This is a genomic window from Streptomyces sp. NPDC058683 (assembly GCF_042716195.1).
Taxonomy (GTDB): domain Bacteria; phylum Actinomycetota; class Actinomycetes; order Streptomycetales; family Streptomycetaceae; genus Streptomyces.
Window position 1 is genome coordinate 1 of record NZ_JBHXSK010000034.1, and the last position, 112,752, is coordinate 112,752.

The window sequence follows — 112,752 nt, forward strand, 5'->3', positions numbered from 1 at the left end:
GGGGGGTGTGCGCGCGGGCAGCGGGGTGGCCCGACGGGGGGGGGGGGGGGGCCCGTTCGGTGCCCGCCCGCCGCCGTGGGCGATCGTTTTCCGCCGCCCGGGGTGAGGCCGTGTCCGGCTGTCCTCCGCTTGTCTTGCGCCGTCTCGCGTCCCGGTCGGTTCAGTACGGCCAGATGGGCGGGTCGTTGACGAACCGGCCGCCCAGGTGGGTCTGGGCGGGGTTCCGCGGGTCCAGCTCGCCGTGCTCGGCGATCAGCTTCTCCGCGAACTGCTCGGAGTCGTCCTGCGGCTCGTAGCCGAGCGCCCGGGCGCCGGCCAGGTCCCACCACAGGCGGGTGTTGGCGGAGGAGCCGTAGACGACGGTGTGGCCGACCTGCTCGGCGGTCAGGGCCGCGTGGAAGAGCCGGGCGCCGTCGGCGGGGCTCATCCACACCGAGAGCATGCGCACGTCGGCCGGCTCGGCGAAGCAGGAGCCGATGCGGACGGAGACGGTCTCCAGGCCGTGCCGGTCCCAGTAGAGCTGGGCGAGGTCCTCGCCGAAGGACTTGGACAGGCCGTAGAAGGTGTCCGGGCGGTGCGGGGTGTCGATCGGGATCAGTGGATCGCCCGCGCGCGGGGCCGGGGTGTAGCCGACGGCGTGGTTGGAGGAGGCGAAGACGATACGCGGCACGCCGGCCTCGCGGGCGGCCTCGTACAGGTTGTAGGTGCCCTCGATGTTCGCGCGGAGGATCTTCTCGAAGGGTGCCTCCAGGGAGATCCCCGCGAGGTGCAGGACCGCGTCCGCGCCCCGCACCGCTTCCCGCAGCGCGTCCCGGTCGCCGAGGTCGGCGGTGATCGCGTCCGGCTCGCCGTCGATCGGGCGGACGTCGAAGAGGCGCAGCTCGTAGCCGTACTCCGGGAGCAGGGACCGCATCAGGGTGCCGAGCCCGCCTGCGGCGCCGGTGAGCAGTAGCGTGCGGGGAGTGGGCATCCAAGTCTCCTCGGTCGGCGTCCTCCGGGTGACCCAGGAGGTCTCATTCATGTCTGGCATTCACATGCGTGGACACGCTAGGGAGGTGCGGTACACCTCGTCAAGTGTGCCGTGGAGTGCGGGAATCCGCTCAGGTGTTGGTCGTTTGGCTCCTTGACCGACCCTGAGGGGACCTCGTAACGTGGTCACGTTCATGAATATGGACGCTGATCAGACACATGCATCAAGACACATGCATCAACAGGGAGCGCCCGTGACGCCAGCCCCTCTCGCCTCGCGGCTCCGTGACCCGCGCGGGCCGCTCTTCTTCCCCGTCACGGCCTACGGCCCCGACGGCTCCCTCGACCTCGACGTCTACCGCGAGCATGTGCGCCGGGGTGTCGAGGCCGGTGCCGCCGCCGTGTTCGCCTGCTGCGGCACCGGGGAGTTCCACGCACTGCTGCCCGAGGAGTTCGAGGCCTGCGTGGGCGCGGCCGTGGCGGCCACCGAGGGCCGGGTACCGGTGATCGCAGGGGCCGGCTACGGCACCGCGCTCGCCGTGCGCTACGCGCGTCTCGCCGCGGCGGCGGGCGCCGACGGCCTGCTCGCCATGCCGCCCTACCTGGTGGCCGCCGGCCAGGAGGGCCTGCTGCGGCACTACCGGGAGGTGGCCGCGGCGACCGGTCTCCCGGTGATCGTCTACCAGCGGGACAATGCGGTGTTCACCCCGCCCACGGTCGTCGAACTCGCCCGCACCGAAGGCATCATCGGCTTCAAGGACGGCCTCGGCGACCTGGACCTGATGCAGCGCATCGTCAGCGCCGTCCGCACCGAGGTCCCCGGCGACTTCCTCTACTTCAACGGCCTGCCGACCGCCGAACAGACCCAGCTCGCCTACCAGGCCATCGGCATCACCCTCTATTCCTCGGCCGTCTTCTGCTTCGTCCCCGAGATCGCCCTCGCCTTCCACGCCGCCCTGCGCGAGGGGGACCGGCCGACGGTGGAGCGCCTGCTGGACGGCTTCTACCGCCCGTTCGTCGAACTCCGCGCCCAGGGCCGGGGATACGCCGTCTCCCTGGTCAAGGCGGGCGTACGGCTGCGCGGTCTGGACGTCGGCGAGGTCCGGCCCCCGCTGCACGAGCCGGGCGAGGACCATGTGAAGCAGCTCGCCCAGCTGATCGACCGCGGGTACGCACTGCTGGAGGAGGGCGCGTGACGGCGCCGGCGGCATCCGCGGGAGGACGGCTGAAGACGTCGGCGTTCGTCTACCCCTGGGACGTGAACGGGGATCCCGGGGCTCCGGAGCGGATCGCCGCGCTCGGCGTGGACCAGGTGACCCTCGCCTCCGCCTACCACTCCACCCGCGCGCTGACCCCCCGGCACCCGCGCCACCGCATCGTCACCGCCGAGTACGCGGCCGTCTACTACCCGGCGGGCGACCACTGGGCGGACCGACGGCTCCGCCCCCACCCGGCCGGCGACTGGGCCCCCGGCGACGCCTACGGAGAGGCCGCCGAAGCCCTGGCCGGCGCCGGCCTCGACGTCCACACCTGGGTGATCCTCGCCCACAGCTCCCGCCTGGGCGCCGAGCACCCGGACACCTCGGTCGTCAACGCCTACGGCGACCGCTACCCCTGGGCCCCCTGCATCGCCCAGCCCGCCACGCGCGCGTACCTGACCGACCTCGCCGCCGAGGCCGCCGTCCGCCCGGGCGCGGCCGGCACCGAACTGGAGTCCCTCGGCTGGTACGGCCTCCAGCATCTGCACGCCCACGACAAGACCGCGGGCGTCGCCCTCGGAGACGCCGGCCAGTACCTGATGGCGCTCTGCTTCTGCCCGGCCTGCCGGACCGGGTACGGCGAACAGGGCCTGGACGCCGACGCGTTGGCCACGGCCGTCCGGGAGGCCCTGGAGCCGCTGTGGCGGGGCGCGGCGGACGACGGCGGGTGGCCGACGGTCGAGAAGCTGCTCGGCGAACCGGTGGCGGCGGCCACCCGTGCGTGGCGCGACGGGCGGGCCCGCACGCTCCAGGAGGCGGCCGTGGCCGCGGTGCGCGCGGCGGCCCCCGAGGGCTTCCAGGTGCTGCTGCACGCCGACCCGGTGGCCTACCACTGCGGCGCCAACGCGGGCGTGGACCCCGCGCACGTGCTGTCGGTCGCGGACGGCGTCGTGGTCCCCTGCGCGGGCGGTACGGCCCTGCTGACGCCCTTCGCGGAACACGCGCGCGAGGACACGGTCCTGGCCGCCAACTTCACGGTGGTCTCCGGGATGGGCGGCAGCCCCGGCACCCTGGCGGCCGACGCGGCCCGCGCGCGTGCGCTGGGCGCGACCGAACTGCGGCTGTATCACGCCGGGTTGGCGTCCGACGGCGACCTGGCGGCGGTGCGGGAGGCGCTGCGCCGAGCCAGTGACCCGGCGGTGGCCAGCAGCGCACCGCCGAAGACCGCCAACAGCAGCCGGTGATCGACTAGTTCGACGAGAGCGGCCCCGACGGCCAGTCCGAGCACGTTCGGTGTGAACATCAGCGTGCCGGCGGTCGCGGTGGCCCGCCCCAGCGCCGCGGCCGGGATCTCGCGCTGTACGGCGGTGTAGGCGGCGATCAGCACACAGGGCAGCCCGAGCCCGCCCGCCGCACTGCACGCCAGCACCACCGCGTCGTACGGTACCGCCCGTGCGGCCAGCGCGACCCCCGTCAGCGCGATGCCGTACGCGGCGAACCGGCGCTCGCCGAGCCGCCGCAGGGCGGGCCCCGAGATCAGCCCGACCGCGACCGAGCCGACGCCCTGGACGGCGTACAGCACGCCGGTGTAGGCGGGGGAGTGGCCGAGGGCGTCCACCACCGCGTAGTTCAGGCTGCTGCCGAGCGAGACGAGACACATCGTGACGCCACCGGCACGCACCAGCGGACGCAGGGCCGGATGCCCCCACAGCAGCCGGACGCCCTCGGCGGTCTGCTGCCGCCGGCTCCCGGTCGCCGGCCGCGGGCGTTCCTCGCGCACCCGGAGCAGCGCGCACACCCCCGCCGCCAGCACGAAGGTACCGGCGTCCAGCACCGCCACGCTCGGCCCGCCGTACGCCGTGTACAGCGCGGCGCCGGTCAGCGGGGCGACCAGCTTCATGCCCTCGCGGGCGGTCATCCGTAGCCCGTTGAAGTCACCGAGGAGGGCCGGGTCGACGGCGGCCGCGACCAGGGCGGAGTTGGCCGCGTCCTCGACGACGCCTGCCGCGCCGTAGAGGACGAGGACGGTGAAGAGGAGCCAGACGGAGCCGGGCGAGTCGACCGTCCAGAGGAGGAGCAGGAGGACGGCGAGGGCGAGGTTCAGGCGGATGAGCAGGGGCTTGCGGCGGACGCGATCGGCGAGGGTGCCGAGGGCCGGGCCGAGCAGGGTGGGGGCCCACAGCGCGGCGGTGCACAGGGCGGCGAGGCCGTCGGAGCCGGTGAGGTCCTTGACCCAGACGCCCGACACGAGCCAGAGCGCGGAGCTGCCGAAGCCGGACACCACGACACCGGTGAGGTAGAGGGCCGCGTTGCGGTCGCGGAGCAGGCGGGTCACGGTCCAGGAGGTGGTCATGCCTGGTCATCGTGGAGCTAAGGAGGGGGTGCGGGGATCGGGAAGGTGCCTTAGAAGGACGGCGGACGGCGTGCGAACCGCCTGCCGGTGCGGGAAGGCGCGCCGTTGCCGGAGCGGGCGGTGGGGCTGAGTGGACGGGATCCGGGCTGGAAGCCGTAAGGGGACCGGGCCGGAATCCGTAGAGCGACGCAAACGGTGAGCGGGCGGGGACCCGGATCCGTACTCTCCTCGCCATGGCACTGAGCCTCACCGTCCTCGGCACGGCCTCTCCGCACCCCCGGCCCGGCCGCCCGTGCTCCGGCTACCTGCTGCGGGGCGGGGGTGCCGAGGTGTGGGTGGACGCGGGGACCGGGACCTTCGCGGAATTGCAGCGGCACACGGATCCGGCGCGACTCACGGCGATCTGGATCTCGCACCTGCACGCGGACCACAGCGCGGATCTGCTGGCCGCGGCCTACGCGTACGCCTTCGGCGGGATGACGCCGGCCGCGCCGATACCGGTGTACGCGCCGCAGGAGTGCGCGCACCGGCTGGCGAGCTTCTTCGGGCGATCGGATCTCGGCTTCCTGAGCGGAGTGTTCGACTTCCGGCCCCTGTACGACGGGCACATGGTCCGGCACTGGAACCTGCGGCTCGCCGCGCGGGCGGTGGCCCACGACGTCGAGGCCTACGGGCTGCGCGCCGAATGCCAGGGGAGCGTACTGGCGTACTCCGGGGACAGCGGTCCGTGCGACGCGCTGACCGAGCTGGCCGCCCGCGCGGACGTCTTCCTGTGCGAGGCCGACATCGACGAGCATCGCGATGGCGAACAGGTCCATCTGACACCGGAGGACGCGGGGCGGATCGCCCGGGCGGCGGGGGCGCGGGAGCTGCTGGTCACGCATGTGGGGCCGACGCTGACGAGGGAGATGGCGGCGGCCCGGGCGGGGGCGGTGTCGGAGCGGCCCACCAGTGTGGCGCGGGAGGGGGAGGCCAGGGGTTTCTGAAACGGGTGACACACCTCAACGGACCCGCACATCCCGACGATTGCTCATGGAACCGGCACCGGTGGCGCTACGCTGCCTGTCGTGCAGGGGACGCGTCTCGACACGGCTCGGATCCGGGCGGCCCGCCAGGTGATCGACCCGGTCTTTCTCGACACTCCGCTGTACCGCTGCGAGGCACTGGAACCCGGCCTCGGGTGCACGGTGAGCATCAAGCTCGAAACGGCGAACCCGGTCCGCAGCTTCAAGGCCCGCGGCACCGAGGTGGTCGCGAGCCTGCTCGCCGGCCATGCCTCGCCGGCCGCGGTGTGCGCGAGCGCGGGCAACCTCGGCCAGGCCCTCGCGTGGTCCGGTCGCGGCCGGGGGCTCGACGTCACCGTCGTGGCATCCCGCTCGGCGACGCGGGCCAAGCTCGATCGCATCCGCGCGCTGGACGCCCGGTTGGAGCTGGTGGACGGCGACCACGAGACGGCCCGCGAGCGGGCGGCGGCCATCGCACGGTACGACGGCATCCGGCTGGTCGAAGACAGCCTGGACATCGAGACCTGCGAGGGTGCGGCGACCATCGGCCTGGAACTGGTGGACAGCACGCCGTCGTTCGACACCGTCCTGATCGCTCTCGGCGGCGGGGCGCTGGCCACCGGCGTGGGTCATGTGGTGAAGGCGTTGGCGCCCGAAGTCGAGGTGATCTGCGTCCAGCCGCTGGGCGCACCGGCGCTGACCCGCTCGTGGCACCGGCGGCGTGTCGTCACCACCGACTCGACCGACACCATCGCCGACGGTGTCGCCGGCCGGCGTCCCATCCCGGCCGTCCTGGACGATCTCCTCCTGGTCGCCGACGACGCCGTCCTGGTCCAGGAGGCGTCGATCATCGCCGGTATGCGGATGCTCCTCGACCATGCCGGCCTCATCGTCGAACCTTCGGCCGCGCTCGGCATCGCGGCGGTCCTCGAAGACCGTGACCGCTTCGCCGGCCGGCACGTCGTCACGATCGTCTGCGGCAGCAACGTCGACGTGGACGCCTACCACCGCTGGGTCGGCGCGGCTCCCCTCGACAGGGCCTGACCGGCCGGCGCCCGGCTTCCTCCTCCAACCCCCCTTTGTCAGAAGCATTGACGAAACACAGCCGTCCTCCTACCTTCATCCGCGTCGTACTTCGTACGTCATATATGAGACGCGATACGCGAGATCAGATACGTCAGACCGGCTCGCCGGAGCCGGTACGTGACCCCGAGAGGCGCGCATGACCTCTGTGCCCATGCCGATCCCGTCCCGGACGCAGTATGTGCTGGACGCGATCAAGCACCGCATCCTCACCGGCCGGCTGACGCCCGGTCAGGCCCTGGTGGAGACCGAGCTGGCCGCGCAGTTCGGGGTGTCCAAGACCCCCGTGCGGGAGGCGCTCAAGACACTCGCCGGGACCGGGCTGGTCGTGATGAACCAGTACAAGGGCGTCACGGTGCGCATGGTGGACGCCGACATGGCGCGTGAGGTCTACGACGTACGGCTCCTTCTCGAACCCGAGGCGCTCCGCCGGGCCGTGAGGAGAGGCGCCTCCCTGGACGCCGCCCGCGACGCCCTCACCCGGGCCGACGACGCGACCGACACCGCCGAACGCTCCCTCGCCAACCGGGACTTCCACCGCGCCCTCTACCTTCCGTGCGGCAACCCGCTGCTCGGCCGGATGCTCGACGAGGTCCGCGACCAGGCCGCCCTCGTCTCCGCCGTCGCCTGGGCCGCCTCCCCCTCCTGGGAACAGGAGGCCGGCGAGCACCGCGAGATCCTGCGGCTGGCCCTGGCGGGCGACGCCGACGGCGCCGCCGGTGCCCTGCACGCCCACATCGCGTCCTTCGTCGAGCGTGCGTACCCCGAAGCCCAGGCAACGGAAGGACAGGAATGAGCAGCGTGGCGTTCGAGGCCCAACGGGCGGCCCTGGCCGACGTCGTGGCCATCCCGGTGACCCCCTTCGCCGCGGACGGCAGCGTCGACCGGACCGCCCACCGGGCCCTGCTGCGCCGCCTCCTCGACGGCGGGATCCGCACCCTCACCCCCAACGGCAACACCGGCGAGTTCTACGCCCTCACCCCTGAGGAGCGGCGGCTCGTCACCGAACTGACCCTTGAGGAGGCCGGGGAGCGGGCCGCGATCCTCGTCGGCGTCGGACACGACGTGCCGACCGCCGTGGCCTCCGCCCGGCACGCCCGGGAGCGCGGCGCCCGGATGGTGATGGTCCATCAGCCCGTGCATCCGTACGTCTCGCAGGCCGGCTGGGTCGACTACCACCGCGCCATCGCCGAGTCCGTGCCCGGTCTGGGCGTCGTCCCCTACGTCCGCAACGCCCAGCTCCCCGGCGCCCGCCTCGCCGAACTCGCCGACGCCTGCCCCAACGTGATCGGCGTCAAGTACGCCGTCCCCGACGCCGCCAAGTTCGCCGCGTTCGCCCGCGACGCCGGTCTCGACCGCTTCGTCTGGGTCGCCGGGCTCGCCGAACCCTACGCGCCCTCCTACTTCTCGGCCGGCGCCACCGGCTTCACCTCCGGACTGGTGAACGTCGCCCCGGCCGTTTCGCTGAACATGATCGAAGCGCTTCGATCCGGCGACTACCCGGCCGCCATGAAGGTCTGGGAACAGATCCGCCGCTTCGAGGAACTCCGCGCGGCCAACGGCTCCGCGAACAACGTCACCGTCGTCAAGGAGGCCCTCGCCTCCCTCGGCCTCTGCCGCCGCGACGTCCGCCCGCCCAGCAGGCAGCTGCCCGAGGAAGAGCGCGCCGAGGTCGCCGCCATCGCCTCCGGATGGTCCCTGTGAACGCGCCTCGCAAGCGGCCCGAGGAACTCCGCAGCCACCAGTGGTACGGCACCGAGGGCCTGCGCTCCTTCAGCCACCGCGCCCGCACCCGCCAGCTCGGCTACCTCCCCGAGGAGCACCTCGGCAAGCCGGTCATCGCGATCCTCAACACCTGGTCGGACATCAATCCCTGTCATGTGCACCTCCGTGACCGGGCGCAGGCGGTCAAGCGGGGCGTGTGGCAGGCGGGCGGCTTCCCGCTGGAGTTCCCGGTCTCCACGCTCTCCGAGACCTTCCAGAAGCCGACCCCCATGCTCTACCGCAACCTCCTCGCCATGGAGACCGAGGAGCTGCTGCGGTCGTACCCCGTCGACGGCGCCGTGCTCATGGGCGGCTGCGACAAGTCCACCCCCGCCCTCCTCATGGGCGCCGCCTCCGTCGACCTGCCGGCCGTCTTCGTGCCCGCCGGCCCGATGCTCCCCGGCCACTGGCGGGGCGAGGTCCTCGGTTCCGGCACCGACATGTGGAAGTACTGGGACGACAAGCGCGCCGGCCTGATCGGCGACTGCGAGATGACGGAGCTGGAGAGCGGCCTGGCCCGCTCGCCCGGTCACTGCATGACCATGGGGACGGCCTCCACCCTCACCGCCGCCGCCGAGGCCCTCGGCGTGACCGTCCCGGGCGCGTCCAGCATCCCGGCCGTCGACTCGGGGCACGACCGGATGGCCGCCGGGGCGGGGATGCGGATCGTCGAACTCGTCCACCGGGACCGGAGGCTCTCCCAGCTCCTCACCCCCGAGGCCTTCGAGGACGCCGTCACCACCGTCCTCGGGCTCGGCGGCTCCACCAACGCCGTCATCCACCTCATCGCCATGGCCGGACGGGCGGGGGTGCGGCTCACCCTGGACGACTTCGACCGCATCGCCCGCACCGTGCCCGTCCTCGCCAACGTCCGGCCCGGGGGGCAGACGTACCTCATGGAGGACTTCCACTTCGCGGGCGGCCTCCCGGGCTTCCTCTCCCGTATCCCCGACCTGCTCCACCTCGACCGGCCGACGGTCTCCCACGACACCTACCGCGAGCAGCTCGCCGGCGCCCGGGTGCACGACGACGACGTCATCCGGCCCCGCGACAACCCGGTGGCCGCCGAGGGCGGAGTCGCCGTGCTGCGCGGCAACCTCTGCCCGGACGGCGCCGTCATCAAGCACATCGCCGCCGAACCGCGGCTCCTCGAGCACACCGGGCCCGCCGTCGTCTTCGACGACTACCGGACCATGCAGCGCACCATCAACGACCCCGCCCTCGGCATCACCGCCGACAGCGTGCTCGTGCTGCGCAACGCCGGGCCCAGGGGCGGCCCCGGCATGCCCGAGTACGGCATGCTGCCCATCCCCGACCACCTGCTGAAGCAGGGCGTGCGGGACATGGTGCGGATCTCCGACGCCCGGATGAGCGGCACGAGTTACGGCGCCTGCGTCCTGCACATCGCGCCCGAGTCGTACATCGGCGGGCCGCTCGCCCTCGTCCGCACCGGGGACCCCATCACCCTGGACGTGGCGGCCCGCAGCCTCCGGCTCCACGTGGGCGACGAGGAGCTGGCGCGGCGCCGGGCCGAGTGGACGCCGCCGCCCGCCCGGTACGAGCGCGGCTACGGCGCGCTCTACGACCAGCAGATCACCCAGGCCGACACCGGCTGTGACTTCGAGTTCCTGGCCCGGCCGGGCGAGGTCCCGGACCCGTACGCGGGCTGACCGCACCACCCGTAACCGCCCACAACTGCCTCTGATGATCGTCGAAGCGCTTCAACCGCGTGCATTGAGCAAGCGCTTCCTGCACCCGCTGTAACCAAAGCGAACGGAGAACAGTCATGGCCCAAGCCGCAGCCGTGGCGAAACCGCCCGCGCCACCCCGGCGGCGCCGTGCCTCCGCGACGCCGCGCAGGCTGCCGTATCTGCTGATCGCCCCGGCGGCCCTGCTGATGCTGGGCTTCATCGCCTACCCGGTGCTCAGCGTCTTCTACTACAGCCTGCAGAACTACAACCCGACCAAGCCCTGGCGGAACGGCTTCGCGGGTCTCGGCAACTTCACCCAGGCCTTCGCGCACGACCCGCAGTTCTGGTCCACGCTGACCTTCAGCGCCAAGTGGGTCGTGGTGGAAGTCGGGTTGCAGCTGCTGTTCGGTCTGGCGCTGGCGCTCATCGTCAACCAGACGTTCGTCGGGCGGGCGCTGGGCCGGGCGCTGGTCTTCTCGCCGTGGGCCGTCTCCGGCGTGCTGACCTCCGCGATCTGGGTGCTGCTCTACAACTCCCAGACGGGCATCACCCGTTACCTCGCCGACGCGGGCATCGGGTCGTACGGCACCAGCTGGCTCTCCGACACCTCGACGGTGTTCCCGGCGGCCGTGGTCGCCGACCTGTGGCGCGGCGTCCCCTTCTTCGCGATCCTCATCCTCGCCGACCTCCAGTCCGTCTCCAAGGACCTGTACGAGGCCGCCGAGGTCGACGGGGCCGGCCGGATCAAGCAGTTCTGGCACATCACCTTGCCGCACCTCAAGGACGCCATCGTCCTCTCCACGCTGCTGCGCGCGGTGTGGGAGTTCAACAACGTCGACCTGCTCTACACCCTGACGGGAGGCGGTCCGGCGGGAGAGACGACGACCCTTCCCCTCTACATCGCCAACACCAGTGTCGACGCCCACAACTTCGGCTACGCCTCCGCGCTGACCACGGTGGCGTTCGTGATCCTGCTCTTCTTCTCGGTGGTCTACCTGCGGCTGAGCAAGTTCGGAGGCGAGGCCAAGTGATCACCGAGATCGCCCCCGAGGCCGAACCCGTCGCGTCCGCACCCGCCCGGCCGGGGAAGCGGCGCCGCGCCTGGGACGAGGCCCCCCGCTGGGGGATCTACCTCCCCCTCGGGATCTACCTCCTCTTCACCCTCGTCCCCTTCTACTGGATCCTGCTCTTCGCCCTGCGCCCGGCCGGCTCCACCTCCCTGGTGCCCTGGCCGGTCACCTTCGAGCACTTCCGGAAGGTGTGGACCGAGCGCAGCTTCGGCACCTACTTCACCAACAGCGTCTACGTCGGTGTCGCCACCCTGCTGCTGACCACGGTCGTCGCGCTGGCCGGCGGCTACGCCCTGGCCCGCTTCGACTTCCGGCTCAAGCGCGGCTTCATGCTGGGCCTGCTCTGCTCCCAGTTCGTGCCCGGCGCGCTGCTCCTGGTGCCGCTCTTCCAGATCTTCGCCAAGCTCCAGATGATCAACTCGCTCGGCAGTGTCGTCATCGCCGAGACCGTCTTCCAGCTGCCGTTGTCGATGATCCTGATCAGCGGCTTCATCAGGAACGTGCCGTACTCCCTGGAGGAGGCCGCCTGGGTCGACGGCTGCAACCGGTTCACCGCCTTCCGGATCGTCGTCCTCCCGATGCTGCGGCCCGGGCTGATCGCGGTCGGCTCCTTCGCCTTCGTGCACGCCTGGAACCACTTCCTGTTCGCCCTGATGTTCCTGTCCGACCAGAGCAAGCAGACCATCCCGGTCGGCCTCAACACCCTGATGAGCGCGGACAGCGTCGACCTGGGCGCACTGGCCGCGGGCGGGATCATCGCCGCCGTACCGGTGGTGATCGTCTTCGCCTTCATCCAGAAGTGGCTGATCACCGGCTTCAGCGCGGGGGCGGTGAAGGGATGAGACACCTCACGGGCCGACCGGGCCGGACGCTTACCCTGCACGCAAAGATCGACAGCGCAGGGAGCATGCCGTGAACTCTTCGACCATCGACATCGTGCTGGCGGGGGCGCGCGGCCACGGCCGCTGGCACCTGGAGAACATCCGCCGCCTCCAGGAGAGGGGGGTCGTCCGGCTCGCCGGCATCTGCGAGCTGACCCCGCTCGGCGCGGACGAACTGCCCGAGGGTCTCGGCACGCCCGAGCAGTCCGCCGACTTCGGCGCCCTGCTGGACTCGACCGGCGCCCGGATCGCCGTGATCTGCACCCCGATCCCCACCCACACCGACCTCGCCCTGACCGCCGCCGAGCGGGGCGTGCACCTGCTCCTGGAGAAGCCGCCGGCACCGTCCTACGCGGAGTTCCGGCGGATGGCCGACGGGGTCGCCAAGGCGGGCGTGGCCTGCCAGATCGGCTTCCAGTCGCTGGGCTCGGGCGCCGTGCCCGCGATCCGCAAGCTGCTCGCCGAGGGCGCGATCGGTGACGTGGTGGGGGTGGGCGGGGCCGGCGCCTGGGCCCGCGCCGAGTCCTACTTCCGGCGGGCGCCCTGGGCCGGCAAGCGGCGCCTCGGCGGCGTGGACGTCGTCGACGGCGTCCTCACCAACCCCTTCGCGCACTCCGTCGCCACCGGCCTCGCCCTGCTCGGCACCCCCCGCGCCGAGGACGTCACCGGCATCGAGACCGAACTGCTGCGCGCCAACGACATCGAGTCCGACGACACCTCCTGCGTCCGCGTCACCACCCCGCGCGGCCCGCTCACCGTCGCCGCCACGCTCTGCGCCGAGGAACCGGGGGACCCGTACGTCCTGGTGCACGGCACCAGCGGCCGCATCACCTTCTGGTACAAGCAGGACCGGGTGCTGGTGCAGCGGGCGGGCCACGGTCCGCAGGAGACCGCGTACGGCAGCACGGACCTGCTGGAGAACCTCGCCGACCACCTCACCACCGGCGCCGCACTGCTGGTCGAACCGGACTCGACGGGCGCCTTCATGAAGGTCGTTGAAGCGATTCGACTGGCCGACGACCCGGCCGCGCTGCCCGCCGACGCCTGGCACTTCCTGCCCGAGGAGGACCGCCGGGTCGTCACCGGCATCGACGCACTGGTCGCGGCCTGTGCCGACACCCTCGCCCTCTACTCCGAGCTGTCCGCCCCCTGGGCCCCACCGAAAGCGGTGAGCACATGACAGACACCCTGGTGTTACGGGTCGCGGGCCGCCCGGTCGCCCGTTACGTCACCCGGCCCGAACTGCCGGCCCGCCTCTCCCCGCGGCCCTACCTGCACCCCGTCACCACCCTGGCCGGCCGGGCGGTCACCGAGCTGACCCCGGCCGACCACACCCACCACCTCGGCGTCGGTGTCGCCGTTCCCGACGTCGGGGGGTTCAACTTCTGGGGCGGGCGGACCTTCGTCCGGGACCGGGGTCCGACCGAACTGGACAACCACGGCGCCCAGCGCCACCTGGCCTTCCAGCTGTGCGACCCCGACGGGTTCGTGGAAGAGCTGCGCTGGACCGCCGCCGGCACCGAGCTGCTGCGCGAGCGGCGCACGGTCGCCGCGACCGAACTCACCGACACCGCCTGGGCGCTGGACTTCACCTTCTCCCTCACCAACGTCACCGAAGACCCGCTCTCGATCGGCAGCCCCGCCACCAACGGACGCCCCGGCGCGGCCTACGGCGGCTACTTCTGGCGGGCCCGCAAGGAGGCCACCGCCCCGGACGTCTTCACGGCCGACCAGGAGGGCGAGCAGGCGGTGCACGGCCGGAGCGCCGACTGGCTGGCGCTGGCCGGCACCGACTGGACCCTCGTCCTCGCCGGAGCCACCGCGGACACCCGCCGCGACCCCTGGTTCGTCCGCACCGCCGAGTACCCGGGCGTCGGCTCCTCACTGGCCCCCGTCGAACGGCTGCCGGTCCCGCCCGGCGAGACCGTCGTACGGCGCGTCGTCACCGTCGTCGCCGACGGGCGGCTCGGGCGGGGCGAAGCGGCCGCCCTGGTCCGCAAGGCGGTGACCCAATGACCACTTTCGCCGAGGCCGAGGCCCGGATCGGCGCCGCGTAGCCGCACGTCCGCACCACCGCACATCTCCATTGGATCCAGAAGAAGAGAGCCGACCAATGAAGAGCAGCATCCGCATTCGCAGAAGCAGGCGTGCGGCCGTCGCCGTCGCCCTGGGCTCCGTGCTCGCCCTGACCGCCACCGCCTGCGGCGACGACGGCAGCGGCAGCGCGGGGGACAAGGGCAACGAGGGCTCCGGCAAGGGCACGATCACCTTCTGGGACAACAACGGCGGTGTCCGCACCGACGTCTGGAAGCAGATCATCGCCGACTTCGAGAAGCAGAACCCCGGCATCAAGGTCGACTACGTCGGGGTGCCCGCCGCCAGTGTGCAGTCCAAGTACGACACCTCCATCCAGGGCGGCGGACTCCCGGACGTCGGCGGTGTCGGCACCGCGATGCTCGCGGAGATCGCCGCGCAGGGTGCCCTCGAGCCGCTGGACAGCCGGCTCGCGAAGAGCTCCCTGAACGGCAAGCTCAACGAGAAGTTCCTGGAGAGCGTGAAAGCCGCCGGCGGTGACGGGAAGACCTATTCCGTGCCGACGTCCGCGAACAACGGCACGCTCTGGTACCGGACCGATCTGTTCGGTGCGGCCAAGCTGGACCCGCCGACCACCTGGACGAACTTCTTCGCGGCGGCCGACAGACTCACCGACCAGGGGCACAACAAGTTCGGATACACCATCCGGGGCGGTGAGGGGTCGATAGCCCAGGCGCTGGACGCCATGTACGGGCAGAGCGGGATCACCTCGTTCTGGAACGGCGACAAGACGACGGTGAACGATCCGAAGAACGTCGCCGCTCTGGAGAAGTACGTCGGGCTCTACAAGAAGGACACCCCGTCCGCCGACGTCAACAACGACTTCACCAAGATGGTCGCGCAGTGGGACTCCGGCACGATCGGGATGCTGAGCCACAACCTCGGGTCCTACGCCGATCACGAGAAAGCGCTGAGCGGGAAGTTCAAGGGGATTCCCAATCCCACGCTCGACGACGGGACCCGGGTGCAGGTGTCCAACCCGGTCGACGGTCTCGGGCTGTTCAAGGCCGGCAAGAACAAGGCCGCCGCCTGGAAGTTCATCGAGTTCGCGGCCTCCCACGGGGCCAACAGCGAGTGGAACGAGTCGGCGGGGCAGGTGCCGGCGAACAACGAGGCGGCGCGGGACGCCTGGGTACAGGCGTCGGAGCCGACGAAACTGGCCGCCGAGGCGCTCAACGGGACGTCGACCAAGATCGTGCAGCTTCCTTACTATCTGCCGGACTGGAACACCGTTTCCAAGGCCGACAACGAGCCGAACTTCCAGAAAGTGCTGCTGGGGAAACTGACGGCGAAGGAGTTCCTGGACACGTTGGCCGATCAGCTTGACAAGGCTCAGGCGGACTGGAAGAAGAACCACTGATTTCGGGTGGTTGCGGTGGTGGGGGACTGCAGGTCTGTTGTGGCTGGTCGCGCAGTTCCCCGCGCCCCTGGGTAGGTCATGTCATCCCCTGTTTGAAAGGTGACCCGCGTGTCCCTTACGCGCAGACAGGTAACTTCCGCGGCTCTTGGCGCCGTTCCTCTCGTCGGGCGTTCACCCGAGAGGCGTAGGACCCTTTACATCGCCGGAGACTCCACCGCCGCCCAGAAATACGCCGACGCGGCTCCCGAGACCGGATGGGGAATGGCTCTCCCCTTCTTCTTGCGGAAGGAGATCACCGTCTCCAACCAGGCTGTCAACGGGCGTAGTTCCAAGAGCTTCGTCGACGAGGGGCGGCTCGACGCCATTCTCGCCACCGTCCGGCCGCGGGATCTGCTCCTCGTCCAGTTCGCGCACAACGACGAGAAGAGCGACGATCCCACCCGGTACACCGAGCCCTGGACCACCTATCAGGACTATCTGCGCCTCTACGTGGAAGGCGCCCGCGCGCACGGTGCCCGGCCGGTCCTCGCCACGCCCGTGGAGCGGCGGAGGTTCGACGCCGACGGCAACGCCGTGCCGACCCACGGCGACTACCCGGCGGCGATGCGTGCGCTGGCCGCACAGGAACGGGTGCCGCTGCTCGACATCGAGGCGCTGTCGCTCGCGCTGTGGCAGTCGCTCGGGGTCGAGGCGACCAAGACGTACTTCAACTGGACCGGCACCGAGCAGGACAACACGCACTTCAATCCGCCGGGGGCCGTCGCCGTGGCCCGGCTCGTGGCGCGGGAGCTGCCGCGCAGCCGGGTGCTGGCCCGGCACGACGTCATCCGGCTGCACGAGGACATCCCCACGTCCTGGATCACCTGGCCACCCGCATAGCTGAGGAGACCCGCACAGTGCGTACCTATATATGTCATGCACGCGTCATGGCGACGGTCGTGGGCTGCACTGCCCTCGTGCTCGCCGTGACCGGGACCGCCCAGGCCGCCGCCCCGCACCGGGCCGCGCTCGACCGCCAGGTGCTGGGCGCACACGACGGCTGGGGCGCCGCCACCACCGGGACCACCGGCGGGGCCGCCGCCGACTCCGCGCACGTCTACACCGTCACCACCTGGGACGGGTTCAAGGCCGCACTGGCCGACGGGGGCAGCGCGCCGAAGATCATCAGAGTCAAGGGGGCCATCGACGCGGACGGGCCGAGCTGCGACTCGTTCGCCGTGCCCGGCTACGACTTCGCCGCCTACCTCGCGAAGTACTCACCGGAGGCCTGGGGGCACTCCACCAACCTGGACGGCGAGCCCGACGACAGCCCGGAGGGGCTGCGCCGCGCCTCCGCCGCCCACCAGGACGCCTACATCAAGGCGGACGTCCCGGCCAACACGACCATCGTCGGCATCGGCAAGGACGCCGGTTTCAAGGGCGCCAGCCTGCAGATCAAGGCCGTCGACAACGTCATCGTCCGCAACCTGAGCTTCGAGAGCCCGCTCGACTGCTTCCCGCAGTGGGACCCGACCGACACCGCCGACGGCAACTGGAACTCCGAGTACGACAGCGCGGTGGTCTACGGATCGACCCATGTGTGGATGGACCACGACACGTTCACCGACGGTGACCACCCCGACAGCACCCTGCCCTCCTACTTCGGGCGGATCTACGAGCAGCATGACGGCGAGCTGGACATCGTCAAGGGCGCCGACTACGTCACCGCCTCCTGGAACGTCTTCGAGGACCACGACAAGACGATCCTCATCGGCAACAGCGACAGCGCCTCGACCGCGGCCGTCGACCGGGGGCACCTCAAGGTCACCTTCCACCACAACCTGTTCGCGAACCTGGTCGAGCGCGCCCCCCGGGTGCGGTTCGGGCAGGTCGACTCCTACAACAACCACTTCGTCGCCGAGGACGGCTACGGCTACAGCTACGGCATCGGCATCGAGTCCCAACTCGTCGCCGAGCACAACGCGTTCACCCTGCCCGACACCGTCGGGGCGGGCTCGGTCCTGAAGAAGTGGAACGAGTCGACGCTCACCGCCGACGACAACTACGTCAACGGTGAGCTGACGGACCTGATCGCCGTCCACAACGCGCAGATCCCTGCCGAGACCCTCCAGGCGGGCTCGACCTGGACCCCGACCCTGCGCACGAGGGTCGACCCGGCACGGGCCGTGCCGCGCATCGTCGACCGCGCGGCCGGGGCCGGCCGACTGCGCTGACCCCGTCGCGTCCCCGGGCCGGGGCGCCCCACCGCCCCGGCCCCTCCCTCACCCGAGCCGTACCGCGAACCTCACCCGAGCCGTACCGCGAACCTCACCCGAGCCGCACCGCGAAGGAGCATCCGCATGCCCTCGCACCATCCTCGACCTCCCCTGTCCAGACGGGGTTTCCTGATCGCGGGCGCCGGGGCGGGCGCCGCGCTCGGCCTCGCCGCCGTCCCCGCTCGGGCCGCCGTCGGCCGCCGTCCGTTCGGACGGTACGGGTCCCCCGCGCGCCGCCGCACCCCGGGGACCCTGTACGTCGACCCGTACGGCCGCGGCGACTTCACCACCGTGCAGGCCGCCGTCACCGCCGCCACCGGCAGCGGCTGGACCCTGGTCCTCGCCCCGGGCGTCTACCGGGAGACCGTCGCCGTCGACACCACCCGCACCGAGGCCACCTGGATCGGCGCCTCCGAGCACCCGCGTGACGTCGTCATCGTCTACGACAACGCGGCCGGCACCGCCAAGCCCGGCGGCGGGACCTACGGCACCACCGGCTCCGCCACCGCCACCGTGCAGGCCGACGACTTCACCGCCCGCTGGATCACCTTCGCCAACGACTGGCTGCGCGCCGACCACCCGGACATCAGCGGCACCCAGGCCGTCGCCCTCAAGGTGCAGGGCGATCGCAGCGCCTTCCACCACTGCCGGTTCGTCGGGCATCAGGACACCCTGTACGCCGACTCGACCGCCCTCGGCGTCTTCGCCCGCCAGTACTTCGCCCACTGCTATGCCGAGGGCGACGTCGACTTCGTCTTCGGGCGGGCGGCCGCGGTGTACGAGCGGTGCCACTTCCGCACCCTGGACCGGACCGACCTCGCGACCGCCCCGTACGGGTTCGTCTTCGCCCCCTCGACGGCGGTCCTCAACCCGCACGGCTATCTGGTGACCGAAAGCCGTGTCAGCAGCGAAGCCCCGCGCGCCGCCTACAAGCTGGCCCGCCCCTGGGTGCCCACCTCCGACACCACCGCCCGGCCCTCGCTCGTCGTCCGGGACAGCCTGCTCGGCCCCGGCATCGACGCGGTCGCGCCCTACACCGACATGTCGGACGCCTTCCCCTGGCAGAGCCAGCGCTTCGCCGAGTACCGCAACCTCGGCCCCGGCGCCGAGATCACGGTCGCCGCCAACCGGCCCCAGCTCACCGCCGAACAGGCCGGGTCCGCGACCCGGGAGGGCTGTCTCGGCGACTGGGCCCCGTGGAAGGAGCGCTGAGGTGCTGTCGAGACGCACTCTCCTCTCAACCGTCGCCGTGGGAGCCGCGTCGGCCTTCGCCCCGGACCGCGACCGCCGTGTCCTGCACGTCCGCCCCGGGGACTCCGTCCAGGCGGCCGTGGACGCGGTGTCCGGGCCGGGCCGGACGATCGTCGTCCACCCGGGGACGTACCGCGAAGTGGTCAGCGTGCCCGCGGACAAGGTGCGGTTGACCCTGCGGGGCGCGAGCCGGGATCCCCGGGCCGCGGTCATCGTCTTCGACCACGCCAACGGGACCCCGAAGCCGGACGGTTCGGGGACCTACGGCACGGCCGGCTCCGCGACCTTCACCTCCGCGGCGGCCGGACTCGTCGTACGGGATCTCACCCTCGCCAACGACTGGCTGCGCGCCGACCATCCGGAGATCACCGGGACCCAGGCCGTCGCCGCGTACCTCACCGGGGACCGTACGCACTTCGAGAACGTGCGGCTCCTCGCCCACCAGGACACCCTGTTCGCCGACACGACCGAACTCGGCTCCTTCGGCCGGCAGTTCTTCCACCACTGCTACGTCGAGGGCGATGTCGACTTCGTCTTCGGGCGGGCGGTCGCGGTGTACGAGAACTGCCACTTCCGCACCCTGCGGAGGGATGTCGACTTCACCCCCAAGGGCATGGTGTTCGCCCCCTCGACCGCCCGTGCCGATCCGCACGGGTTCCTCGCCGTCCGCTGCCGGTTCTCCTCCGGCGCGGAGGACGGGGCGTACAAGCTGGCGCGGCCCTGGGTGCCGACGTACGAGACCACCGCCTGGCCCTCGCTGGTCGTGCGGGACAGTCTCATCGGCCCCGGGATCGACCCCGTCGCGCCCTACACGAACATGCGGGACGCCTATCCCTGGCAGTCCATGCGGTTCCACGAGTACCGGAACACCGGGCCGGGCGCGGTGATCACCGTCCCCGACAACCGGCCCCAGCTCAGCGCCGCCGAGGCCGCGTCGCACACCCCCGCCGCCTACCTCGGCGACTGGAAACCCGTCCGCCAGCTCTGATCGACGAAAGGACCCGCACGTCATGCGTCGTATCAGCTCCTTCACCGCGCTCGCCGTGACCACCGCCTCGCTCGGACTGGCCGTGCTCGCCACCCCGGCGCACGCGGCCACCGTCGTGGTCAGCAACTCCACCGACCTGACCAACGCCATCAAGAACGCCACCGCCGGCACGGTCATCCAGGTCCGCGGCGGCACCTACTACCCGACCGCCACCCTCCAGTCCACCGCCAACGGCACCTCGTCGGCGCCGGTCACCCTCACCGCGTACGGCTCGGAGACCGTGAAGATCGACGGGTCCTCGCTGCCCTCCGGCTCCTGGATCCTCAAGCTGACCGCCGACTACTGGAACGTCTCCAACCTCACCTTCCAGAACTCCCCGGACAGCGCGGTCGTCTGCCAGTCCTGCACCGGGACCAACTGGAACAACATCAAGACCATCAACGGCGGCGACTCCGGCTTCACGCTCACCGGGGACGGGACCGTGAACAACACCGTCAAGAACATCGACTCCTACGGCAACTACGACGCCGCCACCCACGGCGAGAACGCCGACGGGATCGCCGTCAAGTTCGGCTCGGGGACCGGGAACCTGATCACCGCGGCGCGGACGTACAACAACTCGGACGACGGGATCGACTTCTGGTCCTTCTCCTCGCCGGTCACCGTCGAGCACACCTGGTCCTTCGGCAACGGCGTCAACCGCTGGGGCGACTCCGCGTTCGCTGGTGACGGCAACGGCTACAAGCTGGGCGGCGACGGCGAGGTGGTCGCGCACGTCGTCAACAACTCCGCCGCCTGGGGCAACACCGGCAACGGGTTCACCGAGAACTCCAACACCGGCGCGATCGTCATCAACCGCACCACCGCCTACGCCAACGGCAACTGGGGCTACTACTTCGCCACCAGTGCGGCCCGGCTCGGCAAGAACCTCGCGGTGAGCAACGGCAGCGGGCTGGTCAGCAAGGGCTCCTCGGTGGTGTCCGCCGGCAACAACTGGGACAGCGGCGTCAGCACCCCCGCCTTCAAGTCGACGGACGCCTCGACGACGTACAACGCCCGGCAGTCGGACGGGTCGCTGCCCGCGACCACCTTCCTGACGACGGGGAGCACGACCATCGGGGCCACCATGGACTAGGGCCTGCCTCCTTGGTCACGGCTGGGTCCGGACGAGGATGCCGACGGCCACCGAGCCGGCCTCGCCGCAGGCGGTGGCCGACTCGGTCGGACGGCTCCGGGACGACCGCACGGATGCCCCGGCGTATCCGGTCGACTGACCGGCCCGTCGAAGAGACACGCGCTAGAGGCCGGCCCCGGCTCGGGGCCGGATCCGGGGGCGGACGGTCATCCGCAGGGTGTGCGGCCTCACGGTGAGCCGGGCGACCTGGCGGATGACCTGGCCCTCGGAGAGCTCCAGCCGTACCGAACGCAGCATCGTCGCGAGCGCCGTGACCATCTCGGTGAGGGCGAGACGGTCCCCCATGCACTTGTGCTTGCCGTCCCCGAAGGGCAGGAACGCGCCCGGCGGAAGCTCCTGCGCGGGGTCGGCCCACCGGTCCGGGGCGTAGGTCTCCGGGTCGGGAAAGCGCTCAGGGTCACGGTGCAGGGCGTGCTGGCAGTAGGCCAGTTCGGTGCCGGCGGGCAGCGTCCACCCGCCGAGCCGGGTCTCCTCGATGGTGCGGCGGGTGACCAGCCAGCCGGGGTGGTGCAGCCGCAGGGTCTCGGTGATCACCCGGTTCAGGTACGGCAGCCGGGGCACGTCGTCGAAGGTGACCGGCCGGTCTCCGAGGACCTCGTGCAGCTCGGCCAGGATCCGGGCCTCGATGTCGGGGTGGCGGGCGAGTTCGTACAGGGTCCAGGACAGCACCGACGCGGTGGTCTCGGTGCCCGCCACGGCCAGGGTGAGGATCTCGGAGCAGATCTGATGCCCGGTCAGCGGCTCGCCGGTCTCCTCGTCGACGGCGCGCAGCAGCATGGAGAGCATGTCCCCGGTGTCGTGCCCGGAGGCCTTCAGTTCGTCGACGGCGGTGTTGATGGTGGCGCGTACGCCGGCCCGGGCCCGGTCGAAGCGGCGGTTGAAGGGCAGCGGCAGGCGCTCGGCCCAGTCGGGCACCATGATGCGCACGCCGACGTCGTTCAACACCACTGACAGGTCGCTGCGCAGCCGGCGGAAGACGGCGTCGTCGAGGCTGCCGGCGAACACCGTCCTGGCCAGCATGTCGAGGCTGAGCCCGACCATCGCCTCTCGTACGTCGAGGGTTCGCCCGGGTTCCCAGCCTGCGACGGTGGCTGTCACCTCGGCGCGCATGAGGTCGACGTAGCGGCTGATCTCGGTGTGGGCGAACGCCGGTTGGAGCTGGCGGCGTTTGCGCACGTGGTTCCGGCCGACGGCCGTGACGACACTGTCGCCCAGCAACTGGCCGAGCTTGTCGTAGAGCCGGCCCTTGTCGAGGGAGGGCCCCAGAGCCTTGAGCATCTGGTGGATCAGGGCCGGGTCCTGGACCACGATGGTGCGCGTCCCGGGTTGCAGGACGATCTCGACGAGTGGCTCCCGTGTCTCCCGCAGCGAGTCGATGAAGCCGAGGTTGTCGCGCATCTTCAGCGCGTGGCCGATGAACGGAAACGATCCTGCGGCTCGGGGTATGGGGGGAGGCGCGGTGGACGTCACGAGTCATCCCTTCGCGGCAATCATGGGCGCCCTTATGACTTCCCTGAGCTTTCCTCGGCGCAATCCTGTCATGAACGTGTCCTGCACCACGTGGCACGAGCTGGTGGTGAGCCGCTCCGGTCGTGTGCCGGCCGTACGGTCGCCGCGACGGCCCGGTGGTGAGTATCGATCAGATAAAGGGCTCGCCGAATTCCGTGTGATGCGCGTAGACATGGCGTGACCTGGTGCAACACCCACCCGACTCAGACCCGGAGATTCCATGCGGAAATCACACAGAGCAGTCGCCGTCACCGCCGCCTGTGCGCTCGCCGGCGGCGCCCTCTACGGCGCCGGTGCCGCCACGGCCGGCCAGTCGACCGCGAACTCCACCCACGAGCCCTACAACATCGGGCTCCTGGTGAAGGACATCGACACCTACTACGGCACCGCCGCCGACGCGGGCGGCGTCTACCAGGCGTCGCCGACCAGCCCGTACGCCAAGGACCTGGCGCGTCTCGACAAGGACGCCGAGCGGTACATCGACCGGGCCGCGCGCAAGGCCCACCGCAAGGGCGAGAAGCCCGCGGTCGTCTTCGACATCGACGACACGCTGCTGCTCAGCCTCGACTACGAGAAGCGCTACAACTACACGTACAACTCCGCCACCTGGGCGGCCTACGTCAACAAGGCCGACCGTCCGGGCGTCTTCGGCAGCGCCGGGCTGGTGCAGTACGCGAAGCAGAAGGGGGTGGAGGTCTTCTACAACTCCGGTCTCAGCGAGGCGCAGCGCACCGCCGCCGTCGAGAACCTGAAGAAGATCGGCGCCGACGTGAACCTCGACGCCGGGCACATGTTCCTCAAGGACGCGGCCAATCCGCCGTCGTACCTGAGCGGTTGCGCCACCGCGGGCAGCTGGACCTGCACGACCGTGCAGTACAAGTCCGGCACCCGCGAGCACATCGAGAAGGACCTCGGGTACGACATCATCGCCAACTTCGGCGACCAGTACTCGGACCTGGACGGCGGCCACGCGGACCGCACGTACAAGCTGCCGAACCCGACGTACTTCGTGTCGTAGGCCGTAGATCGTAGTCGGCACACGCGGCAACCCTTTCCGGCCACGGTGGCGACTGGGAGACAGAAACGGGCCGGGGCGGCCCCTCCGGCCCGTTTCGCTCCCCTCGTCGGCACGTCGTCATCGGCGACGTCAAGGAAAGGAACGGCCCGTGCGCTTCAGCACCGGACGCCACCGCAGGACCCGTACCCTCTCGATCGCCGCGGCGGTGGCCGTCGCCGCGGGGGCGACAGGCGTCTACCTCGGTCTGTCGAACGGCGGTGCCCAGGCCGCCACCAGCACGGTCACCGTCGCGACCACCGCACAGCTGGAGTCGGCCGTGGCGAACGCCACCGCCGGTGCCGTCATCCAGGTCCGCGCGGGCACCTACTACCCGACCGCCACCCTGAAGTCGACGGTCAGCGGCACCGCTTCGAACCGCATCACGCTCAAGGCCTACAGCGGCGAGAAGGTGAGGATCGACGGCTCCAAGCTGCCCGCCGGCTCCTGGCTCACCGGGATCTACGGCAGCTACTGGACCGTGCAGGACCTCACCTTCCAGAACTCCCCGGCCCAGGGCTTCGTCGTCACCTCGTCCACCGGCGGCGTCTTCAAGAACCTGGTCACCGCGGACAACGGCGACTCCGGGTTCACCCTGCGCGGCGACGGCACCGTGAACAACCTCGTCCAGAACCTGGACAGCTACGGCAACTACGACAAGGCCGGGCACGGCCAGAACGCCGACGGGATCGCCATCAAGTTCGGTTCGGGCACGGGCAACAAGGTGACCGGCGCCCGCCTCTACAACAACTCGGACGACGGGCTGGACCTCTGGCAGTTCTCCTCCCCGGTCGCCATCGAGCACAGCTGGGCCTTCGGCAACGGCAAGAACCGCTGGAACGACTCCGCGTTCGAGGGCAACGGCAACGGGTTCAAGCTGGGCGGCGGGGGCGTCGCCGTCGCACACGTCGTCAGCGGCAACGCCGCCTGGGACAACACGCTGAACGGGTTCACCGAGAACTCCAACACCGGCGCGATCGTGCTGAACCGCAACACGGCCTACGCCAATGCCCAGGCCGGGTTCTTCTTCGAGACCGGCAAGGCACGGCTGGCGCGGAACCTGGCGGTGGGCGACAAGGGTGGCGCGGACAAGCTGGGGTCCAGGGCCGTGTCCGCGGCGAACAGCTGGGACGGCGGGGTGAGCACGCCGGCGTTCAAGTCGACCGATGCGACGAGCGTGTACGGGGCGCGTGGCTCCGACGGCTCGCTGCCGGCGACCACGTTCCTGACTACGGGCTCCACCGCCATCGGGGCGACCATGAACTGAGGCCGCGGGTTTCGTTGTGGCTGGTCGCGCCCACGCGGCGGAGCCGCATATCGGTACAGCCCCGCGCCCCTAAGGGGCGCGGAGAGCCGCCGTTCCTTTATGAGTCCCCGTCGGCTGTCGTGTGCGTCGCGAAGTCGCCCGTCACCGCGTGCTGCTTGCCGCCCGCGCTGCCGGTGATCGTGTAGCTGTCCTTCTTGGCGTCGCGGCCGCCCTGCTCGTGGTTGTACTGGCCCGCGAACACCCACTCGCCGACCGCGACCTTGCGGTCCGGCTTGAGCGTCCACGTGTAGACCAGGAAGCCGTCCTGCTCGGCGACCGACTGCGTGAAGTCGGTCTCCGGCAGGGAGCGCCAGGCTCCGGCGTTGGACACCCCGCCTGTCTGGGCCACCTTCAACTGCACGGTGAGCGCGGTCAGTTGCTCCGAGATCTTCAGGGTGACGTCGGACTGCGCCCAGAAGTCGTTGCTGTGCGGGTCCACCGAGCCGTCCGACCACAGCGGCCCGTCCTGCTCGCCGTCGGCGACCGGAGCCGCCGGGGTGGCGGAGGTCTTCGCGGTCGCGGAGGGGGTCGGACTCGCCGTCGGGGAGGAGGACTTCGGGGGCGTGCCGGGGGACGGCGGGACCGCCGGGCGGGACGGCGGCCGGGAGGTGGTGCCCGGGGACGCGGACGGCGTCGGCGACACCGCGACCGTCTTCTCGGTGGGCGTCTCCTTCACGGCCGAGGCGACCGCGTAGCCGCCGATGCCGAGGACCGCGGCGACCGCCGCCGTGGCGCTGACCACCCGGACCCAGCCGAACACGGGCGGAAGGGTGGCGCGATGGCCGGGGCGGGCCTGCGCGGCCATGCTCCGCTCGACCCGGGCCAGGATGCGGGCGCGGTCGGGTTCGTGCTCCTCGGCCGCCTCGTGCAGCCGGGCGCGCAGCTCGTCGTGCACGTCCTGCTGCCTCATCGGTTCCTTCCTCCGCTTTCACCGGCGCGCGGCGCCATCGCCGCGTGCACCCGCTGCGGCACACCCTGGGAGTCGCCGAGCAGTCTCTGCAGCTCGGCCATGCCCTTCGAGGTCTGGCTCTTAACGGTACCCACCGAGATCCCGAGGGCGAGCGCGGTGTCCTTCTCCGACAGGTCGAACGCGTGCCGGAGCACCACACACGCCCGTTTGCGGAACGGCAGGCGGCGCAACGCCCCCTGGACGTCGACCACTCCGGCGACGTCCGGGTTCTCGGTCCTCTCCTCGCGGTGCGACCAGAACAGGGCGATACGGCGCCGCTCGCGCACGGCGCTGCGGATGCGGGTGCGGGCCAGGTTGGCGACGACACCCCGGGCGTAGGCCACCGGGTGGTCGGCCGCGCGCACCCGGTCCCAGCGGTGCCACAGCGCCAGCAGGGCGTCGGCGGCCAGGTCGTCGGCGGCGTCGGCCTCGCCGGTCAACATGTGGGCGAGGCGGGAGAGTTCGGCGTAGTGGCGTTCGAAGAAGGCGTGGAACTCCGCGGCGGCGGCGTCGTCGACGACTGTGCCCACGGGTGACCTCTTCTGTCAGGGTGGCTGCGTCATGCGCGTCCATGTCATGCGAATGACAGGTGTATCGATATGCGAACGCCCGGAGGAGCGTTCCGGCGAGATCCGGAGCGTAGCAGTGATCTTTTTGTGTGTGCCGAACGGGGGTTCGGTGACGGTCCGGTCGACCGGAGTCCATCAGGCCTGATTCCGTAACACGGAGAAAACCTGAAACAGGTTCAACGCGGGAACAATCCAGCCAGCATCCGCACACGATCGCTCAGGCAACGAGGAGTACGACCATGTCCGAGTCGCAGAAGGTGGACGAGCGGCAGGGCGCCGCGCCACCTGCCGGGAACACCGTCGACCGGTTCTTCAAGATCTCCGAACGGGGGTCCACCTTCGGCCGGGAGATACGCGGCGGCTTCGCCACGTTCTTCACCATGGCCTACATCCTTGTCCTGAACCCCATCATCCTCGGCAGCGCCAAGGACAAGTTCGGCCACACTCTCGACACCGGCCAACTGGTCACCGCCACCGCGCTGGTGGCCTGTGTGATGACGGTCATCATGGGCGTCGGCGGCAACCTGCCGCTGGCGATCGCGGCCGGGCTCGGCCTCAACGCCGTCGTGGCCTTCCAGTTGGCGCCGCTGATGAGCTGGTCCGACGCGATGGGCCTGGTCGTCCTCGAAGGCATCCTGATCTGTGTGCTGGTGGTGACCGGCCTGCGCGAAGCGATCATGAACGCGATCCCGCAGGCGATGAAGCAGGCGATCGGGGTCGGCATCGGTCTGTTCATCGCCTTCATCGGCTTCGTCGACGCCGGGTTCGTCAGCCGGATCCCGGACGCCGCGAACACCACCGTGCCGGTGCAGCTGGGCGCCGTCGGCCGGCTCACCGGCTGGCCCGTACTGGTCTTCTGTCTTGGCGTGCTCCTGACCATCGCGCTGGTCGCGCGCAAGGTGAAGGGCGCGATCCTGATCAGCATCGTCACGATGACCGTCGTGGCGATCGTCATCGACTCGGTCGCCGACATCAAGAGCTGGGGCCTGACCACGCCGAAGGTCCCCGACAAGATCGTCGAAGCCCCCGACTTCGGACTCGTCGGCCACTTCAGCCTGTTCGGCGGCTTCGCCGAGGCCGGTGTCCTCACCGCCGTCCTGCTGGTCTTCACGCTGATCCTGTCCGACTTCTTCGACGCCATGGGCACGATCGTGGGCATCAGCGCGGAGGCCGGGCTGCTGGACGAGAAGGGTCAGGTGCCCGGCATCGGGCGGGTGCTGTTCATCGACGGCGCGGCCGCGGTGGCCGGCGGTGTGGGCTCGGCCTCCTCCAACACGGCGTACATCGAGTCGGCGGCGGGGGTGGGCGAGGGCGCGCGCACCGGCTTCGCCAACCTGATCACCGGCGGGCTGTTCGGACTCGCGCTCTTCCTGACGCCGCTGCTGACGATCGTGCCGCTCCAGGCGGCGGCGCCCGCGCTGATCGCCGTGGGCTTCCTGATGATGACCCACGTCAAGCACATCGACTGGGACAAGTACGAGATCGCCATCCCGGCGTTCCTGACGATCGCCGCGATGCCGTTCACCTACTCGATCACCGACGGCATCGGGGCGGGGTTCCTGGCGTATGTGGTGATCAAGGCGGTGCTGGGCAAGGCGAAGGAGGTCAGCTGGCTGCTGTGGGTGGTGTCGGGGCTGTTCCTGGTGTACTTCGCGATCGATCCGGTGGAGCAGGTGCTGGGCGTGAAGTAGGGGGTGGGGCGCGGGGGTGCGTCGTCGGCCGCGGGTTCGTCGTGGCTGGTCGCGCCCCCGCGGCGGAGCCGCATATGAATACAGCCCCGCGCCCCTGACGGGGCGCTTATTTGAGCGCCGCCTGCATCATCGCCTTCGCCACCGGCGCCGCCAGCCCGTTGCCGCTGACCTCCGACCGTGCCGCGTCCGACTGTTCGACCAGGACCGCCACCGCGACCTCCTTGCCCGTGCTGTCGGACTTGCCGTACGACGTAAACCAGGCGTACGGCGTCTTGGAGTTGTTCTCGCCGTGCTGGGCGGTGCCCGTCTTGCCGCCCACCGTCACGCCGTCGATCTGCGCGTTCGTACCGGTGCCCTGCTCGACGACCGTCTGCATCGCGGACTGCAACTGCTGGGCCGTGCCGGAGCTGACGATCTGCTCGGTGCCGGCGTCGTCGTAGTTCTTCAGCAGATCACCACCGCTGTCGGTGATCTGCGAGACCATGTGCGGCGAGACCAGCTTGCCGTCGTTGGCTATGGCGGCCGACACCATGGCCATCTGGAGCGGGGTCGCCGTGACGTCGAACTGGCCGATGCCGGAGAGACCGGTCTGGGCCTTGTCCATGTCCGACGGGTAGACGCTCGCGTAGGCCCGCACCGGGATGTCCTGCTTGGCGTTGTTGAAGCCGAACTTCTCGGCCATCGCCCGCACCTTGTCCTGGCCGAGGTCGACGGCCATCTTGCCGAAGACGTTGTTGCAGGAGTAGCGCAGCGCCGTGCGGATCGAGGCGTCCTCGCAGGGGGCCGTGCTGCTCTCGTTCTTCAACGGGGTCGTCGTGCCCGGCAGGGTGTACGGGTTCGGGCTGTCGGTCTTGTCGTCGACGTTCGCGTAGAGGCCGTCCTCCAGCGCCGCCGCCGCGACCACCAGCTTGAACGTCGAACCCGGCGGCAGCGGCTGGCGCAGCGCCCGGTTGGTGAGCGGCTTGTCCGCGTCCGCGTTCAGCTTCTTCCAGGCCGTACCGGCCGTGTTGGCGTCGGTGAGCGAGGAGGGGTCGTACGACGGGGTGGACACGACCGCGAGGATCTTGCCGGTCTTCGGGTCGATCGCGACCGCCGCGCCCTTCTTGCCGCCGAGCGCCTGGTACCCCGCCTTCTGGACGGCCGGGTCGATCGTCGTGATCACGTTGCCCGGGTCGGCGCGCTGGTCGGTGACCGTGTCCATGACCGTCTTCAGCCGGCTGTCGGTGCCGTTCAGCAGATCCTGGTAGATGCCCTCCAGCTGGGTCGGGGCATAGCTCTGCGAGGCGTAGCCCGTCACGGCCGCGTACAGCTTGCCGTCCGTGTACGTGCGCTTGTACCTGAGGTCGCTGCTGCTCGGGGTCCGTGCCGAGCCGGTGATCGACTCACCGGCCATGATGATGTTCCCGAGCGGCCGCGAGTACGTCTCGATCGCGTTGCGCCGGTTGTCCGTGTCGTCCGCGAGGGCCTGGCCGTCGTAGAACTGCACCCATGTCGCCCTGACCAGCAGAGCGAGCACGAGCAGCAGCGCGAAGACGGACGCCCGCCTGATCGTCTTGTTCATCCCGCTCAGACAGACGAGCGAAGACGGGTCCTCCGTTCCCTTACAGGCGGATTTCTCATCGTTCGTTCATGCGACGCCGCCCTAAAGCCGTCGCGTCGCCAGCGTCAGACGGTCCCGGGCGTCGAACAGGGCGTCCTTGATCATCTGTTCGTGGGCGGGGGTGAGGCGGGCCACCGGGACCGAGCAGCTGATCGCGTCGCGGGCCGGGGTGCGGTAGGGGATCGCCACACCGAAGCAGCGCAGCCCGAGCGTGTTCTCCTCGCGGTCGATCGCGAAGCCCTGCTCGCGGATCTGGTGGAGCTCCTCGATGAGCTTCTCGCGGTCCGTGAGGGTGTGCTCGGTGAGCGCCGGGAGGGTCTCCGGGAGCAGCTTGCGGACCTGCTCGTCGGTGTGGGTGGCGAGCAGCGCCTTGCCGAGGGAGGTCGAGTGCGCGGGGAGCCGGCGGCCGACCCGGGTGAAGGGGCGCAGGTAGTGCTGGGACTGGCGGGTGGCGAGGTACACCACGTTCGTGCCGTCGAGGCGTGCCAGGTGGATGGTCTCCGTGGTGTCGTCGGAGAGCCGGTCCAGGGTCGGGCGGGCCGCCGCGACCACCTCGTCGCCGTCGATGTACGAGGTGCCGACCAGCAGGGCCCGGACCCCGATGCCGTACCGGGTGCCGGTCGCGTCCGTCTCCACCCAGCCCAGCTCCACGAGGGTGCGCAGCAACATGTAGAGGCTGGACTTGGGATATCCGACGGCCTCCTGGACCGCCGCGAGGGAGTGCATTCCGGGCCGGCCGGCGAAGTACTCGAGCAATTCCACGGTCCGTACCGCGGATTTGACCTGTGCCCCGCCGCCTGTCTCGCCTGCCGACATCGCCCTTGACCCCTTCGTTGGACGAGAAACCGAGGATATAGTCTCCGACATCGTATTCATCATCAGAGACAGCGTTCAGTATATCGAACATCCCTGGTGAGTGACCCGGATCTGCGGCAGAACGCACTACATGGAGGGACCTGCGGTGACAGCAGCACCAGTCTGGAGTGTCGACCCGCGCACCGGGAAGCAGCGTGAACAGGTTGCGGTGGAGGCCACAGCCCAGGAGGTGGACGCCACCGTCACCGCGGCGCACGCCGCACGCGGCTCCCTCGCCGACCGCACGGTCCGCGCGGCCTTCCTGCGGTCCGCCGCCGACGGACTCGACGCGGCCAAGGACCACCTCGTGGAGGCCGCCGACGCCGAGACCGCGCTCGGCCCGGTCCGGCTCACCGGCGAACTCGCCCGCACCACCTACCAGCTGCGCGCGTTCGCCGACATCGTCGACGAGGGCGCCTTCCTCGACGTCATCATCAACCACCCCGACGCGACCGCCACCCCGCCCGTCCCCGACCTGCGCCGCTACAAGGTCCCGCTGGGCGTCGTCGCCGTCTACTCCGCCTCCAACTTCCCCTTCGCCTTCTCGGTCGCCGGCGGCGACACCGCGAGCGCGCTGGCCGCGGGCAACCCGGTCGTCGTCAAGGCCCACCCCGACCACCCGGGCCTGTCCGAGCTGGTCGCCAAGGTGCTGCGGCGGGCCGCCGCCCAGCACGGCATCCCCGCCGAGGCGGTCGGTCTCGTGCACGGCTTCGAGGCCGGCATCGAGCTGATCAGGCACCCGCTGATCGCCGCGGCCGGCTTCACCGGTTCGGTACGGGGCGGGCGGGCGCTCTTCGACGCGGCCGCCGCGCGTCCGGTCCCGATCCCCTTCCACGGTGAGCTGGGCTCCCTCAACCCCGTCCTCGTCACCCAGGCCGCGGCCGCCGAGCGCGGCGGGGAGATCGGCACCGGGCTCGCCGGGTCGATGACGCTGGGCGTCGGCCAGTTCTGTGTGAAGCCGGGCCTGGTCCTGGTGCCGGCCGACGCCGGCGGTGACGGCCTGCTCAAGTCCCTCACGGACGCGGTCAGCGACACCGACGCGGGGGTGCTGCTCGACCACCGGATGCGGGACAACTTCGTCGCCGGGGTCGCCGAGCGCGCCGAACTCCCCGACGTGGAGAGCCCGGTGACGCCGGGGGCGGGCGGCGAGCACACCGTCAGCGCGGGGTTCCTCACGGTGCCGGCGAGCCGGCTGGCCGAGGAGGGGGCGTACGACCTGCTCCTGGAGGAGTGCTTCGGGCCGGTGACCGTGGTGGTCCGGTACGCGGACCGCGGTGAGGCGACGGCGGTGCTGTCGCGGCTGCCGGGGAATCTCACGGCGACGGTGCACGTCTCCGCGGAGGAGGCCGCGGGGGAGGGGCTCGGGGCGGAGATCCTCGCGGAGCTCACGCCGCTGGCCGGGCGGGTGCTGGTCAATGGATGGCCGACGGGGGTTGCTGTGGCCCCGGCCCAGCATCACGGTGGGCCCTACCCTGCCACGACGTCTACGTCTACTTCTGTGGGCGGTACGGCCATCGAGCGGTGGTTGCGGCCGGTGGCGTATCAGGGGGTGCCGGAGGCTTTGCTGCCGGCGGAGTTGCGGGATGACAATCCGCTGGGGCTTCCTCGGCGGTTCGACGGGGTGCTGGAGCGGTAGCGCCGTAAGGGGTGCGGGTGCGTCGCGGGGTGCCGGTCCGATGTGGCTGGTCGCGCCCACGCGGCGGAGCCGCATATCGGCACAGCCCCGCGCCCCTTAGGTTGGCTGTACCTTGGTCGGCTTCGAAGTTCTGCTGACACAATTCGACCATGGACGTGAAACTTCCCGAACTACCCTTCCCTCTCCGTACCTACGGGCCCGACGGGCACTGGTCCTATGAGGACGGTGTGCTCACCGGGTGGGCCGGGGCCCGGCAGGATCGGTTCGTGTCGCCCACCGGGGAGGCCCTGGATCCCGCCTCGGACGCGCCCCGGCTGCTCGGGGCGCCCGAGGGGGACTTCCAGCTGATCGCCCGGGTCACCGTCGGCTTCCGTGCCGCCTTCGACGCCGGTGTGCTGTACGTCCACGTCGGCGACCGGGCCTGGGCCAAGCTCTGTCTGGAGAACTCGCCGGACGTCCCCACCGTCTGCACGGTGGTCACCCGTGGCCACTCCGACGACGCCAACGCCTTCACCGTGGAGGGGAGTTCGGTCTGGCTGCGGATCAGCCGGACCGGGCGGGCGCTCGCCTTCCACGCCTCCCGCGACGGCAGGAGATGGGTCTTCGTGCGGCTGCTCACGCTGGGCGGCGAGAAGGAGACGGAAGATGCGCTGGTCGGCTTCATGACCCAGTCGCCGATAGGGGAGGGGTGCGTGGTGACGTACGACCACATCGAGTTCAGGCCCGACTGGCCGGCCGACCTCCGCGACGGAAGCTGAGCGGGACGGCCGCGGCGACAGGGACGCCCGTGGAACCGGTGCGGGCGCGGTCACGTCCTCCGTTGCATGATCAGTGACCGTGTGGCCGACGCGCTGGTGATCCGCACCGCCCTGTCCGCCGAAGCCGAGACCATTGGCGAACTGCACTTCCGGGCCCGTTCGACGTACTACCCGGACGGTGCCCCGCAGGACGACATCGACTGGACCGAGGCCTGGCGCGGCTCCATCGAGCGCCCCGACGTGCAGGTGCTGTGTGCCGTCGCGCACGGCCGGATCGTCGGCATCGCCTCGTTCCGTACCCCGGAGGGCGCGTCCGCGGAAACGGTCAAGCTGTTCCAGTTCCATGTCGACCCCGGCCGCTGGCGGGCCGGTATCGGCACCGCCCTGCACACGGCCTGCGTGGAGGAGTGGCAGGCCGACGGCAGGCGGACGGCCGTGCTCGACGTGCACGTCGACAACCGGCGGGCCCAGGCCTTCTACGCCCGCCAGGGCTGGGTGCCGGACCCGGAGCAGCCGCTCGGCGACGGTGATCATCACCTGTGTCTGCGGTATGCGGTGGACGGGGAATGAAGGGTGCTGGTTGAAGGTTCAGGTAGTTGAAGACGTCTGACTACCTGGAGAGAGCCGACAGCATGCGCGTGGAGATCTGGTCCGATATCGCTTGCCCCTGGTGCTATGTCGGAAAGGCCCGTTTCGAGAAGGCGCTCGCCGCCTTCCCGCACCGCGACGAGGTCGAGGTCGTGCACCGGTCCTTCGAGCTGGACCCCGGCCGCGCCAAGGACGACGTCCAGCCCGTGCTGGCGATGCTCACCAAGAAGTACGGCATGAGCGCGGCGCAGGCCCAGGCCGGTGAGGAAAACCTGGGTGCCCAGGCCGCCGCCGAGGGCCTCGACTACCAGACCCGCGGCCGGGACCACGGCAACACCTTCGACATGCACCGGCTGCTGCACTTCGCCAAGGAGCAGGGCCGCCAGGACGAGCTGATCCAGCTCCTGTACCGGGCGAACTTCGCCGAGGAGCGGTCCCTGTTCACCGAGGGCGCCGAGCGGCTCGTCGAGCTGGCCGTGGCGGCCGGGCTGGACGCGGAGGCCGTGCGCGGGGTGCTCGCCGACCCGGCCCGCTACGCCGACGACGTCCGCGCCGACGAGCGCGAGGCCGCCGAGCTCGGTGCCAACGGGGTGCCCTTCTTCGTCCTCGACCGGAAGTACGGGGTCTCCGGCGCCCAGCCCGCCGAGGTCTTCACCCAGGCGCTCAGCCAGGCCTGGGGCGCGCGTTCCCCGCTCCAGCTCCTCGACGAGGGTGGCGCCGAGGCCTGCGGGCCGGACGGGTGCGCGGTGCCGCAGCACTGAGAAACCCCAGGTCAGGGCGGTCGTATAAGCAGTGCTTAGCGGTTCTGCGTAAAAATCCGCAATGGACGGGGGGTTCCGTGGGCCGCAGAGTGGAGCCATGGAGACCACGGAGACGTTCGAGAGCCTCGTCCGCGCCGAGTTCACCCCGAAGAGCACCTTCCTCAACACCGCCAGCAACGGCCTGCTGCCCGCCCGCACCGTCACCGCCCTGCACGAGGCGGCCCTGCTGCGGGCCGAGGGCCGGCCGCTGACCTCGCTGTACGAGGACGTGGAGGCCACCCGGGCCGCGTACGCCCGGCTGGCCGGCGTCCCCGCGACCCGGGTCGCGGTGGGCGCCTCGGTCGCCGCGCACTCCGGGGTGATCGCCGCCTCGCTGCCGGCCGGCGCCGAAGTCCTCACCGCCGAGGACGACTTCACCTCCGTACTGAACCCGTTCCACGTCCGCGGCGACCTCAAGGTCCGCTCCGTGCCGCTGGAGCGGATCGCCGAGTCGGTCCGCCCCGGTACCGCGCTGGTCGCGGTCAGCGCCGCCCAGTCCGCGGACGGCCGCCTCGCCGACCTGCCCGCTCTGCGGGAGGCGGCCCGCGAGCACGGGGCGCGTACCTACGTCGACTTCTCCCAGTCGGCCGGCTGGCTCCCGATGGACGCCGGCGGCTACGACTTCTCGGCCGCGGTCTCCTTCAAGTGGCTGCTCGGCCCGCACGGCACCGCCTTCCTCGTGGTCCCCGAGGACTTCGGCGGGCTGACCCCGCTGCTCGCGGGCTGGGTCGCGGGCGAGGAGCCGTGGGACAGCTGCTACGGCCCGGTCGCCGAACTCGCCCACTCCGCCCGCCGGTTCGACCTCACCCACGCCCTGTTCACCTTCGCGGGCCTGCGCCGCTCCCTCGACCTGATCGAGGAACTCGGGGTGGCCGCCGTCCATGCCCACGACGTGGCCCTCGCCGACCGGTTCCGGGCCGGACTCGCCGGCCTCGGCCACGCGCCCCTGCCCGCCGCGGGCTCGGCGATCGTCTCGGTGCCGGGACTCGGCGGCCGGCAGCCGGAACTGAGCCGGGCCGGCATCGAGGTCTCCAACCGGGCGGGCAACCTGCGGGCCGCGTTCCACCTGTACAACACCGCCGCGGACGTGGACCGGCTCCTGGACGTGCTCGGCGGCTGACGACACGACCGGGCCGGGACCCCGTCCCACGGGAGGTCCCGGCCCGGCCGGCTCAGGGGGAGATCACCGCACGGGCGTGAAGTCCCTGGCTCCGATGCTGTGTCCGATGGCCGCTGCGCGGCGGGCAAGCCGGCTGAGCAACCGCGTTCACCGCACGGGCGTGAAGTCCCTGGCCCCGATGAACTCCGGCCGCCGTACCGGTGCCGAGAACGGCTCCACCGCCGCGTTCTCCACGCTGTTGAACACGATGAAGACGTTGCTGCGCGGGAACGGCGTGATGTTGTCGCCGGAGCCGTGCATGCAGTTGCAGTCGAACCAGGTCGCCGAACCGGCCCGGCCCGTGAACAGCTTGATGCCGTACTCGCCGGCCATCGCGGTGAGCGCCTCGTCCGAGGGCGTGCCCGCGTCCTGCATCTGCAGCGACTTCTTGTAGTTGTCCTCGGGCGTGGCGCCGGCGCAGCCCAGGAACGTCCGGTGCGAGCCGGGCATGATCATGAGCCCGCCGTTGGTGTCGTGGTTCTCGGTCAGCGCGATCGAGACCGACACGGCCCGCATGTTCGGCAGCCCGTCCTCGGCGTGCCAGGTCTCGAAGTCCGAGTGCCAGTAGAAGCCACTGGCCCCGAACCCGGGCTTGACGTTGATCCGCGACTGGTGGACGTAGACGTCCGAGCCGAGGATCTGCCGGGCCCGGCCGACCACGCGCTGGTCGCGCACCAGGTTCGCGAACACCTCGCTGATCCGGTGCACCTCGAAGACGGACCGGATCTCCTTGGACTTCGGCTCGACGATGGAGCGCTCGTCGGCCCGGATCGCCGGGTCGGCGACCAGCCGCTCCAGTTCCTCCCGGTACACGGCGACCTCGTCGTCCGCGAGGAGCTGGTCGATGGCGAGGAAGCCGTCCCGCTCGAACGCCTCCAGCCGGTCCGTGGCGATCGGCCCGGCCGCACCGGGCGCCGACCAGACGACCGGGTCCTTGCGGGGGACGGAGACCTCGACCGGGCCACGGCTCGGGTACAGGTCGGTGATCGTGGTCATGGGTCAGCCCTCCTCCGTCAGCAGGGGATAGACGCCGTTCTCGTCGTGGTCCTCCCGCCCGGTGACCGGCGGGTTGAACACGCAGATGCAGCGGAAGTCCTCCTTGACGCGCAGCGTGTGCCGCTCGTGCCCGTCGAGGAGGTACATGGTGCCGGGCGTGATCGTGTACGACGTCCCGGTCTCGCGGTCGGTCAGCTCGGCCTCGCCCTCGACGCAGACCACGGCCTCGATGTGGTGGGCGTACCACATCGACGTCTCCGTGCCCGCGTAGAGGATCGTCTCGTGCACCGAGAAGCCGACCCGCTCCTTGGCGAGGACGATGCGTTTGCTCTCCCAGGTCCCGGACGCGGCCTTGACATGCCGGTCGGTGCCTTCGATCTCCTTGAACGAACGGACGATCACGGTGGTGAACAGCCTCCTTGCTAGATCCTGGTCAGACGGTCTCCCGGACGGCCCGGGCGAGGATGCTCAGCCCCTCGTCCAGCTCGTCCGGGGTCGTGGTCAGGGCGGGCAGCAGCTTGACGACCTCGCTCTCCGGCCCCGACGTCTCGATGAGCAGCCCCAGTTCGAAGGCGCGTGCGGCGATCCGCCCGGCCCGCGCCTTCTCGTGGAACTCCATGCCCCACACCAGACCCCGGCCCCGGTACTCCCGCACGTCGGCGAGGTTCTCCTCGACGATCGCGATGAGCGCCTGCTCGACCTGCTCGCCCTTGGCCCGGGTCTGCTTCTCCATCGCCGGGCCGTCGGTCCAGTAGGTCTCCAGGGCGGCGGTCGCGGTGACGAAGGCGGGGTTGTTGCCGCGGAAGGTGCCGTTGTGCTCGCCCGGCTCCCACACGTCCAGCTCGGGCCGGAACAGGCACAGCGACATGGGAAGCCCGTAGCCGCTGATGGACTTCGACACCGTGACGATGTCGGGGACGATCCCGGCCTCCTCGAAGGAGAAGAAGGCACCCGTCCGCCCGCAGCCCATCTGGATGTCGTCGACGATCAGCAGCATGTCCTGCCGCTCGCACAGCTCCTTGAGGGCGCGCAGCCACTCGGGCCGGGCGACGTTGATGCCGCCCTCGCCCTGCACGGTCTCCACGATCACCGCGGCGGGCTTGTTGAGGCCCGACCCCTGGTCCTCGAGCAGCCGCTCGAACCAGAGGAAGTCCGGGACGGTCCCCTCGAAGTAGTTGTCGAACGGCATCGGCGTCCCGTGCACCAGCGGGATCCCGGCCCCGGCCCGCTTGAACGCGTTGCCGGTGACGGCCAGCGACCCGAGGGACATCCCGTGGAAGGCGTTGGTGAACGACACGATCGCCTCGCGCCCCTTCACCTTTCGCGCCAGCTTCAGCGCGGACTCCACGGCGTTGGTGCCCGTCGGCCCCGGGAACATCACCTTGTACGGCAGGTCACGCGGCCGCAGCACCAGGTCCTGGAAGGTCTGGAGGAACGACCGCTTGGCGGTGGTCGACATGTCGAGGCCGTGGGTGACCCCGTCACGTTCCAGATAGTCGAGCAGCGCCCGTTTCAGCACAGGGTTGTTGTGGCCGTAGTTGAGTGATCCGGCGCCGGCGAAGAAGTCCAGGTACTCGTGGCCGTCCTCGTCGTACATCCGGCTGCCCCGGGCCCGGTCGAACACGGTCGGCCAGGCACGGCAGTAGCTGCGGACCTCGGACTCCAGGGTCTCGAAGACACTCAGGTCGGGCTGGATGATGGTCACAGGAGGCTCCTCAGTGCGATGTGGGGGTCAAGGGGCCGATGCGGTACAGGACTTCGGGGTCGTGCGGACCGTCGGGGAACTCGCCGGCCTCGAACAGCACGGTGCGTTCCACGGTGGCGCCGTGCCGGGCGGCGTACGAGGTGAACAGCCGCTCGGAGGCGGTGTTCCCGGGCGTGATGGTGGTCTCGACGGCGGTGAGCGGCCGTTCGGCGGCCACCCGCGCCGTCAGTCCGTCCAGCAGCTGCGCCGCGACACCGCGCCCGCGCTGCACGGCGTCCACGGCCACCTGCCAGACGAGCAGCGTGTCCGGGCGGTCCGGCCGGGTGTATCCGGTCACGAATCCGACGGGCTCGCCGTCCGCGCCGCGCGCCACCGCCGACGTGCCGGCGAAATCCCGGCACCACAGCAGATAGCTGTACGAGGAGTTCAGGTCGAGGCTTCCGGAATCCTTTGCGATACGCCACAGGGCGGCGCCGTCGGTCACCATCGGGCGCTCGACGATCAGGTCTGCTAGTGGGGCGGTCATGCGCACTGAATTTAGCGAGGCAAATGCAAAAATGCACGGCAGGTGCTGTTGCCAGCCCAATCCGCCGTGCCTGTATGTGCCGATATTTCCCACCACAAACCGGGCAAATGACCCGCTTATGTGGAGTGCGTCACAGGGTTGAAACCTGGATGAAATTCCCCCGGTTTAGCTCCGCAAAAAGCGGGCAGAAGATCTCGGGTAAGCCATCGTTCAAAAGGGAATTCGGAATTGCTTTGAATTCAGATGCCCTTAACGCTTTCGATACGCCGTCGACGGCGGGGCCGAGTCCCTCGGCGGTGGTGGCACCGGCAGTGGTGCCACCCGCCCGCTTCCGGCCCTTATCGCCAGACGGACTCCACCGCCCGCCGGGCCGCCTCCGGATCCACCGTCCGGCCCTGCTTCGCCAGCCCCGCGCCGAGCGCCGCCAGGCTCGACCGGACCGCGCCCACCGCCGCGTCCACCCCGTAGTGGTTCACCCGGATCATCTCCGCGGCCAGCGCGCCCCCGCCCGCGGCCAGCGGCAGCGTGCCGTCGCCCGCCAGCGCCTCGGCGACCAGCTCCGAGGCCACCACGCCCGAGGGCACCCGCAGCGTCGTGGCGACCGGCGCCGCGTCCGACTCCTCGTACACGTACGGCTCCAGGCCGCCGCCCAGGGCCACCGCCCCGGCCCGGGTGGCCAGCGCCGCCGTACGGTGACGGCGCATCACCGTCTCCAGGCCGTCCGCCTCGATCCGCTCCAGGCACGCCTCCAGCGCGAGCATCTCCAGCTGCGCCGGCGCGTGCAGCAGCGCCTTGCGGCCGCCGTCGATCCAGCGTTCCTTCCAGTCCAGCAGCGACAGGTACGACCGGCGCGGGGCTTGCGGGTTGGCCGCCATCCGGGCCCACGCCCGCGCGCTCACCGACACCGCGGAGACACCGGCCGGACCGCCCATCGCCTTCTGCGCCCCGATCACGCACAGGTCCACGCCCCAGGCGTCCGGCAGCACCGGCTCGGCCCCGACCGAGGCGACCGCGTCCAGATAGAAGAGGGCGCCCTGCTCGCGTACCACGGCGCCGATCTCCGCGACCGGGTTGGTGTTGCCGGTCGCCGCCTCCGCGTGCACCAGGGAGACGAAGTCGATCTCCGGGTGCTCGGCGAACGCCTCCCGGATCTGCGCGGCCGTCACGGCCGTGTGGAACGGCACCGTGAGGTCGATCACCGTCGCGCCGCAGTCCCGGAGCCAGTTCCCGAAGGTCTGCCCGTAGGGGCCGGTGATCACGTTCAGCGCGGTCGTCCCCGGCCCGGTCGTCGCCCTGATCGCGCCCTCCAGCGGCAGCAGCGCCTCGCCCTGCGTGATCACGACGTCCTGCCGGGTGTCCAGGAGCCGGGCCACGCGGTCCTCGATGGCGGCGAAGTGTGCGGCGCTCAGCGGGGGCAGGTCGAGGAAGGGGTGAGTCACGGCGGTGCTCTCTTCGATCGAGGAGGGGCGGATCAGCATGAGCGTAACCGGCACCCGCCGCGCCCCTGGGACCGGTGGTGACCGGCGACTTCTTAGGCCGGACGGCCTCACTGCCATCGGTTTGGTTTGAGATACCCCAACATCTCCTTATAATCGGAACCCGCAGAACCGGAATCCAAAGCTCCCTCACAACCTCGCGGGGAGCCCCACAGACCTACGGGAGGTCTCGTGACCACGCTCCTCGGGCGCCGCCGGGCTCGCGCCCTGGCCGCCGTCACCGCCGCGGCCGGACTGGCCCTCGTGGCCGGCTGCACGTCGAGCGGCAACGGCTCCAGCGCCTCCAGAACGGCCGCGGGCGGGGTCGAACTCGTCAAGACCGGTCAGCTCACCACCTGCACCCACCTGCCGTACCCGCCGTTCCAGTCGGAGATCGACGGCAAGGTGCAGGGCTTCGACGTGTCGATGATCGACCTGGTCGCCAAGAACCTCGGCGTGAAGCAGCAGATCCTCGACACGCCGTTCGAGAACTTCAAGACCGGCGCCTTCCTCAACTCCGGCGAGTGCGACCTGGCCGCGGCCGGCATGACCATCACCGCCGAGCGCAAGAAGAACGTCGACTTCTCCGACCCCTACTTCGACGCCACCCAGGCCCTGCTCGTCGACAAGAACAGCGGCATCACCTCCCTCGCCGACGCCAAGGCCAAGAAGGTCCAGCTGGGCGCCCAGGCGCAGACCACCGGCGAGGACTACGTCAGGAAGCAGGGCTTCGACCCGGTCTCCTTCGAGTCCTCCGACGCCGTCCTCAACGGCCTGCGCACCGGCCAGGTCAAGGCCGTCGTCATCGACTACCCGGTGGTCCAGGGCTGGCTGAAGGACAAGGCCAACGCCGCCGCCTTCCAGGTCGCCGGGCAGATCAACACCGGTGAGCAGTACGGCTTCACGGTCAAGAAGGGCAACACCAAGCTCCTCGCCGCCGTCAACAAGGCGATCGCCGACGCGAAGGCCGACGGCACGTACAAGAAGCTGTACGAGAAGTGGATCGGCCCCTACGACGGGTCGGCCGCCTCTCCGGCCGCCTCATGACGACCGCGGACACAGAACTCCAGCCTCGCAAGAAGGGCCTGACCCGGCGGCAGAAGCGCCGGCTGTCGCGCGGTGTGCAGTACGTCGTCTTCGTCGCCGCCGTGGTCGCCTTCGCGGCCGGCGCCGACTGGGGGCGGCTGCAGAACCAGTTCGCCCAGTGGGACATCGCCCGGCAGATGTTCCCGGACGTCATCACGCTGGCGCTGAAGAACACCGTGCTCTACACGGTGTCCGGCTTCGTCGTCGGCCTGGCGCTCGGCATGCTGATCGCGCTGATGCGGCTCTCCTCCGTCGGCCCCTACCGCTGGCTGGCCGGCATCTACATCGAGATCTTCCGCGGCCTGCCGGCCCTGCTGATCTTCATCTTCATCGGGGTCGCGGTCCCGCTCGCCTTCCCCGGCACGGAGATCATCGGCGGTACGTACGGCAAGGTGGCCCTGGCCCTAGGCCTGGTCGCCGCCGCGTACATGGCGGAGACGATCCGCGCGGGCATCCAGGCGGTCCCCAAGGGCCAGCTGGAGGCGGCTCGTTCGCTGGGCTTCTCCCCGGCCCGCGCGATGATCTCGATCGTCATCCCGCAGGCGTTCAGGATCATCCTCCCGCCCCTGACCAACGAGTTGGTCCTGCTGTTCAAGGACTCCTCCCTGGTCCTGTTCCTCGGCGTCACCCTGGAGGAGCGCGAACTGTCCAAGTACGGCCGTGACCTGGCCAGTACGACCGCCAACTCCACGCCGATCCTCGTCGCCGGCCTGTGCTACCTGCTGGTCACGATCCCGCTCGGCTTCGTGGTGCGCCGTATGGAGGCGAAGGCCCAGGAGGCCGTCAGATGAGCCGTCCCGAGATCGAGGTCAAGGACCTGCACAAGTCCTTCGGCGACAACGAGGTACTGCGCGGCATCGACCTGGAGATCGGCCAGGGCGAGGTCGTGTGCGTCATCGGCCCGTCGGGCTCCGGCAAGTCGACCCTGCTGCGTTGCGTCAATCTCCTTGAAGAGCCCACCAAGGGCCGGGTGTTCGTCGGCGGCACGGAGTTGACGGACCCCGATGTCGACATCGACGCCGTACGCCGCCGTATCGGCATGGTCTTCCAGCAGTTCAACCTCTTCCCGCACCTCACGGTGACCGAGAACCTCACGCTGCCGCAGCGGCGGGTGCTCCGGCGGGACAAGGCGCGGGCCGCGCGCGTGGCCGCCGAGAACCTGGCCCGCGTCGGCCTCTCGGAGAAGGCGAACGCCTACCCCGCCTCGCTCTCCGGCGGCCAGCAGCAGCGCGTGGCGATCGCCCGCTCGCTGTCGATGGGCCCCGAGGTGATGCTCTTCGACGAGCCGACCTCGGCCCTCGACCCGGAGCTGGTCGGGGACGTGCTGGCGGTGATGCGGATGCTGGCCCGGGAAGGCATGACCATGATGGTCGTCACCCACGAGATGACCTTCGCACGGGAGGTCGCCGACCGGGTCGTCTTCATGGACGGCGGGGTGATCGTGGAGGACGGCGCCCCCGACCGGGTCATCGGCAACCCGCAGCACGAGCGCACGCGCCATTTCCTGTCGCGCCTGCTGGATCCGGCGATGGCGGACGTGGAAGAGGGCCAGGACAGCGCCCCGTAAGGGGCGCGGGGCCGTGTTCCATGTGCGGCTTCGCCGCGTGGGCGCGACCAGCCACGACGCACCCGTACCCGACGAACTATCGTGCGTCCCATGAGCGATCGAGCGGTGCTGCACGTGAAGGGCCGGGTCCTTGTGGGGCCTGACGAAGTCCGCGACGAACTGTGGATCGTGGACGGCCGTATCTCCTACGACCGTCCGGCCTACGCCCGTGACATCACGACCGTCGAAGGCTGGGCCCTCCCCGGCTTGGTGGACGCTCACTGCCATGTCGGCCTTGGCCCACAGGGCCCGGTCGACGCGGCGACCGCCGAGAAGCAGGCCCTCACCGACCGCGAGGCCGGCACGCTGCTGATCCGGGACGCCGGGTCGCCCTCCGACACCCGCTGGGTCGACGACCGCGAGGACCTTCCGAAGATCGTCCGGGCCGGCCGGCACATCGCCCGCACTCGCCGCTACATCAGGAACTTCGCCCACGAGATCGAGCCGGACGAGCTGGTCGCGTACGTCGCCCAGGAGGCCCGGCGCGGCGACGGCTGGGTCAAGCTGGTCGGCGACTGGATCGACCGCGACCTCGGCGATCTGTCCCCCAGCTGGCCGCGGGACGCGGTGGAGGCGGCGATCACGGAGGCGCACCGGCTCGGCGCCCGGGTCACCGCCCACTGCTTCGCCGAGAACTCGCTCCAGGACCTGGTCGAGGCCGGCATCGACTGCATCGAGCACGCGACGGGCCTGACGGACGAGCTGATCCCCCTCTTCGCCGCGCGCGGTGTCGCCATCGTCCCGACCCTCGTCAACATCGCCACCTTCCCCGACCTCGCGGCGGGCGGCGAGGCCAAGTTCCCGCGCTGGTCGGCCCATATGCGCCGGCTCCACGAGCGCCGCTACGACACCGTCCGCGCCGCCTACGACGCCGGCATCCCGGTGTACGTCGGCACGGACGCCGGCGGCAGCCTCGCCCACGGCCTGGTCGCGGGCGAGGTCGCCGAGCTGGTCACCGCCGGGATCCCGCCCGTCGACGCGCTCGCGGCGACCAGCTGGGCGGCCCGCGCCTGGCTCGGCAGGCCCGGCCTGGAAGAGGGCGCACCGGCGGACCTGGTGGTGTACGGGAGCGACCCGCGCGCGGACGTACGCGTCCTCGCGTCCCCCCGCCGGGTGGTGCTGAACGGGCAGGTCGTCGAGTAAAGGAACGCCTGTGCCCGGCGGCTCGAATACATTCACGGAAAGTCCACTAATGAGTGAAGTAACGGAGGATTGCCGCCTGTTCATCCACAGTGCGTAATTCTTGGCGGGTCCCGAGCAAGTTTCCTCTGGGGGTCCCACCACCTTGAACAGCGACACGTTCCGCATGCCCGCACGCCGTCTCGCGACCGTCGCGACGGCCACCGTCCTGGCCGCAGGTCCCGCGGTCCTGGCCGGCGCGGGCACCGCACACGCGACCACCGACCAGGGCCGCGCGAGCGCGGTCGTCCTCCGCACCGGCCTGGACGTATCTCTTCTTAACAAGACCGTGAACGTCCCGCTCGCGGTCTCCCTGAACGAGGTCCAGGCACCGCAGAGCGCCGACCGCACCGCGCTGACCGTCACGCTCGACGGAGTGGACGGCGGCAAGCCGTTCACCGTCCTCGGCGCGGACGTCGCCTCGGCGAAGGCGACCGTCTCCGACAGCCTGGCCGAGGGCTCGGTCCACCTCGCGCACGCCCGGCTGCACCTGCCGGGCCTGCCCCTGCTGTCCCTCGTCGAACTCGACACGGTCACCTCCAAGGCCACCTGCGAGACCGGCAGGCAGCCGGTGGCCTCCGCGAACGTGCTCGGCGCCGTCACGGTCCTCGGCAAGCGGGTGACGCTGAGCGCGGGCGGCCCCACCGACGTCAAGGTCCCCGGCGTCGGCGAGGTCCGCCTCGATCTCTCCCAGCGCGAGACGACATCGAACACGGCGGCGGTCAGCGCCCTCGAACTCAAGATCTCCGTGAACCCGCTGAAACTGAACGTGGCCGACGTGGAAGGAACGTTGACCCTGGCGAAGGCGACCTGCGAGACACCCCCGGACCCGGCCGACCCGTCGGACCCGGCCGACCCGGTGACCGACGTCAAGCCCCAGGGCGCCCCGGCGAAGGAGACGAAGCTGGCGGAGACGGGCGGGAGTTCGGTGACGTCGTACGTGGCGGGCGGTGCGCTGGCGTTGCTCCTGGCGGGCGGAGGAGCGGTGACCGTGGTCCGACGCAAGCGATAGCGCCCCCTGAGGGGCGCGGGGCGGTAGTCGATCTGCGGCTACCGCCGCGCGGGCGCGACCAGCCACAGACGACCGGCACCCGACAACGGCGCGCAGTTCCCCTCCCTTCAGCCGCGTATCAACATCAACGCCTGATCCAGCGCCTGCAAGAACCCGTTCACCGTCCCCCGGTCCCGCACCGCGATCCGCACCCACTCCTCGTCCAGCCCCGGAAACGTGTCCCCCCGCCGCACCGCATACCCCAACACCCGCAGCTGCCGCCGCACCGCGGCCGCCCCGGCCATCCGGACGAGCACGAACGGCCCCTCCGCGGGCCCCGCCACCCACACCCCCTCCGGCGCGAACTCCTCAAGTCCCGCCACCAGATGGGCCCGGTCCGCCGCCCCCCGGTGCGCCGCATGCGCCGCCTCGGCCAGCGCCCGCGGCGCCACACACGCCTCGGCCGCCACCAACGCCGGCGCCGACACCGGCCACAACGGCTGCGCCCGTGCCAGCTCGGCGATGATCTCCGGTGCGGCCAGCACGTAGCCGACCCGCAACCCGGCCAGCCCCCAGGTCTTCGTCAGACTGCGCAGCACCACCAGCCCCGGCACATCGGTCCGTCCGGCCAGCGCCTCCCGCTCACCCGGCACCGCGTCCATGAACGCCTCGTCGACCACCAGCGTCCGCCCGGGCCGGGCGAGCCGGGCGATCGCCTCGGCGGGATGCAGCACCGACGTGGGGTTGGTCGGATTGCCGATCACCACCAGGTCGGCGTCCTCCGGAACGACCGCCGGATCGAGCCGGAACCCGTCCGACTCCCGCAGCAGCACCCGGTCCACGGTGTGCCCCGCGTCCCGCAGCGCCGCCTCCGGCTCGGTGAACTGCGGATGCACCACCACCGGCCGGCGCACCTTCAGCGCACGCGCCAGCAGCACGAACGCCTCCGCCGCGCCCGCCGTCAGCAGCACCCGCTGCACCGGCAGCCCGTGCCGCGCCGCGACCGCCGCCCGCGCCGCCCGCCCGTCGGGGTAGGCCGCGAGACCGCCCAGCGACCCGGCGATCCGCTCCCGCAGCCAGACCGGGGGAGTGTCGGCCCGCACATTGACCGCGAGGTCGACCAGCGCGGAACCGCCGTCACGGACCTCGGCGTCGCCGTGGTGCCGCAGATCGTGCCCGCCCCCGGAGCCGCCGGGACCGCCGTCAGTGCGCATGCGCGTGCCCGCCGTGGTGATGATGGTGGCCGTGGTGGTCGCCGTCGTCGTCGGGATGGAAGTGCGGCTGCTGGGGCAGCCCCACCTTGTCCTCGAAGCCGGGCAGCGCGATGCGGTACACACACGAGTCGCAGTTCATCCGCACCTCGTCCGCGGTCGCCTCCCGGTACCGCTCCATCACCAGGTCGAGCAGCTCCGGCTCGGGCCCGATGACGTCCGCCGAGCGCACCTCGGCCTCGGGGTGCGCGGCCGCCCAGCCCTCGGTCTGCTGCCGCACCCGCTCCGGCAGGATCCCGGTGAACAGGAAGTAGGGGAGGACGACGATCCGGCGCGCCCCCAGTTTCAGGCACCGGTCGAGTCCGCTCGGCACGTCCGGTGCGGCCAGCGACACGAACGCCGTCTCCACACCGGCGTAGCCGCGCCCCTCCCACAGCAGCCGCGCCGCCCTGTGCACCTCGGCGTTGGCGTCGGGGTCCGTGGAACCCCGGCCCACCAGCAGCACGGTCACGTCCGCCCGGTCCATCGGGGCGCGTTCCCCGCCGGCGCCCAGCGCCTCGTCCAGCCGCCGCTCGAGGACGGCCAGCAGCGAGGGGTGCGGGCCCAGCGGACGCCCGTACGTGTACGAGATCCCCGGGTGCCGTTCCTTCTCCCGCGCCAGCGCGGCCGGGATGTCGCCCTTGGCGTGCCCGGCGGAGACCAGCATCAGCGGTACGGCGGCGAACCGTCGTACCCCCCGCTCGACCAGATCGGCCACGGCCTCGCCCAGCGGGGGCGGGGACAGCTCGATGAAGCCGCCGGCGACGGGCAGTTCGGGGTGGCGGCGCCCCAGCTCCCGCACGAAGTCACGGAACGCCTCGGCCCCGGCTTCGTCCCGGGTGCCATGGCCGGCGATGAGCAGGGCGGGCGGGGTGGTCACAGCGTCTCCTCGGAAGTGGGGTGGTACAGCAGGGCGTTGAGCGCGGCGGCGGCGACCGCCGAGCCGCCCTTCTCGGACACGTTGCTGACGGCGGGCAGCCCGCTCTCCCGCAACGCGGCCTTGGATTCGACGGCGCCGACGAAACCGACCGGCAGACCGATGACGAGTGCGGGGGAGGCGTCCAGCGTCAGCAGCTCCTCCAGGGCGGTCGGCGCGTTGCCGATCACCCAGAGCGCACCGGGGCCCACCTGCTCGTACGCGAGGCGGATCGCGTGCGCCGAACGGGTGAGCCCGGCAACGGACTTGGCGTCGCGCAGCCGGCACACCGTCTCCCGGCGGGTGATCCCGGCGGCGACCATCTCCACGTCCACGACGACCGGCGCCCCGGCGTGCAGCGCGGCATGCGCCTTCACCAGGTCCTCCTCGTCGGTCACGAGGTCGCTCGCGTACTCCAGGTCGGCGGCGGAGTGGACGACCCGCTCCACCACGGCGCGGGTCAGCGGCGGGAAGTGCGAGGTGTCCAGGCGGGCCCGCAGCCGCCGGAAGGACTCCTCCTCGATGGGATGGACGACCCGGTTCATTCGGCCCCCTCCGGAGCGCTCTCCTGCCAGCGGTAGCCGCGCGGGGTGACCATGCGCCCGGCGATGTTCCGGGTCGCGGTGTTGCCCACGGTCACGACGGTCATCATGTCGACCCATGCCGGGTCCAGCGCGCCCAGGGTGGTCACCCGGCTCGACTCGTCGGGGCGCGAGGCGTTGCGGACGACACCGGCCGGCGTCGTCGGCTCGCGGTGCTCGGCGAGGATCGCGAGCGCCTTCGGCAGCTGCCAGTCACGGCCCCGGGAGCGCGGGTTGTAGAAGGTCACCACGATGTCCGCCTCGGCGGCGGCCCGTACCCGGCGCTCGATGACCTCCCACGGCGTGTGCAGGTCGGACAGGCTGATGGAGACATGGTCGTGGCCGAGCGGCGCGCCCAGGATCGCCCCGGCGGCGAGCGCCGCGGTGACCCCCGGGACGCCGATCACGTCGATGTCGTCGGAGGCTTCGGCGAGCGCGGGGGAGGCCATCGCGTACACGCCGGCGTCCCCGCTGCCGATCAGGGCGACGGCATGCCCGGCCCGCGCCTCGGCTACCGCGGTCCGCGCCCGCTCCTCCTCGGCGCCGAGCCCCGACTCCAGGACGCGGGTACCGGGCCGCAGCAGGTCGCGGATCTGGTCGACGTACTGGTCGAGCCCGACGAGCACGGAGGCGCGCCGGAGTTCGGCCTTGGCGCGCGGGGTGAGCAGGTCGCGGGCGCCGGGTCCGAGCCCGACGACCGCGAGCCGGCCGCGCGCGAGGCGTCGTACGACGGCGCAGGTCGCCATGGCGGGCCGGCCGTCCTCAGAGGCCGACTTCCGCTTGGGGACGAGGAGTTCGCCGCCGCGCACCAGGGCCGCGGCCTCCGCGACGGACGGGGTGCCGACGGCGGCCAGCGGCGCGTCGGAGGGGTTGGGCACCGCCACCGTGGCCAGCTCCTCGGCGGAGTAGGTCACCAGGGGGACCCCGAGCCGTGCGGCCGCCTCGACGATGCCGGGCTCCTCGGCCTTGGCGTCGACGGTGGCGAGTTCGGCGATGCTACGAGGGGAGAGTCCCGCGTCCCGCAAGGCCCCCTCGATCAGGGTGAGCACCTCGTCCACCGGAGCGCCCTTGGAGGCGCCCACGCCCACCACCAGGGACGGCGGCCGCAACAGCACCTCGCGCTCGGCGGCTTCGACCGCGCGGTCGGTCAGCCGGACCGTGTACGCGCCCTGCCCGGCCAGCGGCAGCGGGGGCAGCGGCCACGTCAACTCGGTGCGCAGGGCCACCGGTTCACCGTCGAGGAGTGCCCGTGACACGGTCGCCACCGAGCCCTCGACCGGGAAGCCCAGGGTGTCGAGGCCGGACAGTCCGACGGAGTCCGTCGCGGTGGTCACCACCGGCTGCGCGGCCAGCATCTCGCCCACCTCCCGGGCGAGTTCGTTCGCACCGCCCGCATGCCCGCCGACCAGGGACACGGCGAACCGCCCGCCCTCGTCGACGCACACCACACCCGGGTCCGCCGTCTTCTCGCCCAGCAGCGGGGCGATCAGCCGGACCACCGCACCCGTGGCCAGGAAACACACCAGTTGCCCGCACTCCGCGAACGCGGACCGCACGGCGTCCCCGACCGGACCGTCGTACACCCGCGTGCGGTCCGGCCACGCCGCGGCCAGCCGGTCGCGTGCCGCCGCCCCCGCCGCGGTGGCGGAAATGAGGCCGATCACTGAGCAACTCCTTCTTCGGAGGGTTCTTCGGAAAGGGGGATTCGATTCCCCCACAGCAGGAACACGGGATTGGCCGCCGCCAGCCGGGTCACGTCCCCCGGCAGCGGCGCGAGACGCGAGGACTGCAGCAGCACCCCGTCGCAGGAGAACCCGGCACCGGTCAGCGCCTCGCGCGCCGCCGGCACCCGGTCCAGGGCGGCCAGCGCCACCACCACCGACCGCCGGGCCCGCAGCGCGCAGGCACCGACCACAGCGGGCAGCTCACGGCCGCCGCCGCCGACGAACACGGCGTCGGGATCGGGGAGTCCGGCCAGGACCCCGGGCGCCGTACCGTGCACCACGTCCACGTACACGCCGTGCGCCCGCGCGTTGGCGGCGATCCGCTCGACCCCGTCCCCGGCCTTCTCCACGGCGACGACGGCCGCCCCCAGCCGCGCGCACTCCACCGCCACCGACCCGGAACCCGCGCCGACGTCCCAGACCAGGTCGCCGGTCCGCGGCCCGAGCCGGGCCAGCGCCAGCGCCCGTACCTCGAACTTGGTGATCATCGAGTCCCGGTGCGCGAACTCCCGCTCGTCCAGGGCCCATCGGGCAGGCCCGGCGGGCACCCCGGCGACGGTACGCACCGCACCGAGCGCCCGTGCCGGGTCCAGGCACAGCACCACGCTGACGTCCGCTCCCCAGTCCCGGCCGGCGGCCTCGGCGGGCGTGACCCACTCGACGCGCTCCCGCTCGGGGTCACCGAGCGCGCTCGCGACGACGAGCCGCCGGTCCGCCGGCACCGCGGCCCCCAGCTCCGCCGGGCCCGCCCCCGGACCGGTCAGCACCGCCACCTTCGGATGCGCCCGGCAGACGTGGACCGCCGTACGCGGCTCCCGCCCGTGCGCGCTCACCACCACCGCGTCGTCCCACGGCAGCCCGACCCGTGCGAAGGCGGCGGCGACGGACGACACCCCGGCCCGCACCTCCAGCCGCTCCGGCCCGAACCGCTCGGCCAGCGCCCGCACGATCCCGAAGAACCCGGGGTCGCCGGAGGCCAGCACGGCCACGGACCGGTCCTTGCCTGCGTACTCCTCGATGGCGTCGAGCGCGGGCGCCAGCGGCCCGAGGACGATCCGCTCGGCGCCCTCCGGCAGTCGCACGGCGTCCAGGTGCCGCCGCCCGCCGACCACCAGCTCGGCCCCGGCCAGCGTCTCCGGAGCCAGAGGCGCCCCCGTCCCCGTACCGATGACCGTGATCATGTACTGGCCCCCCGCTCGCGCAGTGCCTTCCGCGCCTGAGGGTCGGCCTTGCGGAAGCCGTGGAAGTGGCCGGGGTGGTACAGGTGCGAGCGGGTGCCGTGGGCGTCCAGGGCGGGCCCGACCAGGAACAGGGTGTGCTTCCAGAGCCGGTGCTCCTTGACCGTCTCCTCCAGCGTCTCGATCGTGCACTTCACGACCAGCTCCTCCGGCCAGGTCGCCTGGTAGGCGACGACCACCGGCGTCGACGTCGGATAGCCGCCCTCCAGCAGCTCCCGCACCAGCTGCCCGCTGCGCGCGGCGGAGAGGAAGATCGCCATGGTGGTGCCGTGCCGGGCGAACTCCCGTACCTCCTCACCCGGTGGCATCGGCGTCTTGCCGCCGCCGAGCCGGGTCAGGACGACGGACTGGGCGACCTCGGGGATGGTCAGCTCGCGCTGGGCGAGCGCGGCGACGGCCGAGAAGGAGGACACACCCGGCACGATCTCGACCTCGACGCCGATCCCGGCACACCGGTCGACCTGCTCCTGGGTACCGCCCCACAGGGCCGGATCGCCGGAGTGGATCCGGGCGACCCGCAGCCCCTGCGCCCGGGCCCGCTCGTAGACGGCGACGACGTCCTCCAACGACATCGTGGCCGAGTCGAGGATCTCGGCGTCCTCGCGCGCGTGCTGGAGGACCTCCGCCTGGACCAGGCTCGCGGCCCAGATCACCACGTCGGCCTCGGCGATCGCGCGCGCGGCCCGGAACGTCAGCAGATCGGCGGCGCCGGGGCCGGCACCGACGAAGGTCACCTTGCCGGCGGGGGCGTCGCCGGAGGCAGCGGCATCGGTGGAGGCAGCGGCATCGGCCATGGAAAATCGGTCCTCTCTGGACAAAGGGTGTTACGGGTGCTGCTGGATGTGCGCTGGGGCGGGTCGATCGGATAGCAAGGGCACATGGCGGTCTTCGTCGCGCTCGGCGCGTTCCTGATGACGCTGGCCGGCGGCTGGACGGCACAGCGCGTGACCGACCGTCGCCATCTGGTCCTGGGCCTGGCCGGCGGCCTGATGCTCGGGGTGGTCGGCCTCGACCTGCTGCCGGAGGCCCTGCACGCGGCCGGCCGGGAGATCTTCGGCGTACCGGCCGCCCTGCTGCTCTTCGTGGCCGGATTCCTGCTGGCCCATCTGGTGGAACGCACGCTGGCCCTCCGCCAGGCCGCGCACGGCGGCGCCGAGCACGGTCACCGGGCGCCCGAGGTGGGCCTGACGGCGGCCGGCGCGATGGTCGGGCACAGCGCGATGGACGGCGTGGCGATCGGCGCGGCCTTCCAGGTGGGCGGCGGCATGGGTACGGCGGTCGCGCTGGCCGTGATCGCGCACGACTTCGCGGACGGCTTCAACACGTTCACCATCACGAGCCTCTACGGCAACGCGCGCCGCCGGGCGATAGGCATGCTGGTCGCCGACGCCTGCGCACCCGTCCTCGGCGCCCTGTCGACCGTCTTCCTCACGATCCCGGAGACCGTGCTCGGCTGCTATCTCGGCCTCTTCGGCGGCGTCCTGCTCTACCTGGCCGCCGCCGAGATCCTGCCCGAGGCCCACCACGAACACCCGGCCCGCTCCACCCTGCTGTGCACGGTGGCCGGTGCCGCCTTCATCTGGCTGGTGGTGGGCATCTCGGGCTGAGGCGCTCACAGTTTCCCGCCTCTGCCACCGTCCCGGCGCGGCGGTGCGATGAGCGTGGAGAGATACGGCAGCGGGGAACCGTCGAGCTCGGCGGCGGGCCGGATGGACTCCTCGTCAAGGCCCAGCGCCGACCCCCACACGGCGTCCTCGATCCGCCCGGTCTCCCGCAGCGCCTCGGCGACCGCGCCGGCCTGCCGCCCGAACTTGTACGCCACGACCGTCCCCGGCCCGCTCAGCGCGTCCTTCAGCACCTCGGCACCCGCCGTCACCGGCACCAGCGTCAGCGGCTCGGTCCCCTCGGTGAGCACGGCACCGGAACGGGCGGCGAGGTCCTGCATGGCGGTGATGCCGGGCACGGTCTCCACGACCACGTCCGGCACCAGCCCGGCGATGGTCTGCGCGAGATAGGTGAAGGTCGAGTAGACGTTCGGATCCCCGATGGTGGCGAAGGCGACGGAGCCGTGCTCCCGCAGCAGCCCGGCGACCGTGGTGCCCGCCGCGTCCCAGGCGGCCTCGCGCCGCCCCCGGTCACTGCGCTCGTTCAGCGCGAACACGACCCGGACGACCTTGTCCGCGGAGACGTAGTGCAGCACGGTGGCCTCGGCACGCCCCTGCTCACCTGTATCCATGACGGGTACGACGACCACATCGGCGGCACGCAGGGCGTTGACGCCCTTCACGGTCACCAGCTCGGGGTCACCGGGCCCCACTCCGACTCCGGTCAGCCTGCTGCTGCTCATGACGTCCGGCACCTCTCCACGAACCTTCGGGCCACACCGGGCTCGGACGCCCAGTGCGTGTGCAGATAACTCGCGTGCACACCCTGCTGTACAAAACCCTCGACCCGCGGCCGGGGGGCACGCACACCCCACGCGGGCGCCGCACCGGCCCCCGGCTCGACCGCGGTCCGGTGAAACTCGTGCCCCCGCATCCGCGTCCCGGCGACGGCCAGCACACTGTCGCTCACGGCGACCGCGTCCCGGTAGCCGAGAGTCAGCCGCTCGGTCATCCGCGCCCGGACATCCAGCACGCCGCACATCGCCAGCCCGTCCAGCTCCCGGCACAGGTAGAGCAGCCCGGCACACTCGGCGGCGACCGGAGCACCGCTGTGAGCGAGGGCACCGACGGCCTTGCGCAGCGGCTCGTTGGCGGACAGCTCGGCGGCGTACACCTCGGGGAAACCCCCGCCGACGACCAACCCCTTCGTCCCGTCCGGAAGTTGCTCGTCCCGAAGCGGATCGAACGGCACGACCTCGGCCCCGGCGGCGGCGAGCAACTCGGTGTGCTCGGCATAGGAAAAGGTGAAGGCCGGCCCGGAAGCAACGGCGACCACCGGCCGGGGTCCGGGGGCGGCAGCCCCCGGGTCCCACGCCGCCCCCGGCACCACACCGGCCCCCCGGGCCAGCCCCAGCAGCCCCTCCAGGTCACACCCGTCGGAGACCTGCGCGGCCATCGCCGCCACCGCGTCCACCGCCTCCCCCCGCCGCTCGGCGACCGGCACCAGCCCCAGATGCCGCGACGGCGTATCCACCCGAGCCACCCGCCGCAGCACCCCGAACACCGGCACCCCGGAGGACTCCAGCGCCTCCCGCAGCAACTCCTCGTGCCGGTCCGACGCCACCTTGTTCAGGATCACGCCCCCGACCCGCACCTGCGGATCCCACGACGCGAACCCGTGCACCAGCGCGGCCACCGACCGCGACTGCGACGACGCGTCCACGACCAGCACCACCGGCGCCCGCAGCAGCTTCGCGACATGCGCGGTGGACGCCAGCTCACCTTCCCCGGCGGCCCCGTCGTACAGCCCCATCACCCCCTCGACCACGGCGATGTCACAGCCCCGCGCACCGTGCGCGAACAGCGGGCCGATCAGCTCCGGCCCGCACAGGTACGCGTCGAGGTTCCGCCCCACCCGCCCGGTCGCGAGCGCGTGGTACCCGGGGTCGATGTAGTCCGGTCCGACCTTGTGCGGGGACACGGCGAGCCCCCGCGCGGCGAACGCGGCCATCAACCCCGTGGCAACGGTGGTCTTGCCGCTGCCCGACGACGGCGCGGCGATGACCAGCCGTGGGACGGAAGACGTCACCACTCGATGCCCCTCTGCCCCTTCTGCCCCACGTCCATCGGGTGCTTGACCTTGGACATGTCGGTGACGAGGTCGGCGAGGTCCACCAGCTTCTCCGGCGCGTTCCGCCCGGTGATCACGACATGCTGGTTCCCGGGCCGGTTCCGCAGCACCTCGACGACCTCGTCGGTGTCCACCCATCCCCAGTGCATGGGGTACGCGAACTCGTCGAGCACGTACAGCTGGTACGTCTCGGCCGCCAGGTCCCGCTTGACCTGCTCCCAGCCCTCCCGGGCCTTCTCCTCGTTGTCCATCTGCGCGTCCCGCTGCACCCAGGACCAGCCTTCGCCCATCTTGTGCCAGGCGACGGTCCCGCCCTCCCCGGAGTCCCCGAGGACCCGCAGCGCCCGCTCCTCGCCGACCTTCCACTTCGCCGACTTGACGAACTGGAACACCCCGATCGGCCACCCCTGGTTCCAGGCGCGCAGCGCGAGCCCGAACGCGGCGGTGGACTTGCCCTTGCCGACACCCGTGTGCACGACGACAAGCGGCCGATTACGACGCTGGCGAGTCGTCAGTCCGTCGTCCGGCACGACACTCGGCTGCCCCTGCGGCATTACGCGGCCCTCCTCTGCACGTCCTTGACCAGCCCGGCGATCGAGTCCGCCCGCAACTCGTCGAGCGTCACCGCCGCACCGCCCAGTTCACCGGCCAACTGCCCGGCGAGCCCGAGCCGTACCGGCCCCGACTCACAGTCCACGACCACCGAGGCGACCCCGTCGGCCGCGAACAGCCGGGCCGCCCGCCCGGCGAGCGCGACCGGCTCCGGACCGCCGGTGGCCCGTCCGTCGGTCACCACGACCACGAGGGCCCGCCGCGCTGGATCCCGCAACCGCTCCACCCGCAGCACGTCGTGCGCCTTGAGCAGCCCGGCCGCGAGGGGCGTACGACCCCCGGTCGGCAGCGCCTCCAGCCGGGCCGCCGCCGCGTCCACGGACGAGGTCGGCGGCAGGGCCACCTCGGCGGCCGAGCCCCGGAAGGTCACCAGGCCCACCTTGTCCCGCCGCTGGTACGCGTCGAGCAGCAGCGACAGCACGGCGCCCTTCACGGCGCTCATCCGCTGCCGGGCCGCCATCGACCCGGACGCGTCGACCAGGAACAGCACGAGGTTTCCCTCACGCCCCTCCCGGGTCGCCTGCCGCAGGTCGTCCCGCCGGACCACCAGGCCAGGACCGGACCGCCCGCGGGCCCGCTGATGCGGGGCGGCGGCCTGCACGGTCGCCGCCAGGTGCAGCTTGGTCAGGGCACCCCGGGGCCGCCGCGCACCCGTCGTACGCCCGTGCTCGGTGCGTGCCCGGGACCGCCGGCCGGCGGCGCCCGTACCGATCCCCGGCACGGTCAGCACCTTGGTGCGGAAGGGCTCGGCGGCCCGCGTCGGCGCCTGCTCGCCCGAGCCGCCGGAGGCCTGCGGCTCGCCGTCCTCGCCGGCCTCGGGCCGCGCACCCGTGTCGCCGCCCTGCGGGTCACCGTCGTCGGGCGCCGGCCGGCCGCCGCCCCCGCCGGGACCGTCCGGATCGGGATCGTCGTCCTCGGACTCGCCGGAGAACTCCTCCAGCGTCTGGTCCAGCTTGTCCTCGTCGAGGCCGGGCGCGTCAAAGGGGTTGCGGCGCCTGCGGTGCGGCAGCGCGAGCAGCGCGGCCTGCCGGACGTCCTCCGCCAGCACCTCGGTCCGCCCGGCCCACGCGGCCAGCGCGGTCGCCGTCCGGGCCATCACGATGTCGGCGCGCATACCGTCGACCTCGAAGGCCGCGCAGGTCGCCGCTATCTGCCGCAGCGCCCCGTCGCCCAGCCGCACCGACGGCAGCAACGCCCGCGCCGCCACGATCCGTTGCCGTACGGCGGCCTCCTCGCCGGCCCAGCGCGTCGCGAAACCGGCCGGATCGTCGTCGTACGCAAGCCGTCGCCGTACGACCTCCACCCGCTGGTCGGGCTCGCGCGAGGCGGCCACCTCCACGGTCAGTCCGAACCGGTCCAGCAACTGCGGCCGCAGTTCGCCCTCTTCGGGATTCATGGTGCCGACGAGCAGGAACTTCGCCGCGTGCCGTACCGAGACGCCCTCGCGCTCCACGTAGGAGGCGCCCATCGCGGCCGCGTCCAGCAGCAGGTCGACCAGGTGGTCGTGGAGGAGGTTGACCTCGTCGACGTAGAGGATGCCCCGGTGGGCGTCGGCCAGCAGGCCCGGCTCGAAGGCCTTCACGCCCTCCGCCAGGGCCCGTTCGATGTCGAGGGCGCCGACCAGCCGGTCCTCGGAGGCACCGACCGGCAGTTCGACCATGCGCGCCGGGCGGGACTCGAAGGCACCGGGCGGGTTGTGCGGCCCGTCCGGGCAGGCCGGGTCCGGGGCGGCCGGGTCGCAGGAGAAGCGGCAGCCGGCGACGACGTCCACAGTCGGCAGCAGCACCGAAAGGGCGCGTACCGCCGTGGACTTGGCGGTGCCCTTCTCGCCGCGCACCAGCACGCCGCCGACCGCCGGTGACACGGCGTTCAGCAGCAGCGCCAGCCGCAGGTCGTCCTGACCCACGACGGCCGTAAAGGGGAAGGGGGTGGTCACTGGTCGCCCTCCAGGTCGCCTTCGAGCTCCAGGTAGGTGGCGCGCAGCCGCTCCAGGGTGTCCGCGTCCGGCTCGGCCCACAGGCCCCGGTCGGCGGCCTCCAGGAGCCGTTCGGTGATGCCGCGCAGCGCCCACGGGTTGGACTTCTTCATGAAGTCCCGGTTCTCCGCGTCGAAGACGTACTCCGCGCTGAGTTTCTCGTACATCCAGTCGTCCACGACCCCGGCGGTTGCGTCGTAGCCGAAGAGGTAGTCGACGGTCGCCGCCATCTCGAAGGCGCCCTTGTAGCCGTGCCGGCGCATGGCCGCCATCCAGCGCGGGTTGACCACCCGGGCCCGGAAGACACGGTGGGTCTCCTCGCCGAGGGTGCGGGTCCTCACCTGGTCGGGCGTGGCCGAATCACCCACGTACGCCTCGGGGTTGGTGCCGGTCAGATGGCGCACCATCGCCACCATGCCGCCGTGGTACTGGAAGTAGTCGTCGGCGTCGACCAGGTCGTGCTCGCGCGTGTCCACGTTCTTCGCGGCCACCGCGATCCGCCGGAACGCGGTCTCCATGTCCCCGCGCGCCGCCCGCCCGTCGAGCCCGCGCCCGTAGGCGTACCCGCCCCAGACGGCGTACACCTCCGCGAGGTCCGCGTCGGAGCGCCAGTTGCGGGCGTCGATCAGCGGCAGCAGGCCCGCGCCGTACGCGCCCGGCTTCGAGCCGAAGATACGGGCGGTGGCACGCCGCCGGTCGCCGTGCTCGGCGGTGTCCTCGTCGGCGTGGGCGCGCACGTAGTTCCGGTCGGCGGGTTCGTCCAGCTCGGCGACCGTGCGCACGGCGTCGTCGATCAGCCCGACCACGTGCGGGAACGCGTCCCGGAAGAAGCCGGAGATCCGGACCGTGACGTCGACGCGCGGCCGGCCCAGCTCGTCCAGGGGGACCACCTCGAAGCCGGTCACGCGCCGCGACGCCTCGTCCCAGACCGGACGGCAGCCCAGCAGCGCCAGGATCTCGGCGATGTCGTCGCCCTGGGTGCGCATCGCGGAGGTGCCCCACACCGTCAGCCCGACGGACTTCGGGTACGCGCCGGTGTCCTCGAGGTACCGCTGCACCAGCGAGTCGGCGAGGGACTGGCCGACCTCCCAGCTCAGCCGGGAGGGAATGGCCTTGGGGTCGACGGAGTAGAAGTTGCGGCCGGTCGGCAGGACGTTGACCAGCCCGCGGGTGGGGGAGCCGGACGGTCCCGCCGGGACGTAACCGCCGTCGAGTGCCTTGAGGATGTGGTCGATCTCGTCCGTGGTGCGGGCCAGCCGGGGTACGACCTCGGCGCAGGCGAACTCCAGCACGGCCACCGCTTCCGGGAGTTCGGCGCCGAGGACGTCGCGGATGAGGGAACGGCTGTCCGAGACCGCCCAGTCGCGCTCCTCCATTCCTTCCGCGATCCGGCGGCAGAGCTGCTCCAGCAGGTCGATGGCGTCGGCGGCCGTGCGGGACGGACCCTCGACGAGATCGGACAGCTCGATGGGCACCTTCACGGGCGCACCGGGCTCGGCGAGCAGCTCCTTCTCGACCAGGCCGAAGTGAGCGGCCAGCGCGGCCCTGAGCCCCGGCAGCGCGTTGGCCTGCCCGCCCCACACCTGCGAGGCCCGCAGCACGGCGAGCACCAGGTTCACGCGTGCCTCGCCGACCGGGCCGCCGCCGAGGATGTGCAGACCGTCGCGGATCTGCACGTCCTTGATCTCGCACAGGTAGCCGTCGATGTGCATGACGAACTCGTCGAAGTCGGCGTCGTCCGGCTGGTCGGCCACATGCAGGTCGTGGTGGAGCTCGGCCGCCTTGACCAGCGTCCAGATCTGCGCCCGCACGGCCGGCGCCTTCGTCGGGTCCAGGTCGGAGACCAGCGCGTACTCGTCGAGCAGCTGCTCCAGCTTGGCCAGGTCGCCGTAGGTGTCGGCACGGGCCATCGGCGGGACCAGATGGTCGACCACGGTGGCGTGCCCGCGCCGCTTGGCCTGGGTGCCCTCACCGGGGTCGTTGACGATGAACGGGTAGATCAGGGGCAGCTCGCCGAGGACCGCGTCCGGCGCACAGCCGGCGCCCAGCCCGAGTCCCTTGCCGGGCAGCCACTCCATCGTGCCGTGCTTGCCCATGTGCACGACCGCGTCCGCGCCGAAAGAGTTCTCGAGCCACCGGTAGGCCGCCATGTAGTGGTGCGACGGCGGCATGTCCGGGTCGTGGTAGATCGCGATCGGGTTCTCGCCGAAGCCGCGCGGCGGCTGGATCATCACGACGACGTTCCCGAACTGCAGGGAGGCGAGGACGATGTCGTCGCCGTCCACGTACAGGCTGCCCGGCGGCTCGCCCCACGCCTCCAGCATGCCTGCCCTGAGGCCCGGGTCCAGCTGGTCGAACCACGCCCGGTAGTCGGCGAGCGGCACCCGCGCGGGCGCGGCGGCCAGCTGCTCCTCGGTGAGCCATTCGACGTCGTGGCCACCGGCGTTGATGAGCCGGTGGATCAACTCGTCCCCGTTGTCGGGGTGTCCCTCGACCCCGTACCCGGCATCCCGCAGCGCGTCCAGCACGCGTACCGCCGAGGCGGGGGTGTCGAGCCCGACCGCGTTGCCGACGCGCGAGTGCTTGGTCGGATAGGCGGTGAAGACCAGCGCGAGCTTCTTGTCGGCGTTCGGCTTGTGCTTCAACTGCGCGTGCCGTACGGCGATCCCGGCCACCCGTCCGGCCCGCTCGGGGTCGGCGACGTACACCGGGACATCGGCTCCGTCGTCGCCCTGCTCCTTGAAGGAGAAGGGGACCGTGATCAGCCGGCCGTCGAACTCCGGGATGGCGACCTGCATCGCCGCGTCCATGGGGGAGAGGGCGGCGTCGGACTCGCCCCAGGCCTGCCGGGAGGAGGTCAGGCAGAGGCCTTGGAGCACCGGGACGTTCAGATCGGCGAGCGCCCCGATGTCCCAGGCCTCCTCGTCACCGCCGGCCGAGGCCTGCGAGGCGTGGGTGCCGCCGGCCGCCAGCACGGTGGCGACCAGCGCGTCGGCCCCGGCCAGGATCTCGTACAGCCCGGCGTCCGCGCCGCGCAGCGAACCGCAGTACACCGGAAGGGCGTTGGCGCCCCGCGCCTCGATCGCCTCGCACAGGGTGTCCACGAAGGCGGTGTTGCCGCTCAGTTCGTGGGCCCGGTAGAAGAGCACCCCGACCGTGGGGCGGCCGGCCCGGGTCCCGTACGAGCCGTGCACCCCGAACTCGGGCATCTTCTGCGGCTCGGCGAACCCCTCGCCGGTCAGCAGCACGGTGTCGGACAGGAACCGGGACAGCTCCAGCAGGTTCGCGGGCCCGCCCTCGACGAGATAGCGCAGCGCCTCCGCGACCACACCGGCCGGCACCGACGACTCGGCCATCAACTCGGCGTCCGGCACGGTCTCGCCGCCGAGCAGCACGGTCGGCACCCCGGACGCCCGGAGCGCGGCGAGCCCGTCCTCCCAGGCCCGCTTGCCGCCGAGCAGCCGTACGACGGCGATGTCCGCGCCCTCGATCAGCGCGGGCAGCTCCTCCGTGACGTCGACGCGCGTCGGATTGCCGATCCGGTAGTCGGCACCGGAGGCGGCCCGGGCCGCCAGCAGATCGGTGTCGGCGGTCGACAACAACAACACAGTGCTCATGCGGGCGCTCCCGGTGGAATGAAGGGCAGTCCTTGCGGCGCGCCCGACTCGATGAGCCGCCAGAGCGCGTCGGTGTCCGCGTGCTGTTCGATCAGGTCGCCGAGCCGGTCGAGCTGCTCCTCGCGCAGCGCGGCGAACGAGGTGTCGGGGGCCGGTACGAACCGGCGGCCCGCGGCGGCCGCCACCTCGCGCAGAAAGGCCCGCCGGAAACCGTCCGACTCCAGGGAGCCGTGCCAGTGGGTGCCCCAGGTCTGCCCGACCCGGCACCCGTCCAGGCTGTGTCCACTGTCATCGGAGATGAACGCGTCCCCTCCGGTGACTTCGGCGACCCCGTGATGGATTTCGTACCCCTCGACCCGCTCGCCGAGGGCCTCGCCGACGGGCCGGGTGAGGGTCTTCTCCCGGGCGAACCGCACCCGTACGGGCAGCACCCCGAGACCGGCCACCTGCCCGCGCCGGCTCTCGACGTCGTCCTCGATGTGCTCCCCGAGGACCTGGAAGCCGCCGCAGATGCCGAGCACCGGCCGCCCCTCGGCGGCCCTGCGCCGCAGCGCGTCCGCGAGCCCCCGCTCCCGCAGCCACTCCAGGGCCCGGACCGTCCCCCGGGTCCCCGGGATCACGACGAGATCGGCGTCGGCGAGCTCCTCCGGCCGGTCCACGAACCGCACCACGACACCCGGTTCGGCGGCCAGCGCGTCCACGTCCGTGAAGTTGGACATCAGCGGGATGGCACAGACGGCGACCCGCAGGACGTCCGCACCGACGGGCGGGGCCGTGTTCGACTCCCGGACGGTCCCGCGCAGGGAGACCCTCAGCCCGTCCTCCTCGTCGATCCCGAGCCCGTGCCGGAAGGGGAGCACGCCGTAGGTGTGCCGCCCGGTGAGACCGTGCAGCATGTCGAGGCCGGGCTCCAGCAGGGAGACGTCGCCCCGGAACTTGTTCACGAGGAACCCGGCGACGAGGGCCTGGTCCTCCGGCGAGAGCAGGGCGACGGTGCCGAAGAACGAGGCGAACACGCCCCCGCGGTCGATGTCGCCGACGACGAGCACCGGAATCCGCGCGTTGCGCGCGATCCCCATGTTCACGATGTCGGTCCGGCGCAGATTGATCTCCGCCGGACTGCCCGCCCCCTCACAGATCACCGCGTCATACGTGCCCCGCAACTCGGCGAGACAGTCGAGCACGGTCCCGAGCAACTGCTGCTGACGTCCGCCGTGGTAGCCGCGCGCACTCAGCTCACCGACCGGTTTCCCGAGCAGCACGACCTGGCTGCTCTGTTCACCGCCCGGCTTGAGCAGCACGGGGTTCATCAGCGCGGTCGGCTCGACCCGGCAGGCCTGCGCCTGCATGGCCTGCGCCCGCCCGATCTCGGCGCCCTCGCGCGTGACGAAGGAGTTGAGGGACATGTTCTGCGCCTTGAACGGCGCGACCTTGACGCCCTGCCGCACCAGCCACCGGCAGATACCGGCGGTGACCACGCTCTTCCCGGCGTCGGAGGTGGTACCGGCGACGAGGAGACCGCCGCCGTTCATGACGCACCTGCCGACCGCTGTGCGGAGCGCTGTGCGGAGCGCTGTGCCGGGCGCCGTGAAAGCGCCCCGCGCAGCAGGGCCCCGGCCGCGCCGGCCCCGAACGCCAGCCACCCCACCCGCCGTGACAACCGCACCGCCCGCTCGATGTCCGCGACTTGCACCGCACGCCCCTCCCCGTTCAGCACCGGCCGATGCTCGACCCGCCCGCCGTATGACAAGGTCCCGCCGAGCCGTACGCCCAGCGCCCCCGCGAACGACGCCTCCACCGGCCCGGCGTTGGGACTCGGGTGCTTCGCCGCGTCGGCCCGCCAGGCCCGCACGGCCCCCTTGGTGTCATCTCCGGCGACGGCGGCCAGTACGGCGGTGAGCCGTGCCCCCGGCCACCCCGCCACGTCGTCCAGCCGCGCCGAAGCCCACCCGTACCGCCGGTACCGGGCCGACTTGTGGCCCACCATGGCGTCCAGGGTGTTGACGGCCCGGAACCCGAGCAGCCCCGGCACCCCGCCCACGGCCCCCCACACCAGCGCACCCACGACCGCGTCGCTCGTGTTCTCGGCGACGGACTCCACGACCGCCCGGGCGATCCCGTCGGCGTCCAGGGCCTGCGGATCCCGTCCGCACAGATGCGGCAGCCGGGCCCGGGCGGCCTCGACGTCCCCCGTCTCCAGGGCGCGCCCGATGGCACCGGCCTCACGGGCGAGTGAAGTGCCCCCGACGACGGCCCAGGTGGCGGTCGCGGTGAGCGCGACGGACGCGGCGGTGGACGGTCGTACGAGCCGCTGGGCCAGGGCACCCAGAGTCACGGCGCCGCCGGCGCACACCGCGGTGTGCAGCGCGCCCCACCCGCGGTGGTCCCGCCACAGCACCTGTTCGACGGACCCGGCCGCCCGGCCGAACGCGGCGACCGGATGCCCTCGGCGCGGATCGCCGAGCAGCAGATCGCCGAGAAGGCCGGCGGCGGCGCCGTACGCGAAGACGCGACCGGCACCCATCGGCTCAGCCCGCCGCGGGGGCGGGGAGGGGCCGGGTACTCAACCTCGAACGGCAGCCGCGCATGGCGATATGTCCTCACTCAGGGTGTCCACGCCCTGGTTCGACGAGACCGGCGGTGAGAGTTCCTGGCTCCCGGGGATGGCTACCCCGGTGACAGTGGCGGGACCGCGCCGGATTCGCACCGGCTTCCTCTCTTGCCGCCGTACTTGGCTCCGGAAGTCCACCACGCCCCCGGAAGACCCGTCAACTTGCCGTTGACCTGCGAGGGGAGTGTGTGGGAAGGCCCACACCGGTTGTCCAGCGGGGCTCGTGGGGCATGGCGAAGGCTCCTCCCGAGCAGGTCGGGGAGGAGCCTTCGGCGGCCGCGAGCGGCCGGTCCGGTCAGGCCTTGGCCACGATCAGGTGGATGCCGTAGGCCACGGCGGCCGCACAGGCCGCGAAACACAGGTAGGCGGCGGTCACGGCCAGGGTCGCGGAGTTGCCCTGGGCCGTGGCGCGTTCACGGGCGGAGAGGCCCTTGATGCCGAGGGTGAAGAGGGCCACCATGCCCACGGTGACCACGAGGCTGACGCCGAAGACGGAGCCGATGGCTGCCCAGTCGATGTTCATGTCGGTTCTTCCTCGGGGGTCAGACGGTCGCGGCCGGGTCGGTGGCGGCCGGCGCGGGTGACGGGGCGGGGGACGGGATCGTGGCGGTGAGGTCGTCGGTCACCGTGCCCGCGGGCGGCGGGGTCACGGCGGCCATCGCCGTGGTCACCACGCCGGCCGGCTCCGTGCCGTCGGTGTCGTTGACGTTGGCGCTGTCCACCACCTCGCGGCGGGAGAGCTTCCAGATCGCGGCGCTGGAGGCGACGAGGAAGACGGCGACGACCGCCGTGCCCCAGTCGCCGAGGTCCGTCACGGACTCGGCGAGCGCGCCGACGACCGCGGCCGCGGGGAGGGTGAGCACCCAGGCGACCATCATGCGGGTCGCGGTGGACCAGCGGACCGTGCCGCCCTTGCGGCCCAGGCCCGCGCCCATCACGGAACCGGAGACGACGTGCGTGGTGGAGAGGGAGAAGCCGAGGTGGGAGGAGGCCAGGATGGCGGTGGCCGCGCTGGTCTGGGCGGCGAAGCCCTGCTGCGGCTGGAGGTCGGTCAGGCCCTTGCCCATGGTGCGGATGATGCGCCAGCCGCCGATGTAGGTGCCGAGCGCGATGGCGAGGCCGGCGCAGAGGATGACCCAGGTGGGAGGGTTCGAGCCGGGGGCGATGGAGCCGCCCGCGATCAGCGCCAGGGTGATGATGCCCATCGTCTTCTGCGCGTCGTTGGTGCCGTGCGCGAGCGAGACCAGGCCGGCGGAGGCGATCTGACCGGCGCGGAAGCCCTTGCGGGTGGCCTCGTCCTCGGCGTTCTTGCCGATCGCGTACGACAGGCGGGTGGAGAGCATCGCCGCGAGGCCCGCGACCACGGGGGCGGCGACCGCCGGGAGCAGGACCTTGGTGACCAGCGCGTCGCCGTGGACCGCGCCGAAGCCGGCGGAGGCGACGGTGGCGCCGATCAGACCGCCCATCAGGGCGTGCGAGGAACTGGAGGGCAGGCCCACCAGCCAGGTCACCAGGTTCCAGAGGATCGCGCCGACCAGGGCGGCGAAGATGACCTCGGGGCGGATGCCGTTCTCGTCGACGAGGCCCTTGGAGATCGTGTTGGCGACCTCCACGGAGAGGAAGGCGCCCACCAGGTTCAGCGCGGCGGACATGGTCACCGCGATCTTGGGCTTGAGCGCGCCGGTCGAGATGGTCGTGGCCATCGCGTTGGCGGTGTCGTGGAAACCGTTCGTGAAATCAAACGCGAGTGCGGTCACCACCACAATCGCGAGGATCAGCGAGAAGTTTTCCATTTACCCAGGCAATCTATAGAGGTCATCGGCCGTTGGACCGTAGGCAACCTGGATGAACGGAAGGTGAACTGGGGTCGTCTCCATGGTGTCTGGGATCGGCTTCGGGGTATTCGCGTGCGAGGGCGGGCGAGGCCGCCGTCCCGTTTCCGGTCCGGCGGCCCGGTCGCCCCTTGGCTAGGAGCCCTTGGCGAACGACTTCAGCCGGCTCGCCGACCCGTTGAAGAGATTCTGGTCACCCGGCAGGCTGCCGCTGTTGTCGTACTGCCAGAAGGTCCAGTGCGACCATCCGGCCGGCAGCGCTCCCGCGTCCGCCGAGCCGTGGCGGGCGATCCACAGGGCGTGGTTCGCGGCGAAGGCGCTGCTGCCGCCGGTGCAGAGGTTCCACCAGTGGGTGGTCGTGTAGATCACCGGCCGCTGACCGGTCTCCCGCTTCAGCTCGTCGCTGAAGGACTTGATCCACTTGATCATCTTGGCGTGGCTCAGCCCGTAGCACCTGTGCTTCTTGTCGTACGGGTTGTACTCGATGTCGAGCGCGGGCGGCAGTGTCCAGCCGTCCGCGGTCCAGGCGCCGCCATGGCTCGCGAAGTACGCGGCCTGCCGGGCGCCCGACGACTTGTTCGGCAGGGCGAAGTGGTAGGCGCCCCGCATGATTCCGGCCTTGCGTGAACCGTTGTACTGCTGGCCGAAGTACGGGTTGCGGTAGGTGGTGGACTCGGTCGCCTTGATGTAGACGAACTTGGCGCCTTTCGCCTTGGCGCCCGACCAGTCGACGTTCTTCTGGTGCGAGGAGACGTCGTGCCCCTTCGGCAGGCTCGCCGCGGACGCCGTGGTCCCGGCGAACGCGGTCGCGGCCCCCGAGAGGGCGAGCGCGGCCACGGCCGCCGCGAGGACGCGGGCGTGGTGACGGTGGCGGTGGCGGTGGTGGCGCGACGGAGAGCGGTCACGGGCCATGTTTCCCCCCGGAATGGCAACGTGTACGAAAAATCGTCCAGAGATTATTGGAAGATCGGCGTATCATCGGCGATCTTCGGCCAAGCCATGAAATCGAGCTCTTTGTGCAGCTTTGCGCTCTACTGGATTCGGGACGTCCGGCCTAAAGTGCCCTGCCGTACAAGCCGGTTGGGGCGCTGCCTGACAGGATCGGGCCATGGCTGAGCAGCGGCGGCACAAGCGTGGCGGACGGGACGGACGCGGCGGCGCACAGGGTGTGTCGGAGCCGCGAAGGCGGGATGTACGCGCGGAGGAGGCGGGCGCCTGGCGCGAACTCGTCGCCACCGCCCGCCGCACGGTGGCCGACGGACTGGTCGTCGGCACCTCCGGCAACGTCTCGGTCCGCGTCGGCGACACCGTGCTGGTCACACCGTCGGGCGTGCCGTACGACCGGCTCACCCCCGACGACGTGACCGGCGTCGACCTCGCCGGCCGCCAGGTCCTCGGCACCCTGGCCCCGACCAGCGAACTGCCGATGCATCTTGCCATCTACGGCGGTACGGACGCCGGTGCCGTCGTGCACACCCACGCCGTCCACGCGACGGCCGTCTCGACGCTCGTCCCCGAGCTTCCGGCGATCCACTACATGTCCGCCGCGCTCGGCGGCGCCGTCCGGGTTGCCCCGTATGCGACATACGGCACCGAGGAGTTGGCCGAGAACATGCTCCGCGCCTTGACCGACCGCTCCGGCTGCCTCCTCCAGAACCACGGCACCATCACCTACGGCACCACCCTGAGCCAGGCCTACGACCGCACGGCCCAACTGGAGTGGATGTGCCACCTGTGGCTGACGGCGTCCGCCGTCCCCGGCCTGACCCCGAGCCTGCTCTCACCGGAACAGGTGGCGGAGGTGGGGGAGCGACTGCGGGGCTACGGCCAGCGGAAGGGGTGAGTCCCCTCTCGAAAGCTCCGCACACGTGACCAGCGGCCCCTCTTCCACTGGCCGCCGTCCCGGTCCGCCCCGACACTGGACAGGTGCGCCCAGTCAAAGTCACGGCTGCCGCCGTCGGTGCCGTACTCGCCGCCGGTGCGGTCGGCGTGGCCGCGGGGCGGCTCGCCAGTGACGCCGCGCTGAAGGCGCCACCGGGCCGGCCCCTGCCCACCGAGCCCCGGCTCACCGTGCACGGCACCGAGGCCGACCGCATCACCCTCACCCGGGACCTCGCCTCGCTGCGCCCCGGCACCTACGGCCTGGCCGGCGACGGCTCGCACGCGGTCGTCGGCGCCGTCCTGGAGTCCGCCACGCACACCCCCGACACCGTCGTGCGGCGGCTGGAGCGGGTGACCCACGGCACCCTCGACACCGGCGACAAGGTCTGGCTCACCCCCAACGTCCACATCGGCAACCCGGGCGCGGCCCTCGGCCTGGACCACGCCGACATCGACCTGCCCGGCGAACTCGGTTCGCTGCCCGCCTGGTTCGTGCCCGGATACCGGGACACCTGGGTGATCGCGGTGCACGGCCTCGGCACCACCCGCGAGCTCCCCATGAACGTCATGCGGTTCCTGCACGGCCGGCGCCTGCCCGTCCTCGCCCTCGCCTACCGCGGCGACCTCGGCGCCCCGCGCCCCCCGGACGGCCTGAACCACCTCGGCGAGAGCGAGTGGCGCGACCTGGACGCGGCGATCCGCTACGCCGTCCGCTACGGCGCCCGCCGTGTCGTCCTGTACGGCTGGTCCACCGGCGCCACCATGGCGCTGCGCGCCGCCGCCCACTCGGCGCTGCGCGAGCGCGTCTCCGGGCTGGTCCTGGACTCGCCGGTGCTCAGCTGGGAGGCCACCCTGCGGGCCCTCGCCCAGGCCCGGCACACCCCCGAACCGCTGCTGCCGCTCGCGGTGCGCGCCGCCCAGGGCCGCGCAGGCCTGCACGCCGACCACGTCGGTGACCCCGTCGACCCGGAGCAGCTCACCGTGCCCACCCTGATCGTCCACGGCCCGGACGACACGGTGGCCCCCTGGACGTACTCCCGCCGGCTCGCCGCCCGGCGCCCCGACCGCATCGCCCTGCACACCGTGCCGGACGCCCCGCACGGCGCGATGTGGAACGCCGACCCCCAGCAGTACGAGGAGCGGCTGCGCCGGTTCCTCACGCCTCTGATGTGATGCCCCCTGATGTCTCCTCTCATATGAGATGACGTCCTTGATGTGATTTTTTCCGCACGCGCGGCACCTCCCTGACCTCGCCCCGAGGCAAGCCGGAGGCCCCGGTTCCAGTCGGTCCCGAGGGTTCCGTTTAAGGCCGTACCACTGGCCTGAACATGTCTCCTCGCCTCCCCTCGCGCCCCGTGCGTTGGCCAGCCCCGTCGCCCGCCGTGACATTCCGTTTGGGTTTTCGGACCGTCAACCGGAAGACTGCACCCGTGACGTCCCGTATCCCGCGCGACTCAAGGCTTCGACTCGTCCGAACGCGACCCCTGGCCGCCGCCCCCCGAGCGATGAACCAGCGGCCCGCGCGCCGCCCCGCACCCCGCCCACCCGAGGGCACCCCGGCCCCCGCCGAACTGGCCAGAATGGCACGGTCCGGGCTGGCCGGAGCGGCCCGAGTCGCCCACTGGGCCGACACGGCCCTCGGGCCGGGCAGCGACGGCGCGACCGCCGACGGCAAGGCCACTCTCTCCGAGGCGTCCGCCGAACGCGCGTCCGGCGATCTGGGCCTGACCCTGGCTCAGATCCGCGCCGACTGGGACACCGCCCGACTCGCCGGCCTGGTCGAGGTGCACGGTGACAGCGCACGCCCCGGCTGGCGCCTGCGCGCCTGGGACCGCGACGACAGCGCCGTGCTGCGCGGCTGGGTCGCCCTCTTCGACGCCTGGTCGCTCGCCCATCCGGAGCCGGCGGAGTTCGAGGCCTCCGCCGTCGCCGAGGTGGTCTCGGCCATGCCCCAGGTGCTCTCCTTCCTTCAGCTGTCCGCCGGTCCCGTCCCGGTCGAACAGCTCCTGGACCTGCTGCGACAGCGGGTCACCGAACTGCGTACCGAGCGCTGCGAGGTCCCCTACGACACGGAGACCGGGATCGCGACCGGTGGCGGGTCCGGGTCCGCCGTTCCCGTCGCCGCCGTGCCCGCCGCCCGCACCGACCTGGCGGACCGCGCACCGGCCGACGACCCCGCCCCCGCGGAGGACGCCGAGCTCGCTCCCCTCCTCGACTGGTCCCTGCACGCGCTCGCCTCCGTCGGCGCGCTGACCTACGGCGTCGGCCAGGCCACCCTCACCCCGCTGGGCAGCTGGGCGGTCTGGGTCAAGCTGGAGCAGATCTGCGTGGCCGCGCAGAGCCCCGCCGGGAACATCGAGGTCGCCGCCGAGGAGATGCTGCGCGGCTGCGCCCAGCTCCGCCCCAACGCGGCCCGCGCCGAGTACCGCGCCTGGCTCGCCGCCCGCCCCGTCGGCAGCGCCGTCGCCGAACTCGTCGCCGCCGCCCGCGGCGAGGACGCCCTGCTGCGCGGCCTCGCCTTCGAGGCGCTGCGCGTGGTCGGCGCCCCCGCCGAACCGGACGTCCGCGCGGTCGTCGACGAGCCGACCCTGCGGCCGTACGCCCTGCTGTGGCTGGCCGAGCACGACGGGGTCGACCCGGAGGACGCCCACGAGGTGCTCACCCGCGAAGAGGCCACCTGGCTCTGGGTGGACACGGCTGCCGCGGTCGCCGACCACGGCGAGGCACCGCTGCTGGTCCGCCATCTCGAGTCGGCGCTGCAGCCCACCGTCCCCGCGCTGCTCGACGAGGTGCGCGCCGTCGGTCACCCGCGCACCGTGCAGGTCCTGGTCGCCCTCGCCGCCGCCCACCCCGACCCGGCGCTGGCCAAAGCCGTCCGCCGGGCCGCGTTCCAGGTGCACACCGGCGGATGACGGCGGAGGCGGGGCAGCAGGGTCAGGCGGCTATCTCCGGGGCGTAGGTGCCGAAGCTCCAGATGTTGCCCTCGACGTCCCGGGCCATGTAGTCCCGCGAGCCGTAGTCCTGGTCCGTCGGGGGCATCAGGATCTCGGCGCCGTGGTCCGTGGCCCGCTGGTGGTGTGCGTCGACGTCGTCCACGACGATGTACACCCCGGTCGGGCCCGCGCCCTCCATCGCCGCGTCGAAGCGGCCGCCGCGGCCCTTGGAACCCAGCATGATCGCGCCGTTGCCCTGCACCAGCTCGGCGTGGAGCACCATGCCGTCCTCGCCCTCGTACACCGACAGCTCGGTGAAGCCGAAGGCCTCCGTCAGTTGCTTGATCGCCGCTTTCGCGTCCGCGTACAGCAGCGACGGATAGATGCTCGGCCGTCCGCCGGTCGTGCCTGCCATGCCGATCACTCCCCTTGTGTGCCGGTCCCCCGAAAGCCGTCGTCGAAAGCCGTCGTCCGGCCTGCTGCACAGTCTGGCACCCGGCACTGACAACGCCCCCGGCCCGCGCCGCCGGTGCAGGTCGGCGGCCCGGTGGCTCATCTGTTCATCGGTTAAGCGCATCGGCTCGACGCATCGGTTCAATGCATCGGTTCAATGCATCGGCTCATCGGAAGGTGTTGCACTGCGCCATGTCCCCGGTCCGGTACCCCTGGTAGAACCACTGCTGGCGCTGCCGCGCCGACCCGTGCGTCCAGGTCTCCGGCGTCACGCGCCCCTGGTACCGCTCCTGGATCCGGTCGTCGCCCACGGCAGCCGCCGCGTCGAGGCCGTCCCGGATGTCGGCGTCCGTCAGGCTGGTGATGAGGGGCCGGCCGGTCGACTCGTCCTTCGTGGTCGTCGCGTGCCGCGCCCACACCCCGGCGTAGCAGTCGGCCTGGAGCTCCACCCGTACCGCGTTGCTGTTCACGCCGGTCAGGTTGTCCTGCGACCTGCTCAACGTGCCCATCAGGTCCTGCACATGGTGCCCGTACTCGTGCGCCACGACGTACGCCTGGGCGAACGGGCCGCCGGTCGCGCCGAACTTGGACCGCAGCTCGTCGAAGAAGCCGAGGTCCAGGTAGACCTTCCGGTCGCCCGGGCAGTAGAACGGCCCGACCGCCGAGGTCGCCGTCCCGCACGCGGTGCCGACCCGCCCGCTGAAGAAGACCGTCGGAGCGTTCGTGTAGGTGCCCCGGCGTTGCTGGAACTCCTGATTCCAGAAGTCCTGCACGCTGTTGACCACCGCCACCATCCGGCAGTCGTCCTTGGTGTTGGCGTCCCGTCCGGTACGGCAGCTCTGCTGCACCTGGGCCAGTGAGGAGGAGGTGGGCGCGGGCGAGCTGTCACCGGAGGAGAGGCCCAGCTGGTCGGGGCCGATACCGAGGAACAGGGCGAGGAGCAGCGCGATCAGGCCGGCCAGGCCGCCGCCGATGGTCGCCTTCCCGCCCGGGACGCGACTGCCGCGCACGTCCTGGACCTCGGAGGTGTCCAGGTTCGCATCGTCGTCGAACTGCATGGGGCACCGCCTTCTGCTCGCACCGTCCCCTGCATCCACCTTGCGCCATCCCGGCCGTCACTTCGCGCCGATGGCCCGGCGAGCGCCCGATCGGGCGACGTCCCGCCCCACCCCCGCGTCACGCCCACCCCCGCCTCGCGGCCGTGACTACGCTCTGCGCCTGATCCATGGGACAAGGACGCCCACCCGGGCGCCGAAGGGGGTAGCGGTGCCCGTTCTGCCACACGGGACGACCCCACCGCCCACCACAGCCGACGGCATCCGGAGCCGGCCCCCTGTAGTCGGCATCATCAGGGCCCGGGTCTCCGCTCCCGACAGCCTTCGGGCCCCGGTCCCCCCTCCCGACAGCCTCCGGTCCCTGGCCCCCGCCCCCGTACCCCCACCCGACGGTCTCCGCATGGTCGCCCCATCGCCGCCTCCCGCCGACCCCCACCCGGCATCCCTCCCCTCACGCCGGCCCCCCGTCCGTCGCCCCCTCCCCGCCACCCTCGCTCGCCTCCTTCTCCCCCTCGCCCTCGTCCTGCTCCTGGCCGGTGCCCTCCTCTGCGTGGTTCAGCAGATGCGCCCGGCCCCCTATGGCGACCACCTCACCCCCGGTCCGGCGGCGCACAGTGCACGCGCGCGGGGGGCGGTGGTCGAGGCGTATGACGGGCGGACCCTGCGGTGGCGGTACGCGCGCGTGGGGCGGCGTCCACTCAGCGTGCTGCCCGCGCGCGGGCACGCGATCGCCGTCTGGGACGACGGACTCGTCACCGACACCGACGGCCGTTCCGTGCGCTGGCACCGCGCCCTGCCCGCGGCCACCGGCTGGCTCCGGCGACAGGGCGGCACCGGCGTCCTGCGCCCCCTCGGCCACGGCATGCTCGCGGTCGTCACCCCCGCCCGCATCGCCGCGTACCGCACCGCCGACGGTGACCTGCGCTGGGTGCTGCCCGCCCGCGCGGGCTGCGCGTTCCGCCCCGAACGTGCCGTACGTCACGGCCCCGCCCTGCTCGTCGCCCAGCCCTGCGCGGACGGCGCCTGGACCGCGCAGCTCATCGCCGTGGACGACCTCGGCCGGATCGTCCCGGACCGCGCGCCCCTCGGCAACGGCCTCCCCGGGACCCGCCCCGAACACCCGCGCACCGAAAAAGCGCTTGCGCCGCCCCGTTAGACTTGGCCCATGGCCATTCTCCTCGCGCATTAGACGGCGGGAACGTCCTCAGCCGCCCACCCGTCAAATCCCGTACGCCCTGGAGTCTGTCCGTGATCTCCGCCTCCGGTATCGAGCTGCGCGCCGGTGCGCGCATCCTCATCGAGAACGCCACCTTCCGTGTCGCCAAGGGCGACCGCATCGGTCTGGTCGGCCGCAACGGCGCCGGCAAGACCACCCTCACCAAGGTCCTGGCCGGCGACGGCATCCCCGCCGCGGGCACCGTCACCCGCTCCGGCGAGGTCGGCTATCTCCCGCAGGACCCCCGTACCGGCGACCTCGACGTCCTCGCCCGTGATCGCGTCCTGTCCGCGCGCGGCCTCGACGTACTGATCCGCAAGATGCGCGAGAACGAGCAGCGCATCGCCAATGGCCAGGGCGCCACCCGCGAGAAGGCGCTCAGGCAGTACGAGCGCCAGGAGACCGAGTTCCTCACCAAGGGCGGGTACTCCGCCGAGGCCGAGGCCGCCACCATCGCCGCCGCGCTCAACCTGCCCGACCGGGTGCTCGGCCAGCCCCTGCACACGCTCTCCGGCGGTCAGCGCCGCCGTATCGAGCTGGCCCGGATCCTGTTCTCCGACGCGGACACGCTCCTGCTCGACGAGCCGACCAACCACCTGGACGCCGACTCGATCGTCTGGCTGCGCGACTACCTGAAGACCTACCGCGGCGGCTTCATCGTGATCTCCCACGACGTCGACCTCGTCGAGACGGTCGTCAACAAGGTCTTCTACCTGGACGCGAACCGCTCCCAGATCGACGTCTACAACATGGGCTGGAAGCTCTACCAGCAGCAGCGCGAGGCCGACGAGAAGCGCCGCAAGCGGGAGCGCGCCAACGCCGAGAAGAAGGCCGCCGCACTGCACTCGCAGGCCGACAAGATGCGCGCCAAGGCGACCAAGACGGTCGCCGCGCAGAACATGGCCCGTCGCGCCGACAAGCTGCTGTCCGGCCTGGACGCCGTCCGTGTCTCCGACAAGGTCGCCAAGCTGCGCTTCCCGGAACCCTCGCCCTGCGGCAAGACCCCGCTGACCGCCGAGGGCCTGTCGAAGTCGTACGGCTCGCTGGAGATCTTCACCGACGTCGACCTGGCCATCGACAAGGGTTCCCGGGTCGTCATCCTGGGTCTCAACGGCGCTGGCAAGACCACCCTGCTGCGGCTGCTCGGCGGCGTCGAGCAGCCCGACACCGGCGAGGTCATCGAGGGGCACGGCCTCAGGCTCGGCTACTACGCCCAGGAGCACGAGACCCTGGACCCGGACCGCACGGTCCTGGAGAACATGCGCTCGGCGGCCCCCGACCTGGACCTCGTCGAGGTCCGCAAGACGCTCGGCTCGTTCCTGTTCTCCGGCGACGACGTCGACAAGCCGGCCGGGGTCCTCTCCGGCGGCGAGAAGACCCGACTCGCCCTCGCCACCCTGGTCGTCTCCTCGGCGAACGTCCTGCTGCTGGACGAGCCGACCAACAACCTCGACCCCGCCAGCCGCGAGGAGATCCTGGGCGCCCTGCGCACCTACAAGGGCGCGGTCGTCCTCGTCACCCACGACGAGGGCGCCGTCGAGGCGCTCCAGCCCGAGCGGATCATCCTGCTCCCCGACGGTGTCGAGGACCTGTGGGGCGCCGACTACGCGGATCTGGTCGCGCTCGCCTGAGGAGCGGGAGAACCGGGAGAACCGGCCCTCTTGCTTTCACGTGCCGGTCTCGTCGTCCTCGCTTGATCGAATGCCTGATCCACTGGCTATGGATCATTCGGCTTACCGGTGATCCATCATCTGTGTGAGATCTCCTCGTATCGAGGTGTGTCCTGCACCGATTTCGCGGCCGATCCCTTTGTCGACAAGGGGTCGGCCGCTTTCCATGTCTGACCTGGCACTTCGCGGAAGAACCCGTTCGGCCCCATGGGCAACACCCGCAGGAATCACAGATTCCGCTTGTGGGGATGCGCTCCTGTCGTCACAACGATGTCTTACGGACCTTGCCGAATGGGTGGCCATCCCGCCCCGGAGGGGTGATCATGAGGGGACCAGAGCGCACTTCCCATGAGGAGGCACGGGTGGCCGAGACTCTGAAGAAGGGCAGCCGGGTAACCGGCGCCGCGCGCGACAAGCTCGCGGCAGACCTGAAGAAGAAGTACGACTCCGGTGCGAGCATTCGGGCACTGGCCGAGGAAACCGGCCGCTCGTATGGCTTCGTCCACCGGATGCTCAGCGAGTCGGGTGTCACGCTGCGTGGGCGTGGCGGGGCGACGCGGGGCAAGAAAGCCGCGTCCTGACCCCGGGCGGCCCATCGGCTTCGATGGTGGCCACCCGGTCGGCCGACTGATCGACCGGGTGGTTACTGTGCAGTCACTTAGCATGCCGTACGGCAATGCGTGATGACCGCACACATCGGAGGCGCCCCATGGCTTCGCCCGACCAGGATCTCGTTCCTGTTCTCGACAAGGACGGCGTACGGCTCACCGTCGACGACGCGCTCGCCACGGTGACGCTGACCAAACCGGCCAAGCGCAACGCCCAGAGCCCCGCGCTGTGGCGGGCGTTGGCAGAGGCCGGGCGGTCGCTGCCGGGGTCGGTCCGGGTTGTCGTGCTGCGCGGTGAGGGCCAGTCCTTCTCCGCGGGCCTCGACCGGCAGATGTTCTCGCCGGACGGGATCCCGGGCGAGCCGAGCTTCATCGAGCTCGCGCGCCGTGACGACGCCGGACTCGACGCGACCATCGCGGAATACCAGCAGGCGTTCACCTGGTGGCGGCAGAGCGACATCGTGTCGATCGCCGCCGTACAGGGCCACGCCATCGGGGCCGGCTTCCAGCTGGCCCTCGCCTGTGACCTGCGCGTCGTCGCGGACGACGTGCAGTTCGGCATGCGCGAGACCAGCCTGGGCCTGGTGCCCGACCTCACGGGTACGCACCCGCTGGTCTCCCTCGTCGGCTACGCCCGCGCGCTGGAGATCTGCGCGACCGGGCGGTTCGTACAGGCAGAGGAGGCGGTGACGTCGGGGCTCGCCAACCTCGCGGTGCCCGGTGCCGAACTCGACGCCGCCGTGCGGGACCTGGCCGCGGCGCTGCTGGCCGCGCCCCGGGACGCGGTGGTGGAGACCAAGGCGTTGCTGCGGGGCGCCGGCGACCGTACCTACGAGGAGCAGCGGGCCGCTGAGCGGCAGGCTCAGGCTCGGCGGCTGCGGGACTTGGCGGGCGTGGGCGAGTAGTTCGGTGCGGGCGGGGGCTGGTCGCGCCCGTGCGGCGACCGCCGCACATCGATACGGCCCCGCGCCCCTTTCGGGGCGCTTCAGCTGACGTCCGTCACCAGGACAGCCACCGTGGGGTGATCCCCCAGCGCCGCGCTGACCGCCGTACGGATCCTGCTCGCCACTTCCACGGCCCTGGCCCCGTCGGCCAGCGCCACCTCCACCCGCACATGCCGGTGCGGTAGCGCGGCCTCGAAGTGCACCTCCCGGCTCAGCGCCCCCGTCACCCGCACCACTCCCGGCACCGCCAGCGCCACCGCCGTCACCCGCGCCCCGTCCGGATCGGAGCCCTCCCGGACCGACGGCGGCCGAGGCGGCCGTACGGCCTCCGGCTCCGCCCGGTCCGCCGCCAGCAGGTCGGTCACCCGCAGGTCCACCTCGGTCACCGCCAGCCCGAGCCGTGCCGTCGCCGCGGCCGCCAGGGCCCGGCGCAGTCGGGCCGCCGTGGCCGGCAGCGGCTCGGCGGCGGTCGCCGCGAAGTCCGCCGACAGCCGCAGCGGTCCCGGCGGCACGGCACCGGGCGGTGGCGGCACGACGGGTTCCGTCACGTCCTCCGGATCCGCCGGCGCGATCCGCACCGCTCCCAGCCGCACCCCCGGCACCTCGGCCGCCGCCCGGCGCAGCACCGCGTCGGCCGCCGCCTCCGTGAGCCACGCCCCGTCGTGCGGCCCGCCCAGCGGGAGCAGTCTGCCAAGGCCCAGGGAGTGCCGTACCGCGTGTGTCCATCGGTCCGCCGTCATTGCTCCAGCCTGCCGCATCTCCGGCGCACGACAGGGCATCCGCACTTACCTTGGTCGCAGGACGACGACCGGAAGGGGTGCACGGCGATGACGGAGTTGGCTGCGGAGCCGGAGAAGGACCCGAAGGACCCGACGGTAAGTACCCGGAAGACCGTCAGACGCGGTGGCGGTGACCCGTCGACCCGGGGCCGGACCACGATCGCCGACGGTGTGGTGGAGAAGATCGCCGGACTGGCGGCCCGGGACGTGGTCGGTGTGCACGCGATGGGCAGCGGACTCGCCCGCACCTTCGGTGTGGTGCGCGACCGGGTGCCGGGCGGCTCCAAGTCGGTCACCCGGGGTGTGAAGGCCGAGGTCGGCGAGGTACAGACCGCGCTCGACCTGGAGATCGTCGTGGATTACGGCGTCTCGATCGCGGATGTGGCCCGCGCGGTGCGGGAGAACGTGATCGCGGCCGTGGAGCGCATGACCGGGCTCGAAGTGGTCGAGGTCAACATCGCGGTGAGTGATGTCAAGCTGCCCGAAGAAGAGGAAGAGGAGCCGGAGACCCGGCTTCAGTGACGGCTGAGGGGAACGCACCATGAACTTGGCCGTGGTCGGCATGATCGCCGGCATGGCGCTGGGCTTCGCCGGATACTTCGGCGGGTTCGGCGCCTTCCTGCTGGTGGCGGCGCTGGGCGCCGTCGGGTTCGTCGTCGGCAGGTTCGCGGAGGGAGACCTCGAACTCGGCGACTTCTTCCGCAGCCGTGACGACCGGCGTGACCGGCGGCGATGACCACCGCGAGCAGCGAGACGCGCAGGTCCCCGACGGCTGTGGCGCCCGGCGAGCGCGGTGCCGTCCGGATCGCCGACCGGGTGGTGGCGAAGATCGCGGCGCAGGCGGCCCGCGAGGTCCTCGGCCCCCTTCCGAAGGACGCCGTGGCCCCGCACGCCACAGTGGCGGTCCATCACGGCGCCGCCCGCGTCCGGGTCCACCTCGAACTGGACTATCCGTCCGACATCGGAGCCCGCTGCGCGGCTGTGCGTCGGCATGTGGTCGAGCGGGTAGGCGCGTTGGTGGACATGGAGGTGCGGGAGGTCGCCGTGCACGTGGAACGGCTGCACCCGGCCCAGACCCAGGGGAGGGCGTGATGAGCACCGAGCAGACACAGGTCGTCGAGAAGCCACCCGAGGCCGCGCCGCCCCCGGCCGGCCGCGAGGCCCGCTTCTGGTCGCCGCGCCGCACACCCGCGGCCCTGGTCGCGGTCCTGCTCCTGGTGACGGCGGCCGTCTTCCTGTACGACATCGCGGCCGTACGGGCCCACCACCCCGCGATGCACTGGCGCCGGGAGCTGGCCCGGCAACTCGCGCGACAGCCCCTCGACGGCACCTGGGTCCTGGTCGGCGCGGGCATCGCCGTAGCCCTCGGCGTGTGGCTGCTGACCCTGGCCGTCACGCCGGGCCTGCGGGACGTCCTGCCGATGCGCCGCAGCCACCCCGACGTGCGCGCCGGGCTGCGCCGCGACGCGGCCGCGATGGCGCTGCGCGACCGGGCCATGGAGATCTCGGGCGTACGCCGGGTGCGGGTACGGCTGCACCGCTCCCGTGTCCATGTCCTCGCCGTCTCCCACTTCCGTGAACTCGACGAGGTGCGGGCCGACCTGGACGCGGCACTCGCCGACGCGATCCACGGCCTGGGGCTGGCCCACCCGCCCAGGCTGACCCTGCACGTCGTCCGCCCCGGCCGGAAGGGATGAGCGATGCTCACGGCGATCAACCGCGTACTGACCGGTCTGGCGGGCCTGGCGCTCCTCGCCCTGGGCGGCGCGGTCCTGGCCGTCGGCCTCGGTGCCCCGCCCCCCTCCTGGTGGATCCACGACGGCCGTCACGACGTCCTCCTCACCACCGCCGAACGCACCCACTGGCGTGCGGCGGGCTGGTGGTGGCCGACGGTCCTGGCCGCCCTGGCGGTCCTGCTTCTGCTGTCCCTCTGGTGGCTGACCGCGCAACTGCGCCGACGCCGTCTGACCGAGGTCCTGGTGGACACCGGGGACGGCGAGGGCGCGTTGCTGCGCGGCAGGGCCCTGGAGACGGTCCTGGCGGCCGACGCGGCCCACCAGCAGGGCGTCGCTCACGCCCAGGCGGTCCTGAGGGGCAGGCGGACGGCTCCGGAGGTACGGGTGTGGCTCCAGCTGGACCCGGACGTGCCACCGCGCGAGGCCCTGGAGGACCTCACCACGCAGGCGCTGGCCCACGCCCGGGACTCGGCGGCCCTGAAGAGACTCCCGGCGGAGGTCCGGCTGACATCGGTGAAACACCGTGCGGAGCGGGTCACCTGACACGCCGTCCGGGGGACCGGCTCCGGCCCCTTCCCCGGCCCTGGGAATCCCCGCCCGCGGAACCGGGTTGCTTCCCGTTGCCATGATGACGACGGGAAGGGGACGGGTGCCGATGAGCCTTCGTCAGTTCGAGTACGCCCTGGCCGTTGCCGAGGAGGGCTCGGTGACCGCGGCCGCGGAGCGGCTGCACGTCGCCCAGCCGTCGATGTCCCAGCAGATCCGCGCCCTGGAGCGGGAACTCGGCGTGGAACTGTTCGCCCGTACGCCGAGCGGGCTGGTGCCCACCGTCGTCGGCCGTGCGTTCCTGCGGGAGGCGGAGACCGCGGTGAGCGCGGCACGGCGGGCGAGGGCGACGGCGCGGGCCGGCGCCGACGAACTGGTGGGCGAGCTCGTGGTCGCGGTGCAGATGGGCTTCGGCACCCGGCAGCTGCCGGGTGCGCTGGGCGCGCTGCGCGACCGCTACCCGCGCCTGGAGATCACCGTCTTCGAGGAGCCGGGCGCCGCCGAATTGGAGCGGCTGTGCCGCCAGGGTGTGCTGAACCTCGCCCTGATGGCCGCGTGCGAGCGGACCGCCTCCGACGCCCACCACCTCGGCGACGAGGAGTTCGTCGTGGTGCTGGGCGCCGGACACCCGCAACTCGCCGCGGACCGTGTCGACCTGCGGGAGCTGGCGGGGGAGCCGTGGGTGCGGTTCGACCGCGACAGCGCGCTCGACGCCGTACTGCTGGAGGTGCTGCGGACCAACGAACTGGCCCCGGCCACGGCCGCCCGGGTGTCCCAGACGGCGACCGCCGTGCGCTGGGCCGCCCACGGGCTCGGGGTGACGCTCGTCCCGGCCTCCGCGGTGCCCCAGGGCCACGAGCACCTCGTACGCCCGGTGTCCCCGGCCGTGACCCAGCCCGTCGTCGCCGTGCTCCGGCCCGGCGCGGGCCCGGCGGAGGCGGCCCTGCTCACATTCCTGCGCAAGGAGACCTGGTCCGAGTCCGTTTTCTTCGCACCGGTTTCCACAGCGGTTTCCTGAGGACCGATAAGAGTGCGGGTGTCATCGAATTACTTCTGCGGAGAACGGCGTTCCGGAATTCCGTCGGAATTCCGTCGGAATTCCGTCGGAATCCCGTGGGCGTCAGCCCCGGGGGAATTCGCCGCCGTCCACGATGAGATTGCTCCCGGTCAGCCAGCTCGCCCGTTCGGACGCGAGGAACAGCACCGCGTGGGCGATGTCGTCGGGCCGGCCGTCCCGCCCCAGCGGCGCGGTGTCGCCGGCGTTGATCGTGCCCGGCTTCAGGTCCAGGCGTGCCCACTGCTCCCGTGCCTCCTCCCCGCCGGGAGTGTCGACCCTGCCGGGAGTCACGGTGTTGACCCGGATCCCGAACGGGGCCTGCTCCGAAGCCAGTCCCCGGCTGTAGTTCTCCAGCGCCGCCTTCGCCGCCGTGTAGTGCAGGAACGGCGCCACCGGGGTGAGTACCGCGGCCGACGAGACATGCACGATCACCCCCGCACGCCGCTCCCGCATCCCCGGCACCAGCAGTGCGTCCAGCCGCACCGACGCCAGGAAGTTCAGGTCCAGCGCCTCCTGCCACTCCTCGTCGGGGATGGCCGAGGTGCCCTCGTACGGCCGCCCCCCGCCCGCGTTGTGGACCAGGACGTCCACCCCGCCGAGCACCTCCCGCGTGGCCGTGGCCAGGGCCTCCGCGCCGGCCCGGGTCCGCACGTCGGCCGCCACGAAGGCGGCCCCCTCCGGCACCGTGTCCGTCGCCGACCTGGCGGTGGTGAGCACCTCGGCGCCCGCGTCCAGGAGCCGGCGCACCACGGCGGCGCCGATTCCGCGGGAACCACCCGTGACGAGTGCCCGCTTTCCGGCGAGTTCCCGCGTTCCCGATGCGTTCTCGATCGTGGCCATGCCACCGGTCCTTTCCCTCGTGTTCCGGTTCGCTGTTCACGGTACGGAGGGAAAAGAACCAGAGGCAAAGACGAAAGAGCAGCGGCTGCCATAGGGAGTCCCTATGGCGTTCCGACCGTCAGAATCCGTGCCGCATGCCCCCGTCGACCGGCACCATGATCCCCGTCAGATAGGACGCCCCCGGCGACAGCAGAAACGCGCCCACCCGCCCGAACTCCTCCGGCGTCCCGTACCGCCGCAGCGGAATCCGGGACTCGTTCTCCATCCGGGTGGCCGCGGGGTCGGCCGACAGTGCGTCCAGCGCCCGCGCCCGGTCCGTGTCGATCCGCGACGGCAGCAGCCCCACCACCCGGATCCCGCGCGGCCCCAACTCGTCCGCGAGCGACTTGGCGAACCCGGCGAGCCCCGGCCGCAGCGCGTTCGAGATCGTCAGCCCGGGAATCGGCTCGTACACCGACCCGGACAGCACGAACCCGATGACACCGCCGTGCTCCAACTCGGCCGCGGCCGCGCGCGCGAGCCGTACGGCCCCCAGGAACACCGCCTCGTAGGCGGTCTGCCACTGTTCGTCCGTGTTGTCGGCGATGAACCCGGCCGGGGGCCCGCCCACGCTCACGAGAATGCCGTCGAAACGCCCGAACTGTTCACGTGCCGCCGAGATCACCCGCTCCGGTGCGTCCGCCTCCGCGTTGCCGACGGCGATGCCCGCCGCGTTCGGCCCCAGCTCGGCCACCGCCTCGGCGACTCCCTTCTCGTCCCGTCCGGTCACCACGACCTTCGCCCCGTCGGCGACCAGTTCGCGCGCGGTCGCGTTGCCCAGCCCCCGGGTCGCTCCGGTGACGACGTACACCCGGTCCTTCAGTCCAAGATCCATGGGCCCTATCCTGCCTTTTCGCCGCCGAACAGTGTGAGAGCGGTGTTCACCAGTCCGATGTGGCTAAACGCCTGCGGGAAGTTGCCCAGCTGGCGTCCGAGCTCCGGTTCGTACTCCTCGGAGAGCAGCCCCACGTCGTTGACGAGTCCCACCAGCCGCTCGAACAACTCCTTCGCCTCGTCGGTACGGCCCGTCATATGCAGTGCGTCGGCCAGCCAGAACGAGCAGGCCAGGAAGGCGCCCTCGCCGCCCGGCATGCCGTCGACGCCGATCGCGTCGGTGTCGTAGCGGCGCACGAAGCCGCTGCGGCCCAGGTCGTCCCGGATCGCGTCCACCGTGCCGATCACCCGCGGGTCGTCCGGCGGCAGGAAGCCGAAGCGGGGGATCAGCAGCAGGGCGGCGTCGAGTTCGCGCGAGCCGTAGTACTGGGTGAAGGTGTTGCGCTGCGGGTCGAACCCCTTCTCGCACACCTCCCGGTGCACCTCGTCACGGAGCGCGCGCCAGCGCTCCAGTTCGCCCTCCAGCTCCGCGTGCTCCTCCAGGGTGCGTACCGCGCGGTCCGCGGCCACCCACACCAACACCTTGGAGTGCACGAAGTGCCGGCGGCCGCCGCGCACCTCCCACAGACCCTCGTCCGGCTGGCGCCAGATCTTCTCCAGGAACCTCATCAGCGAGCACTGGATGGCCCACATGTGCGGCCTGGTGGACAGGCCGGCGTTGCGGGACAGCGACAGCGAGTCCATGACCTCGCCGTACACGTCCAGCTGGAGCTGGTCGACGGCGCCGTTGCCGACGCGGACCGGCGCCGAGCCGGCGAAGCCGGTCAGCCAGGGCAGTTCGAACTCGGGCAGCCGGCGCTCGCCGGCCAGGCCGTACATGATCTGCAGGTCCGCCGGGTCACCGGCGACCGCGCGCACCAGCCAGTCGCGCCAGGCCTCGGCCTCCTTGTGGTAGCCGGCCGACAGCAGGGCGCCGAGGGTGAGCGAGGAGTCGCGCAGCCAGCAGAAGCGGTAGTCCCAGTTGCGCACCCCGCCCAGCTCCTCGGGCAGCGAGCTGGTGGCGGCGGCGACGATACCGCCGGTCGGCGTGTAGGTGAGCGCCTTGAGGGTGATCAGGGAGCGCATCACCGCGTCCCGGTGGGGGCCGTCATAGGTGCAGCGGGCGGCCCAGCGCCGCCAGCCGGTGACGCTGGAGCGCAGCGCCTCGTACGGGTCCAGCAGCGGCGGCCGCGGCTCGTGCGAGGGGTGCCAGGTGAGCACGAACGCGACCCGCTCGCCCTCCGCGACGGTGAACTCCGAGTGCGTGCCGAAGTCCTCGCCCCAGGTCCGTACGGACGGTTCGCTGCGCAGCCACACCGAGTCGGGACCGGCGACGGCGACCCGGTGACCGCCTGAGCGGCGCATCCAGGGGACGACCGAGCCGTAGTCGAAGCGGAGGCGGAGCGTGCTGTGCACGGTGACGCGGCCGCTGACGCCTTCGATGATGCGTACGACGTCGGGGGCGCGGTCACGTTGGGGCATCAGGTCGGTGACCCGGACCGTGCCCTCGGGGGTCTCCCACTCGGTGTCCAGGACCAGCGTGTCGGGCCGGTAGGCGCGCCGGGTGCACGTGGCGGCGTCCTTCGGAGCGATCCGCCAGTGGCCGTTGTCCTCGTCGCCCAGGAGCCTGGCGAAGCAGGCGGCCGAGTCGAACCGGGGCACACACAGCCAGTCGATGGAGCCGTCCCGGCCGACCAGGGCCGCGGTCTGTTCGTCGCCGATGAGGGCGTAGTCCTCGATGCGTCGGTCCACGGGTTCCGGTTTCCCGCCGGGCCGGTGGGCCAATCAGGGGATGGGCCGGGGGAGTGACACCGGCTCAGACGACGGCCGCCGGTTCCGCTTCCGCCGCGGGCTCTTCCTTCGCCGCCTCTTCGCGGGCCCGGGCCTCACGGCGGACCAGCACGAACCAGCCGTAGGGGACGCCCGCGGCGAACAGCCACCACTGGATCATGTACGCGTAGTTCAGCGGGGCGTCTTCCTTGCCCGGGTCGGAGATCTGCTCCGGGGTGTCGCCCTTGGGCTCGGGCGCGGTCTGCTGGATGTAGCCGCCCAGCACCTGCTTGCCGAGCCGGCGTGCCTGCTCCTCGCTGTTGATCAGCATGATCTGCCGGTCGGGCAGGCCCTTGAGGTCCTTGATGCCGCTCGCCGCGGTGGTCTCGTCGGGCATCAGCCGGCCCTGGACGGTGACCTGCCCGCCGGGCGGGGCCGGAACCTTGGGGAACGCGGTCTGGCTCGGGCCGTCCGAGGAGATCCAGCCCCGGTTGACCAGCAGCACCTTGCCGTCGGCCAGCACGAAGGGGGTGAGGACGTGGTAGCCGACCTCGTCGTCGTCGTTGGTACGACGCCGGACGACGACCTCGTGGGCGGTGTCGAAGGTGCCGGTCGCGGTGACGGTGTGGTACCGCTCCTTGCGGGTCACCGCGTGCCCCGGCTCGGTCACCCGCTCGACGGGCACCGGCTTGGCGTTCAGGGCCTGGGCCACCAGTGCGTTACGGGCGCTGCGCTCCTCGTACCGGTGCTTCTGCCAGAACCCCAGCCGGATCATCGTGGGGATCAGAAGCAGGGAGATCAGGGTGAGGATCACCCACTGCCGGGTCAACAGGAAGCGGTACACGAACAAAGACCGTACCCCTCGCGTATCGGCCCCCTGAGGGAGGGTCCCCCAGAGGGCCGGCGACATCCCTGCCCCGATCGGTCACACGCGGTCGACGATGCCCGCCTTCCCGGCCTCGCGGGCGCAGTGGGCGCCGCAGTACCACTGGTTCTCGGCCTCGACGCCCTGGCCGATGATCGAGACCTTGCAGTGCTCGCAGACGGGGGCCATGCGGTGGATCGCACAGGAGAAGCAGTCGAAGACATGGACCGCGCCCTGCGCGTGCACCTCGAAGGTCATTCCGTAGTCATTGCCGCAAACTTCGCATTTCGCCATGTGGCACAGGGTGGGCGGTCGTCCCCTCGCGGGCGAGCGGGCGCCGGGCGAGTCGCCCGGCAATCACCCGTCCGTACGGCCCCGCCGCGCGGTCACTTCCCCGGTGCCGAGGCCGGCGCCACGTCCCGCAGCAACTGCCCGAAGGCCGCCTCGTCGACGACCGGCGTGCCGAACTGGCGCGCCTTGAGCACCTTCGAGGTGCCCGAGTCCGGGTCGTTGGTGACGAGCAGGCTGGTGAGCCGCGAGACGCTCGTCGACACGTGCAGGCCGGCCTCGACGGCCCGGTCCTCCAGGAGCTCCCGCTCGGTCGAGGTGTCCCCGGAGAACGCCACCCGCATGCCCTGCCTGAGCGGGCTGCCGTCCTCGTACCGCCCCGGGTTCGGATACGGGCAGGCCGGCCGCTTGCGGGCCGGCCGCCAGTTGTTCGGACGGTAGCCGCCGCCGTAGCCGCCGCTCGCCTGCTGCCCGATCCGGGGCGTCTCCGACCACTCCGTCAGCGGCCGGCACTCAAGCAGCGGCAGCCGGACGTTGCCCGCCGCCGCGGCCCGCAGACTGGGCCGGAACGCCTCCGCGAGCACCCGCGCGTCGTCCAGTGCGTGGTGCGCCCGCCGCTGTACGACACCGAAGTGCGCGGCCAGGGTCTCCAGCTTGTGGTTGGGCAGCGGCAGCCCCAGCTCCTTGGAGAGCGCGATCGTGCACAGCCGCTGCTTCACCGGGGGCTCGCTCTTCGCGCGCGCGTACTCGCGCGCGATCATCTGCCAGTCGAAGACCGCGTTGTGCGCGACCAGCACCCGGCCGTCGAGCCGGGCCGCGAACTCCTCGGCGATGTCGGTGAAGAGCGGCGCCCCTTCGAGGACCTCGCTCGTCAGACCGTGGATCCACACCGGGCCCGGGTCGCGCTCGGGATTGACCAGCGTGTACCAGTGGTCCTCGACCTCGCCGCGCTCGTCCAGCCGGTAGACGGCCGCGGAGATTATCCGGTCGTCCCGGGCCAGTCCGGTGGTCTCCACGTCGACGACCGCGTACCCCTCGGGATACGCGGCAGGCCACGGGGTGCCGGCGGAGACTGCGGTCGTCAGGTCTTCGAGCATGGTCATTGAGGATACGGGCCCCGGCTGACAGTCCGGTCCGTCAGGTCACCCGTCGCCACCGCCCGTTCGCATGTCCTGATTGCCCTTCGCGTGGCTATGGACCTTTTCGCCGCCCGGTGCCACCGTGCACCCCGCCCGGCGCTGACGCGGCGACGACTCCGCGGCGGCGCGGCGCTCGGACGGTCGACGGAAGGGCGGTACGGCGGATGGCACGCGTACGGTACGGCGCTCGGACCGGGGCGGAGATCGCGGCCGCGCGCACCACGAGGCTCCCGGACGTCTGGTCCACCGGCGTGGTGGCCGTCTGGGAGAGCGACCCGGACGCGGTCGCGGCGGTGCTGCCGCCCCCGCTCAAGCCCACCGGCCGCCCCCTGGTCCGCGTCGGCATCAGCCAGGTCCGGCTGCCCGGATACCCGCTGGGCGCGGGCTCGTTCGCGGTCGCCGCCGCGCACGGCACGGCCGAGGGCTGGTATCCGCTGGTGATGCCGATGACCCACGAGCGTGCCCTCACCGGCGGCCGTGAGGTCTTCGGGGAGCCCAAGAAGCTCGGCGAGGTGACCGTCGGGCGCGAGGGCGACCTCGTCCGTGCGGCGCTGGCCCGGCACGGCGTCGTCTTCGTGGAGGTGCGCGGCACGGTCGACGGCCCGCTGCCGCTGCCGGAACCCGCGCCGAAGACCGACTTCTACTTCAAGTTCCTGCCGGCGGTGGACGGTTCGGGCTTCGACGGCGACCCGCTGCTGGTGCACTGCGTCCGCGAGGAGAAGGTCCGCCGGCTGGAGCGCGTGACGGGGGAGGTGATCCTCCGTGAGTCGCCGTACGACCCGGTCGCCGACCTCCCGGTGCTGCGCCTGCTGGACATCACCCTCGGCGAGAAGACCAGCGACCAGCGCGGCCGGGTCGCCGAACGAGTCGATCCCCAGGCCCTGTTGCCCTACGTCCACCAGCGCTACGACGACGCCCGCCAGATCGTCGACGCGCCCCCGGAAGGGAGCGAGGCCTGATGGAACTCGGTGCCGGACAGGTCGCCGTCGTCACCGGCGCGGCGAGCGGGATCGGGCTCGCGATGGCCCGGCGGTTCGCCGCCGAGGGCCTGAAGGTGGTCCTCGCCGACGTGCAGCCGGCCGCCCTGGAGAAGGCCGCGGCGGACCTCCGCGCGGCCGGTGCCGACGTGCACACGCGCGTGGTCGACGTCGGCGTGCGCGAACAGGTCATGGAACTCGCCGAGTCGGCCTACGACACCTACGGCGCGGTGCACGTCCTGTGCAACAACGCCGGGGTCGGTTCGGGCGCCGAGGGCCGCATGTGGGAGCACGAACCCAACGACTGGAAGTGGGCGTTCGAGGTCAATGTGTGGGGTGTATTCCACGGCGTACAGGCTTTCCTGCCGAGGATGATCAAGTCGGGTCAACCCGGTCATGTGGTCAATACATCCTCCGGCGACGGCGGCATCGCGCCGCTGCCGACGGCCTCCGTCTACGCGGTCACCAAGGCGGCCGTGGTCACCCTCACCGAGTCCCTGTACGCCCACCTCAGGGCGGAGCACGCGCGCGTGGGCGCCTCGGTGCTCTTCCCGGGGCCGCACATGCTCCGTACGGGCCTGTGGGAGTCGCACCGCAACCGGCCCGAGCGCTACGCCAAACAGCGGCCGCGCAGGACGCCGTACCGCAGCCTCGACCAGTGGGAGGCGGCGATGCGCGCGGCGGGCAAGGAGGTCGCCTTCACGCCCGTCGAGGAGGTCGCCGAGTTCGTCGTGGCGGGCATCCGCGCGGACCGCTTCTGGCTGCTGCCGGAGAGCGGGCACAGCGACGCCCAGATCCGGGCGCGGGCGCGCTCGATGCTGGACCGGGCGAACCCGTCGTACCTCGAAAGCTTCATCCTGGACTGACAGGAGGCTGTCGTGACGCCGTCCGACGACCCGTATCTGATCATCTCCTCCGACTGCCACGCCGGGCTGCCCACCGAGGAGTACCGGCCCTATCTGGACGCCCGGTTCCACCGGGACTTCGACGAGTTCCTCGCCGGGCGGGACCGCCGCCGGGAGGAGATGACCCGGCTCGGCATCCGCAACGAGGCGTTCGCGAGCAAGTGGTTCCAGGACAACGAGGAGGGCCTGCGCGGGGGCTGGGACAGCGCGCAGCGGCTGAAGGAGCTGGACGGCGACGGGGTGGCCGCCGAGGTGGTCTTCCCGGACGCCGACGCGGTCGACAGCCGGACGGCCGCGCCCTTCGGGGTGGGCCTCGGCCTCTCCGGCGACCACGACCCGGAGCTCGGCATGGCGGGTGCGCGGGCCCACAACCGCTGGCTGGCCGACTTCGTCTCCGAACACCCCGAACGGCACTGCGGGGTCGCCCTGCTGCCGGTCACGGCCCCGGTGGACCGCGTCGTCGCCGAGGTGCACCGCGCCAGGGAGACCGGCCTCGGCGCGCTGATGATCCCCGCCATGTGGGTCGACAAGGAGCCGTACCACGACCGCCGTTACGACCCGGTGTGGGCGGCGGCCGCCGAGTGCGGGATGCCGGTCCTCACCCACTCCGGCGCCGCCCCGCGCCACGAGTACGGCGACCATCTCGGCATCTACGTCAGCGAGGTGACCTGGTGGCCGGCCCGGCCGCTGTGGTTCCTGCTCTGGTCGGGGGTCTTCGAACGCCACCCCGGGCTCAGGTTCGGTGTGGCGGAGTCCGGCTGCTGGTGGCTGCCGAACCTGCTCTGGTTCATGGACCGCCTCTACCTCGGCGCGCACGGCGGCAAGAAGCTCTCCCCCTTCCAGGAGCTGAAGCGCCCGCCCCACGAGTACCTGGACCGGCAGGTCTTCGTCTGCGCCACCAACACCAAACGCCGTGAACTCGCCCAGCGCTACGAGATCGGCGTCGACAACATCCTGTGGGGCAGCGACTTCCCGCACCCGGAGGGCACCTGGCCCGACACGCGCGCGTGGCTGCGCCGCACCTTCCACGACATCCCGGTGGCCGAGACCCGCCGGATGTTGGGCCTGGCGGCGGCCGAGGTCTTCGGCTTCGACGTGGCGCGCCTGACGCCGCTGGCCCGCCGTATCGGCCCCACCCCCGCCGACCTGGGCCAGCCGGCCGACCAGAGTGCCGTGGCGGCCTCCTGGGCGCGCTCGCGCGAGGTGGGCCGCCACTGGCTGACGGACAACGACTTCCCGGCTCTGGGGGTGAGTTCATGAACGGCGAGCGCTACACGGTGATCTCCGCCGACTGCCACGCGGGCGCCGATCTCCTCGACTACAAGCCGTACCTGGAGAAGCGGTACCACGACGACTTCGACGACTGGGCGGCGACGTACGTCAACCCGTACGAGGACCTGCTCTCCGACTCCGCCGACCGGAACTGGAACTCCGCTCGGCGGCTCGCGGAGCTGGAGCGGGACGGGATCGTCGCGGAGGTGATCTTCCCCAACACCATCCCGCCGTTCTTCCCGTCCGGCTCTTTGATGGCCCCCGCGCCGACGGGTGCGGAGACCGAGCTGCGCTGGGCGGGCCTGCGCGCCCACAACCGCTGGCTGGCCGACTTCTGCGCCGCCGCGCCGGGCCGCCGGGCCGGTGTCTTCCAGATCCTCCTCAACGACGTCGACGAGGCCGTGAAAGAGATCCGCCGGGCGGCGGCCGCGGGCCTGAAGGGCGGCCTCATGCTGCCCGGCACCCCACCGAACTCGGGCCTGCCCGAACTGCACGCGCGCGTGTACGACCCGATCTGGGCCGTCTGCGCGGAACTAGGCGTCCCCGTCAACCACCACGCGGGCTCGGCGTCCCCGCCGCTCGGTGACGAACCGGCCGCCCGCGCGGTCTTCATGGTCGAGACGACCTGGTTCTCGCACCGGGCGCTGTGGCACCTGGTCTTCGGCGGCGCCTTCCGCCGCCACCCGGACCTGAGGCTCGTCCTGACCGAGCAGGGCTCCGGCTGGATCCCCGGGGTCCTGGCCATGCTGGACTACTACCACGGCCGCCTGCTGGCCGCGGCCTCGACGGCGACGACCGCGGAGGCGAGGTTCGGGGCCGGGCTGGCGGAGGGCATGGGCAGGTCGCCGTCCGAGGTGTGGCGGTCGAACTGCTTCGTCGGCGCCAGCTTCATGCGCCCGCACGAGGTGCCGCTGCGCGACCGCATCGGCCTGGACAAGATCATGTGGGGCAGCGACTACCCGCACGACGAGGGCACCTACCCCTACACCCGTGAGGGCCTGCGCTTCGCCTACGCGGGCGTCCCGCGCAACGAGGTCGCGGCGATGCTCGGCGGCAACGCGGCCCGCGTCTACGGATTCGACCTCGGCCTCCTGGACCCGATCGCGGCCGAGGTGGGACCGACGGTCGCGGAGATCGCCGAGCCCCTGCCTCAGCCGCCGGCGGACGCCACGAGTCCGGTGTTCGCGCGGGGGGCCTCGGTACGGGTCTGGTGACGTCGGTACTCCCCTTCACCGGGGACGGAGTGCGATCCTCCGTGTCGTGACGGAACAGACGCACGACAACGAGGCCCACGGGGGCGCGCTCGGCTCCCGGCTGAACTGGCTGCGGGCGGCCGTACTGGGAGCCAACGACGGCATCGTGTCGACGGCGGGCATCGTCGTCGGCGTCGCGGGCGCCACCGGGGACCGCAGCGCCCTGCTGACGGCCGGCCTGGCGGGACTGCTCGCCGGGTCGATGTCGATGGCGGCGGGGGAGTACGTGTCGGTGTCCACCCAACGCGACTCGGAACTGGCCGCCCTCGCGCTGGAGAAGCGGGAACTCAAGGAGCAGCCCGAGGCGGAACTGGAGGAGCTGACCGAACTGCTGGAGCGGCGCGGGCTGTCCCGGGAGGTGGCGCGGGAGGCGGCGGTCCAGCTCACCGAGCGGGACGCGCTGAGGGCCCATGCGAGCGTGGAGCTGGGCATCGACCCGGACGAGCTGACCAACCCGTGGAACGCGGCGCTGGCGAGCTTCCTGGCGTTCACGGTCGGGGCGTTGCTGCCGCTGCTGGCGATCGTGCTGCCGCCCGCCGACTGGCGGCTTCCGGTGACCGTGGGGTCGGTGCTGGCCGCGCTGGTCCTGACGGGATGGAGCAGCGCGCGGCTGGGGGCGGCGGCGGTGGGTCCGGCGATGGTACGGAACGTGGTGGGCGGCGCGCTGGCCATGGGCGTCACCTATGCGGCGGGGAGTCTGCTGGGGGCGGTGGGGGTCTAGCGGCCGCGTGGCTGTTGGCGGAGATCGCCAACAAGCAAGCGCATACCGCGGGCAATACTTGTGGGTAACAACGTCTAGCCGCAGCCGACCAGCGGTTCTACGGTGCCCCCATGCCGAACCTGCCCGATGTCGTGCTGTGGTCGATACCCGCCTTCGTGCTGCTCACCGTGATCGAGGTGATCAGCTACCGCATCCATCCCGACGACGACGCCGACGGGTACGAGGCCAAGGACGCCGCCACCAGCGTCGGCATGGGGCTCGGGTCGCTCGTCTTCGACTTCGTCTGGAAGATCCCGATCGTCGCGATCTACACGGCGATCTACGAACTCACGCCGCTGCGCATTCCCGTCCTGTGGTGGACGGTCCCGCTGATGCTGTTCGCGCAGGACTTCTTCTACTACTGGTCCCACCGCGGCCACCATGTCATCCGCGTCCTGTGGGCCTGCCACGTCGTCCACCACTCCAGCAAGAAGTTCAACCTCACCACCGCACTGCGCCAGCCCTGGACCTCGCTGACGGTCTGGCCGTTCTACGTCCCGCTCGTCGCCGTCGGTGTGCACCCGGCCGCGCTCGCCTTCTGCTCCTCCGCGAACCTCGTCTACCAGTTCTGGATCCACACCGAACGCATCGACAAGATGCCCCGGTGGTTCGAGTTCGTGTTCAACACGCCGTCCCACCACCGCGTCCACCACGCCTCCCAGGGCGGCTACCTGGACCGCAACTTCGGCGGGATCCTCATCATCTGGGACCGGTTGTTCGGATCGTGGGTGCCGGAGGTCGAGCGGCCGGTGTACGGGTTGACCAAGAACATCAACACGTTCAACCCGATCAAGGTGGCCACCCACGAGTACCTGGCCATCGGCAGGGACCTGAAGGCGGCCCGCAGTTGGCGGGAGCGGGCCGGGCGGGTCTTCGGGGGGCCCGGCTGGGCGCCGCCGGCCGCCGTGGAACAGACCGAGGAGTCCGTGGCCGCGTGAGAGCGTCCCGGGCGCTGCTCGCCGCCTTCGCCCTGGCCCTCGCGGTCGACCTCGGCTGCCTCGCCGCCGGCTTCCGCCCCGGACACGTGGTCGCCAAGGTGCTCCTGATGCCGCTGCTGGCCGCCTGGACCGCCCGCGCGGGCGGCTCCCGGCTGCTCGTCGCCGCCCTGCTGTGCGGCTGGGGCGGCGATGTGCTGCTGCTCTCCGACGCCGACCCCGCCTTCATGGCGGGGATGGCCTGCTTCGCCGCCGGGCACGTCTGCTATCTCGTCCTGTTCCGCCGCCACGGGCCGGCACACGCGCGTGCCCGCGTTCTCGCCGTCGCCTACGCCGCCGCCCTCGTCACCCTGGTCGCCCTGCTGTGGCCGGACCTGCCCGCCGGTCTCCGCGTCCCCGTCGCCGGCTACAGCACCCTGCTCACCGCCATGGCGTACACGGCGGTCACCCGGCTCGGCCCGGTCGCCGGACTCGGCGGTGCGCTCTTCATGCTCTCCGACACCCTCATCGCGACCGGCGTCGCCGACTGGCCGCAGCTGCCCGGACCCGACTTCTGGATCATGCTGACCTACGCGGCCGGACAGTTCCTGCTGGTCCGGGGCACCCTCGACGCGCGGCCCGCACCGGCCACGGCGTACCGTGAAGTGCGCTCGACCACCCCCTGAGCGCACCCACGACACCGCACGAGAAGGATCCTCGCCATGCGCGCCACCACCATCCACGCCCCGTACGACATGCGCGTGGAGGACGTGCCCGAGCCGGTGGTGCAGCTGCCCACCGACGCCGTCGTACGCGTGCTGCGCGCCTGTATCTGCGGCAGCGACCTGTGGGCGTACCGGGGCGAGGCGGCCCGGCAGCCGGGGCAGCGCATCGGGCACGAGTTCCTGGGCGTCGTCGAGGAGACCGGCTCCGAGGTGGGCACCGTCCGGCGCGGCGACCTCGTGGTGGCCCCCTTCATGTGGTCCGACGGCGTCTGCGACTACTGCCGCGAGGGCCTGACCACGTCCTGCGAGCACGGCGGTTTCTGGGGCTCGGTGGGGTACGACGGCGGCCAGGGCGAGGCCGTGCGCGTCCCGTTCGCCGACGGCACCCTGGTCCAGCTGCCCAAGGACGCGGCCTCCGACGACCACCTGCTGACCGCCCTGCTGACTCTCTCCGACGTCCTCGGCACCGGCCACCACGCGGCCCTCGGCGCGGGCGTCCGTCCCGGTGCCACCGTCGCCGTCGTCGGGGACGGCGCGGTCGGCCTGTGCGCCGTGCTGGCCGCCAAGCGACTGGGTGCCGAGCGGATCATCGCGCTGGGCCGGCACGAGGTCCGCACCGACATCGCGCGCCGCTTCGGCGCCACCGACGTCGTCGCCGAGCGCGGGGACGCGGCCGTGGCGGCCGTCCGCGAGCTCACCCGGGGCCAGGGCGCGCATTCCGTCGTGGAGGCCGTGGGCACCGAGCAGTCCATGCGGACGGCCGTCGAGATCACCCGGGACGGCGGCGCGATCGGCTTCGTCGGCGTCCCGCACGGCAGCGGCACCGGGCTGGACCTCTCCGTCATGTTCGACCGGAACATCGCCCTGCGCGGCGGTGTCGCCCCGGTCCGCGCCTACATCCCCGACCTGCTGCCCGACGTCCTGGCCGGCACCGTCGACCCCTCGCCGGTCTTCGACCTGACCGTCGGCATCGAGGGCGTGCCCGACGGCTACAAGGCGATGGACGAGCGCACCGCCCTCAAGGTGCTCGTCACCAACGACTGAATCAACGTCCCGGTCAATGGTTGATCACGTCCACCCGATTGAGCGCACCTGATCGGGTCGCCCCGGTCAAGTCCATCTGATCGGCACCGGCAGCGCCGTCAGCACCCCCGACACCGCCACCACCACCCCCAGCACGGCCACCTCGGCCCGCGCGGGGACGTACGCGGCGAGCGGGTCGGCCGCCCGGCGCAGCCGGAACCGTGCCCACAGCGCGAGTGCGGCGACGGCGGCGACGAGGACCACCTTGGCCAGCAGGGTGCGCCCGTACGCCGTCGTCGTCAGCTGGTCCAGGATCGTGCCCGCGGGCATCCGCCGCAGCGAACTCCACACGCCCGTCGCGGTGATGACCGCGAGCAGTACGGCGGCCACGCGCGCGTAGAGACCGAGCAGCGCCGCCCCGGCCTCCCTGCTGCGCCACCGGTGCAGCAGGCGCAGCGCGTGCAGCAGACCGCCCGCCCACAGCGTCGCGCAGGTCAGATGCACCAGGGTCAGCGCCGAGCCGAGCAACGGGCTGTGCTCGGGCGCGGGATGGGCGCGCAGCGCCTCGGCGACGACCACCGCGGCCAGCGGCCACACCTGGAGCGCCGGGCGGCGCGCGCGGGCGCACAGACCCGCCAGCAGAAAGGCGTTGACCTCGATCAGCGCCAACTTGCCGTCACGCGACTGGTACAGGCCGCCCACATCGACGTCGGCGAGAGCGCGCGGCACCAGGTTGCCCGTGGACACGACCGACGCCAGCCCCAGCGCGGCGACGAAACCGGCGGCGGCCGCGAACACCGCCCGGCCGGGCGGCCGTTCGGGCGGCAGGTCCGGCAGCCGGCGGGCCAGCCGGTCCACGAACAGCTCGCCCAACGGCACGCACAGGGCGGCGAACACCACCCCGCGCAGCAAGGCGATGCCGCCCACCCCCGGCGCCGCCGCCTCCCCGGTGTCGTGCAACGCGACGGACGGCCCGAGCAACGGCACCACCAGCGCGCCCAGCGCCACCAGAACCAGGACGGCGACGGCCCGGCCGGTACCGGGGCGTCTCGCGGGGCCGTTCGCGTCGGCCGCTTCGGTGGTCGGTCGTGTCGCCGTCACCCCACGATCTTCGCCAGTCATGACAGAACCGGGCAAGTAGCGGAAAACAACTGACGGAGCGTCATCCCGCCTGTTCGCGCGTTTCCGGCCGGGAGGCCGGTGCGGTCACGCCCACGTGGCCGGATCCGACCCCCACGGCACCGGCGGCCGCGCCCAGTCGGCCGGGCCGCCCGCGAAGGACACCGGCGGCCGTGCGTACCGCAGCCGCCCCAGCGCGCTGTCCGTCTCGGCGAGCCAGGCGTCCGGCCCCTCGTACGGCTCGCCGTCCTCGGGCCCCGGCTCCATCTCCGCCGTCAGCCATCGCGCGGTGCGCGCCAGCGCCAGCCGCACGAACCTGCTCCCGCCGTCGTACGACTGCTCGGTCACCGCTCGCAGCACGCCGGCCGCCAGCAGATACCCCGTGCCGTGGTCGAGCGCCTGCGCGGGCAGCGCACCCGGCCGCTCCGCCGAGCCCTCGGTCTCCGCGATGCCGGTGGCGACCTGCACCAGACTGTCGAAGCCGCGCCGCCCGGCCCACGGCCCGTACGCACCCCACGCCGACACCTGGGCCACGACCAGCCCCGGCCGCCGTTCGGCCAGTGCCTCGGGAGAGAGGCCGAACCGGTCCAGGGCGCCCGGCCGGTAGCCGGTGACCACGACGTCCGCCGAGGCCAGCAGTTCCTCGAAGACCGACCGGTCCGACGCCAGGTCGAGCGTCGCCGAGCGCTTCCCGAAGCCCGTGTCGGCGTGCTGGTCGGGGAGTTCGGGCAGCCGGGGCGCGTCCAGGCGCAGGACGTCCGCGCCCAGCAGGGCCAGCGTGCGGGTGGCGACCGGGCCGGCCAGGACCCGGGTCAGGTCCAGGACATGCAGCCCGGCGGCGGGCAGCAGGGGAGTGGCGCCGGCGCCGAGCGGCGCGAGCACCCGCGCGTGGGCCGCGTCCAGGCGGCCCCGCTCGACAAGGGGGCGTGCGGCCACCTCGACCGCCTGCGCGTGCGCCGCCCACTCCTCGGGCGCGCGCAGCGCCACGGCGAGCCCGCCGGCGCCGTAGGCCGCCTCTTCCACCTCCCGTGCGGGCAGTTCGGCGATCCGGGCCGCGGCTTCCTCCGGCGAGGCACCCTCCGGCAGCCCCAGCGAGACCAGCAACCGGGCCCGGTGGTGCGGATAGTTGGCGTGGGTGCGCACCCATCCGTCCGCCGTGCGCCAGAACCGGGACAGCGGGGCGAACGACACCGGCGCCCGCCCGTCGACCAGCAACTGCCGCTCGCTGGTGAACGCCGCCGCCACGGCCCCGTCGTCCACCCGGACCGCGGGCACCTCCACCGTTCCGGTCCGCCGCGCCCCCAGCTCGGCGGCGGCCAGCGCACAGGCCCCCACACACGCCCGCGCCAACTCCCGTACGGGGAGCCGCGCTTCCAGCACCCCATCCCGTACGACGTTCGAGATCCGCGGGACCAGGGCGGGATCGCCGCCCAGGGCCGACCAGGCGAACTCGGTGTGCAAAGTAGTCATAGAGGCACTATGCAGGGTGTACTGAATCAACATGTCGACCCAGGGTGACGAGGGGAGGCATGCCGGGGCGGAATTCCGTGAGTGGAGAACAGGCCAAGCCCGGCCCGCAGTCCCGCCTCCCCCCTGTTCCGGATGTTCCGGAACCCCGCCCGGTACGTCGGCACGGGCGACTCGCGGGTGAAACCGGAAGGTGCGGAACGCCAACCGGAATCGGCAGCAGACAGCAGGGCATCCCAGGCTCGTGGACGACGACTGTGCACCGGCCACGGCTCCGCCTGTCGGTGCACTGCCGTGACCAGCCGTCCGGCGCACAAGTCGCGCCGGGGGATACATCCTTGACCGCGTGATCATTTGTCTTGAACTGTGAAGAGTTTGTGCTCAATTGGCTATTGCTCTTCATTTGCATTGATCAAGTCCCGTACGGCGGGGCCGGTTTCAGGGGGTGGAGAGTGGCTGGGAGAAACCCAGGACTCGTAGGAAGATCGATCATGGCGTTCGCGCTCGTGGCCGGATTGTCGGCCTTCGCCGGCAGCGCACACGCGGGTACGGCCGAGTGCAAGCTTCCCGAGACAGGGGAACTGGGCGTCGAGCAACTGCCCACCGGATCGTCCGTGATCACGTGCGGCGCGGTCGGACGGGTCGTCGTCTACGACGGTGCCGGTGTAACCGTGCCCGAACCGGGCATGGCCGTGAGCGTCGACATGCTGACCACGGACGGCGAGACGCACGGATTCACGCTGGAGGTCGCGGCGGACGGCAAGGTCTCCTACCTCCTTGAGGGAGCCGTCGCGGACTCCTCCACCGGTGGCTACGACGTGCCCGAGCCGACGACACCCGACCCGGCGTCCGACGTCCCGGCGGAGACGGACACGGTCACCGACGCCACGGACTCCTCCACCGATGCCGAGGTGGCCGACGTGGACGCCGCCGCCTCCCCGTCGGCATGCAGCGACGGCGCGTACAAGACGGACGACCGCAAGGAGTACGGCACCTACAACTGGTACATCGGCGACGGCGGTCTGCCCGCCGGGCTGTCCAAGACCGACGCCATCTGGGCGTTCGGGGACGCCCTCGACAACATCACCGAGAGCTACAACAACTGCGGCTACAGCGACTCCGTCGGCGCCAAGGAGAACTACCTGGCCACCACCAGCCGGGAGGCGAGCGTCAACAAGAGCAGCCAGTGCACCGGCCAGGACGGCCTGAGCGTGTGGGACGCCGGCGACATCAAGGACACCGCCGTCGCCACGACCTGTTCCTACACTTGGTCCATGCCGGGGGTGAAGAACGACCTGCGCGAGGCCGACGTCCGCTTCAACACGTACAACCATGACTTCACGAACAAGCCGACCAGCAGCTGCGCGAACAGGTTCTTCGACGTCCGCTCCGTGGGTACGCACGAGGCCGGACACATCTTCGGACTCGGCCATGTCGGGGCGGGGCACGAGAACCTCACCATGTACACGGATTCGTTCAGGTGCAAGACGATCGCCAGGACCCTCGGCAAGGGCGAAGTCCTGGCGCTGCGCAGTATCTACTAGGCAGACCCCACAGGAGGCGTCGATGAGATGGTCCGGGCGATCCGCGGGTCTGCCGCTGCTGCTGACGGCGTTGGCCGTGGCGGCTGCGGCGTGCACGACGAGCAGCAGCAGTGACGGCGACGGGTCGGCGTCCTGCGTCTACCGGATCCTGTACCAGGACCGGACGTACGAGGACGTCACGGATGTGACGTTCGAGGCCGGCGGGAAGCTGGGCACGGCCACCCACCCGTCGTGCGACGACACCGGCGGTGAGGACGAGACCCTGCCGGCGGACACGATGACGGCCTACGAGGTGGACGGAGTCCCGCCCGAGGTGGCCATCGCGGTCGGCGACACACCCGCGGACGCGCGGCTCGTCGCCGTCTACTCGGACAAGGAACTCCCACCCGAGGTGCGGAAACTGATCGACGGATCCTGACGCGAGTGCCCGCCGGCCATGGCCGTCCCGCTGGGGATGGCCATGGCCGGCGCGCGCCGCGTTACTTGACCGCCCGCAGCGCGTTGATGGTCCCGGCCCCGTAGAAGCCGTTCACGCGCTTGCCGCCCACGCAGACGGCGTCCACGACGCCGTCGCCGTCTCCGTCGTAGGGGCCCGCCGGGCAGCCCGGGTTGTCCGCCTCGGCCTTCAGCAGCGCCTGGAGCCGGGCCGGGGAGGCGTGCGGGTGGGTCGACTTCAGCAGCGCGGCGACCGCGGCCACGTGCGGGGACGCCATCGAGGTGCCCTGGAGGAAGCCGTACTGGTCGTTCGGCAGGGTGGACAGGATGCGGCCGTTCTGCGACGGAGTGTTCGGTATCTGGTACTTGTCGCCGCCCGGGGCCGCCACGTCGACGACGCCCTGTCCGTAGCTGGAGTAGTAGGACTTGGTGTTGTTGACGCCGACCGCGCTCACGGTGACCACACCGGGCAGCTGGGTCGGCACGTCGAAGCACTCGTGCGGGTCGACCGTGCGGGTCGTGGGCGTCGAGTCGTCGGGGCTGGAGGCGTCCGTGAGGGCGTCCGCGTCGAGGTCGTCGTTCGAGTTGCCCGCCGAGGCCACATTGAGCGTGCCCTTGCTCTGCGCGTACAACTGCGCCCTGTTGACCGCGTCAACGATGGCACGTTGATCCGGGTCGTCCATGCAGTTGTACAGCCATGGATCAACGTAGTAGCTGTTGTTGGTGATCTCCACGCCGTGGTCGGCGGCGAACACGAAGGCGCAGACCACGCTCTCCGGGTAGAACAGCTGCGTCGAGTCGGGCTGGGCCACGGTGATGCTCGCGACCTTCACCCCCGGTGCCACGCCCGCCACGCCGATGCCGTTGCGGGCGGCGGCTATCTCACCGGCGACATGCGTGCCGTGGTAGTGGTCGGCGTCCACCGGCCGCCAGGCGCCGTAGGTCGTGTCGGCCTTGCCGCTCACGCAGTTGGCGGACTGCGCGGCGGAGAAGTTGGGGGCGATGTCCGGGTGGGTGTCGTCGACGCCGGTGTCGATGACGCCGACCGTCACCGACCGGCTCCCGGGGTTGACCGCGGCGGCCTTGTCGGCGCCGATCGTCCGCAGGTCCCACTGGTCGGCCTCCAGGGGCTCCTGGCCCGCCGCCGACCTCTTCTCGACCTGTGCGGCCTCCGTCTTCGACAGGACCTGCACGGCCCCCTCGTCCGTGGTCCCCGCCGCGCTCAGCGGAGCCGTCCGGGTCGCCCCCGCCGACCGCACCCCGCGCACCGCGCGCAGCGCGGCGCCGAAGTCCGGGTTCGCCGAGTGCACGACGATCACGCCGATCCTGTCGTACGACGCGACGATCGTGCCGCCGTTGCGGGTGATCGCCCGCTGCACCGACTCGATCGTGCGGTGGTCCGTCCTGGTGTTGACGACATAGGCCAGGTTCGGCCCGTCCGCCGCCGGCGTCGCCGAGGCCGTCAGCGGTGCGGCCGAAGCCGCCGCTGGCAGCAGCCCGAGCGAGGCGGTCAGTGACAGGGCGATCGGTACGGCGAGCGCCAGCGTGCGTCTGGAACGCAGATGAGCCATGGGGTCTCCACATCATCCGGAACATGAACCGAAAACGGGCCCGCCCGAGCCGTGCGTGCTGCCTGGGCAGGTACATGACGTGTGGTGCAGGGCGAAGCTATCTCCCGCACTCGCCGGCCAGCAATGACCGGAGGCCGGTCACGCGAACGACTTCCGAAAGAACTCGGGCGAGTTGAACCTGTCCACGCGTGGCGCCGTGACCTTGAGGAGGGAGCCACAGCAGGATCGAGGCCCCCCGTCGGAATCACCTACCGGAGTCGTGGTATCACTCCGGGTAGGTGATCCAAGTGTCTGTGAGGTCAGAATCCGCATGTCCGTATCGCGAGGAGACTCCGTGGCTACCGAGACACCACCGCCCTCGAAAGCGCAGACCCGGCTCCCCTCCAGCGAGGAGTTCACCGAGGTGCAGCAGGGTCCGGAGTTCGCCGAACTGCGGCACTCCTACCGCTCCTTCGCCTTCCCGCTGACCGTCGGCTTCATCGCCTGGTACCTGCTGTACGTCCTGCTCTCCAACTACGCGGGCGACTTCATGGGCACCAAGGTCGTCGGCAACATCAACGTGGCCCTGGTCCTCGGCCTCGCCCAGTTCCTCACCACGTTCCTCATCGCCTGGTGGTACGCGCACCACGCCGCCGCCAAGCTCGACCCCAAGGCCGAGGCCATCAAGTCCCGGATGGAGGGCGACGCATGAGCCCCGCGATCACCTTGGCGGCCGGCGAGGCCAGCGAGCACCGGACGCTGATCATCACCCTGTTCGCGGTGTTCGTCGCCGCGACCCTCGTCATCACCGTCTGGGCCGGCCGCCAGACCAAGGACGCCGCCGACTTCTACGCGGGCGGCCGCCAGTTCACCGGCTTCCAGAACGGCCTCGCCGTCTCCGGCGACTACATGTCCGCCGCGTCCTTCCTCGGCATCGCCGGCGCCATCGCCCTCTTCGGCTACGACGGCTTCCTGTACTCCATCGGCTTCCTGGTCGCCTGGCTGGTCGCCCTGCTCCTGGTCGCCGAACCGCTGCGCAACTCCGGCCGCTACACCATGGGCGACGTGCTGGCGTACCGCATGCGCCAGCGCCCGGTCCGCACGGCGGCCGGCACCTCGACGATCGTGGTGTCGATCTTCTACCTGCTGGCCCAGATGGCCGGAGCGGGCGTCCTCGTCTCCCTCCTCCTCGGCATCACCAGCGACGGCGGCAAGATCGCCATCGTCGCCCTGGTCGGCGTCCTGATGATCGTCTACGTCACCATCGGCGGCATGAAGGGCACCACCTGGGTGCAGATGGTCAAGGCCGTGCTGCTCATCGCGGGCGCCCTGCTGCTGACCTTCATGGTCCTGGCCAAGTTCAACTTCAACATCTCCGACCTGCTCGGCAAGGCCGCCGACAACAGCGGCAAGGGCACCGCCTTCCTGGAGCCCGGCCTGAAGTACGGCGCCACCGGCACCAGCAAGCTGGACTTCCTCTCCCTCGGCATCGCCCTGGTCCTCGGCACCGCCGGTCTGCCGCACATCCTGATCCGCTTCTACACCGTGCCCACCGCGAAGGCCGCCCGTAAGTCCGTGCTCTGGGCGATCGGCCTGATCGGCGCCTTCTACCTGATGACCCTCGCCCTCGGCTTCGGCGCCGCCGCGCTGATCAAACCGGACGAGATCATCGCCTCCAACAAGTCGGGCAACACCGCGGCCCCCCTCCTCGCCCTCCATCTGGGCGGCGTCGACTCCAACTGGGGCGCGATCCTGCTGGCCACCATCTCGGCGGTCGCCTTCGCGACGATCCTCGCGGTGGTCGCGGGCCTCACCCTGGCCTCGTCGTCCTCCTTCGCGCACGACATCTACGCCAACGTGATCAAGAAGGGCCAGGCCTCCGAGAAGCAGGAGATCAACGCGGCCCGCTACGCCACCGTCGGCATCGGCGCGGTCTCGATCCTGCTCGGTGCCATGGCCCGCGACCTCAACGTCGCCGGCCTGGTCGCGCTCGCCTTCGCGGTCGCCGCCTCCGCAAACCTGCCGACCATCCTCTACAGCCTCTTCTGGAAGCGCTTCACCACCGCGGGCGCCCTCTGGTCGATCTACGGCGGCCTGGTCACCGCGGTCGGCCTGGTCCTCTTCTCGCCGGTGGTGTCCGGCAAGGAGACGTCGATGTTCCCGGACGTCGACTTCCACTGGTTCCCGCTGGAGAACCCCGGCATCATCTCGATCCCGGTCGGCTTCCTCCTCGGCGTCGTGGGCACCTACCTGTCCAAGGAGGCCCCGGACGCCGCGAAGTACGCGGAACTGGAGGTGCGGTCCCTGACCGGTACCGGAGCGCACTGACCTTCGTACGACTGGCCGCGTCGACGGGATCGTAGGGTCCTACGACGCGGCCGCGTCGTACCTCGTGGCATCGGGCCCCTCGCGGTGTCGGTGCTGTCACGTAGGCTCACATGTGACGGAAGAGAACCGATCCGTAACGAGGGAGGGGGCCCAGGTGCTCATCGATACCTACGGCCGGGTGGCCACCGACCTGAGGGTCTCGCTGACCGACCGGTGCAATCTGCGCTGTACGTACTGCATGCCCGAGGAGGGCCTGCAGTGGCTGACCAGGTCCGACCTGCTCACGGACGACGAGATCGTCCGCCTGGTCGACATCGCCGTCCGCCTGCTGGGCGTCGAGGAGGTCCGCTTCACCGGCGGCGAGCCCCTGCTGCGCCCCGGCCTGGTCGGCATCGTGGAGCGGGTGGCGGCCCTGGCCCCCCGCCCCCGGATGTCCCTGACGACCAACGGCATCGGCCTGCGGCGCACCGCCCCGGCCCTGAAGGCGGCCGGTCTGAACCGGGTCAACGTCTCCCTCGACACCCTCCGTCCGGAGGTCTTCAAGACCCTCACCCGCCGCGACCGCCACCAGGACGTCCTCGACGGCCTCCAGGCGGCCCGCGACGCCGGCCTCACCCCCGTCAAGGTCAACACGGTCCTGATGCCGGGCCTGAACGCGGACGAGGCCCCCGACCTGCTGGCCTGGGCGGTGGAGCACGACTACGAGCTGCGTTTCATCGAGCAGATGCCGCTGGACGCCCAGCACGGCTGGAAGCGCGACGGCATGGTGACGGCGGGGGACATCCTCGCCTCGCTCCACACCCGCTTCGACCTCACCCCCGAGGACGCGGCCGAGCGCGGTGCCGCCCCGGCGGAGCGCTGGCTGGTGAACGGCGGCCCGTACCGCGTCGGCGTCATCGCCTCGGTCACCCGCCCGTTCTGCGCGGCCTGCGACCGCACCCGTCTCACGGCCGACGGCCAGATACGCAACTGCCTGTTCGCCAGAGAGGAGACGGACCTGCGCGGCGCACTGCGCTCGGGCGGATCCGACGAGGAGATCGCCCGCATCTGGCGGCTGGCGATGTGGGGGAAGAAGGCGGGGGCGGGCTTGGACGACCCGTCGTTCGTGCAGCCGGACAGGCCCATGTCCGCGATCGGGGGCTAGAGCGACTGCTCAGTCCTCCGGCTCCGCCCACTCCCGCAACAGCACGACATCCTTCAAGAACCCCCGCACTCCCAGAAACTGCGAAAGGTGCTCCCGGTGCTCCTCGCAAGCGAGCCAGGTCTTCCGCCGCTCGGGAGTGTGAATCTTCGGGTTGTTCCAGGCCAGCACCCACACCGCGTCGGCCCGGCAGCCCTTCGCTGAACAGATAACGTCACTCACTGCTTCGTCCTGCAAGAAGCCCCGCAAACAAGGCGACGCCGAGCAGCCACGGGGGGAGCTGCCCGGCGTCGGTCCGTCGCTCCGACGGGGGATGCGGAGCGCGTACGCAGTATGTCATGGGTCACCTGCCGCCCGGCACCGGAACTGCACGATTGATCTGAGCTTTTCCTGAGCTTTGTACGTGGCAGCCGTCCGTCTGCGCGGCATCCCCGATGCTCAGACCGGCCCCGGCTGCTCGCCGCGCACCCTCGCCGCCGGATCCGCCACCGCGTCCTCCGGGACGGACTCCACGTGCGGGTCCTCCGCGCGCGGAGGCGCGATCATCAGCCGGGTCGGCGCGACACCGAACGTCGACGGGAGCGAGGGCGGACGCTCCCGGCCCGCGTTGGCGATGACCACCGCGACATAGGGGAGCAGCGCCCCCAGCACCAACGCCACGACGGCGACATACCGTTCGACGTTCCACAACGCGACCGCGAGGATCACCGACATGGTCCGGACGGTCATCGAGATGACATACCGCCGCTGCCGGCCACGCACGTCCTCCGCAAGTCCGGTGCGGGCCCCGGTGATCCGGAACACCTGGACGCTGCCGCCGCCGCGCTGCTTCCGCATCACATTCCACCATCCGCCCGCATCGGACTCTCCCCGGCCCGTACCTTGTCCGCACCCGTACGGGGAACCGGACCGGGACGTCTCTTACGGTACGCCGCGCCTGCGCCGCCTTCGAGACCGGGTCGCCCTCCCGCCTGCGTGAACGTCCTGCGCCGTACCGCGTACGGGCGTACCGACATGCGCCGTACGGCGTACGGGCCGAGACTTGGCGTAATGCTCACGTCGAGCCGTACGAGGAGGCAGCCATGGGCTGGTTGTGGGCGATCATCGTGGGATTCGTGCTGGGCCTGATCGCGAAGGCGGTCATCCCGGGCAAGCAGCACAGCCCGCTCTGGCTGACGACCATCTTCGGCATGCTGGGCGCGATCGCCGGCAACGCGATCGCCCGCGCGGTGGGCGTGGCGGAGACGAGGGGCATCGACTGGAGCCGCCACATCTTCCAGCTGGTCGCCGCGATCATCATCGTCTTCCTGGGCGACATGCTGTACATGGCGACGCTGGGCAAGCGGAAGCAGCGGGCCTGAGCCGCCCTGAACCCGAAGGCGCCCCGAACCGAAGCGCCCCGTCAGGGGCGCGGGGTTGTGTGAACAGCACCCGCACCCCTACGGCGCTTACGAACCGACGACCTCCACAGCCGCCAGATTCTTCTTGCCCCTCCGCAGCACCAGCCACCGCCCGTGCAGCAACTCGTCCGCGCCGGGTACCGCGTCCTCGGCGGTCACCTTGACGTTGTTCACGTAGGCCCCGCCCTCCTTCACGGTCCGCCGCGCGGCGGACTTGCTCGCCACCAGCCCGACCTCGGCGAACAGGTCGATCACCGGTCCCAGTTCGGCGACCTGGATGTTCGGCACCTCGGAGAGCGACGCGGCCAGAGTCCTCGCGTCCAGCTCCGCCAGCTCCCCCTGCCCGAAGAGCGCACGGCTCGCGGCGATCACCGCGGCCGTCTGGTCGGCGCCGTGCACCAGCGTCGTCAGCTCCTCGGCCAGCGCCCGCTGGGCCGCCCGCGCCTGCGGACGCTCCTCGGTCTGCTTCTCCAGATCCTCGATCTCGTCGTGCGACCGGAAACTGAAGATCCGCAGGAACTTGGAGACGTCCCGGTCGTCCGCGTTCAGCCAGAACTGGTAGAAGGCGTACGGCGTGGTCATCTCCGGGTCGAGCCAGACCGTGCCGGACTCCGTCTTGCCGAACTTGGTGCCGTCGGCCTTGGTGATCAGCGGCGTGCCCAGCGCGTGGACCACGGCGTCGGGCTCGACCTTGTGGATCAGGTCGGTACCCGAGGTGAGGTTGCCCCACTGGTCGCTGCCGCCGGTCTGCAGCGTGCAGCCGTACCGCCGGTACAGCTCCAGGAAGTCCATGCCCTGGAGGATCTGGTAGCTGAACTCGGTGTAGCTGATGCCCTCCTGGGACTCCAGGCGCCGGGCGACGGCCTCCTTCGCGATCATCTTGTTCACGCGGAAGTGCTTGCCGATGTCCCGCAGGAACTCGATGGCCGACAGGCCCTGCGTCCAGTCCAGGTTGTTGACCATGACCGCCGCGTTCGGCCCCTCGAAGTCCAGCAGCGGGGCGATCTGCGCGCGCAGCCGCTCGACCCACTCGGCGACGACCTCGGGCGCGTTCAGCGTGCGCTCGGCATTCGGCTTCGGGTCGCCGATCAGGCCCGTGGCGCCCCCGACCAGGCCCAGCGGGCGGTTGCCCGCCTGCTGGATCCGGCGCATCGTCAGGATCTGCACGAGGTTGCCGAGGTGCAGGCTGGGCGCGGTCGGGTCGAAGCCGCAATAGAACGTGACAGGACCGTCCGCGAACGCCTTGCGCAATGCGTCCTCGTCCGTGGAGAGGGCGATGAGCCCCCGCCACTTCAGCTCGTCGACGATGTCCGTCACGGTTCTCGTATCTCCTTGGGCGATCTTCGGATGATCTTCGGGCGGCCTTGCGACCACCGGCTACGAGGTTATACGCCCTGACTGACAGAGCTCATATTGAAGTCGGGCACGCGCAGCGCGGGCATCGCAGCCCTAGTGAACCAGTCGCTCCACTCCCTCGGCAGCGTCTTTTCCGTGCGTCCGGCCTCCGTGGCCCGCCCCAGCAGGTCCACCGGCGACTCGTTGAACCGGAAGTTGTTCACCTGCCCGGTGACCTGGCCGTTCTCCACCAGGTACACGCCGTCCCGGGTCAGGCCGGTGAGCAGCAGCGTCGCCGGGTCGACCTCGCGGATGTACCAGAGGCAGGTCAGCAGCAACCCGCGTCCGGTGGCCGCGACCATCTCGTCCAGGGAGCGGTCGTCGCCGCCGTCCAGGATCAGGTTCCCGCCCGCCGGGGCGACCGGCAGCCCGGTCAGACCGGCCGTGTGCCGGGTGGTGGTCAGGTGCTTCAGCTCGCCGCCCGCGACCCACTCGGTGGCGCCGACCGGCAGCCCGTTGTCGAAGACCGACTGGTCACCGCCGGAGGAGTGCGCCACGACGAACGGCGCGGTCTCCAGGCCCGGCTCGTTCGGGTCGCTGCGCAGGGTCAGCGGAAGGTCGGTCAGCCGGTCGCCGACACGGGTGCCGCCGCCCGGCTTGGAGAACACCGTCCGCCCCTCGGCCGCGTCCCGCCCGGACGCCGACCACAGCTGGTAGATCAGCAGGTCGGCCACGGCGGTCGGCGGCAGCAGCGTCTCGTACCGGCCCGCCGGCAGCTCCACCCGGCGCTCCGCCCAGCCGAGCCGTACGGCCAGCTCGGCGTCGAGCGCGCCCGGGTCGACGTCCTTGAAGTCCCGCGTGGACCGCCCGGCCCAGGCCGACCGGGTACGGTCCGGCGACTTGGCGTTCAGCTCCAGGGTGCCGGTGGGCTGGTCGTGGCGCAGCCGCAGTCCGGTCGAGGTGCCGACGTACGTCGAGACCAGCTCGTGGTTGGCGAAGCCGTACAGCTCGCGGCCACCGGCACGCGCGCGGGCGAAGGCCTCGCCGAGCGCCGGGGCGAAGTCGGCGAACACGGCGGAGGAGGTCTCGGCGGGCGCGTCCGTGAAGTCCGGCGCCTCCGGTACGCCCGTGACCAGCGGCTGCGCGTCCTCGGCGGCACCGGCGCCCCGCGCGGCGGCCTCGGCGGCCCGCACCAGCGGCTCCAGGTCGTCGGCGGTCACCGCCGACCGGGACACGACACCCGAGGCCGTGCCCTCCTTGCCGTCGACGGTCGCGACGACGGTGAGCGAACGGCCGCGCGTGACGCCGTTCGTGGTGAGCGCGTTGCCGGCCCAGCGCAGGTTGGCGGTGGAGTGCTCGTCGGCGATGACCACACAGCCGTCGGCCCGGGAGAGCTCCAGGGCCCGCTCGACGATCTCGTGCGGCTTGTTGTCACGGGCGCTCATCGACCGGCCTCCTGCGTGGTGTTGAGGATGTTGACGCCCTTGAAGAGGGCCGAGGGGCAGCCGTGGGACACGGCGGCGACCTGCCCCGGCTGGGCCTTGCCGCAGTTGAAAGCACCGCCCAGGACATAGGTCCCCGGGCCGCCGACGGCCGCCATGGAGCCCCAGAAGTCGGTGGTCGTCGCCTGGTAGGCGGCATCCCGGAGCTGTCCGGTGATCCGCCCGTTCTCGATCCTGAAGAACCGCTGGCCGGTGAACTGGAAGTTGTAGCGCTGCATGTCGATCGACCAGGAACGGTCACCGACCACGTAGATCCCGCGGTCGACCCCGCCGATCAGGTCCTCCGTCGAGAGACCGCCCGGGTCCGGCTGGAGCGAGACGTTGGCCATGCGCTGCACGGGCACATGCCCGGGGGAGTCGGCGTACGCGCAGCCGTTGGAGCGCTCGAAGCCGGTCAGCTTCGCGATCCTGCGGTCCAGCTGGTAGCCGACGAGCGTGCCGTCCTTCACCAGGTCCCAGGACTGCGCCTCGACGCCCTCGTCGTCGTAGCCGACGGTGGCCAGGCCGTGCTCGGCGGTGCGGTCGCCGGTGACGTTCATCAGCTCGGAGCCGTACCTGAGCTTGCCGAGCTGGTCGAAGGTGGCGAACGAGGTGCCGGCGTAGGCGGCCTCGTAGCCGAGCGCGCGGTCCAGCTCGGTGGCGTGGCCGATGGACTCGTGGATGGTCAGCCACAGGTTGGACGGGTCGACCACCAGGTCGTACAGGCCCGCCTCCACGCTCGGCGCCCGCATCTTCTCGGCGAGCAGCTCCGGGATCTGCTCCAGCTCGGCGTCCCAGTCCCAGCCGGTGCCGGTGAGGTACTCCCAGCCGCGGCCGGCCGGCGGCGCGATGGTCCGCATCGAGTCGAACTCGCCGCTCGACTCGTCCACGGACACGGCGGTCAGCTGCGGATGCAGCCGCACCCGCTGCTGGGTGGTCACGGTCCCCGCCGTGTCGGCATAGAACTTGTTCTCGTGCACGGTGAGCAGCGAGGCGTCGACGTGGCTGACGCCGTTCGCCGCCAGCAGCCGGGCGCTCCAGTCCGTGAGCAGCGCGACCTTCTCCTCGTCGGGCACGGCGAACGGATCGATCTCGTACGACGAGATCCACGTCCGCTCCGCGTGCACCGGCTCGTCGGCCAGCTCGACCCGCTCATCGGACCCGGCAGCCTTGATCACCTGCGCCGAGAGCTTGGCCATCGCCACCGCCTGGGAGGCGACCTTGGCGGCCGCGTCCAGGGTCAGGTCCACCCCGGAGGCGAAGCCCCAGGTACCGCCGTGCACGACGCGGACCGCGTAGCCGAGGTCGGTGGTGTCCGAGGATCCGGCGGGCTTGGCGTCCCTGAGGCTCCAGGACGCGCTGCGCACCCGCTCGAACCGGAAGTCCGCGTGCTGGGCACCCAGCGCACGCGCGCGTGCCAGCGCGGCGTCGGCCAGGGCCCGTAGCGGAAGCGCCGTGAAGGCTTCGTCGATGGAATGAGGCACGGAGGTCTCCCTGCTGTCGTGGCCTGTCCGTCCGATCATGTCGCGCCCGCGGGCGCACGGACCACAGGTTTCGGCCCGGCGTCGGGCCTTTCTGTAGGGATCCGACAGCGACACCCCCGAGCCACTGTCGGTGCCCGCTTGCTCGCGGTGATGGCGGGACCGATAGGTTTTCGATGAAGCCGCCTGTCGTGCCAGCTGTTCCGGCGGGTGGTCAGACCGAACGAAAGGGTGATCCGTTGAGCCGCTCGGTTCTCGTCACTGGAGGCAACCGGGGCATCGGCCTCGCCATCGCCCGCGCTTTCGCCGACAACGGCGACAAGGTTGCCATCACGTACCGCTCGGGCGAGCCGCCGGCCGTCCTCAAGGAATTGGGCTGCCTCGCCGTCAAGTGCGACATCACCGACTCCGAGCAGGTGGAGCAGGCCTACAAGGAGATCGAGGACGCCCACGGTCCGGTCGAGGTCCTGATCGCCAACGCCGGCATCACCAAGGACACGCTTCTGATGCGTATGTCCGAGGAGGACTTCACCTCGGTCGTCGACACCAACCTCACCGGCACCTTCCGCGTGGTCAAGCGCGCCAACCGCGGCATGCTGCGCGCCAAGAAGGGCCGTGTCGTCCTCATCTCCTCGGTCGTCGGCCTCTACGGTGGTCCCGGTCAGGCCAACTACGCCGCCTCCAAGGCCGCCCTGGTCGGCTTCGCGCGGTCCCTCGCCCGTGAGCTGGGCTCGCGCAACATCACCTTCAACGTCGTCGCGCCCGGCTTCGTCGACACCGACATGACCAAGGTGCTCACCGACGAGCAGCGCGCCACCATCGTGTCGCAGGTGCCGCTCGGCCGGTACGCGGAGCCCGAGGAGGTCGCCGCGACGGTGCGGTTCCTCGCCTCGGACGACGCCTCGTACATCACTGGAGCCGTCATCCCCGTTGACGGCGGACTGGGAATGGGTCACTGATCACCATGAGTGGAATCCTTGAGGGCAAGCGCATCCTGATCACGGGTGTGCTGACGGAGTCCTCCATCGCCTTCCACGCGGCCAAGCTGGCCCAGGAGCAGGGCGCCGAGATCATCCTCACCGCGTTCCCGCGGCCCACGCTGACCGAGCGCATCGCCAAGAAGCTCCCCAAGCCGACCAAGGTCATCGAGCTCGACGTCACCAACGACGAGCACCTCGGGCGGCTGGCCGACCTCGTCGGCGAGGAGCTCGGCGGGCTCGACGGTGTCGTGCACTCCATCGGGTTCGCCCCCCAGGACGCGCTCGGCGGCAACTTCCTCAACACGCCCTTCGAGTCCGTCGCGACCGCCATGCACGTCTCGGCGTACTCCCTGAAGTCGCTGACCATGGCCTGCCTGCCGCTGATGCAGAACGGCGGCTCGGTCGTCGGTCTCACCTTCGACGCCCAGTACGCCTGGCCGCAGTACGACTGGATGGGCCCGGCCAAGGCCGCCCTGGAGGCCACCAGCCGCTACCTCGCTCGTGACCTGGGCAAGCAGAACATCCGCTGCAACCTGGTCTCCGCGGGCCCGCTCGGCTCCATGGCCGCCAAGTCCATCCCGGGCTTCACCGAGCTGGCCTCGGTCTGGGACCACCGCTCGCCCCTGGAGTGGGACCTCAAGGACCCCGAGCCGGCCGGCAAGGGCATCGTCGCCCTGCTGAGCGACTGGTTCCCGAAGACCACCGGCGAGATCGTCCACGTGGACGGCGGTCTGCACGCCATCGGCGCCTGACCCGCACGGACACCATCCGCACGGACACCGTCCGCACGGATTTTCCGAGGCCCGCCTCCCGTGAGGGGTGCGGGCCTCACCCGTTCGGCCCACCGGCCGGGCCGTGGTCGCCCGGGCGGCGCACCCTGGGGATACGCGTCGGACTACGCGTTCACCGCGCGATTCCCTCCCCAGCCCGGCCGAGGAGGTCCCCTTGTGCGCCTGTCCCGCAGCCTGGCCCCAGTGACCGTGGCTCTCGCCCTCGTGCTGGCCCTGCCGTACGACGCCGTGTCCCACGCGCGCGTGCCCGGCGGTCACCAGCCGGCCCCGCAGCTGTTCGGCGCGTCGTGCCGGACGACCCTCCGCGGCTCCCACGTGGTGGCCTACTGCCACAACCCCTATGTGGACACCGACCGGGTACGGCTGCACATCGAGTGCGCCGAGTGGTGGGACATCGACACCGACGGCTCCCCGGTCGACACCGGGCCCGCGATGACCGTACGGCTCACCGGCCGCTGCTGGCAGGACGTCCGCTCGGTGTGGATCAGCCACCAGAAGGCGAGCTGAACCTGCCCGGACGGCACAGGTACGGGTAGCTGGCCGCCTCCTTGGCGGCCGCGTCCGCGTCGCCCGCGCGGATCGCGTCGACCAGGCGGGCATGGTCCATGTACGTCTCCGGCGTCAGCTCAGCGCCGACGTCCGCGCGCAGCCAGTCCCGCAGCACCTCGCCCAGGTCGGCGTACATCGCCGTCATCACGTCGTTGTGGGAGGCGGCCACCACGGCCAGGTGGAAGGTCGCGTCCGCCGTCACGAAGGCCTCCGCCTCGCCCGACTCCCAGGCCCGCTCGCGGTGCGCCAGAATCGCGTCGAGCTGCCTGAGGTCCTTCTCCGTGCGCCGGGCCGCGGCCAGCCGGGCCGCCGACGACTCCAGCGTGGAGCGCAGCTCGGCGATGTGCCGGGGGTCGGCCCCGGCGAACCGGCGGTGCATCACGCCGGCCAGCTCACTGGTCGCCACGACGTACGTGCCGGAGCCCTGGCGGATGTCCAGCAGGCCGTTGTGCGCCAGCGCGCGGACGGCCTCCCGGACGGTGTTGCGGGCCACCCCGAGCTGCTCGACCAGCTCCGGTTCGGTGGGGATGCGCGAGCCGACCGGCCACTCGCCGGAGGCGATCTGGTTCCGCAGCTCGGCGATGACCTGCTCGGACAGCGCCGAGCGGCGCGGGTGGCTCAGAGGCATGACACACCTTCGCACGCGAGGGCCGGGAGAGGACGGCGGGGTCCGCCGTGGTCCTGCGCCCGGGACTGGACAACCAATCATCCCATGATTCTATGATGGGCGGCATGGGAGCCGAGGGAACCACCACGACGACATCCGCGACAGCACGTCCGACGGAACCCGGCGGGGGCCCGGCGAACGGCACGCGCGCGTGGACGACACGGCTGTTCGTCGTCGGCATCCTGCTGGCCGCCGTCAACCTCCGGCCCGCCATCACCAGCCTCGGCGCGCTCCTGGAGGAGGTCCGCGACGGGCTCGGCATGAGCGGCAGCGTGGCCGGACTGCTCACCTCCGTACCGCCGCTCTGCTTCGCCGTCTTCGGCGTCATGGCCCCCCGCCTGGCCCGCCGCTTCGGCCCGCCGGCGGTGGTCTGCGCCGGCATGGTCGCCATCACGGCCGGTCTGCTGATACGGCCGTATGTCGGCGGCACCGCCGGATTCCTGGCCGGCAGCGCGCTCGCGCTCATGGGCATCGCGGTCAGCAACGTGCTGATGCCGGTCATCGTCAAGCGCTGGTTCCCCGACCGGGTCGGCTCCATGACCGGCCTGTACTCGATGGCCCTCGCCGCCGGCACCTCGATCGCCGCCGCGGTGACCGTGCCCGTGACCGACGCGCTGGGCGGCGGCTGGCAGTCCGGGCTGGCGGTATGGGCGGGGCCGGCGGCGGTGGCGGTGCTG

General features: G+C 71.6%; 108 protein-coding genes and 1 riboswitch (1 of these 109 only partly in view). Of the genes, 62 read left to right on the forward strand and 46 right to left on the reverse strand.

The window, feature by feature from the left end; translation table 11 throughout:
• Positions 1 to 160: 160 nt before the first annotated feature.
• Entirely contained in the window at positions 161 to 970 is an 810-nt protein-coding gene (locus ACFWXC_RS32545; RefSeq protein ID WP_384484147.1) for an NAD-dependent epimerase/dehydratase family protein, read from the reverse strand.
• Positions 971 to 1,223: 253 nt separating this feature from the next.
• Between ACFWXC_RS32545 and ACFWXC_RS32550 the strand changes: the two genes are divergently transcribed.
• Together ACFWXC_RS32550 and ACFWXC_RS32555 are read left to right on the forward strand one after the other, a co-directional pair.
• A complete protein-coding gene (locus ACFWXC_RS32550) occupies positions 1,224 to 2,165 on the forward strand; it encodes a 5-dehydro-4-deoxyglucarate dehydratase (protein WP_384484149.1) in 942 nt (313 codons plus the stop codon).
• A gap of 29 nt (positions 2,166 to 2,194) precedes the next feature.
• Positions 2,195 to 3,412, forward strand: coding sequence for a hypothetical protein (locus ACFWXC_RS32555; protein ID WP_384484372.1), 1,218 nt, complete (start codon positions 2,195 to 2,197; stop codon positions 3,410 to 3,412).
• Here the strand turns inward: ACFWXC_RS32555 and ACFWXC_RS32560 are convergent.
• Complete coding sequence (locus ACFWXC_RS32560; protein ID WP_384484151.1) at positions 3,295 to 4,521, reverse strand: MFS transporter; 1,227 nt, start codon at positions 4,519 to 4,521, stop codon at positions 3,295 to 3,297. The genes ACFWXC_RS32555 and ACFWXC_RS32560 overlap by 118 nt on opposite strands.
• A gap of 233 nt (positions 4,522 to 4,754) precedes the next feature.
• Between ACFWXC_RS32560 and ACFWXC_RS32565 the strand changes: the two genes are divergently transcribed.
• From ACFWXC_RS32565 to ACFWXC_RS32635, 15 genes are all read left to right on the forward strand, one after another.
• The gene (locus ACFWXC_RS32565; protein ID WP_384484153.1) at positions 4,755 to 5,507 is read left to right on the forward strand and encodes an MBL fold metallo-hydrolase; all 753 of its coding nucleotides are present in this window, start codon (positions 4,755 to 4,757) and stop codon (positions 5,505 to 5,507) included.
• Positions 5,508 to 5,588: 81 nt separating this feature from the next.
• Positions 5,589 to 6,569, forward strand: coding sequence for a threonine/serine dehydratase (locus ACFWXC_RS32570; protein ID WP_384484155.1), 981 nt, complete (start codon positions 5,589 to 5,591; stop codon positions 6,567 to 6,569).
• A gap of 178 nt (positions 6,570 to 6,747) precedes the next feature.
• Positions 6,748 to 7,404 carry a GntR family transcriptional regulator gene (locus ACFWXC_RS32575; RefSeq protein WP_384484157.1) on the forward strand — a complete coding sequence of 219 codons (657 nt, stop codon included), beginning with the start codon at positions 6,748 to 6,750 and terminating at the stop codon, positions 7,402 to 7,404.
• Positions 7,401 to 8,312 carry a dihydrodipicolinate synthase family protein gene (locus ACFWXC_RS32580; protein ID WP_384484159.1) on the forward strand — a complete coding sequence of 304 codons (912 nt, stop codon included), beginning with the start codon at positions 7,401 to 7,403 and terminating at the stop codon, positions 8,310 to 8,312. The genes ACFWXC_RS32575 and ACFWXC_RS32580 overlap by 4 nt, the downstream gene beginning before the upstream one ends.
• Positions 8,309 to 10,042 (forward strand): L-arabinonate dehydratase, encoded by a 1,734-nt coding sequence (araD, locus tag ACFWXC_RS32585; protein ID WP_384484161.1) that lies wholly within the window; start codon positions 8,309 to 8,311, stop codon positions 10,040 to 10,042. The genes ACFWXC_RS32580 and araD overlap by 4 nt, the downstream gene beginning before the upstream one ends.
• Before the next feature lie 116 nt (positions 10,043 to 10,158).
• On the forward strand, positions 10,159 to 11,094 hold the full coding sequence (locus tag ACFWXC_RS32590) for a carbohydrate ABC transporter permease (RefSeq protein WP_384484163.1): 936 nt from the start codon (positions 10,159 to 10,161) through the stop codon (positions 11,092 to 11,094).
• Positions 11,091 to 11,975: a carbohydrate ABC transporter permease gene (locus tag ACFWXC_RS32595; protein WP_384484165.1), complete on the forward strand. Its 885-nt coding sequence runs from the start codon at positions 11,091 to 11,093 to the stop codon at positions 11,973 to 11,975. Before ACFWXC_RS32590 ends, ACFWXC_RS32595 begins: the two co-directional genes overlap by 4 nt.
• Positions 11,976 to 12,045: 70 nt before the next feature.
• On the forward strand, positions 12,046 to 13,194 hold the full coding sequence (locus tag ACFWXC_RS32600) for a Gfo/Idh/MocA family protein (RefSeq protein WP_384484167.1): 1,149 nt from the start codon (positions 12,046 to 12,048) through the stop codon (positions 13,192 to 13,194).
• The gene (locus tag ACFWXC_RS32605) at positions 13,191 to 14,030 is read left to right on the forward strand and encodes a PmoA family protein (RefSeq protein ID WP_384484169.1); all 840 of its coding nucleotides are present in this window, start codon (positions 13,191 to 13,193) and stop codon (positions 14,028 to 14,030) included. The genes ACFWXC_RS32600 and ACFWXC_RS32605 overlap by 4 nt, the downstream gene beginning before the upstream one ends.
• A gap of 97 nt (positions 14,031 to 14,127) precedes the next feature.
• Positions 14,128 to 15,468, forward strand: a complete 1,341-nt coding sequence (locus tag ACFWXC_RS32610) for an ABC transporter substrate-binding protein (RefSeq protein WP_384484171.1) — start codon at positions 14,128 to 14,130, stop codon at positions 15,466 to 15,468.
• 108 nt (positions 15,469 to 15,576) lie between these two features.
• Positions 15,577 to 16,347 (forward strand): rhamnogalacturonan acetylesterase, encoded by a 771-nt coding sequence (locus ACFWXC_RS32615; protein WP_384484173.1) that lies wholly within the window; start codon positions 15,577 to 15,579, stop codon positions 16,345 to 16,347.
• A 47-nt stretch (positions 16,348 to 16,394) separates the two neighbouring features.
• Entirely contained in the window at positions 16,395 to 17,681 is a 1,287-nt protein-coding gene (locus ACFWXC_RS32620) for a polysaccharide lyase family 1 protein (protein ID WP_384484175.1), read from the forward strand.
• Between the two features lie 126 nt (positions 17,682 to 17,807).
• A complete protein-coding gene (locus tag ACFWXC_RS32625; RefSeq protein ID WP_384484177.1) occupies positions 17,808 to 18,935 on the forward strand; it encodes a pectinesterase family protein in 1,128 nt (375 codons plus the stop codon).
• 4 nt (positions 18,936 to 18,939) lie between these two features.
• Positions 18,940 to 19,962, forward strand: coding sequence for a pectinesterase family protein (locus ACFWXC_RS32630; protein ID WP_384484374.1), 1,023 nt, complete (start codon positions 18,940 to 18,942; stop codon positions 19,960 to 19,962).
• A 22-nt stretch (positions 19,963 to 19,984) separates the two neighbouring features.
• Positions 19,985 to 21,097 carry a chondroitinase-B domain-containing protein gene (locus ACFWXC_RS32635; protein ID WP_384484179.1) on the forward strand — a complete coding sequence of 371 codons (1,113 nt, stop codon included), beginning with the start codon at positions 19,985 to 19,987 and terminating at the stop codon, positions 21,095 to 21,097.
• A gap of 162 nt (positions 21,098 to 21,259) precedes the next feature.
• Here the strand turns inward: ACFWXC_RS32635 and ACFWXC_RS32640 are convergent, their stop codons facing one another.
• Entirely contained in the window at positions 21,260 to 22,627 is a 1,368-nt protein-coding gene (locus ACFWXC_RS32640; RefSeq protein WP_384484181.1) for a cytochrome P450, read from the reverse strand.
• A 259-nt stretch (positions 22,628 to 22,886) separates the two neighbouring features.
• Here ACFWXC_RS32640 and ACFWXC_RS32645 point away from each other — a divergent pair, with 259 nt between their 5' ends.
• Together ACFWXC_RS32645 and ACFWXC_RS32650 are read left to right on the forward strand one after the other, a co-directional pair.
• Entirely contained in the window at positions 22,887 to 23,684 is a 798-nt protein-coding gene (locus ACFWXC_RS32645; protein ID WP_384484183.1) for an HAD family acid phosphatase, read from the forward strand.
• A gap of 148 nt (positions 23,685 to 23,832) precedes the next feature.
• Positions 23,833 to 24,987 (forward strand): right-handed parallel beta-helix repeat-containing protein, encoded by a 1,155-nt coding sequence (locus tag ACFWXC_RS32650; RefSeq protein WP_384484185.1) that lies wholly within the window; start codon positions 23,833 to 23,835, stop codon positions 24,985 to 24,987.
• Positions 24,988 to 25,084: 97 nt separating this feature from the next.
• On the opposite strand, the gene ACFWXC_RS32655 is transcribed toward ACFWXC_RS32650, so the two are convergent.
• Entirely contained in the window at positions 25,085 to 25,936 is an 852-nt protein-coding gene (locus ACFWXC_RS32655) for a hypothetical protein (protein WP_384484187.1), read from the reverse strand.
• On the reverse strand, positions 25,933 to 26,505 hold the full coding sequence (locus ACFWXC_RS32660; RefSeq protein WP_384484189.1) for a SigE family RNA polymerase sigma factor: 573 nt from the start codon (positions 26,503 to 26,505) through the stop codon (positions 25,933 to 25,935). Before ACFWXC_RS32660 ends, ACFWXC_RS32655 begins: the two co-directional genes overlap by 4 nt.
• A 278-nt stretch (positions 26,506 to 26,783) precedes the next feature.
• Here ACFWXC_RS32660 and ACFWXC_RS32665 point away from each other — a divergent pair, with 278 nt between their 5' ends.
• On the forward strand, positions 26,784 to 28,235 hold the full coding sequence (locus ACFWXC_RS32665) for an NCS2 family permease (RefSeq protein WP_384484191.1): 1,452 nt from the start codon (positions 26,784 to 26,786) through the stop codon (positions 28,233 to 28,235).
• Between the two features lie 106 nt (positions 28,236 to 28,341).
• On the opposite strand, the gene ACFWXC_RS32670 is transcribed toward ACFWXC_RS32665, so the two are convergent.
• The gene (locus ACFWXC_RS32670; RefSeq protein ID WP_384484193.1) at positions 28,342 to 29,796 is read right to left on the reverse strand and encodes a peptidoglycan D,D-transpeptidase FtsI family protein; all 1,455 of its coding nucleotides are present in this window, start codon (positions 29,794 to 29,796) and stop codon (positions 28,342 to 28,344) included.
• 81 nt (positions 29,797 to 29,877) lie between these two features.
• Positions 29,878 to 30,651, reverse strand: coding sequence for an IclR family transcriptional regulator (locus ACFWXC_RS32675; protein WP_351694752.1), 774 nt, complete (start codon positions 30,649 to 30,651; stop codon positions 29,878 to 29,880).
• Between the two features lie 145 nt (positions 30,652 to 30,796).
• Between ACFWXC_RS32675 and ACFWXC_RS32680 the strand changes: the two genes are divergently transcribed.
• The 5 genes from ACFWXC_RS32680 to ACFWXC_RS32700 all read left to right on the forward strand — a co-directional run bounded on the left by ACFWXC_RS32680 (position 30,797) and on the right by ACFWXC_RS32700 (position 35,592).
• A complete protein-coding gene (locus tag ACFWXC_RS32680) occupies positions 30,797 to 32,326 on the forward strand; it encodes an aldehyde dehydrogenase (NADP(+)) (RefSeq protein ID WP_384484195.1) in 1,530 nt (509 codons plus the stop codon).
• A gap of 149 nt (positions 32,327 to 32,475) precedes the next feature.
• Entirely contained in the window at positions 32,476 to 33,084 is a 609-nt protein-coding gene (locus ACFWXC_RS32685) for a DUF1349 domain-containing protein (protein ID WP_384484197.1), read from the forward strand.
• A gap of 66 nt (positions 33,085 to 33,150) precedes the next feature.
• Positions 33,151 to 33,654, forward strand: a complete 504-nt coding sequence (locus ACFWXC_RS32690) for a GNAT family N-acetyltransferase (RefSeq protein WP_384484199.1) — start codon at positions 33,151 to 33,153, stop codon at positions 33,652 to 33,654.
• Between the two features lie 62 nt (positions 33,655 to 33,716).
• Complete coding sequence (locus tag ACFWXC_RS32695; RefSeq protein WP_384484376.1) at positions 33,717 to 34,433, forward strand: DsbA family oxidoreductase; 717 nt, start codon at positions 33,717 to 33,719, stop codon at positions 34,431 to 34,433.
• Between the two features lie 97 nt (positions 34,434 to 34,530).
• A complete protein-coding gene (locus ACFWXC_RS32700; RefSeq protein WP_384484201.1) occupies positions 34,531 to 35,592 on the forward strand; it encodes an aminotransferase class V-fold PLP-dependent enzyme in 1,062 nt (353 codons plus the stop codon).
• 147 nt (positions 35,593 to 35,739) lie between these two features.
• On the opposite strand, the gene thpD is transcribed toward ACFWXC_RS32700, so the two are convergent.
• The 5 genes from thpD to ACFWXC_RS32725 all read right to left on the reverse strand — a co-directional run bounded on the left by thpD (position 35,740) and on the right by ACFWXC_RS32725 (position 40,297).
• Complete coding sequence (gene thpD / locus ACFWXC_RS32705) at positions 35,740 to 36,627, reverse strand: ectoine hydroxylase (RefSeq protein ID WP_384484203.1); 888 nt, start codon at positions 36,625 to 36,627, stop codon at positions 35,740 to 35,742.
• 3 nt (positions 36,628 to 36,630) lie between these two features.
• On the reverse strand, positions 36,631 to 37,029 hold the full coding sequence (locus ACFWXC_RS32710; protein WP_384484205.1) for an ectoine synthase: 399 nt from the start codon (positions 37,027 to 37,029) through the stop codon (positions 36,631 to 36,633).
• 31 nt (positions 37,030 to 37,060) lie between these two features.
• Positions 37,061 to 38,332, reverse strand: coding sequence for a diaminobutyrate--2-oxoglutarate transaminase (gene ectB / locus ACFWXC_RS32715; protein WP_384484207.1), 1,272 nt, complete (start codon positions 38,330 to 38,332; stop codon positions 37,061 to 37,063).
• A gap of 10 nt (positions 38,333 to 38,342) precedes the next feature.
• A complete protein-coding gene (ectA, locus tag ACFWXC_RS32720) occupies positions 38,343 to 38,858 on the reverse strand; it encodes a diaminobutyrate acetyltransferase (RefSeq protein WP_384484209.1) in 516 nt (171 codons plus the stop codon).
• A 338-nt stretch (positions 38,859 to 39,196) separates the two neighbouring features.
• Positions 39,197 to 40,297: a pyridoxal-phosphate-dependent aminotransferase family protein gene (locus ACFWXC_RS32725; RefSeq protein ID WP_384484378.1), complete on the reverse strand. Its 1,101-nt coding sequence runs from the start codon at positions 40,295 to 40,297 to the stop codon at positions 39,197 to 39,199.
• A gap of 228 nt (positions 40,298 to 40,525) precedes the next feature.
• Between ACFWXC_RS32725 and ACFWXC_RS32730 the strand changes: the two genes are divergently transcribed.
• From ACFWXC_RS32730 to ACFWXC_RS32750, 5 genes are all read left to right on the forward strand, one after another.
• Positions 40,526 to 41,380 (forward strand): ABC transporter substrate-binding protein, encoded by an 855-nt coding sequence (locus ACFWXC_RS32730; protein WP_384484211.1) that lies wholly within the window; start codon positions 40,526 to 40,528, stop codon positions 41,378 to 41,380.
• On the forward strand, positions 41,377 to 42,210 hold the full coding sequence (locus tag ACFWXC_RS32735; protein ID WP_384484213.1) for an amino acid ABC transporter permease: 834 nt from the start codon (positions 41,377 to 41,379) through the stop codon (positions 42,208 to 42,210). Before ACFWXC_RS32730 ends, ACFWXC_RS32735 begins: the two co-directional genes overlap by 4 nt.
• The gene (locus ACFWXC_RS32740; RefSeq protein ID WP_384484215.1) at positions 42,207 to 42,986 is read left to right on the forward strand and encodes an amino acid ABC transporter ATP-binding protein; all 780 of its coding nucleotides are present in this window, start codon (positions 42,207 to 42,209) and stop codon (positions 42,984 to 42,986) included. Before ACFWXC_RS32735 ends, ACFWXC_RS32740 begins: the two co-directional genes overlap by 4 nt.
• Before the next feature lie 90 nt (positions 42,987 to 43,076).
• Complete coding sequence (locus ACFWXC_RS32745) at positions 43,077 to 44,168, forward strand: amidohydrolase family protein (protein ID WP_384484217.1); 1,092 nt, start codon at positions 43,077 to 43,079, stop codon at positions 44,166 to 44,168.
• A 142-nt stretch (positions 44,169 to 44,310) separates the two neighbouring features.
• Entirely contained in the window at positions 44,311 to 45,216 is a 906-nt protein-coding gene (locus ACFWXC_RS32750; RefSeq protein WP_384484219.1) for an SCO1860 family LAETG-anchored protein, read from the forward strand.
• 107 nt (positions 45,217 to 45,323) lie between these two features.
• Here ACFWXC_RS32750 and cobC read toward each other — a convergent pair whose 3' ends face one another.
• From cobC to cobM, 6 genes are read right to left on the reverse strand one after another with little or no spacing between them, the layout of a single operon-like run.
• Entirely contained in the window at positions 45,324 to 46,409 is a 1,086-nt protein-coding gene (gene cobC, locus ACFWXC_RS32755; RefSeq protein ID WP_384484221.1) for an Rv2231c family pyridoxal phosphate-dependent protein CobC, read from the reverse strand.
• Complete coding sequence (locus ACFWXC_RS32760) at positions 46,399 to 47,325, reverse strand: sirohydrochlorin chelatase (protein ID WP_384484223.1); 927 nt, start codon at positions 47,323 to 47,325, stop codon at positions 46,399 to 46,401. The genes cobC and ACFWXC_RS32760 overlap by 11 nt, the downstream gene beginning before the upstream one ends.
• Positions 47,322 to 47,906 carry a precorrin-8X methylmutase gene (locus ACFWXC_RS32765; protein ID WP_384484225.1) on the reverse strand — a complete coding sequence of 195 codons (585 nt, stop codon included), beginning with the start codon at positions 47,904 to 47,906 and terminating at the stop codon, positions 47,322 to 47,324. Before ACFWXC_RS32765 ends, ACFWXC_RS32760 begins: the two co-directional genes overlap by 4 nt.
• Positions 47,903 to 49,606 carry a precorrin-3B C(17)-methyltransferase gene (gene cobJ / locus ACFWXC_RS32770; protein WP_384484227.1) on the reverse strand — a complete coding sequence of 568 codons (1,704 nt, stop codon included), beginning with the start codon at positions 49,604 to 49,606 and terminating at the stop codon, positions 47,903 to 47,905. Before cobJ ends, ACFWXC_RS32765 begins: the two co-directional genes overlap by 4 nt.
• On the reverse strand, positions 49,603 to 50,847 hold the full coding sequence (gene cbiE, locus ACFWXC_RS32775; RefSeq protein ID WP_384484229.1) for a precorrin-6y C5,15-methyltransferase (decarboxylating) subunit CbiE: 1,245 nt from the start codon (positions 50,845 to 50,847) through the stop codon (positions 49,603 to 49,605). The genes cobJ and cbiE overlap by 4 nt, the downstream gene beginning before the upstream one ends.
• Positions 50,844 to 51,698 (reverse strand): precorrin-4 C(11)-methyltransferase, encoded by an 855-nt coding sequence (cobM, locus tag ACFWXC_RS32780; RefSeq protein WP_384484231.1) that lies wholly within the window; start codon positions 51,696 to 51,698, stop codon positions 50,844 to 50,846. Before cobM ends, cbiE begins: the two co-directional genes overlap by 4 nt.
• Before the next feature lie 84 nt (positions 51,699 to 51,782).
• On the opposite strand from cobM, the gene ACFWXC_RS32785 reads away from it, so the two are divergent.
• Positions 51,783 to 52,511 carry a ZIP family metal transporter gene (locus tag ACFWXC_RS32785; RefSeq protein ID WP_384484233.1) on the forward strand — a complete coding sequence of 243 codons (729 nt, stop codon included), beginning with the start codon at positions 51,783 to 51,785 and terminating at the stop codon, positions 52,509 to 52,511.
• A 5-nt stretch (positions 52,512 to 52,516) separates the two neighbouring features.
• Here the strand turns inward: ACFWXC_RS32785 and cobI are convergent, their stop codons facing one another.
• From cobI to ACFWXC_RS32835, 10 genes are all read right to left on the reverse strand, one after another.
• A complete protein-coding gene (gene cobI, locus ACFWXC_RS32790) occupies positions 52,517 to 53,263 on the reverse strand; it encodes a precorrin-2 C(20)-methyltransferase (protein ID WP_384484235.1) in 747 nt (248 codons plus the stop codon).
• Positions 53,248 to 54,597, reverse strand: a complete 1,350-nt coding sequence (locus tag ACFWXC_RS32795; protein ID WP_384484237.1) for a cobyrinate a,c-diamide synthase — start codon at positions 54,595 to 54,597, stop codon at positions 53,248 to 53,250. Before ACFWXC_RS32795 ends, cobI begins: the two co-directional genes overlap by 16 nt.
• Entirely contained in the window at positions 54,594 to 55,193 is a 600-nt protein-coding gene (gene cobO / locus ACFWXC_RS32800; RefSeq protein ID WP_360481560.1) for a cob(I)yrinic acid a,c-diamide adenosyltransferase, read from the reverse strand. Before cobO ends, ACFWXC_RS32795 begins: the two co-directional genes overlap by 4 nt.
• Positions 55,193 to 57,187: a putative cobaltochelatase gene (locus ACFWXC_RS32805; protein ID WP_384484240.1), complete on the reverse strand. Its 1,995-nt coding sequence runs from the start codon at positions 57,185 to 57,187 to the stop codon at positions 55,193 to 55,195. Before ACFWXC_RS32805 ends, cobO begins: the two co-directional genes overlap by 1 nt.
• Positions 57,184 to 60,843, reverse strand: coding sequence for a cobaltochelatase subunit CobN (gene cobN, locus ACFWXC_RS32810; RefSeq protein WP_384484242.1), 3,660 nt, complete (start codon positions 60,841 to 60,843; stop codon positions 57,184 to 57,186). Before cobN ends, ACFWXC_RS32805 begins: the two co-directional genes overlap by 4 nt.
• Positions 60,840 to 62,375: a cobyric acid synthase gene (locus ACFWXC_RS32815; RefSeq protein WP_384484244.1), complete on the reverse strand. Its 1,536-nt coding sequence runs from the start codon at positions 62,373 to 62,375 to the stop codon at positions 60,840 to 60,842. The genes cobN and ACFWXC_RS32815 overlap by 4 nt, the downstream gene beginning before the upstream one ends.
• Positions 62,372 to 63,367: a cobalamin biosynthesis protein gene (locus ACFWXC_RS32820; protein WP_384484246.1), complete on the reverse strand. Its 996-nt coding sequence runs from the start codon at positions 63,365 to 63,367 to the stop codon at positions 62,372 to 62,374. The genes ACFWXC_RS32815 and ACFWXC_RS32820 overlap by 4 nt, the downstream gene beginning before the upstream one ends.
• A gap of 100 nt (positions 63,368 to 63,467) precedes the next feature.
• A riboswitch (cobalamin riboswitch) is annotated at positions 63,468 to 63,608 on the reverse strand.
• Between the two features lie 141 nt (positions 63,609 to 63,749).
• A complete protein-coding gene (locus ACFWXC_RS32825; protein WP_384484248.1) occupies positions 63,750 to 63,977 on the reverse strand; it encodes a hypothetical protein in 228 nt (75 codons plus the stop codon).
• A 19-nt stretch (positions 63,978 to 63,996) separates the two neighbouring features.
• Positions 63,997 to 65,247: an anion permease gene (locus ACFWXC_RS32830; RefSeq protein ID WP_384484250.1), complete on the reverse strand. Its 1,251-nt coding sequence runs from the start codon at positions 65,245 to 65,247 to the stop codon at positions 63,997 to 63,999.
• Between the two features lie 174 nt (positions 65,248 to 65,421).
• On the reverse strand, positions 65,422 to 66,198 hold the full coding sequence (locus tag ACFWXC_RS32835; protein WP_384484252.1) for a lysozyme: 777 nt from the start codon (positions 66,196 to 66,198) through the stop codon (positions 65,422 to 65,424).
• A 196-nt stretch (positions 66,199 to 66,394) separates the two neighbouring features.
• Here ACFWXC_RS32835 and ACFWXC_RS32840 point away from each other — a divergent pair, with 196 nt between their 5' ends.
• The 3 genes from ACFWXC_RS32840 to ACFWXC_RS32850 all read left to right on the forward strand — a co-directional run bounded on the left by ACFWXC_RS32840 (position 66,395) and on the right by ACFWXC_RS32850 (position 70,079).
• Complete coding sequence (locus ACFWXC_RS32840; protein WP_384484254.1) at positions 66,395 to 67,129, forward strand: class II aldolase/adducin family protein; 735 nt, start codon at positions 66,395 to 66,397, stop codon at positions 67,127 to 67,129.
• A gap of 83 nt (positions 67,130 to 67,212) precedes the next feature.
• The gene (locus ACFWXC_RS32845) at positions 67,213 to 68,340 is read left to right on the forward strand and encodes an alpha/beta hydrolase (protein WP_384484256.1); all 1,128 of its coding nucleotides are present in this window, start codon (positions 67,213 to 67,215) and stop codon (positions 68,338 to 68,340) included.
• A 332-nt stretch (positions 68,341 to 68,672) separates the two neighbouring features.
• Positions 68,673 to 70,079 carry a hypothetical protein gene (locus ACFWXC_RS32850; protein WP_384484258.1) on the forward strand — a complete coding sequence of 469 codons (1,407 nt, stop codon included), beginning with the start codon at positions 68,673 to 68,675 and terminating at the stop codon, positions 70,077 to 70,079.
• Positions 70,080 to 70,101: 22 nt separating this feature from the next.
• Here ACFWXC_RS32850 and ACFWXC_RS32855 read toward each other — a convergent pair whose 3' ends face one another.
• Together ACFWXC_RS32855 and ACFWXC_RS32860 are read right to left on the reverse strand one after the other, a co-directional pair.
• A complete protein-coding gene (locus ACFWXC_RS32855; protein WP_384484260.1) occupies positions 70,102 to 70,515 on the reverse strand; it encodes a VOC family protein in 414 nt (137 codons plus the stop codon).
• Between the two features lie 205 nt (positions 70,516 to 70,720).
• Positions 70,721 to 71,611: a neutral zinc metallopeptidase gene (locus ACFWXC_RS32860; protein ID WP_384484262.1), complete on the reverse strand. Its 891-nt coding sequence runs from the start codon at positions 71,609 to 71,611 to the stop codon at positions 70,721 to 70,723.
• A gap of 547 nt (positions 71,612 to 72,158) precedes the next feature.
• Here ACFWXC_RS32860 and ACFWXC_RS32865 point away from each other — a divergent pair.
• The 4 genes from ACFWXC_RS32865 (at position 72,159) to ACFWXC_RS32880 (ending at position 76,007) form a co-directional block, all read left to right on the forward strand.
• The gene (locus ACFWXC_RS32865) at positions 72,159 to 72,764 is read left to right on the forward strand and encodes a hypothetical protein (RefSeq protein ID WP_384484264.1); all 606 of its coding nucleotides are present in this window, start codon (positions 72,159 to 72,161) and stop codon (positions 72,762 to 72,764) included.
• A gap of 92 nt (positions 72,765 to 72,856) precedes the next feature.
• Entirely contained in the window at positions 72,857 to 74,455 is a 1,599-nt protein-coding gene (locus tag ACFWXC_RS32870) for an ABC-F family ATP-binding cassette domain-containing protein (RefSeq protein WP_384484266.1), read from the forward strand.
• Positions 74,456 to 74,856: 401 nt separating this feature from the next.
• A complete protein-coding gene (locus ACFWXC_RS32875; protein ID WP_046727957.1) occupies positions 74,857 to 75,075 on the forward strand; it encodes a helix-turn-helix domain-containing protein in 219 nt (72 codons plus the stop codon).
• A 128-nt stretch (positions 75,076 to 75,203) separates the two neighbouring features.
• Positions 75,204 to 76,007 carry an enoyl-CoA hydratase/isomerase family protein gene (locus tag ACFWXC_RS32880; protein ID WP_384484268.1) on the forward strand — a complete coding sequence of 268 codons (804 nt, stop codon included), beginning with the start codon at positions 75,204 to 75,206 and terminating at the stop codon, positions 76,005 to 76,007.
• An 80-nt stretch (positions 76,008 to 76,087) separates the two neighbouring features.
• On the opposite strand, the gene ACFWXC_RS32885 is transcribed toward ACFWXC_RS32880, so the two are convergent.
• Complete coding sequence (locus ACFWXC_RS32885) at positions 76,088 to 76,786, reverse strand: nucleopolyhedrovirus P10 family protein (RefSeq protein ID WP_384484270.1); 699 nt, start codon at positions 76,784 to 76,786, stop codon at positions 76,088 to 76,090.
• An 87-nt stretch (positions 76,787 to 76,873) separates the two neighbouring features.
• Here ACFWXC_RS32885 and ACFWXC_RS32890 point away from each other — a divergent pair, with 87 nt between their 5' ends.
• The 6 genes from ACFWXC_RS32890 to ACFWXC_RS32915 all read left to right on the forward strand — a co-directional run bounded on the left by ACFWXC_RS32890 (position 76,874) and on the right by ACFWXC_RS32915 (position 80,125).
• Positions 76,874 to 77,347 carry an Asp23/Gls24 family envelope stress response protein gene (locus tag ACFWXC_RS32890; protein WP_384484272.1) on the forward strand — a complete coding sequence of 158 codons (474 nt, stop codon included), beginning with the start codon at positions 76,874 to 76,876 and terminating at the stop codon, positions 77,345 to 77,347.
• Between the two features lie 19 nt (positions 77,348 to 77,366).
• Positions 77,367 to 77,561: a hypothetical protein gene (locus ACFWXC_RS32895; protein ID WP_362568373.1), complete on the forward strand. Its 195-nt coding sequence runs from the start codon at positions 77,367 to 77,369 to the stop codon at positions 77,559 to 77,561.
• On the forward strand, positions 77,558 to 77,917 hold the full coding sequence (locus tag ACFWXC_RS32900; RefSeq protein WP_384484275.1) for an Asp23/Gls24 family envelope stress response protein: 360 nt from the start codon (positions 77,558 to 77,560) through the stop codon (positions 77,915 to 77,917). Before ACFWXC_RS32895 ends, ACFWXC_RS32900 begins: the two co-directional genes overlap by 4 nt.
• A complete protein-coding gene (locus tag ACFWXC_RS32905; RefSeq protein ID WP_384484277.1) occupies positions 77,917 to 78,522 on the forward strand; it encodes a DUF6286 domain-containing protein in 606 nt (201 codons plus the stop codon). The genes ACFWXC_RS32900 and ACFWXC_RS32905 overlap by 1 nt, the downstream gene beginning before the upstream one ends.
• 3 nt (positions 78,523 to 78,525) lie before the next feature.
• A complete protein-coding gene (gene amaP / locus ACFWXC_RS32910) occupies positions 78,526 to 79,104 on the forward strand; it encodes an alkaline shock response membrane anchor protein AmaP (protein WP_384484279.1) in 579 nt (192 codons plus the stop codon).
• Positions 79,105 to 79,216: 112 nt separating this feature from the next.
• Entirely contained in the window at positions 79,217 to 80,125 is a 909-nt protein-coding gene (locus ACFWXC_RS32915; protein WP_384484281.1) for a LysR family transcriptional regulator, read from the forward strand.
• A 102-nt stretch (positions 80,126 to 80,227) separates the two neighbouring features.
• On the opposite strand, the gene ACFWXC_RS32920 is transcribed toward ACFWXC_RS32915, so the two are convergent.
• The 6 genes from ACFWXC_RS32920 to ACFWXC_RS32945 form a co-directional block, all read right to left on the reverse strand.
• The gene (locus ACFWXC_RS32920; protein WP_384484283.1) at positions 80,228 to 81,004 is read right to left on the reverse strand and encodes an SDR family oxidoreductase; all 777 of its coding nucleotides are present in this window, start codon (positions 81,002 to 81,004) and stop codon (positions 80,228 to 80,230) included.
• A gap of 118 nt (positions 81,005 to 81,122) precedes the next feature.
• On the reverse strand, positions 81,123 to 81,878 hold the full coding sequence (locus ACFWXC_RS32925; RefSeq protein WP_384484285.1) for an SDR family oxidoreductase: 756 nt from the start codon (positions 81,876 to 81,878) through the stop codon (positions 81,123 to 81,125).
• Between the two features lie 5 nt (positions 81,879 to 81,883).
• On the reverse strand, positions 81,884 to 83,668 hold the full coding sequence (locus ACFWXC_RS32930; RefSeq protein WP_384484287.1) for a glycoside hydrolase family 15 protein: 1,785 nt from the start codon (positions 83,666 to 83,668) through the stop codon (positions 81,884 to 81,886).
• Between the two features lie 64 nt (positions 83,669 to 83,732).
• Positions 83,733 to 84,530, reverse strand: coding sequence for an SURF1 family protein (locus tag ACFWXC_RS32935; protein ID WP_384484289.1), 798 nt, complete (start codon positions 84,528 to 84,530; stop codon positions 83,733 to 83,735).
• Between the two features lie 81 nt (positions 84,531 to 84,611).
• The gene (locus ACFWXC_RS32940; protein WP_351326105.1) at positions 84,612 to 84,845 is read right to left on the reverse strand and encodes a hypothetical protein; all 234 of its coding nucleotides are present in this window, start codon (positions 84,843 to 84,845) and stop codon (positions 84,612 to 84,614) included.
• 92 nt (positions 84,846 to 84,937) lie between these two features.
• Positions 84,938 to 85,936, reverse strand: coding sequence for a DEDDh family exonuclease (locus tag ACFWXC_RS32945; RefSeq protein ID WP_384484291.1), 999 nt, complete (start codon positions 85,934 to 85,936; stop codon positions 84,938 to 84,940).
• A 206-nt stretch (positions 85,937 to 86,142) separates the two neighbouring features.
• On the opposite strand from ACFWXC_RS32945, the gene ACFWXC_RS32950 reads away from it, so the two are divergent.
• The 8 genes from ACFWXC_RS32950 to ACFWXC_RS32985 all read left to right on the forward strand — a co-directional run bounded on the left by ACFWXC_RS32950 (position 86,143) and on the right by ACFWXC_RS32985 (position 93,828).
• Positions 86,143 to 86,937, forward strand: coding sequence for an acetoacetate decarboxylase family protein (locus ACFWXC_RS32950; protein WP_384484293.1), 795 nt, complete (start codon positions 86,143 to 86,145; stop codon positions 86,935 to 86,937).
• Positions 86,937 to 87,821 carry an SDR family NAD(P)-dependent oxidoreductase gene (locus ACFWXC_RS32955; protein ID WP_384484295.1) on the forward strand — a complete coding sequence of 295 codons (885 nt, stop codon included), beginning with the start codon at positions 86,937 to 86,939 and terminating at the stop codon, positions 87,819 to 87,821. The genes ACFWXC_RS32950 and ACFWXC_RS32955 overlap by 1 nt, the downstream gene beginning before the upstream one ends.
• 12 nt (positions 87,822 to 87,833) lie before the next feature.
• Positions 87,834 to 89,120: an amidohydrolase family protein gene (locus ACFWXC_RS32960; RefSeq protein ID WP_384484297.1), complete on the forward strand. Its 1,287-nt coding sequence runs from the start codon at positions 87,834 to 87,836 to the stop codon at positions 89,118 to 89,120.
• On the forward strand, positions 89,117 to 90,346 hold the full coding sequence (locus ACFWXC_RS32965) for an amidohydrolase family protein (RefSeq protein ID WP_384484299.1): 1,230 nt from the start codon (positions 89,117 to 89,119) through the stop codon (positions 90,344 to 90,346). Before ACFWXC_RS32960 ends, ACFWXC_RS32965 begins: the two co-directional genes overlap by 4 nt.
• Positions 90,347 to 90,392: 46 nt before the next feature.
• Complete coding sequence (locus ACFWXC_RS32970) at positions 90,393 to 91,106, forward strand: VIT family protein (RefSeq protein ID WP_384484301.1); 714 nt, start codon at positions 90,393 to 90,395, stop codon at positions 91,104 to 91,106.
• Between the two features lie 110 nt (positions 91,107 to 91,216).
• A complete protein-coding gene (locus ACFWXC_RS32975; protein ID WP_384484303.1) occupies positions 91,217 to 92,083 on the forward strand; it encodes a sterol desaturase family protein in 867 nt (288 codons plus the stop codon).
• Positions 92,080 to 92,745, forward strand: a complete 666-nt coding sequence (locus ACFWXC_RS32980; RefSeq protein WP_384484304.1) for a lysoplasmalogenase — start codon at positions 92,080 to 92,082, stop codon at positions 92,743 to 92,745. The genes ACFWXC_RS32975 and ACFWXC_RS32980 overlap by 4 nt, the downstream gene beginning before the upstream one ends.
• 36 nt (positions 92,746 to 92,781) lie before the next feature.
• Entirely contained in the window at positions 92,782 to 93,828 is a 1,047-nt protein-coding gene (locus ACFWXC_RS32985) for a zinc-dependent alcohol dehydrogenase family protein (protein WP_384484306.1), read from the forward strand.
• Between the two features lie 66 nt (positions 93,829 to 93,894).
• Here ACFWXC_RS32985 and ACFWXC_RS32990 read toward each other — a convergent pair whose 3' ends face one another.
• Both ACFWXC_RS32990 and ACFWXC_RS32995 read right to left on the reverse strand, forming a co-directional pair.
• A complete protein-coding gene (locus tag ACFWXC_RS32990; protein ID WP_384484308.1) occupies positions 93,895 to 94,908 on the reverse strand; it encodes a CopD family protein in 1,014 nt (337 codons plus the stop codon).
• A 105-nt stretch (positions 94,909 to 95,013) separates the two neighbouring features.
• A complete protein-coding gene (locus tag ACFWXC_RS32995) occupies positions 95,014 to 96,396 on the reverse strand; it encodes a CoA transferase (RefSeq protein WP_384484310.1) in 1,383 nt (460 codons plus the stop codon).
• Positions 96,397 to 96,884: 488 nt separating this feature from the next.
• Between ACFWXC_RS32995 and ACFWXC_RS33000 the strand changes: the two genes are divergently transcribed.
• Both ACFWXC_RS33000 and ACFWXC_RS33005 read left to right on the forward strand, forming a co-directional pair.
• Positions 96,885 to 97,937: a peptidase M10 gene (locus ACFWXC_RS33000; protein WP_382539381.1), complete on the forward strand. Its 1,053-nt coding sequence runs from the start codon at positions 96,885 to 96,887 to the stop codon at positions 97,935 to 97,937.
• A gap of 22 nt (positions 97,938 to 97,959) precedes the next feature.
• Entirely contained in the window at positions 97,960 to 98,355 is a 396-nt protein-coding gene (locus tag ACFWXC_RS33005; RefSeq protein WP_384484312.1) for a DUF6281 family protein, read from the forward strand.
• Between the two features lie 61 nt (positions 98,356 to 98,416).
• Here the strand turns inward: ACFWXC_RS33005 and ACFWXC_RS33010 are convergent, their stop codons facing one another.
• On the reverse strand, positions 98,417 to 99,943 hold the full coding sequence (locus tag ACFWXC_RS33010; RefSeq protein ID WP_384484314.1) for a S8 family serine peptidase: 1,527 nt from the start codon (positions 99,941 to 99,943) through the stop codon (positions 98,417 to 98,419).
• A 334-nt stretch (positions 99,944 to 100,277) separates the two neighbouring features.
• On the opposite strand from ACFWXC_RS33010, the gene ACFWXC_RS33015 reads away from it, so the two are divergent.
• From ACFWXC_RS33015 to moaA, 3 genes are all read left to right on the forward strand, one after another.
• Positions 100,278 to 100,634 (forward strand): DUF485 domain-containing protein, encoded by a 357-nt coding sequence (locus ACFWXC_RS33015; RefSeq protein WP_384484316.1) that lies wholly within the window; start codon positions 100,278 to 100,280, stop codon positions 100,632 to 100,634.
• Complete coding sequence (locus tag ACFWXC_RS33020; protein ID WP_384484318.1) at positions 100,631 to 102,250, forward strand: cation acetate symporter; 1,620 nt, start codon at positions 100,631 to 100,633, stop codon at positions 102,248 to 102,250. Before ACFWXC_RS33015 ends, ACFWXC_RS33020 begins: the two co-directional genes overlap by 4 nt.
• A gap of 154 nt (positions 102,251 to 102,404) precedes the next feature.
• On the forward strand, positions 102,405 to 103,394 hold the full coding sequence (gene moaA, locus ACFWXC_RS33025; RefSeq protein WP_384484320.1) for a GTP 3',8-cyclase MoaA: 990 nt from the start codon (positions 102,405 to 102,407) through the stop codon (positions 103,392 to 103,394).
• 9 nt (positions 103,395 to 103,403) lie between these two features.
• Here moaA and ACFWXC_RS33030 read toward each other — a convergent pair whose 3' ends face one another.
• Positions 103,404 to 103,613: a hypothetical protein gene (locus tag ACFWXC_RS33030; RefSeq protein WP_384484322.1), complete on the reverse strand. Its 210-nt coding sequence runs from the start codon at positions 103,611 to 103,613 to the stop codon at positions 103,404 to 103,406.
• Positions 103,614 to 103,829: 216 nt separating this feature from the next.
• Positions 103,830 to 104,228, reverse strand: coding sequence for a DUF3099 domain-containing protein (locus tag ACFWXC_RS33035; RefSeq protein ID WP_384484324.1), 399 nt, complete (start codon positions 104,226 to 104,228; stop codon positions 103,830 to 103,832).
• 245 nt (positions 104,229 to 104,473) lie between these two features.
• On the opposite strand from ACFWXC_RS33035, the gene ACFWXC_RS33040 reads away from it, so the two are divergent.
• Positions 104,474 to 104,752 carry a GlsB/YeaQ/YmgE family stress response membrane protein gene (locus ACFWXC_RS33040; RefSeq protein ID WP_384484326.1) on the forward strand — a complete coding sequence of 93 codons (279 nt, stop codon included), beginning with the start codon at positions 104,474 to 104,476 and terminating at the stop codon, positions 104,750 to 104,752.
• 87 nt (positions 104,753 to 104,839) lie between these two features.
• Here the strand turns inward: ACFWXC_RS33040 and tyrS are convergent, their stop codons facing one another.
• The 3 genes from tyrS to ACFWXC_RS33055 form a co-directional block, all read right to left on the reverse strand.
• On the reverse strand, positions 104,840 to 106,108 hold the full coding sequence (gene tyrS, locus ACFWXC_RS33045; protein WP_384484328.1) for a tyrosine--tRNA ligase: 1,269 nt from the start codon (positions 106,106 to 106,108) through the stop codon (positions 104,840 to 104,842).
• Positions 106,109 to 106,176: 68 nt separating this feature from the next.
• A complete protein-coding gene (locus ACFWXC_RS33050; RefSeq protein ID WP_384484330.1) occupies positions 106,177 to 107,571 on the reverse strand; it encodes a metallopeptidase TldD-related protein in 1,395 nt (464 codons plus the stop codon).
• Entirely contained in the window at positions 107,568 to 109,091 is a 1,524-nt protein-coding gene (locus ACFWXC_RS33055) for a TldD/PmbA family protein (RefSeq protein ID WP_384484332.1), read from the reverse strand. The genes ACFWXC_RS33050 and ACFWXC_RS33055 overlap by 4 nt, the downstream gene beginning before the upstream one ends.
• Before the next feature lie 236 nt (positions 109,092 to 109,327).
• Between ACFWXC_RS33055 and fabG the strand changes: the two genes are divergently transcribed.
• From fabG to ACFWXC_RS33070, 3 genes are all read left to right on the forward strand, one after another.
• Positions 109,328 to 110,047, forward strand: a complete 720-nt coding sequence (gene fabG / locus ACFWXC_RS33060) for a 3-oxoacyl-[acyl-carrier-protein] reductase (RefSeq protein WP_351694607.1) — start codon at positions 109,328 to 109,330, stop codon at positions 110,045 to 110,047.
• A gap of 5 nt (positions 110,048 to 110,052) precedes the next feature.
• Positions 110,053 to 110,820, forward strand: coding sequence for an enoyl-ACP reductase FabI (gene fabI, locus ACFWXC_RS33065; protein ID WP_351694605.1), 768 nt, complete (start codon positions 110,053 to 110,055; stop codon positions 110,818 to 110,820).
• A 195-nt stretch (positions 110,821 to 111,015) separates the two neighbouring features.
• Positions 111,016 to 111,366: a hypothetical protein gene (locus ACFWXC_RS33070; RefSeq protein WP_384484334.1), complete on the forward strand. Its 351-nt coding sequence runs from the start codon at positions 111,016 to 111,018 to the stop codon at positions 111,364 to 111,366.
• On the opposite strand, the gene ACFWXC_RS33075 is transcribed toward ACFWXC_RS33070, so the two are convergent.
• Positions 111,344 to 112,036, reverse strand: coding sequence for a FadR/GntR family transcriptional regulator (locus tag ACFWXC_RS33075; RefSeq protein ID WP_384484336.1), 693 nt, complete (start codon positions 112,034 to 112,036; stop codon positions 111,344 to 111,346). The genes ACFWXC_RS33070 and ACFWXC_RS33075 overlap by 23 nt on opposite strands.
• A gap of 92 nt (positions 112,037 to 112,128) precedes the next feature.
• On the opposite strand from ACFWXC_RS33075, the gene ACFWXC_RS33080 reads away from it, so the two are divergent.
• Positions 112,129 to 112,752, forward strand: the 5' portion of a protein-coding gene (locus ACFWXC_RS33080; RefSeq protein WP_384484338.1) for a CynX/NimT family MFS transporter. 678 nt of this gene lie beyond the right edge of the window; the window shows 624 of its 1,302 coding nt (coding positions 1-624); the start codon lies at positions 112,129 to 112,131; its stop codon lies off the right edge, out of view.

Excerpts from the sequence above, each read along its gene's own strand:
- ACFWXC_RS32545 (WP_384484147.1), bottom strand. The coding sequence starts at position 970 with ATGCCCACTCCCCGCACGCTACTGCTCACCGGCGCCGCAGGCGGGCTC.
- ACFWXC_RS32560 (WP_384484151.1), bottom strand. The coding sequence starts at position 4,521 with ATGACCACCTCCTGGACCGTGACCCGCCTGCTCCGCGACCGCAACGCG.
- ACFWXC_RS32565 (WP_384484153.1), top strand. The coding sequence starts at position 4,755 with ATGGCACTGAGCCTCACCGTCCTCGGCACGGCCTCTCCGCACCCCCGG.
- ACFWXC_RS32575 (WP_384484157.1), top strand. The coding sequence starts at position 6,748 with ATGACCTCTGTGCCCATGCCGATCCCGTCCCGGACGCAGTATGTGCTG.
- ACFWXC_RS32580 (WP_384484159.1), top strand. The coding sequence starts at position 7,401 with ATGAGCAGCGTGGCGTTCGAGGCCCAACGGGCGGCCCTGGCCGACGTC.
- ACFWXC_RS32590 (WP_384484163.1), top strand. The coding sequence starts at position 10,159 with ATGGCCCAAGCCGCAGCCGTGGCGAAACCGCCCGCGCCACCCCGGCGG.
- ACFWXC_RS32605 (WP_384484169.1), top strand. The coding sequence starts at position 13,191 with ATGACAGACACCCTGGTGTTACGGGTCGCGGGCCGCCCGGTCGCCCGT.
- ACFWXC_RS32610 (WP_384484171.1), top strand. The coding sequence starts at position 14,128 with ATGAAGAGCAGCATCCGCATTCGCAGAAGCAGGCGTGCGGCCGTCGCC.
- ACFWXC_RS32620 (WP_384484175.1), top strand. The coding sequence starts at position 16,395 with ATGGCGACGGTCGTGGGCTGCACTGCCCTCGTGCTCGCCGTGACCGGG.
- ACFWXC_RS32625 (WP_384484177.1), top strand. The coding sequence starts at position 17,808 with ATGCCCTCGCACCATCCTCGACCTCCCCTGTCCAGACGGGGTTTCCTG.
- ACFWXC_RS32635 (WP_384484179.1), top strand. The coding sequence starts at position 19,985 with ATGCGTCGTATCAGCTCCTTCACCGCGCTCGCCGTGACCACCGCCTCG.
- ACFWXC_RS32645 (WP_384484183.1), top strand. The coding sequence starts at position 22,887 with ATGCGGAAATCACACAGAGCAGTCGCCGTCACCGCCGCCTGTGCGCTC.
- ACFWXC_RS32655 (WP_384484187.1), bottom strand. The coding sequence starts at position 25,936 with ATGAGGCAGCAGGACGTGCACGACGAGCTGCGCGCCCGGCTGCACGAG.
- ACFWXC_RS32665 (WP_384484191.1), top strand. The coding sequence starts at position 26,784 with ATGTCCGAGTCGCAGAAGGTGGACGAGCGGCAGGGCGCCGCGCCACCT.
- ACFWXC_RS32670 (WP_384484193.1), bottom strand. The coding sequence starts at position 29,796 with ATGAACAAGACGATCAGGCGGGCGTCCGTCTTCGCGCTGCTGCTCGTG.
- ACFWXC_RS32675 (WP_351694752.1), bottom strand. The coding sequence starts at position 30,651 with ATGTCGGCAGGCGAGACAGGCGGCGGGGCACAGGTCAAATCCGCGGTA.
- ACFWXC_RS32685 (WP_384484197.1), top strand. The coding sequence starts at position 32,476 with ATGGACGTGAAACTTCCCGAACTACCCTTCCCTCTCCGTACCTACGGG.
- ACFWXC_RS32690 (WP_384484199.1), top strand. The coding sequence starts at position 33,151 with ATGATCAGTGACCGTGTGGCCGACGCGCTGGTGATCCGCACCGCCCTG.
- ACFWXC_RS32695 (WP_384484376.1), top strand. The coding sequence starts at position 33,717 with ATGCGCGTGGAGATCTGGTCCGATATCGCTTGCCCCTGGTGCTATGTC.
- ACFWXC_RS32700 (WP_384484201.1), top strand. The coding sequence starts at position 34,531 with ATGGAGACCACGGAGACGTTCGAGAGCCTCGTCCGCGCCGAGTTCACC.
- thpD (WP_384484203.1), bottom strand. The coding sequence starts at position 36,627 with ATGACCACGATCACCGACCTGTACCCGAGCCGTGGCCCGGTCGAGGTC.
- ectA (WP_384484209.1), bottom strand. The coding sequence starts at position 38,858 with ATGACCGCCCCACTAGCAGACCTGATCGTCGAGCGCCCGATGGTGACC.
- ACFWXC_RS32735 (WP_384484213.1), top strand. The coding sequence starts at position 41,377 with ATGACGACCGCGGACACAGAACTCCAGCCTCGCAAGAAGGGCCTGACC.
- ACFWXC_RS32740 (WP_384484215.1), top strand. The coding sequence starts at position 42,207 with ATGAGCCGTCCCGAGATCGAGGTCAAGGACCTGCACAAGTCCTTCGGC.
- ACFWXC_RS32745 (WP_384484217.1), top strand. The coding sequence starts at position 43,077 with ATGAGCGATCGAGCGGTGCTGCACGTGAAGGGCCGGGTCCTTGTGGGG.
- cobC (WP_384484221.1), bottom strand. The coding sequence starts at position 46,409 with ATGCGCACTGACGGCGGTCCCGGCGGCTCCGGGGGCGGGCACGATCTG.
- ACFWXC_RS32765 (WP_384484225.1), bottom strand. The coding sequence starts at position 47,906 with ATGAACCGGGTCGTCCATCCCATCGAGGAGGAGTCCTTCCGGCGGCTG.
- cbiE (WP_384484229.1), bottom strand. The coding sequence starts at position 50,847 with ATGATCACGGTCATCGGTACGGGGACGGGGGCGCCTCTGGCTCCGGAG.
- cobM (WP_384484231.1), bottom strand. The coding sequence starts at position 51,698 with ATGGCCGATGCCGCTGCCTCCACCGATGCCGCTGCCTCCGGCGACGCC.
- ACFWXC_RS32785 (WP_384484233.1), top strand. The coding sequence starts at position 51,783 with ATGGCGGTCTTCGTCGCGCTCGGCGCGTTCCTGATGACGCTGGCCGGC.
- cobO (WP_360481560.1), bottom strand. The coding sequence starts at position 55,193 with ATGCCGCAGGGGCAGCCGAGTGTCGTGCCGGACGACGGACTGACGACT.
- cobN (WP_384484242.1), bottom strand. The coding sequence starts at position 60,843 with ATGAGCACTGTGTTGTTGTTGTCGACCGCCGACACCGATCTGCTGGCG.
- ACFWXC_RS32815 (WP_384484244.1), bottom strand. The coding sequence starts at position 62,375 with ATGAACGGCGGCGGTCTCCTCGTCGCCGGTACCACCTCCGACGCCGGG.
- ACFWXC_RS32820 (WP_384484246.1), bottom strand. The coding sequence starts at position 63,367 with ATGGGTGCCGGTCGCGTCTTCGCGTACGGCGCCGCCGCCGGCCTTCTC.
- ACFWXC_RS32825 (WP_384484248.1), bottom strand. The coding sequence starts at position 63,977 with ATGAACATCGACTGGGCAGCCATCGGCTCCGTCTTCGGCGTCAGCCTC.
- ACFWXC_RS32830 (WP_384484250.1), bottom strand. The coding sequence starts at position 65,247 with ATGGAAAACTTCTCGCTGATCCTCGCGATTGTGGTGGTGACCGCACTC.
- ACFWXC_RS32835 (WP_384484252.1), bottom strand. The coding sequence starts at position 66,198 with ATGGCCCGTGACCGCTCTCCGTCGCGCCACCACCGCCACCGCCACCGT.
- ACFWXC_RS32840 (WP_384484254.1), top strand. The coding sequence starts at position 66,395 with ATGGCTGAGCAGCGGCGGCACAAGCGTGGCGGACGGGACGGACGCGGC.
- ACFWXC_RS32850 (WP_384484258.1), top strand. The coding sequence starts at position 68,673 with ATGAACCAGCGGCCCGCGCGCCGCCCCGCACCCCGCCCACCCGAGGGC.
- ACFWXC_RS32855 (WP_384484260.1), bottom strand. The coding sequence starts at position 70,515 with ATGGCAGGCACGACCGGCGGACGGCCGAGCATCTATCCGTCGCTGCTG.
- ACFWXC_RS32860 (WP_384484262.1), bottom strand. The coding sequence starts at position 71,611 with ATGCAGTTCGACGACGATGCGAACCTGGACACCTCCGAGGTCCAGGAC.
- ACFWXC_RS32880 (WP_384484268.1), top strand. The coding sequence starts at position 75,204 with ATGGCTTCGCCCGACCAGGATCTCGTTCCTGTTCTCGACAAGGACGGC.
- ACFWXC_RS32885 (WP_384484270.1), bottom strand. The coding sequence starts at position 76,786 with ATGACGGCGGACCGATGGACACACGCGGTACGGCACTCCCTGGGCCTT.
- ACFWXC_RS32890 (WP_384484272.1), top strand. The coding sequence starts at position 76,874 with ATGACGGAGTTGGCTGCGGAGCCGGAGAAGGACCCGAAGGACCCGACG.
- ACFWXC_RS32895 (WP_362568373.1), top strand. The coding sequence starts at position 77,367 with ATGAACTTGGCCGTGGTCGGCATGATCGCCGGCATGGCGCTGGGCTTC.
- ACFWXC_RS32900 (WP_384484275.1), top strand. The coding sequence starts at position 77,558 with ATGACCACCGCGAGCAGCGAGACGCGCAGGTCCCCGACGGCTGTGGCG.
- ACFWXC_RS32905 (WP_384484277.1), top strand. The coding sequence starts at position 77,917 with ATGAGCACCGAGCAGACACAGGTCGTCGAGAAGCCACCCGAGGCCGCG.
- amaP (WP_384484279.1), top strand. The coding sequence starts at position 78,526 with ATGCTCACGGCGATCAACCGCGTACTGACCGGTCTGGCGGGCCTGGCG.
- ACFWXC_RS32915 (WP_384484281.1), top strand. The coding sequence starts at position 79,217 with ATGAGCCTTCGTCAGTTCGAGTACGCCCTGGCCGTTGCCGAGGAGGGC.
- ACFWXC_RS32920 (WP_384484283.1), bottom strand. The coding sequence starts at position 81,004 with ATGGCCACGATCGAGAACGCATCGGGAACGCGGGAACTCGCCGGAAAG.
- ACFWXC_RS32925 (WP_384484285.1), bottom strand. The coding sequence starts at position 81,878 with ATGGATCTTGGACTGAAGGACCGGGTGTACGTCGTCACCGGAGCGACC.
- ACFWXC_RS32940 (WP_351326105.1), bottom strand. The coding sequence starts at position 84,845 with ATGGCGAAATGCGAAGTTTGCGGCAATGACTACGGAATGACCTTCGAG.
- ACFWXC_RS32945 (WP_384484291.1), bottom strand. The coding sequence starts at position 85,936 with ATGCTCGAAGACCTGACGACCGCAGTCTCCGCCGGCACCCCGTGGCCT.
- ACFWXC_RS32950 (WP_384484293.1), top strand. The coding sequence starts at position 86,143 with ATGGCACGCGTACGGTACGGCGCTCGGACCGGGGCGGAGATCGCGGCC.
- ACFWXC_RS32955 (WP_384484295.1), top strand. The coding sequence starts at position 86,937 with ATGGAACTCGGTGCCGGACAGGTCGCCGTCGTCACCGGCGCGGCGAGC.
- ACFWXC_RS32965 (WP_384484299.1), top strand. The coding sequence starts at position 89,117 with ATGAACGGCGAGCGCTACACGGTGATCTCCGCCGACTGCCACGCGGGC.
- ACFWXC_RS32975 (WP_384484303.1), top strand. The coding sequence starts at position 91,217 with ATGCCGAACCTGCCCGATGTCGTGCTGTGGTCGATACCCGCCTTCGTG.
- ACFWXC_RS32985 (WP_384484306.1), top strand. The coding sequence starts at position 92,782 with ATGCGCGCCACCACCATCCACGCCCCGTACGACATGCGCGTGGAGGAC.
- ACFWXC_RS32995 (WP_384484310.1), bottom strand. The coding sequence starts at position 96,396 with ATGACTACTTTGCACACCGAGTTCGCCTGGTCGGCCCTGGGCGGCGAT.
- ACFWXC_RS33000 (WP_382539381.1), top strand. The coding sequence starts at position 96,885 with ATGGCGTTCGCGCTCGTGGCCGGATTGTCGGCCTTCGCCGGCAGCGCA.
- ACFWXC_RS33005 (WP_384484312.1), top strand. The coding sequence starts at position 97,960 with ATGAGATGGTCCGGGCGATCCGCGGGTCTGCCGCTGCTGCTGACGGCG.
- ACFWXC_RS33010 (WP_384484314.1), bottom strand. The coding sequence starts at position 99,943 with ATGGCTCATCTGCGTTCCAGACGCACGCTGGCGCTCGCCGTACCGATC.
- ACFWXC_RS33020 (WP_384484318.1), top strand. The coding sequence starts at position 100,631 with ATGAGCCCCGCGATCACCTTGGCGGCCGGCGAGGCCAGCGAGCACCGG.
- ACFWXC_RS33035 (WP_384484324.1), bottom strand. The coding sequence starts at position 104,228 with ATGCGGAAGCAGCGCGGCGGCGGCAGCGTCCAGGTGTTCCGGATCACC.
- ACFWXC_RS33040 (WP_384484326.1), top strand. The coding sequence starts at position 104,474 with ATGGGCTGGTTGTGGGCGATCATCGTGGGATTCGTGCTGGGCCTGATC.
- ACFWXC_RS33050 (WP_384484330.1), bottom strand. The coding sequence starts at position 107,571 with ATGAGCGCCCGTGACAACAAGCCGCACGAGATCGTCGAGCGGGCCCTG.
- fabI (WP_351694605.1), top strand. The coding sequence starts at position 110,053 with ATGAGTGGAATCCTTGAGGGCAAGCGCATCCTGATCACGGGTGTGCTG.
- ACFWXC_RS33075 (WP_384484336.1), bottom strand. The coding sequence starts at position 112,036 with ATGCCTCTGAGCCACCCGCGCCGCTCGGCGCTGTCCGAGCAGGTCATC.